At 58.0% G+C, this 112,591-nt stretch carries 114 protein-coding genes and 5 tRNA genes (2 of these 119 only partly in view); 61 read left to right on the top strand and 58 right to left on the bottom strand.

Annotated elements, in window-relative coordinates; genetic code table 11:
* Window positions 1-239, bottom strand: the 5' portion of a protein-coding gene (locus WCX18_RS08795; RefSeq protein WP_345987227.1) for a hypothetical protein. The gene continues 904 nt to the left of window position 1, outside the view; 239 of the gene's 1,143 nt are visible here — the first part of the coding sequence; its start codon is at window positions 237-239; its stop codon lies off the left edge, out of view.
* A 252-nt stretch (window positions 240-491) separates the two neighbouring features.
* Here WCX18_RS08795 and WCX18_RS08790 point away from each other — a divergent pair, with 252 nt between their 5' ends.
* Genes WCX18_RS08790 through WCX18_RS08780 form a run of 3 tightly spaced genes read left to right on the top strand, consistent with a single transcriptional unit; the run spans window position 492 to window position 3,638 of the window.
* Window positions 492-2,897, top strand: a complete 2,406-nt coding sequence (locus WCX18_RS08790) for a S8 family serine peptidase (protein WP_345987226.1) — start codon at window positions 492-494, stop codon at window positions 2,895-2,897.
* A gap of 13 nt (window positions 2,898-2,910) precedes the next feature.
* Window positions 2,911-3,393 carry a hypothetical protein gene (locus WCX18_RS08785; protein ID WP_345987225.1) on the top strand — a complete coding sequence of 161 codons (483 nt, stop codon included), beginning with the start codon at window positions 2,911-2,913 and terminating at the stop codon, window positions 3,391-3,393.
* A gap of 38 nt (window positions 3,394-3,431) precedes the next feature.
* On the top strand, window positions 3,432-3,638 hold the full coding sequence (locus tag WCX18_RS08780; RefSeq protein WP_345987224.1) for a hypothetical protein: 207 nt from the start codon (window positions 3,432-3,434) through the stop codon (window positions 3,636-3,638).
* Window positions 3,639-3,653: 15 nt separating this feature from the next.
* Here the strand turns inward: WCX18_RS08780 and WCX18_RS08775 are convergent, their stop codons facing one another.
* Window positions 3,654-3,959, bottom strand: coding sequence for a hypothetical protein (locus WCX18_RS08775; protein ID WP_345984763.1), 306 nt, complete (start codon window positions 3,957-3,959; stop codon window positions 3,654-3,656).
* A gap of 109 nt (window positions 3,960-4,068) precedes the next feature.
* Between WCX18_RS08775 and WCX18_RS08770 the strand changes: the two genes are divergently transcribed.
* Complete coding sequence (locus WCX18_RS08770; protein ID WP_345987223.1) at window positions 4,069-5,778, top strand: glycoside hydrolase family 3 N-terminal domain-containing protein; 1,710 nt, start codon at window positions 4,069-4,071, stop codon at window positions 5,776-5,778.
* Entirely contained in the window at window positions 5,778-7,262 is a 1,485-nt protein-coding gene (locus tag WCX18_RS08765) for a sodium:solute symporter (protein WP_345987222.1), read from the top strand. The genes WCX18_RS08770 and WCX18_RS08765 overlap by 1 nt, the downstream gene beginning before the upstream one ends.
* 607 nt (window positions 7,263-7,869) lie before the next feature.
* Here the strand turns inward: WCX18_RS08765 and WCX18_RS08760 are convergent.
* Both WCX18_RS08760 and WCX18_RS08755 read right to left on the bottom strand, forming a co-directional pair.
* On the bottom strand, window positions 7,870-9,156 hold the full coding sequence (locus tag WCX18_RS08760; RefSeq protein ID WP_345987221.1) for a hypothetical protein: 1,287 nt from the start codon (window positions 9,154-9,156) through the stop codon (window positions 7,870-7,872).
* Between the two features lie 259 nt (window positions 9,157-9,415).
* Complete coding sequence (locus WCX18_RS08755; RefSeq protein WP_345987220.1) at window positions 9,416-10,315, bottom strand: DUF808 domain-containing protein; 900 nt, start codon at window positions 10,313-10,315, stop codon at window positions 9,416-9,418.
* A 26-nt stretch (window positions 10,316-10,341) separates the two neighbouring features.
* On the opposite strand from WCX18_RS08755, the gene WCX18_RS08750 reads away from it, so the two are divergent.
* The 4 genes from WCX18_RS08750 to WCX18_RS08735 are packed head-to-tail and all read left to right on the top strand — an operon-like array spanning window position 10,342 to window position 14,562.
* Window positions 10,342-11,433 carry an anhydro-N-acetylmuramic acid kinase gene (locus tag WCX18_RS08750; RefSeq protein ID WP_345987219.1) on the top strand — a complete coding sequence of 364 codons (1,092 nt, stop codon included), beginning with the start codon at window positions 10,342-10,344 and terminating at the stop codon, window positions 11,431-11,433.
* Window positions 11,426-12,397, top strand: a complete 972-nt coding sequence (locus tag WCX18_RS08745; protein WP_345987218.1) for a phosphotransferase — start codon at window positions 11,426-11,428, stop codon at window positions 12,395-12,397. The genes WCX18_RS08750 and WCX18_RS08745 overlap by 8 nt, the downstream gene beginning before the upstream one ends.
* A gap of 31 nt (window positions 12,398-12,428) precedes the next feature.
* Entirely contained in the window at window positions 12,429-13,094 is a 666-nt protein-coding gene (gene murU, locus WCX18_RS08740; RefSeq protein WP_345987217.1) for an N-acetylmuramate alpha-1-phosphate uridylyltransferase MurU, read from the top strand.
* Window positions 13,095-13,119: 25 nt separating this feature from the next.
* Window positions 13,120-14,562: a DASS family sodium-coupled anion symporter gene (locus WCX18_RS08735; RefSeq protein ID WP_345987216.1), complete on the top strand. Its 1,443-nt coding sequence runs from the start codon at window positions 13,120-13,122 to the stop codon at window positions 14,560-14,562.
* Between the two features lie 286 nt (window positions 14,563-14,848).
* Here WCX18_RS08735 and WCX18_RS08730 read toward each other — a convergent pair whose 3' ends face one another.
* The 15 genes from WCX18_RS08730 to WCX18_RS08660 all read right to left on the bottom strand — a co-directional run bounded on the left by WCX18_RS08730 (window position 14,849) and on the right by WCX18_RS08660 (window position 24,844).
* Window positions 14,849-15,460 carry a fumarylacetoacetate hydrolase family protein gene (locus WCX18_RS08730; RefSeq protein WP_345987215.1) on the bottom strand — a complete coding sequence of 204 codons (612 nt, stop codon included), beginning with the start codon at window positions 15,458-15,460 and terminating at the stop codon, window positions 14,849-14,851.
* Complete coding sequence (locus WCX18_RS08725; RefSeq protein ID WP_345987214.1) at window positions 15,457-16,317, bottom strand: D-hexose-6-phosphate mutarotase; 861 nt, start codon at window positions 16,315-16,317, stop codon at window positions 15,457-15,459. The genes WCX18_RS08730 and WCX18_RS08725 overlap by 4 nt, the downstream gene beginning before the upstream one ends.
* Window positions 16,310-17,584, bottom strand: a complete 1,275-nt coding sequence (locus WCX18_RS08720) for a sugar MFS transporter (protein WP_345987213.1) — start codon at window positions 17,582-17,584, stop codon at window positions 16,310-16,312. The genes WCX18_RS08725 and WCX18_RS08720 overlap by 8 nt, the downstream gene beginning before the upstream one ends.
* A complete protein-coding gene (locus WCX18_RS08715) occupies window positions 17,577-18,410 on the bottom strand; it encodes an HAD-IIB family hydrolase (protein WP_345987212.1) in 834 nt (277 codons plus the stop codon). Before WCX18_RS08715 ends, WCX18_RS08720 begins: the two co-directional genes overlap by 8 nt.
* Window positions 18,411-18,447: 37 nt before the next feature.
* Entirely contained in the window at window positions 18,448-18,777 is a 330-nt protein-coding gene (locus WCX18_RS08710; RefSeq protein WP_345987211.1) for an iron-sulfur cluster assembly protein, read from the bottom strand.
* Window position 18,778: 1 nt separating this feature from the next.
* Window positions 18,779-19,195, bottom strand: a complete 417-nt coding sequence (locus tag WCX18_RS08705) for a SufE family protein (protein WP_345987210.1) — start codon at window positions 19,193-19,195, stop codon at window positions 18,779-18,781.
* Window positions 19,192-20,364 (bottom strand): SufD family Fe-S cluster assembly protein, encoded by a 1,173-nt coding sequence (locus WCX18_RS08700; RefSeq protein WP_345987209.1) that lies wholly within the window; start codon window positions 20,362-20,364, stop codon window positions 19,192-19,194. The genes WCX18_RS08705 and WCX18_RS08700 overlap by 4 nt, the downstream gene beginning before the upstream one ends.
* Window positions 20,364-21,110 carry a Fe-S cluster assembly ATPase SufC gene (sufC, locus tag WCX18_RS08695; RefSeq protein ID WP_345987208.1) on the bottom strand — a complete coding sequence of 249 codons (747 nt, stop codon included), beginning with the start codon at window positions 21,108-21,110 and terminating at the stop codon, window positions 20,364-20,366. The genes WCX18_RS08700 and sufC overlap by 1 nt, the downstream gene beginning before the upstream one ends.
* Entirely contained in the window at window positions 21,107-22,540 is a 1,434-nt protein-coding gene (gene sufB / locus WCX18_RS08690) for a Fe-S cluster assembly protein SufB (protein ID WP_345987207.1), read from the bottom strand. Before sufB ends, sufC begins: the two co-directional genes overlap by 4 nt.
* A gap of 363 nt (window positions 22,541-22,903) precedes the next feature.
* Window positions 22,904-22,980, bottom strand: a tRNA-Asp gene (locus WCX18_RS08685).
* Window positions 22,981-23,051: 71 nt separating this feature from the next.
* Window positions 23,052-23,127 (bottom strand) — tRNA-Glu (locus tag WCX18_RS08680).
* A gap of 241 nt (window positions 23,128-23,368) precedes the next feature.
* Window positions 23,369-23,444 (bottom strand) — tRNA-Val (locus tag WCX18_RS08675).
* Between the two features lie 10 nt (window positions 23,445-23,454).
* Window positions 23,455-23,531, bottom strand: a tRNA-Asp gene (locus WCX18_RS08670).
* Window positions 23,532-23,613: 82 nt separating this feature from the next.
* Window positions 23,614-23,689, bottom strand: a tRNA-Lys gene (locus WCX18_RS08665).
* 60 nt (window positions 23,690-23,749) lie between these two features.
* Window positions 23,750-24,844 carry a CinA family protein gene (locus WCX18_RS08660; RefSeq protein ID WP_345987206.1) on the bottom strand — a complete coding sequence of 365 codons (1,095 nt, stop codon included), beginning with the start codon at window positions 24,842-24,844 and terminating at the stop codon, window positions 23,750-23,752.
* 157 nt (window positions 24,845-25,001) lie between these two features.
* Here WCX18_RS08660 and ileS point away from each other — a divergent pair, with 157 nt between their 5' ends.
* The 9 genes from ileS (at window position 25,002) to WCX18_RS08615 (ending at window position 34,716) form a co-directional block, all read left to right on the top strand.
* Window positions 25,002-27,764, top strand: a complete 2,763-nt coding sequence (ileS, locus tag WCX18_RS08655) for an isoleucine--tRNA ligase (RefSeq protein WP_345990794.1) — start codon at window positions 25,002-25,004, stop codon at window positions 27,762-27,764.
* Window positions 27,757-27,882 (top strand): hypothetical protein, encoded by a 126-nt coding sequence (locus WCX18_RS08650; RefSeq protein WP_345984740.1) that lies wholly within the window; start codon window positions 27,757-27,759, stop codon window positions 27,880-27,882. The genes ileS and WCX18_RS08650 overlap by 8 nt, the downstream gene beginning before the upstream one ends.
* Window positions 27,879-29,219: an Asp-tRNA(Asn)/Glu-tRNA(Gln) amidotransferase subunit GatA gene (gene gatA, locus WCX18_RS08645; protein ID WP_345987205.1), complete on the top strand. Its 1,341-nt coding sequence runs from the start codon at window positions 27,879-27,881 to the stop codon at window positions 29,217-29,219. The genes WCX18_RS08650 and gatA overlap by 4 nt, the downstream gene beginning before the upstream one ends.
* Window positions 29,220-29,230: 11 nt before the next feature.
* A complete protein-coding gene (gene guaB / locus WCX18_RS08640; protein ID WP_345987204.1) occupies window positions 29,231-30,676 on the top strand; it encodes an IMP dehydrogenase in 1,446 nt (481 codons plus the stop codon).
* A gap of 130 nt (window positions 30,677-30,806) precedes the next feature.
* Window positions 30,807-32,078: an O-acetylhomoserine aminocarboxypropyltransferase/cysteine synthase family protein gene (locus WCX18_RS08635; RefSeq protein WP_345987203.1), complete on the top strand. Its 1,272-nt coding sequence runs from the start codon at window positions 30,807-30,809 to the stop codon at window positions 32,076-32,078.
* Window positions 32,079-32,083: 5 nt separating this feature from the next.
* On the top strand, window positions 32,084-33,190 hold the full coding sequence (locus tag WCX18_RS08630; protein WP_345987202.1) for a homoserine O-acetyltransferase: 1,107 nt from the start codon (window positions 32,084-32,086) through the stop codon (window positions 33,188-33,190).
* A gap of 38 nt (window positions 33,191-33,228) precedes the next feature.
* The gene (xseB, locus tag WCX18_RS08625; protein ID WP_345984735.1) at window positions 33,229-33,429 is read left to right on the top strand and encodes an exodeoxyribonuclease VII small subunit; all 201 of its coding nucleotides are present in this window, start codon (window positions 33,229-33,231) and stop codon (window positions 33,427-33,429) included.
* Window positions 33,426-34,220 carry a carbon-nitrogen hydrolase family protein gene (locus WCX18_RS08620; RefSeq protein ID WP_345987201.1) on the top strand — a complete coding sequence of 265 codons (795 nt, stop codon included), beginning with the start codon at window positions 33,426-33,428 and terminating at the stop codon, window positions 34,218-34,220. The genes xseB and WCX18_RS08620 overlap by 4 nt, the downstream gene beginning before the upstream one ends.
* The gene (locus WCX18_RS08615; protein WP_345987200.1) at window positions 34,213-34,716 is read left to right on the top strand and encodes a redoxin domain-containing protein; all 504 of its coding nucleotides are present in this window, start codon (window positions 34,213-34,215) and stop codon (window positions 34,714-34,716) included. The genes WCX18_RS08620 and WCX18_RS08615 overlap by 8 nt, the downstream gene beginning before the upstream one ends.
* Window positions 34,717-35,128: 412 nt before the next feature.
* Here the strand turns inward: WCX18_RS08615 and WCX18_RS08610 are convergent, their stop codons facing one another.
* Window positions 35,129-35,533 (bottom strand): secondary thiamine-phosphate synthase enzyme YjbQ, encoded by a 405-nt coding sequence (locus WCX18_RS08610; RefSeq protein WP_345987199.1) that lies wholly within the window; start codon window positions 35,531-35,533, stop codon window positions 35,129-35,131.
* 5 nt (window positions 35,534-35,538) lie between these two features.
* Entirely contained in the window at window positions 35,539-36,030 is a 492-nt protein-coding gene (locus WCX18_RS08605; RefSeq protein WP_345987198.1) for a hypothetical protein, read from the bottom strand.
* Between the two features lie 155 nt (window positions 36,031-36,185).
* Between WCX18_RS08605 and WCX18_RS08600 the strand changes: the two genes are divergently transcribed.
* From WCX18_RS08600 to WCX18_RS08585, 4 genes are all read left to right on the top strand, one after another.
* A complete protein-coding gene (locus tag WCX18_RS08600) occupies window positions 36,186-36,854 on the top strand; it encodes a ThiF family adenylyltransferase (protein ID WP_345984730.1) in 669 nt (222 codons plus the stop codon).
* 120 nt (window positions 36,855-36,974) lie between these two features.
* Window positions 36,975-37,901 (top strand): ribose-phosphate pyrophosphokinase, encoded by a 927-nt coding sequence (locus WCX18_RS08595; RefSeq protein ID WP_345987197.1) that lies wholly within the window; start codon window positions 36,975-36,977, stop codon window positions 37,899-37,901.
* Between the two features lie 18 nt (window positions 37,902-37,919).
* The gene (gene lepA / locus WCX18_RS08590; protein WP_345990792.1) at window positions 37,920-39,710 is read left to right on the top strand and encodes a translation elongation factor 4; all 1,791 of its coding nucleotides are present in this window, start codon (window positions 37,920-37,922) and stop codon (window positions 39,708-39,710) included.
* 175 nt (window positions 39,711-39,885) lie between these two features.
* Window positions 39,886-40,458, top strand: coding sequence for a phosphoribosyltransferase family protein (locus WCX18_RS08585; protein WP_345987196.1), 573 nt, complete (start codon window positions 39,886-39,888; stop codon window positions 40,456-40,458).
* Here WCX18_RS08585 and WCX18_RS08580 read toward each other — a convergent pair.
* From WCX18_RS08580 to WCX18_RS08560, 5 genes are all read right to left on the bottom strand, one after another.
* Window positions 40,455-41,165, bottom strand: a complete 711-nt coding sequence (locus WCX18_RS08580; protein ID WP_345984727.1) for a DUF4230 domain-containing protein — start codon at window positions 41,163-41,165, stop codon at window positions 40,455-40,457. The genes WCX18_RS08585 and WCX18_RS08580 overlap by 4 nt on opposite strands.
* Window positions 41,166-41,199: 34 nt before the next feature.
* On the bottom strand, window positions 41,200-42,756 hold the full coding sequence (locus tag WCX18_RS08575) for a SagB/ThcOx family dehydrogenase (RefSeq protein ID WP_345987195.1): 1,557 nt from the start codon (window positions 42,754-42,756) through the stop codon (window positions 41,200-41,202).
* Window positions 42,757-42,857: 101 nt separating this feature from the next.
* Window positions 42,858-45,212 carry an EAL domain-containing protein gene (locus tag WCX18_RS08570; protein ID WP_345987194.1) on the bottom strand — a complete coding sequence of 785 codons (2,355 nt, stop codon included), beginning with the start codon at window positions 45,210-45,212 and terminating at the stop codon, window positions 42,858-42,860.
* A gap of 111 nt (window positions 45,213-45,323) precedes the next feature.
* Window positions 45,324-47,297 carry a hypothetical protein gene (locus tag WCX18_RS08565; RefSeq protein ID WP_345987193.1) on the bottom strand — a complete coding sequence of 658 codons (1,974 nt, stop codon included), beginning with the start codon at window positions 47,295-47,297 and terminating at the stop codon, window positions 45,324-45,326.
* 63 nt (window positions 47,298-47,360) lie between these two features.
* Entirely contained in the window at window positions 47,361-47,756 is a 396-nt protein-coding gene (locus tag WCX18_RS08560; protein ID WP_345987192.1) for a hypothetical protein, read from the bottom strand.
* Window positions 47,757-47,971: 215 nt separating this feature from the next.
* On the opposite strand from WCX18_RS08560, the gene grpE reads away from it, so the two are divergent.
* On the top strand, window positions 47,972-48,529 hold the full coding sequence (gene grpE, locus WCX18_RS08555; RefSeq protein ID WP_345987191.1) for a nucleotide exchange factor GrpE: 558 nt from the start codon (window positions 47,972-47,974) through the stop codon (window positions 48,527-48,529).
* Between the two features lie 118 nt (window positions 48,530-48,647).
* On the top strand, window positions 48,648-50,528 hold the full coding sequence (dnaK, locus tag WCX18_RS08550) for a molecular chaperone DnaK (RefSeq protein WP_345987190.1): 1,881 nt from the start codon (window positions 48,648-48,650) through the stop codon (window positions 50,526-50,528).
* A gap of 86 nt (window positions 50,529-50,614) precedes the next feature.
* Here the strand turns inward: dnaK and WCX18_RS08545 are convergent, their stop codons facing one another.
* Window positions 50,615-51,823, bottom strand: a complete 1,209-nt coding sequence (locus tag WCX18_RS08545; protein WP_345987189.1) for an MFS transporter — start codon at window positions 51,821-51,823, stop codon at window positions 50,615-50,617.
* A 116-nt stretch (window positions 51,824-51,939) separates the two neighbouring features.
* Here WCX18_RS08545 and WCX18_RS08540 point away from each other — a divergent pair, with 116 nt between their 5' ends.
* The 3 genes from WCX18_RS08540 to WCX18_RS08530 all read left to right on the top strand — a co-directional run bounded on the left by WCX18_RS08540 (window position 51,940) and on the right by WCX18_RS08530 (window position 54,215).
* Entirely contained in the window at window positions 51,940-53,172 is a 1,233-nt protein-coding gene (locus tag WCX18_RS08540; RefSeq protein WP_345987188.1) for a glutamate-5-semialdehyde dehydrogenase, read from the top strand.
* Window positions 53,172-53,741 carry an ATP-binding cassette domain-containing protein gene (locus WCX18_RS08535; RefSeq protein ID WP_345987187.1) on the top strand — a complete coding sequence of 190 codons (570 nt, stop codon included), beginning with the start codon at window positions 53,172-53,174 and terminating at the stop codon, window positions 53,739-53,741. The genes WCX18_RS08540 and WCX18_RS08535 overlap by 1 nt, the downstream gene beginning before the upstream one ends.
* Before the next feature lie 102 nt (window positions 53,742-53,843).
* Window positions 53,844-54,215 (top strand): response regulator, encoded by a 372-nt coding sequence (locus WCX18_RS08530; protein WP_345987186.1) that lies wholly within the window; start codon window positions 53,844-53,846, stop codon window positions 54,213-54,215.
* 65 nt (window positions 54,216-54,280) lie between these two features.
* Here WCX18_RS08530 and WCX18_RS08525 read toward each other — a convergent pair whose 3' ends face one another.
* On the bottom strand, window positions 54,281-56,341 hold the full coding sequence (locus tag WCX18_RS08525) for an ATP-binding protein (protein ID WP_345987185.1): 2,061 nt from the start codon (window positions 56,339-56,341) through the stop codon (window positions 54,281-54,283).
* A 160-nt stretch (window positions 56,342-56,501) separates the two neighbouring features.
* Between WCX18_RS08525 and WCX18_RS08520 the strand changes: the two genes are divergently transcribed.
* The 4 genes from WCX18_RS08520 to WCX18_RS08505 all read left to right on the top strand — a co-directional run bounded on the left by WCX18_RS08520 (window position 56,502) and on the right by WCX18_RS08505 (window position 61,278).
* Entirely contained in the window at window positions 56,502-59,654 is a 3,153-nt protein-coding gene (locus tag WCX18_RS08520; protein WP_345987184.1) for an FIST N-terminal domain-containing protein, read from the top strand.
* A gap of 132 nt (window positions 59,655-59,786) precedes the next feature.
* A complete protein-coding gene (locus tag WCX18_RS08515) occupies window positions 59,787-60,305 on the top strand; it encodes a PAS domain-containing protein (RefSeq protein ID WP_345987183.1) in 519 nt (172 codons plus the stop codon).
* 15 nt (window positions 60,306-60,320) lie between these two features.
* A complete protein-coding gene (locus WCX18_RS08510; protein ID WP_345969389.1) occupies window positions 60,321-60,710 on the top strand; it encodes a hypothetical protein in 390 nt (129 codons plus the stop codon).
* Between the two features lie 28 nt (window positions 60,711-60,738).
* Window positions 60,739-61,278 (top strand): histidine phosphatase family protein, encoded by a 540-nt coding sequence (locus tag WCX18_RS08505; RefSeq protein ID WP_345990789.1) that lies wholly within the window; start codon window positions 60,739-60,741, stop codon window positions 61,276-61,278.
* A gap of 17 nt (window positions 61,279-61,295) precedes the next feature.
* Here the strand turns inward: WCX18_RS08505 and WCX18_RS08500 are convergent, their stop codons facing one another.
* Window positions 61,296-61,979, bottom strand: coding sequence for a response regulator transcription factor (locus WCX18_RS08500; protein ID WP_345987182.1), 684 nt, complete (start codon window positions 61,977-61,979; stop codon window positions 61,296-61,298).
* 101 nt (window positions 61,980-62,080) lie between these two features.
* Between WCX18_RS08500 and WCX18_RS08495 the strand changes: the two genes are divergently transcribed.
* Window positions 62,081-62,395, top strand: coding sequence for a hypothetical protein (locus WCX18_RS08495; protein ID WP_345987181.1), 315 nt, complete (start codon window positions 62,081-62,083; stop codon window positions 62,393-62,395).
* Window positions 62,396-62,404: 9 nt separating this feature from the next.
* Window positions 62,405-62,956 (top strand): YqiA/YcfP family alpha/beta fold hydrolase, encoded by a 552-nt coding sequence (locus WCX18_RS08490; protein WP_345987180.1) that lies wholly within the window; start codon window positions 62,405-62,407, stop codon window positions 62,954-62,956.
* Here WCX18_RS08490 and WCX18_RS08485 read toward each other — a convergent pair.
* Genes WCX18_RS08485 through WCX18_RS08450 form a run of 8 tightly spaced genes read right to left on the bottom strand, consistent with a single transcriptional unit; the run spans window position 62,953 to window position 69,311 of the window.
* A complete protein-coding gene (locus WCX18_RS08485) occupies window positions 62,953-64,095 on the bottom strand; it encodes a DegT/DnrJ/EryC1/StrS aminotransferase family protein (protein ID WP_345987179.1) in 1,143 nt (380 codons plus the stop codon). The genes WCX18_RS08490 and WCX18_RS08485 overlap by 4 nt on opposite strands.
* Window positions 64,096-64,125: 30 nt before the next feature.
* Window positions 64,126-64,512: a fluoride efflux transporter CrcB gene (gene crcB / locus WCX18_RS08480; protein WP_345987178.1), complete on the bottom strand. Its 387-nt coding sequence runs from the start codon at window positions 64,510-64,512 to the stop codon at window positions 64,126-64,128.
* Window positions 64,509-65,201, bottom strand: coding sequence for a lysophospholipid acyltransferase family protein (locus WCX18_RS08475; RefSeq protein WP_345987177.1), 693 nt, complete (start codon window positions 65,199-65,201; stop codon window positions 64,509-64,511). The genes crcB and WCX18_RS08475 overlap by 4 nt, the downstream gene beginning before the upstream one ends.
* The gene (locus tag WCX18_RS08470) at window positions 65,179-66,354 is read right to left on the bottom strand and encodes a hypothetical protein (RefSeq protein WP_345987176.1); all 1,176 of its coding nucleotides are present in this window, start codon (window positions 66,352-66,354) and stop codon (window positions 65,179-65,181) included. Before WCX18_RS08470 ends, WCX18_RS08475 begins: the two co-directional genes overlap by 23 nt.
* The gene (purQ, locus tag WCX18_RS08465; RefSeq protein ID WP_345987175.1) at window positions 66,354-67,028 is read right to left on the bottom strand and encodes a phosphoribosylformylglycinamidine synthase subunit PurQ; all 675 of its coding nucleotides are present in this window, start codon (window positions 67,026-67,028) and stop codon (window positions 66,354-66,356) included. Before purQ ends, WCX18_RS08470 begins: the two co-directional genes overlap by 1 nt.
* Complete coding sequence (gene purS / locus WCX18_RS08460; protein ID WP_345987174.1) at window positions 67,025-67,267, bottom strand: phosphoribosylformylglycinamidine synthase subunit PurS; 243 nt, start codon at window positions 67,265-67,267, stop codon at window positions 67,025-67,027. Before purS ends, purQ begins: the two co-directional genes overlap by 4 nt.
* On the bottom strand, window positions 67,267-67,983 hold the full coding sequence (gene purC, locus WCX18_RS08455; RefSeq protein WP_345987173.1) for a phosphoribosylaminoimidazolesuccinocarboxamide synthase: 717 nt from the start codon (window positions 67,981-67,983) through the stop codon (window positions 67,267-67,269). The genes purS and purC overlap by 1 nt, the downstream gene beginning before the upstream one ends.
* Window positions 67,983-69,311 (bottom strand): S41 family peptidase, encoded by a 1,329-nt coding sequence (locus tag WCX18_RS08450; RefSeq protein ID WP_345987172.1) that lies wholly within the window; start codon window positions 69,309-69,311, stop codon window positions 67,983-67,985. Before WCX18_RS08450 ends, purC begins: the two co-directional genes overlap by 1 nt.
* 224 nt (window positions 69,312-69,535) lie before the next feature.
* Between WCX18_RS08450 and WCX18_RS08445 the strand changes: the two genes are divergently transcribed.
* From WCX18_RS08445 to ruvX, 9 genes are all read left to right on the top strand, one after another.
* Window positions 69,536-72,112, top strand: coding sequence for an AAA family ATPase (locus tag WCX18_RS08445; protein ID WP_345987171.1), 2,577 nt, complete (start codon window positions 69,536-69,538; stop codon window positions 72,110-72,112).
* Between the two features lie 23 nt (window positions 72,113-72,135).
* Window positions 72,136-72,534, top strand: coding sequence for a hypothetical protein (locus tag WCX18_RS08440; protein ID WP_345987170.1), 399 nt, complete (start codon window positions 72,136-72,138; stop codon window positions 72,532-72,534).
* A gap of 100 nt (window positions 72,535-72,634) precedes the next feature.
* Entirely contained in the window at window positions 72,635-72,769 is a 135-nt protein-coding gene (rpmH, locus tag WCX18_RS08435) for a 50S ribosomal protein L34 (RefSeq protein ID WP_231018503.1), read from the top strand.
* A gap of 11 nt (window positions 72,770-72,780) precedes the next feature.
* Window positions 72,781-73,098, top strand: a complete 318-nt coding sequence (gene rnpA, locus WCX18_RS08430; protein ID WP_345987169.1) for a ribonuclease P protein component — start codon at window positions 72,781-72,783, stop codon at window positions 73,096-73,098.
* Window positions 73,095-73,421 carry a membrane protein insertion efficiency factor YidD gene (yidD, locus tag WCX18_RS08425; protein ID WP_345987168.1) on the top strand — a complete coding sequence of 109 codons (327 nt, stop codon included), beginning with the start codon at window positions 73,095-73,097 and terminating at the stop codon, window positions 73,419-73,421. The genes rnpA and yidD overlap by 4 nt, the downstream gene beginning before the upstream one ends.
* A 3-nt stretch (window positions 73,422-73,424) precedes the next feature.
* Window positions 73,425-75,032, top strand: coding sequence for a membrane protein insertase YidC (yidC, locus tag WCX18_RS08420; protein ID WP_345987167.1), 1,608 nt, complete (start codon window positions 73,425-73,427; stop codon window positions 75,030-75,032).
* A 2-nt stretch (window positions 75,033-75,034) separates the two neighbouring features.
* Window positions 75,035-75,811: a Jag N-terminal domain-containing protein gene (locus WCX18_RS08415; protein WP_345987166.1), complete on the top strand. Its 777-nt coding sequence runs from the start codon at window positions 75,035-75,037 to the stop codon at window positions 75,809-75,811.
* Entirely contained in the window at window positions 75,808-77,157 is a 1,350-nt protein-coding gene (gene mnmE, locus WCX18_RS08410) for a tRNA uridine-5-carboxymethylaminomethyl(34) synthesis GTPase MnmE (RefSeq protein ID WP_345990788.1), read from the top strand. The genes WCX18_RS08415 and mnmE overlap by 4 nt, the downstream gene beginning before the upstream one ends.
* A gap of 30 nt (window positions 77,158-77,187) precedes the next feature.
* Window positions 77,188-77,577, top strand: a complete 390-nt coding sequence (ruvX, locus tag WCX18_RS08405) for a Holliday junction resolvase RuvX (RefSeq protein WP_345987165.1) — start codon at window positions 77,188-77,190, stop codon at window positions 77,575-77,577.
* On the opposite strand, the gene WCX18_RS08400 is transcribed toward ruvX, so the two are convergent.
* Entirely contained in the window at window positions 77,549-78,223 is a 675-nt protein-coding gene (locus WCX18_RS08400; RefSeq protein WP_345987164.1) for a hypothetical protein, read from the bottom strand. The genes ruvX and WCX18_RS08400 overlap by 29 nt on opposite strands.
* Before the next feature lie 195 nt (window positions 78,224-78,418).
* On the opposite strand from WCX18_RS08400, the gene ilvC reads away from it, so the two are divergent.
* Both ilvC and WCX18_RS08390 read left to right on the top strand, forming a co-directional pair.
* A complete protein-coding gene (gene ilvC / locus WCX18_RS08395; RefSeq protein WP_345984691.1) occupies window positions 78,419-79,441 on the top strand; it encodes a ketol-acid reductoisomerase in 1,023 nt (340 codons plus the stop codon).
* 239 nt (window positions 79,442-79,680) lie between these two features.
* Window positions 79,681-80,838, top strand: coding sequence for a polynucleotide adenylyltransferase (locus tag WCX18_RS08390; protein WP_345987163.1), 1,158 nt, complete (start codon window positions 79,681-79,683; stop codon window positions 80,836-80,838).
* Between the two features lie 7 nt (window positions 80,839-80,845).
* On the opposite strand, the gene WCX18_RS08385 is transcribed toward WCX18_RS08390, so the two are convergent.
* From WCX18_RS08385 to WCX18_RS08375, 3 genes are all read right to left on the bottom strand, one after another.
* A complete protein-coding gene (locus WCX18_RS08385; protein ID WP_345987162.1) occupies window positions 80,846-81,472 on the bottom strand; it encodes a transglutaminase family protein in 627 nt (208 codons plus the stop codon).
* Complete coding sequence (locus WCX18_RS08380) at window positions 81,469-82,248, bottom strand: PhzF family phenazine biosynthesis protein (RefSeq protein WP_345987161.1); 780 nt, start codon at window positions 82,246-82,248, stop codon at window positions 81,469-81,471. The genes WCX18_RS08385 and WCX18_RS08380 overlap by 4 nt, the downstream gene beginning before the upstream one ends.
* A gap of 70 nt (window positions 82,249-82,318) precedes the next feature.
* Window positions 82,319-83,938, bottom strand: a complete 1,620-nt coding sequence (locus WCX18_RS08375; RefSeq protein ID WP_345987160.1) for a cation:proton antiporter — start codon at window positions 83,936-83,938, stop codon at window positions 82,319-82,321.
* 296 nt (window positions 83,939-84,234) lie between these two features.
* Here WCX18_RS08375 and WCX18_RS08370 point away from each other — a divergent pair, with 296 nt between their 5' ends.
* The 4 genes from WCX18_RS08370 (at window position 84,235) to WCX18_RS08355 (ending at window position 86,836) form a co-directional block, all read left to right on the top strand.
* Window positions 84,235-84,366: a hypothetical protein gene (locus tag WCX18_RS08370; protein WP_345987159.1), complete on the top strand. Its 132-nt coding sequence runs from the start codon at window positions 84,235-84,237 to the stop codon at window positions 84,364-84,366.
* Between the two features lie 92 nt (window positions 84,367-84,458).
* Window positions 84,459-85,448 (top strand): divergent polysaccharide deacetylase family protein, encoded by a 990-nt coding sequence (locus WCX18_RS08365; RefSeq protein ID WP_345987158.1) that lies wholly within the window; start codon window positions 84,459-84,461, stop codon window positions 85,446-85,448.
* The gene (locus tag WCX18_RS08360; RefSeq protein ID WP_345987157.1) at window positions 85,441-86,214 is read left to right on the top strand and encodes a DNA-processing protein DprA; all 774 of its coding nucleotides are present in this window, start codon (window positions 85,441-85,443) and stop codon (window positions 86,212-86,214) included. The genes WCX18_RS08365 and WCX18_RS08360 overlap by 8 nt, the downstream gene beginning before the upstream one ends.
* A 79-nt stretch (window positions 86,215-86,293) precedes the next feature.
* The gene (locus WCX18_RS08355) at window positions 86,294-86,836 is read left to right on the top strand and encodes a nitroreductase family protein (RefSeq protein WP_345987156.1); all 543 of its coding nucleotides are present in this window, start codon (window positions 86,294-86,296) and stop codon (window positions 86,834-86,836) included.
* 2 nt (window positions 86,837-86,838) lie between these two features.
* On the opposite strand, the gene WCX18_RS08350 is transcribed toward WCX18_RS08355, so the two are convergent.
* The 5 genes from WCX18_RS08350 to hemW form a co-directional block, all read right to left on the bottom strand.
* On the bottom strand, window positions 86,839-87,378 hold the full coding sequence (locus WCX18_RS08350; RefSeq protein WP_345987155.1) for a lipocalin family protein: 540 nt from the start codon (window positions 87,376-87,378) through the stop codon (window positions 86,839-86,841).
* A gap of 157 nt (window positions 87,379-87,535) precedes the next feature.
* Entirely contained in the window at window positions 87,536-88,552 is a 1,017-nt protein-coding gene (gene queA / locus WCX18_RS08345; protein WP_345987154.1) for a tRNA preQ1(34) S-adenosylmethionine ribosyltransferase-isomerase QueA, read from the bottom strand.
* Complete coding sequence (tatC, locus tag WCX18_RS08340) at window positions 88,533-89,336, bottom strand: twin-arginine translocase subunit TatC (RefSeq protein WP_345987153.1); 804 nt, start codon at window positions 89,334-89,336, stop codon at window positions 88,533-88,535. The genes queA and tatC overlap by 20 nt, the downstream gene beginning before the upstream one ends.
* A gap of 3 nt (window positions 89,337-89,339) precedes the next feature.
* Complete coding sequence (gene tatB / locus WCX18_RS08335; RefSeq protein ID WP_345987152.1) at window positions 89,340-89,768, bottom strand: Sec-independent protein translocase protein TatB; 429 nt, start codon at window positions 89,766-89,768, stop codon at window positions 89,340-89,342.
* Between the two features lie 110 nt (window positions 89,769-89,878).
* The gene (hemW, locus tag WCX18_RS08330; RefSeq protein WP_345987151.1) at window positions 89,879-90,934 is read right to left on the bottom strand and encodes a radical SAM family heme chaperone HemW; all 1,056 of its coding nucleotides are present in this window, start codon (window positions 90,932-90,934) and stop codon (window positions 89,879-89,881) included.
* Window positions 90,935-91,106: 172 nt separating this feature from the next.
* Here hemW and WCX18_RS08325 point away from each other — a divergent pair, with 172 nt between their 5' ends.
* The 6 genes from WCX18_RS08325 to WCX18_RS08300 are packed head-to-tail and all read left to right on the top strand — an operon-like array spanning window position 91,107 to window position 96,700.
* Window positions 91,107-91,577: an RNA pyrophosphohydrolase gene (locus tag WCX18_RS08325; RefSeq protein WP_345987150.1), complete on the top strand. Its 471-nt coding sequence runs from the start codon at window positions 91,107-91,109 to the stop codon at window positions 91,575-91,577.
* A 1-nt stretch (window position 91,578) separates the two neighbouring features.
* Complete coding sequence (locus WCX18_RS08320; protein WP_345987149.1) at window positions 91,579-92,790, top strand: aspartate kinase; 1,212 nt, start codon at window positions 91,579-91,581, stop codon at window positions 92,788-92,790.
* 6 nt (window positions 92,791-92,796) lie between these two features.
* Window positions 92,797-93,345, top strand: coding sequence for a HobA family DNA replication regulator (locus tag WCX18_RS08315; RefSeq protein WP_345987148.1), 549 nt, complete (start codon window positions 92,797-92,799; stop codon window positions 93,343-93,345).
* The gene (locus tag WCX18_RS08310) at window positions 93,338-93,961 is read left to right on the top strand and encodes a DNA polymerase III subunit delta' (RefSeq protein ID WP_345987147.1); all 624 of its coding nucleotides are present in this window, start codon (window positions 93,338-93,340) and stop codon (window positions 93,959-93,961) included. The genes WCX18_RS08315 and WCX18_RS08310 overlap by 8 nt, the downstream gene beginning before the upstream one ends.
* Window position 93,962: 1 nt before the next feature.
* Window positions 93,963-95,093: a dihydropteroate synthase gene (folP, locus tag WCX18_RS08305; protein WP_345987146.1), complete on the top strand. Its 1,131-nt coding sequence runs from the start codon at window positions 93,963-93,965 to the stop codon at window positions 95,091-95,093.
* 20 nt (window positions 95,094-95,113) lie between these two features.
* On the top strand, window positions 95,114-96,700 hold the full coding sequence (locus WCX18_RS08300) for an inorganic phosphate transporter (protein ID WP_345987145.1): 1,587 nt from the start codon (window positions 95,114-95,116) through the stop codon (window positions 96,698-96,700).
* Window positions 96,701-96,706: 6 nt separating this feature from the next.
* On the opposite strand, the gene WCX18_RS08295 is transcribed toward WCX18_RS08300, so the two are convergent.
* Window positions 96,707-97,246: a peptidylprolyl isomerase gene (locus WCX18_RS08295; protein WP_345987144.1), complete on the bottom strand. Its 540-nt coding sequence runs from the start codon at window positions 97,244-97,246 to the stop codon at window positions 96,707-96,709.
* 74 nt (window positions 97,247-97,320) lie between these two features.
* Between WCX18_RS08295 and WCX18_RS08290 the strand changes: the two genes are divergently transcribed.
* The gene (locus WCX18_RS08290) at window positions 97,321-97,827 is read left to right on the top strand and encodes an outer membrane beta-barrel protein (protein ID WP_345987143.1); all 507 of its coding nucleotides are present in this window, start codon (window positions 97,321-97,323) and stop codon (window positions 97,825-97,827) included.
* A gap of 2 nt (window positions 97,828-97,829) precedes the next feature.
* On the opposite strand, the gene msrB is transcribed toward WCX18_RS08290, so the two are convergent.
* The 4 genes from msrB to WCX18_RS08270 form a co-directional block, all read right to left on the bottom strand.
* Entirely contained in the window at window positions 97,830-98,222 is a 393-nt protein-coding gene (gene msrB / locus WCX18_RS08285) for a peptide-methionine (R)-S-oxide reductase MsrB (RefSeq protein WP_345987142.1), read from the bottom strand.
* Between the two features lie 138 nt (window positions 98,223-98,360).
* Complete coding sequence (locus WCX18_RS08280) at window positions 98,361-98,645, bottom strand: HU family DNA-binding protein (RefSeq protein WP_345984663.1); 285 nt, start codon at window positions 98,643-98,645, stop codon at window positions 98,361-98,363.
* 335 nt (window positions 98,646-98,980) lie between these two features.
* Window positions 98,981-99,226: a helix-turn-helix transcriptional regulator gene (locus tag WCX18_RS08275; protein ID WP_345987141.1), complete on the bottom strand. Its 246-nt coding sequence runs from the start codon at window positions 99,224-99,226 to the stop codon at window positions 98,981-98,983.
* Between the two features lie 239 nt (window positions 99,227-99,465).
* On the bottom strand, window positions 99,466-100,116 hold the full coding sequence (locus WCX18_RS08270; RefSeq protein WP_345987140.1) for a hypothetical protein: 651 nt from the start codon (window positions 100,114-100,116) through the stop codon (window positions 99,466-99,468).
* 96 nt (window positions 100,117-100,212) lie between these two features.
* Here WCX18_RS08270 and WCX18_RS08265 point away from each other — a divergent pair, with 96 nt between their 5' ends.
* The 3 genes from WCX18_RS08265 to WCX18_RS08255 all read left to right on the top strand — a co-directional run bounded on the left by WCX18_RS08265 (window position 100,213) and on the right by WCX18_RS08255 (window position 102,048).
* Window positions 100,213-100,761: a hypothetical protein gene (locus WCX18_RS08265; protein WP_345987139.1), complete on the top strand. Its 549-nt coding sequence runs from the start codon at window positions 100,213-100,215 to the stop codon at window positions 100,759-100,761.
* Between the two features lie 62 nt (window positions 100,762-100,823).
* On the top strand, window positions 100,824-101,390 hold the full coding sequence (gene efp / locus WCX18_RS08260; protein ID WP_345984659.1) for an elongation factor P: 567 nt from the start codon (window positions 100,824-100,826) through the stop codon (window positions 101,388-101,390).
* A 94-nt stretch (window positions 101,391-101,484) separates the two neighbouring features.
* Window positions 101,485-102,048 (top strand): DJ-1 family glyoxalase III, encoded by a 564-nt coding sequence (locus WCX18_RS08255; RefSeq protein ID WP_345987138.1) that lies wholly within the window; start codon window positions 101,485-101,487, stop codon window positions 102,046-102,048.
* Between the two features lie 6 nt (window positions 102,049-102,054).
* Here WCX18_RS08255 and WCX18_RS08250 read toward each other — a convergent pair whose 3' ends face one another.
* The 5 genes from WCX18_RS08250 to WCX18_RS08230 all read right to left on the bottom strand — a co-directional run bounded on the left by WCX18_RS08250 (window position 102,055) and on the right by WCX18_RS08230 (window position 105,883).
* Window positions 102,055-102,372 carry a pyrimidine/purine nucleoside phosphorylase gene (locus WCX18_RS08250; protein ID WP_345987137.1) on the bottom strand — a complete coding sequence of 106 codons (318 nt, stop codon included), beginning with the start codon at window positions 102,370-102,372 and terminating at the stop codon, window positions 102,055-102,057.
* Between the two features lie 57 nt (window positions 102,373-102,429).
* Window positions 102,430-103,542 carry a glycosyltransferase gene (locus WCX18_RS08245; RefSeq protein ID WP_345987136.1) on the bottom strand — a complete coding sequence of 371 codons (1,113 nt, stop codon included), beginning with the start codon at window positions 103,540-103,542 and terminating at the stop codon, window positions 102,430-102,432.
* Window positions 103,539-104,888 carry an FAD-dependent oxidoreductase gene (locus WCX18_RS08240; RefSeq protein WP_345987135.1) on the bottom strand — a complete coding sequence of 450 codons (1,350 nt, stop codon included), beginning with the start codon at window positions 104,886-104,888 and terminating at the stop codon, window positions 103,539-103,541. Before WCX18_RS08240 ends, WCX18_RS08245 begins: the two co-directional genes overlap by 4 nt.
* Window positions 104,889-104,970: 82 nt before the next feature.
* Window positions 104,971-105,648 (bottom strand): TIGR01621 family pseudouridine synthase, encoded by a 678-nt coding sequence (locus WCX18_RS08235; protein WP_345987134.1) that lies wholly within the window; start codon window positions 105,646-105,648, stop codon window positions 104,971-104,973.
* 13 nt (window positions 105,649-105,661) lie between these two features.
* Window positions 105,662-105,883 (bottom strand): hypothetical protein, encoded by a 222-nt coding sequence (locus WCX18_RS08230; protein WP_345987133.1) that lies wholly within the window; start codon window positions 105,881-105,883, stop codon window positions 105,662-105,664.
* A 395-nt stretch (window positions 105,884-106,278) separates the two neighbouring features.
* Between WCX18_RS08230 and dnaE the strand changes: the two genes are divergently transcribed.
* Complete coding sequence (gene dnaE, locus WCX18_RS08225; protein ID WP_345987132.1) at window positions 106,279-109,899, top strand: DNA polymerase III subunit alpha; 3,621 nt, start codon at window positions 106,279-106,281, stop codon at window positions 109,897-109,899.
* Between the two features lie 21 nt (window positions 109,900-109,920).
* Here the strand turns inward: dnaE and WCX18_RS08220 are convergent, their stop codons facing one another.
* Window positions 109,921-110,619, bottom strand: coding sequence for an SDR family oxidoreductase (locus WCX18_RS08220; protein WP_345987131.1), 699 nt, complete (start codon window positions 110,617-110,619; stop codon window positions 109,921-109,923).
* Entirely contained in the window at window positions 110,616-111,476 is an 861-nt protein-coding gene (locus tag WCX18_RS08215) for an NAD(P)-dependent oxidoreductase (protein ID WP_345987130.1), read from the bottom strand. Before WCX18_RS08215 ends, WCX18_RS08220 begins: the two co-directional genes overlap by 4 nt.
* A gap of 116 nt (window positions 111,477-111,592) precedes the next feature.
* On the opposite strand from WCX18_RS08215, the gene WCX18_RS08210 reads away from it, so the two are divergent.
* Window positions 111,593-112,036 (top strand): thioredoxin domain-containing protein, encoded by a 444-nt coding sequence (locus WCX18_RS08210; protein WP_345987129.1) that lies wholly within the window; start codon window positions 111,593-111,595, stop codon window positions 112,034-112,036.
* Between the two features lie 78 nt (window positions 112,037-112,114).
* On the top strand, window positions 112,115-112,591 hold the start of the coding sequence (locus WCX18_RS08205) for a M18 family aminopeptidase (RefSeq protein ID WP_345987128.1). 783 nt of this gene lie beyond the right edge of the window; 477 of the gene's 1,260 nt are visible here — the first part of the coding sequence; the start codon lies at window positions 112,115-112,117; the stop codon falls past the right edge of the window.

Genomic DNA, 112,591 nt, shown 5'->3' with positions numbered 1-112,591 from the left:
GTTTCGCTGCCGGTTTCAGTCGTGTCTTTGAGTTTGGCTGCCAGCGTGGCTTTGGTCTCTTTGACCTTTGTCATCAATGCGGTGGTAGCCAGTTTACTTTCCGTCGCACTGAATATATTCACACCGCTGCGTACAAGTGCAATCGCATTTTGTGCTGTGCTGGTGTTGATATCGATGGCTGCTTTGATATCTGCCGGCGCCTTGAGGCTCGATGAGCTACTACTGCCACAGCCACCCATAATGAGTGCCGCTGCCGCTACGGAAAGTCCGATCAATCCAACATGTTTCATGACATACCCTTTATTAGTAGAAATTATTATCAGTGTATGGCGGCTAAGCTTAAATAAACCTTTATTGTGATTATAATGTGTTAAAATGATTCATGCCCAGTGGAACGGAAAGTTCTCGAATTAAATAAGTATACTTGATATAAAAAGATGAAGAATATGCATAGAACGAGAAACATATTTCATAGAGCAGCAAACCCCAAGATGTCCATTCTACATTTTTTCGGTCTTATCGCAATGCTGTCGCTCCTGTCGGCATGCGGCAGCAGCAACGGAGGCGGCAGCGACCCGGTAACCGGTACGGCAGAAACGGTTTCCAAAACGATAACGGGAAGCACGGCAGCTGCCGGGGTGCTCTGCAACGCCGATGTTGAAGTGGCGACACTGGACGGGACGGTACTGTTTCGCGGAAAAAGCAATCAATATAGTAGCCTGACCGACAGTACAGATTACAATGCGACGGCGGCGCGCCTGCTGCCTTTTGCCCAGAGGCAGGCGGGACGTTTCTCAGTTCGGCATACCTTTTTGGTCCAGAATGTTCCTGCAGAGGCCAGCATGCTGCTCGTGACAGTGCGGGGCGGTCATGACATCGATCCGGACGGTGACGGTTTTGTCGTACAGGGAGCCGACAGAAATTTCGAAGGACCGCTGTACGCCTATGCCGCGTTCGGCGATCTGGTAGAGGGCAATGTCTCGGTCAATCTCCTCAGCTCCGCCGCGGCGGTTGCGGCGGCGGAACGTCATCTATACGTCCCGTCGACCATCCGGAGGATCCTCGACGGTGCCGCAGCCGTGATGTTCAGCGGTGACCCCCGGGGCGGCCCGGTCAGCTATGCGACACTGACCCGCTTCAACCCTGCCGTGGTCGAGAACAACACATCGGCTGATTTCAGTTTTTTGGCCGATGCCGATGGCTATCGCACGCTGTCGGGGGGACTCTATGCCTCGGCGCTCTATGAGGGGAACCGGACCGGGCAGTTGCAAGACAGTGACGGAGAGGGACTTCTGGACGCTTTCGAAGGGCTGATCGGGACAGATGCGGGCAAAGCGGATACGGACGGTGACGGGGTCAACGACTACGCGGAGGTGTGGGCCGGTACGGACCCGCTCGACATCAGCAGCACGGCGGGGGATCTGCTCTATGCCTACCAATGGCATCTGCACAATAGCGGCCAGCCCAGCGGCGCTGTTTACGGCGGGGTGCCCGGCGAGGATCTGCGCATCCCAGACAATATTCCGACCTACAGGGGAAGCGGCCGCGTAGTAGTTGGTGTTGTCGATAGCGGCATAGAGTCAGGGCATCCGGATCTGAAAAACATGCTGGATATTTCACTCAGTTACAACTATCGTACGCATACGAAAGACCCTATTCCCATGGAGAGCGATATCGGTTACCACGGCACGGCCTGTGCCGGGATCATCGGTGCCCAGGGGTACAACGGCGGGGGTGTCCGCGGGGTGGCTCCAATGACACGTCTGGCGGGGTTCAACGTCTTTTCTTCGGGACGGGTATCGGACTTCACCGATGCGTTCGGCCGCTCCGATATCGATATCTTCTCGAACAGCTGGGGACCCGTATCATCGGCAAGTTTGACGGATTGGGGCTTTGAATTTGAATCGGCGCTGCAGGATGGCGCCGTGAACGGCCGCGACGGGAAAGGGGCCATCTATGTTTTCGCCGCGGGCAATGACCGGAGGGATGCGCATGAAGGGTATGCCAATACCTCCAGCCTGCACAACAGCAAGTATGCCATTACCGTTTCATCGGTGAATGCAGACGGCACGCTGAGCTCATATTCCAACACGGGGGCGAATGTGCTTGTTGCCGGGACAGGAGGCGAGTACGGTTTCGATTCCCCCGCCGTTGTTACGACGGACCTGACCGGCGTGGAGATCGGTCGCGATACCTATTATGGCCATGACGGCAGCATCATCGGGGATTCGTCGCTTGATGGCAACAACCCCGATGGCAACTACACGCGCTTTATGAACGGGACATCGGCGGCCTGTCCTTCGATTGCCGGGGTCTGTGCCCTGATCCTGCAGGCAAACCCGGAGCTGACCCGCCGGGACGTCCGGTATATTTTGGCCCGTACGGCTCGCCGGAATGACGTTGCCGACGGCAACTGGAGCAGTAACGGTGCGGGACTGCACATCAATGCCAAATACGGATTCGGTATTGCGGATGCAGCGGCGGCGGTCACGATGGCGCAAGGGTTCCCGGGCCTGGGCGACGAACGCGTGACATCGCAGTACACGGACACCGCCCGCGTGGATATACCCGATGGGGATGCGAACGGTACGGAACGTTCCATTGAGATTCCTGAGGCGATCACGGCCGAGCATGTGGATGTCTGGGTGACAGTGGACCATAGCCACATAGACGATCTGCGTATCGTGCTTATCTCGCCTGCAGGGACGGAAAGCGTCCTTGCCGTCGGGGGGGAAAACTATATCTATCCCCTGGAATCCTATACCGATTGGCGCTTTTCAACAGTGCGCTGTCTGGATGAAAATTCGCAGGGGAGCTGGCGCCTGAAAGTGATGGATGTTGTCCCCGGCAGAAGCGGTTCGTTGGAGAACTGGCGGATTCAGGTGAGTGGACATTGATAAGGAGAAGACGATGATGCTGAAAATAGTATGGCAGCTGTGTGTACTCACAGGGGTGCTTTTGGCAAAAGAGGACGGAGCATCTACATTTATACTCCAGGACAGGCATGGCAATCAGGTTCCTTTTGTCAAAGCCAAAGATGAGACACTTACCCTGACGGACAGAGAAGCGGCAACAAGAGCACGTGTTGATGGAAAAAGTACCGTGCATGCCGGGGAAGTGTTTTTCAAACACGGAACGGCTGTTCCGGCATACCGCTACATTACAACAGGACGCATAATCATCCGTTTTGAACCCGGAAGCGCCGTGGACCCGGAGGCATTTGCAGAGGCAAACGCGCTCGAATACATCAGGCCGGCCGGTGGGAGCGGGGCGGGGGGCGTGTTTGTCAATCTCAGTGACCGCAACGATCTGCTTGAATCCAACTTTCTGCGCGAAAAAGATGGGGTTGAATCGGCGGAACCCGATTGGGTCCTGCCTGTCAAACTTTATTAGGGACGCTATAATAGTGAAAAAATGCGTAAGGAGTGACGATGGGCTGGACCTGTTCTTACCAGCACGGCGATGTGTGCGACCTGCTGAAAAAAACATGCGATCCCGGTGACAAGGGATGCGTCCTCTACGGGAAGGCCGTCTTCTCCAACCCTGAAACCCCCTCCAACGCTGCCGTCAAACGGCGCGAAGAGACCCGCAAACGCAGGGGACTGCGTGACGAGATGGAGGACGCGAAGTTTTTCTAGCGCCTTCGCGCCCGCTTACCCTTTTTTCTTGTAATGGGAAAGGAAATAGTGGTAGGAGTGGGCCAGCGCTTTGTTGGTCAGGACGACAAAGGCTTTCGTCTCATCCCATCTGGCTTCCGTTTTGTCCTTGAATGCGGCGTAACGCTCCTGCATTTCAGCGTACATCTTCTCCAGTTCCTCCAGGCGCTTGTCGAACTCGGCTTTGACCTCGGCACTGTAGTGTGTCGCTTTCTCTTTCAGGGCCTCGATCTCGGCGCGGTAGCCCTCGACGGTTTTCTGACTCTCTTCGATGACCTCTTCCTCTTTTTTATGTGCGGACATAGTATCGCTCCTTTCAGTGGGATATAACTATTGTACACTATTTCCGCCGCCATTGGTAGTGCCGTTTCATTAAACGCATTATCCAAAATGAGTGTGTACAATGCGAGGCATGCGGATACTTACACTTTTATTTTTTCTTCCCCTGTTTCTTCTCGGTGCGACGGAGATTTCCGACGCCGACCTCAAAGCGCAGATCGGGCGGATGCTCATTGTTGGTTTCGATGCCGAAACGCTCGACGCCTCTGACCCTTTCGTGCGGGAACTGCGGCAGTACAAACCGGGCGGCGTGATCCTTTTTGACCTCGGCTACCCGGACCTGAAACGGACGAAGAACATCCGTTCACCCCGCCAGCTCGCCGCGTTGACGGCCCAGCTGCAGGCCTTTGCCACCGCCCCGCTGCTCGTTTCCGTGGACCAGGAGGGCGGCCGGGTCGCGCGCCTGAAACCCGCCTACGGCTTTCCTGAGGTTCCCTCGGCGGAGGCCGTCGGGATGCGGGATGACCCGGCGTACGCGCAGCAGGTATACGGGACATTGGCGACTACCCTTTCCGATGCCGGGATCAATACGGACTTTGCCCCCGACGTCGACCTGGCGGTCAATCCCGACAACACGGTAATCGTCGGCCTCAAACGCTCCTACGGCAAGTCTCCGGAAAAGGTGACGCGGTACGCGGGAATAATGCTCGATGCCCTGCGGGCGAAAAAAGTCGTCGGGGTACTGAAGCACTTCCCCGGGCACGGCTCCTCCCTGGGGGATTCGCACAAAGGTTTCGTGGACGTCAGCGAAACATGGACGCCCGTAGAGCTCGAACCCTACCGCCGCCTGATCAACGAGGGCAAAGCGGACATGATCATGACGGCCCACGTCTTCAACCGCCGTCTCGACCCCGACTACCCGGCGACGCTCTCGCACAAGATCAACACGGAGCTGCTGCGCGGCGAGCTGGGCTTCAAGGGGGTCATCGTCAGCGACGACCTGCAGATGAAGGCGATCTCGGAACACTACAGCCTTGAAGAGACGGTGCGCCTCGCCATCAACGGCGGGGTGGACATGCTGCTCTTTGCAAACCAGCTCGGCAGCAACATGCTTGGCCGGATCGTCGAGACGATCTACGCCGAGGTCAAAGCGGGGCGGATCTCCCGCGAGCGGATCGTCGAGTCGAACCGCCGTATCAATGCGCTTTACGACGCCTACGGCATCGGCGCGCCGAAAATCGTCGACAAGCCCATCGCTTTCGGCCCGCAGCGCACTGCCCTGACGAAGCAGTACATCAAACAGCACTATGGCATGGACGTGAGTGACATTACGATCGATCCGAAAGTCATCGTCCTGCACTGGACGGCCGATATGGGGCTGAAGTCTTCTTTTGCGCGCCTGCAGCCGGAGCTGCTGCCCGGAAGCCGCGGCGACATCGCGACCGCAGGTGCGCTCAACGTCTCCTCGCAGTTCCTCGTCGACCGGGACGGCACCATCTACCGCCTGATGCCGGAGAACCGGATGGCGCGCCACGTCATCGGGCTCAACTACGACAGTATCGGCATCGAGAACGTCGGCGGGGAGGGCAATGCCAAAGAGGACCTCACCCCGGCGCAGCTGCGCGCGAATATCGCGCTGGTGCGCTACCTCGCCGGGAAGTACCCGCACATGGAGTACCTCATAGGACACCACGAGTACCGCAGGATGGAAGCGACCCCGCTGTGGCGGGAACGGGACAAGGGATACCGCACGGAAAAGAGCGACCCGGGCGAGGCCTTTATGCGGAAGGTGCGCAGCGCCGTCAGCGACCTGCACCTGAAAGCCCCGCCGGAAGCGCGCTGATGGGATTCTCCCCCCTCGACTGGACCGTCTTCGGCGGCTATTTTGCCATCCTGGCCTTCAGTTCGTGGCTCTTTTCCCGCGTGAACATACGTTCATCACGCGACTACTTCGTCGGGGGGAACAGCGTCCCGATGCTCGCCGCCGCCGTCTCCGTACTGGCGACCTCGCAGTCGGCGGCGACCTTCCTGGGCGGCCCGGAGTACGCCTACCGCAGCAACCTCACCTTCGTCGGCTTCTACGTCTCGGCGCTGCTGGCCGTGCTCTTCATTGCCAAGGTGCTGGTGCCGCGCTTCTACGCAATCCGCGCCGTCACCGTCTACGAACTGCTGGAGCAGCGCTACGGCGCGAAGGCCAAACGCGAAGCGGGCATTATGTTCCTCGTCGGCCGGGTCCTCGCCAGCGGCGCGCGGCTCTACATCGGGGCGCTGGCCGTTTCGATGATCGTCTTCGCCGACATCGCGCCGCTGCACCTCTTCGCCGCCATACTTATGCTCGTGCTGGGGGCGCTGGCCTATACCTACTTCGGCGGGGTGAAGTCGGTCATCTACAGCGACGTCATCCAGGCGGTGACCTACATCGGTGCCGGTGTCGCCGTGCTGATCTACCTCTACAGCACGCTGCAGACGGACATCGGTACGATGTATGACGTTTTGAATGCCGAGGGGAAACTGACCGTCATCGACACGGCCGGAAACTTCGGCATCTGGAGCCTGTTGGGCGGCTGGCTGCTGCTCAACATCGCGGCCTACGGCCTGGACCAGGATATGACCCAGCGCGTGCTGGCCTGCAAGAACGGTCGCGACGGCTCACGGGCGCTGGTCGTCTCCATCGTCATGACGATTCCCGTCGTGCTGCTCTTCCTCGCCATCGGGCTGCTGCTTTACCTCTTTTACAACCACCCGGAACTCTCCGGCATCGGCGGCGGCGCCGTGCAGGAGTTCGGCGGGGAGAAGATCACTATTTTCATGACCTACATCCTCAACGAAATGCCCGCGGGGTTGCGCGGGTTCGTCACCGTGGGGGCGATTGCCGCCGCGCTCTCCTCGACGAACTCGGTGCTCGCGGCGATGGCCTCGGTAGCCGTGGAAGATATCTACCGTCCCTGGAAGACGGCGCGGGGCGAGATGGAAGAAAGCCACTATGTAGCCGCCGCGCGGACGGCCGTACTGCTCTTTGCGCTCGTGCTGACAATGATGGCCGTCGTGAGCTACTACTGGCAGCGGGCGACGGACCTGCCGCTGGTCAGTTTCGCGCTGGGGGTCATGAGCTTCGCCTACGCCGGACTGCTGGGCGTCTACGCCTCGGCGCTCTTTACGAAACGCGGCAGCACCCGAACGGTACCGTGGGCCTTGGGCGGCGGTTTTGTCACAGTATTACTCTTGCAGCCCTACTGTTTCGGCGGGGCCTTCTCTCTGGCCGATCAGCTTGTCGGGGGAACGGCGGTGGCGTTTGTGATTATGCAGTTCGGGAGCAGGGGAGAGTAACGTTTAAAAATGGCAATCAAAAGCTGCTTGCGGTTTTTGATTGGGCTCACCTGCTTTATTATGTATCATTCAATTAAACTCGTAATTCATAACTTATGGCATGCAGAACATTTTTATATCTCTTTGCAAGTAGTACAATCATGATAAGTGGAATTAAATATACAAGTAATCTGAAAAATGAAATCGAATTTTCAATTTCCTCTCTAAACACAATCATAACACCAATGTAAACTGAGAATGTAGCGAATACTCCAATGATGCGGCTATTCTGCCGTTTCTCATACGTAGTTTCTCTATGAATATTGTTATACGAATATTTGAAAATTGCAGATAATACTGCGTAAACAATTTGTTCGGGAATAAAATTCAAAATAAGGATATCTGTCAATTTAAAATTAGTGTATTGACTATATAACCAAAATGAAAAAGGCAAAAAAATTATATATATTGTGAGAAATACTAAAAATTCTTTAAAGGACATTTTTTACCTTTTATACGACTACGTTTAAAATGAGCAATCAAAAAGCCACCCGCGGGGTTTTGATTAGCCTCGTTTGGTTTGTCAAAGGATAGTTTAAATTAATACATATAATCATTGTCATTGAAATTACCGCAATTGATTGTAAAGACTTCGATACTCATACCAAGTATCGTTGTCTGACTGTCCCCAAACAAAAACCGCTTCACCGTTGCAGTTCATGTCCATATCATAGTTGATGGGATTCAGTGTATTGTCACTGCTTGTGAAATACTCACCATCAGTCCATGATCCTTGGATCAGTTGGCTCATCATTAGTTGCCAGCTGCTACCGTTTTTTTCATTCCAGACAAGAATAGCGTTTCCATTCTTGTCAATTTTAGCTAATGGATTAACAGACTCAATGCCTGCAGAACTTACAGGCACAGGTGTGTCCCAGTACCCGTCCATAAGTTCAATACGGTAAATCTGATACGCCGTACCCATCAACTGTTGCCAAGTAATAATGGCATTACCGTTCGCGCTCAAGGCTAAATTGGGATTAATAGTATGAACACCGTCCATACTGACACTTTTCGGTCCAGACCAGACATTGCTTTTTAACTCATTCATATAGATTTGAGCATTTGTGCCTGTATCATTCTGGTTCATCCACACAACAATTGCATTTCCACTTTCGTCCATTTCAACATCATACAAAACACTTTCCGTTGTCCCAACAGTTTTCGGAGTGTTCCATACCCCTTGCACTAATTCGCTACTGACGAGAGTCGCGTTGTAATCTTCTCGCCAAATTAGCACCCCGTTGCCTTCCGCATTGATTCTAACTTCAGGACTACGAACATAATATCCTGTAGCCACAGGTTCAGGTGTAGACCAATCTCCATCCATCGATTCTGTTTTATATATTGTATTGTTTGTTTCCCAGACAATGATTGCATGACCAAGATCATTCATTGCGACGGAATGGCCACTCGATCCTGCATCAAGATAGCTCAGTACTCTGGGCGGACTCCAAAAGCCATTGCGAAACTCTGTTATTATTAATGCTACCTCACCGGTTTGATACCATACTATGATGGCATTGCCGTTGTTGTCCATTGCTACAACAGGTTTGTATACTGGATTATAGGACTGATTAGGTACATTACTAATAAGCTCTGCTTCGCACCAAATGTTACCTCTAGATTCATGTCGTATTAATTCATAGTGACCATTATTATTATTGTAATGCCAGGTGACAATAATGATATTACCTTGGCTGTCTATTTCTGTTACTGAATATCCGCTACTTTGAAAAAATGGTTCGGGGGTACTCCATGTCTTTGTGTCAGGTAATTGTTTACTACTGGAGTTACTATTACAACCAGTAAATAGAATTATCAATGCTATAAGATATATTTTCGTATATTTCATTTCTTGTCTCAAAGTGCTTGGAATATATTAGACATAACTCTTTATTGATATCCAAAACATACTTTTGTCGGAATCGTAATAGATATTCAGACATACAAAGTGTCCTGCTATCACAAAGAATGTTTTTTAATCTCAATAAAATGACATATTTTCACATATTCTACAGAGGAATACTTAAGGTTTTTGCTGTTTGTTTGGGGGAAGTGATTTGGATAGCAGGACAGAATGTCCCACTATCAGGCAAATGGTGATACGAGGATCAGCCCCGCTGCGTCAGCCGCTCCCAGAGAAGGACGAGTGCCAACAGCAGCATTCCGGCGGCCAGGCCGCTTGCGAGTTCGGGCAGAATGAAGGGGAGGAACGCGAGGGCGTGGTGCAGCCACTCTACGTGGTGGACGAAGATGCCGCCGCCCACCAGCAGCATCGCCACGGTGCCGATGTACCCCAGCGCCTTGATGAGTTTCGGCATTGCCTGCACGAGCAGGAGGCCGGAGCGTTTCAGCAGCACCGCTTTCGTGCCCGTGCGGGTCTGGCTGAAACCGACCAGGGCGAAGCCCATGTCGTCCATGCGCACCATCAGCGCGACGATGCCGTAGACTCCCACGGTTGCCAGCAGCGCGATCAGGGTGACGACAAGGATCTGGGTCGTCAGGGCTTCCCCGGCGACGACGCCCAGCGCGATGACGATGATCTCGATGGAGAGGATGAAGTCGGTGCGGATGGCCGATGTGATCTTGGCGGCCTCGTCGACGGCGCCTTTTTGCTCTTCATTATGGTGCCCCGGCCGGAGATATTCCAGTACTTTTTCCGCCCCCTCGTAGCTGAGGTAGGCCGCCCCGAGCATCAGGATGGGCACGATCGCCCAGGGGGCGAAGGCACTGAGCAGGAAGGCGACGGGGAGGATGATGGCCTTGTTGCGGAAAGAGCCCTTGGTAATGGCCCAGAGCACGGGCAGTTCGCGCGAACTGGCGTGGCCGGAGGCCTGCTCGGCGTTGACGGCGAGGTCGTCGCCCAGGACGCCGCCCACTTTTTTGGCCGCGACCTTGCTCATGACGGCCGTGTCGTCGAGTAGCGCCGCGATATCGTCGAGAATGGCGAAGAAGCCCCCGGTCATTGATCCCTCCTGGAGGGCATGAACATGCCCTGGATAAAGTTGCATATAGTACCATATCGGTAGGAATGAAAATGAGCTTTGATTCGAAACAGTGTTATATCGGTGTCATGTCGGGAACGAGCCTGGACGGGGTGGACGTCGTGCTCTGTCCCGTGGACGGGGAGGGCATCGAGCTGGCGGCGTCGCTTGCCTACCCCTTTGACGCGCAGCTGCGTGCTGACCTGCTCCGCGTCATCGGCGGCAGCACGACGCTGGAGGAGATAGGGGAGCTGGACCACCGCCTGGGCATCCTCTTCGCCGACGCCGTGCAGGCGCTCATCCGCGAGCACCACCTCGACACAGGCCGGATCGAGGCAATAGGCCTGCACGGCCAGACGCTCTGGCACCGTCCCACAGGCCCCATGCCTTTTACGATGCAGCTGGGTGACCCCAACATCGTCTGTGCCCGTACGGGCATCAGGACCGTCGCGGATTTCCGCCGGAAGGATGTAGCGTTTGGGGGGCAGGGCGCGCCCTTCGCCCCGGCGTTTCACCGCTTCCTCTTCGAGAAACTCCAAGGGCGCACCCTCGTTGTCAATATCGGCGGGATGGCCAACATCACCGTCATCGGCGACGAACTGCTGGGGTACGATACGGGGCCGGGCAACGTGCTGATGGACGGCTGGTGCGCGGAGAAGTTCGGCTGCTCCTATGATGAGAACGGCACCATCGCGCAGCGGGGGGAAGTAGACGAAGGCGTGCTGGGCGCGATGCTCTCCGACCCCTATTTTTCGCGCCCGGCACCCAAAAGCACGGGGCGGGAGTATTTCAACGCCGCGCGGGCGGAGCGCTTTGTCAAAGAGGGGATGCGCAGCGATGCCTTCCTGGCGACCCTGACGGAGCTGACGGCGCGCAGCATCGCACAGGAGGCCGCGAAATACGCCCCATCGAGGCTGCTGCTCTGCGGCGGCGGGGCAGAGAACGTCTACCTGCGGGGGCGGATCGCCTCGCAGCTGGAGGGCGTCGAGGTTGTCCGCACCGACGAGTATGGCATCCCCGGCGACTGGATGGAGGCGATGGCCTTCGCCTGGTTGGCATACAAGCGCATGAACGAAGAGGCCGTCGAGCTCTCCAGCGTGACGGGCGCGTCGCAAAATACGATCCTCGGGGGGATATATGCATAAAGTAAAAGCGTGGCTGGCAAAGACGCCCTACCGCGACTGGGAGGTGGAAGTCGCCAGTGCCGACGCCAGCTTCCGGCGCTATTTCCGGCTGCGCCGGGGGAGGGAGAAGCTCATTGTCATGGATGCTTCGCTGGAGAAGGAGTCGCTTGTTCCTTTCCTCGACGTGACAGGGAGGCTGCATGGCGTCGACGTCAAGGCGCCGCAGATCTACCTGGAAGACCGGGACGAAGGCTTCCTCGTCCTGGAGGATTTCGGCTCGCGCTCCCTGCTCAATGTCCTGAATGAGGCGAACTTCGACTCCTACTACAGCAGCGCCATCGACGAGATCGTCAAGATGCAGGCCGCGGATGCGGAGGGGCTGCCGCTCTACGACAAGGCCTTTTTGCACTTTGAGATGGACCTGATGAAAACATGGTTCCTGGAAAAGTACCTTGGGATGACCCTCAGCGAAGAGGAGGAACGGATGCTGGAAGAGGTGCTGGACACGATCTCGGAGACGGTGCTGTCGCAGCCGCAGGGGGTCTTCGTCCACCGCGATTTCCACTCGCGCAACATCATGGTGACGCCCACGGACGAAACGGGGGTCATCGACTACCAGGACGCCATGAAGGGGGCGGTGACCTACGACCTTGTATCCCTGCTCAAGGACCTCTACATCCGTTTCGAACCGGAAGAGATGGCGGCGCTGGCGCTGCGCTTCCGGGACAGGGCGGGCATCGTCGCCGACGACGCAACTTTCCTGAAGTGGTTCGACTTCATGGGACTGCAGCGCCACATCAAGGTGCTGGGCATCTTTGCGCGGCTCTGGCTGCGCGACGGCAAACCGGGCTACCTCGGCGACCTGCCGCTGACGCTGCGCTACACGATAGAAGCGGCCAACCGCTACGAAGAGACGAAGCCGCTCGCGGCACTGCTTGAGCGGGTGACACTGCCGCCGCTTCCGGCGAAGAGTGAAGCGCAATAGAAGCCATACGTCTAAAAAAAGGAGAAAATGAATGGATACAGCGATGATTTTGGCGGCAGGCAAGGGCGAGCGGATGCGCCCGCTCACGAACACGATCCCGAAGCCCCTGCTCGAAGTCCGGGGCAAACCGCTTATTGTGCATCACATCGAACGCCTCGCGGCGGCGGGGTTCAAACGGATCGTGATCAACATCGCCTACCTGGGCTACATGATCCCCGAAGCGCTGGGCAACGGGTCAAAGTGGGGGGTGGAGATTTTCTACTCCGATGAGCAGCACGAGGAGCCTCTGGGCGTGATAGGGGGCATCGTCAAGGCGCTGGGGATGCTGGGAGACGAAACGTTTCTCATCATCAGCGGCGACGTCTGGACGGACTTCCCTTTCGACACGTCGTTCGAACTGCCCGCATCGCTGGGGCACCTTATCCTCGTGCCCAACCCCGAGCACAACCCCGAAGGCGACTTCGCCATCGAGGAGGGGCGCGCCGCCTGCGACGAGGATGAGGAGAACTTCACCTTTTCGGGCATCGGCTACTATGCGCCGAAATTCTTCTGGGGACTGACGTACGGCAACAAGCCCCTGAAGATCACCTACTGTACGAAGATGGCCGGGAACCTTGTCTCGGCGGAACTCTACGAGGGAGAGTGGCGCGACATCGGGACGCCGGAGCGGCTGGCCGAACTGAACGAAGAGGGCTGAACGCGGCGATGAGGGGGAGTAGAAGATGATCGACACGCGGCAAGGCATTCGGAAGTTCGCCAACCTGGGGGGCGTCGAGAACCGGGTTGACCGCCTCATTCGCTTTGCTGTCTCGCTGATCGTGGCGCTTCTGGCGGCCTACCTCCCCGAGTACGAAGGATTGGGCAGCGAAGGACGGGCGACCTTCTTCATTCTCATCTTCGCTGCCGGGCTCTGGCTGACGGAGGCGATTCCCGCCTTTGCCGTCTCCTTTCTTATTATCGCGTTGGAAATAGTGATGCTCGGCCTTATCCCCGGCGGGGAGTGGGAATCGTTCCTCTCGCCATGGGCCAGCCCGCTCGTTTTTCTCTTCCTGGCCGGGTTCATCATGGCCAGCGCGGCGTCGAAGACCCGCCTGGACATCTGGATCGCCAAGCGGGTCCTTTTTCTGGTCGGCAACCGTCCCGAGCACATTATGAGCGGGATGATCCTGGTGACCTTTACGATGTCGATGTTCATCTCCAATACGGCGACAGCCGCACTGATCGTCTCGATCCTCTTTCCCATGCTCGCTACGATGCGGCCGGACAACCCCTACAAAAAGGGGCTGATGCTCGCGGTCACGATGGCCGCCAATATCGGGGGGATGGGAACCATCATCGGGACGCCGCCCAACGCCATCGCCGTAGGGCTGCTGGGAACCTCTGCCCCCAGCTTCGTGGGCTGGATGATGCTGGCGCTTCCGCCGGCAGTACTGCTTGTCATCTCACTGCGTTACCTGCTGCTGAAACGCTACCCCTCCAACGAAGCGCTGATCGACCTCGGCCCGCTGCACGGGGTCGACCATACCGACGACACCAGTATTGTGCATGCGACGGTGCCGAGCGTGCCCAGCTGGAAAAAGAGCGCCGTCGTCCTCACCTTTTCACTGACAATAATGCTCTGGCTGACGGGGCCGCTGCACCACATCCCGACGACGGTCGTCTCCTTCCTTCCCATCGTCATCTTTACGATGCTGGGTATCCTGGAAGCGGAGGATATCCGGGCGCTGCACTGGGATGTCATCATCCTGATCATCGGGGGGCTCTCCCTGGGGAGCGCCGTGAGCAGCAGCGGGCTGGACGACTGGATCGCGACGCTCTTTGCCGAGCAGACGCTGCCGCTGCTCCTGCTTGTTCCGATCTTCGCCTACCTCGTCGTGCTGCTCTCAAACTTTATGAGCAATACGGCCGCGGCGAACATCCTGCTGCCGCTGGTGGCTGCTGTTGCCGTCGTCATCGGCAACAGCAGCCCGGTACTGGCCGTCGTCACCGTTGCGCTCAGTGCCTCGCTGGCGATGGCCCTGCCGGTCTCGACACCGCCCAACGCCATCGTCTTCGCGTCTGGGGCGCTGAAAAGCCGGGATTTCTGGATGATGGGGATCGTCTCCGGGGTGCTGGGACCCCTTGTGATCCTGGGGTGGATCTACCTGGTGTCTATGTTTTTTTAACCTAGAGGGGAGATGCTTTTTTGATGGAAATCATTACTCAAAAAAGAGAGGGATTTCATGATTGTAGTGCTGTATTTCATAATAATCTTTTTGCTATATACTGCTTATAATGCAGGGCATACCATATGGGCTGCTATTAATCTTTTTTTTGCATTCGCATTCATTCTCGTAATCATCGCTGATCATAGACATAAAAAAAGTATCATCAATGAAGAATGAAGAAGATGATGAAAGCGCGACAGAATAACCTTACGTCCTACATAATCAGTTGGAAGTAGTCTTTCTTCTAGCCCTGAACAACCCACGTTTGCTCAATAAGCAGGGTTTCATCCGAGTAGACCCGCCCGACAAAGGTCTGCCCGGCTTCGTAGGTGCTGACCCCTTTGGGCGTGCCGCTCATAATGATGTCACCATCCTCCAGCGTCATAAATGATTTGATCTCTTCGAGCATAACTGAGGGTTTGTACATCATAAGACCGTAGCCGGCGTATTGCTGCAGTTTGCCGTCGACGTACAGGGTCATCCGGAGCGAATCCATCGGGCCGTTGAACGGGACGAAGTCGCTCAGAACGGCCGAGCCGTCAAACCCCTTCGCCCGCTCCCAGGGCAGCCCCTTCTCTTTCAAACGGTTCTGGATAGAAGCTTTGGTGAGGTCGAGGCCGAAGCCTATTCCCGCGATCTCACCCGTTTCGATGAGAAAACAGATCTCCCCCTCGAAGCGGCAGGTCGGCTCGACGTAGCGGAGGGTGTCGGTGATGGCAGAGTTCGGTTTGTTGAAGACGACCATCTGTTCGGGGATCTCGTTTCCGAGCTCCTCGATGTGTTCGACGTAGTTGCGGCCGATGCAGACGACTTTGGAGGGCAAGAGCCCGCGGCCGTCGAAAACGATCTGATTCACTTGACGCTCTGCGTGATCGTGTGGCTGTCGCCGGGCGCGATGACGACACTGTTGGAGAGGGCGTTCGCGGTTTCAATACAGACCATCGAGGTGTAACCGTCGTCGGCGAAATCCTCCATGCGGGCGGCTTTGTCGATCCACGGGTTCCAGACGACGGTGGAGCTGCTGCCGCTTTTGCCGACGATGACGGTGCGCCCCAGCCGTTCGTCGAGCAGGATCACCGTATCTTCCGTATCGAGGTAGACGCGGTCGGTTTCGCGGGTGATCCCGATGGGGGCGCTGGAGGCTTTGCGGGCGAAACCGTCCAGGGCGTCGGCATAGGTGATCCCCTCAAGCCCGACGATACTGACGGCGGCGATGCTGCCGACGTTGAAGTAGGTGTGCAGCGCTTCGGTGATCTCGAAGGGTTCGCTGCCGAGGTTCTTCGTCGTGAGGGCGAGCTCAAGCTGCTCGCCTATGGTGATGCGCATCGTCAGCTCGAAAAGGTAGGGAAACCAGCGCCGCTCATGCTGCTCAAGCATTGTGTCATCGAGCATCAGGGTGACGATGGTACTACCGGTCTCGTCCGACTCCTCCACGCTCTCCAGGCGCCACAGGACGCTGCGGGCAAAGCCGTGCTGGGGACGCTCGGGGATGTCGGGGTCCATGCCGAACCAGGGCCAGCAGACGGGGACGCCGCCGCGGATGGCCCGTCCCGGTTCGAAGCGGGCCGTCGGGCTGAGCCAGAGCAGTTCGGGCTGACCGTGCCGCGCGTATTCGAAAAGGTGCGCCCCCTGCAGGGCTATTTTCGCCGTGGCTTCGTAATTGCTGATCTCGATGATTTCCAGGCCGTTTTCCGCGGTGACGATCTTATGCATGGGTTCTCCTTGACTTGTGTCCGGTAATGGCATAGTAGAAGATAAAGGCGTAACAGACAAAGCCGAGCACGTAGCCGTTACGCAGTGTGCCGCCGATCTCCCCAAGCTGGCCGAAGAGCAGCGGCAGAAGGGCGCCCCCGGCGATGCCCATGATGAGCAGGGCGCTTCCTTTGGCGGTCAGGGGACCCAGGTCCCGGAGTGCCAGCGGCCAGACGGCGGGCCACACAAGGGCGTTGGCAAGCCCCAGAAGGGCGACGAAGGCAAGGCTGTCGGGCAGGGTGGCGATGCCGCTCCAGCCCCAGAGGATCGACGAGAGGGTATGGCTCTGTTCGCTGCTCCAGAGGATCCCGGCCGTAAAGAGCAGCCCTGCCACGGCAGTGTAGCGCAGTGCCTTCTCCTGGGAGATGAACCTGGGGATCGTCGTCACGCCGATGAGGTAACCCAGTACCATAAAGACCATCGTGTAGGCGGTGAGCGCCGTGGCGTTAGCAATGCCGAGGGACTGGCCGTAGAGGCCGATGGTGTCACCCGCGATCACCTCGATGCCGACATAGAAAAAGAGGGTGACGGCCCCGAGCAGGAGGTGCGGATGGCGCCAGACGGAATCATCCGGGGAGGCCGGGACGGCTTCAAACGGGAGTTTCGGCAGCGGCGCGAGGCGGACGAAGACGGCCAGCAGCGCCAGGGCGGACGCCATGGAGAGGTAGGGGGAGACGAGTTTCTGCGCCAGGGCCGCTTTCACTTCCGGCGTCGCGTCGGCAGAGACGGGGGCGGTGAGGTCGGCGAAGATGAGCGCGGTAAAGAGCAGCGGGGCAAGGACCCCGGCGCCTTTGTTGATGAGGCCCATGATGCTGATGCGCGCCGCGGCGCTCTCCAGGGGGCCGATATGGACGATGTAGGGGTTCGAGGCCGTCTGCAGCAGAGTAAGGCCCGCGCCCAGGGTAAAGAGGCCGCCGAGGAAGAGGCGGTAGTCGGCACTCTGGGCCGCGGGGATGAAGAGCAGGGCGCCGGCGGCCATGATGCCGAGCCCCAGGGCCATCCCCTGCTTGTAGCCGGTGTACTTCAGTACCGCCGCCATCGGAAGCGCCATCACCGTGTAGGCGATGTAGAAGGAGAAAGTGACCAGAAGCGCTTCGAAGGCGGTGAGGTCGCAGATGACCTTGAGAAAGGGGATGAGCGACCCGTTGAGCCAGGTGACGAATCCGAAGATGAAAAAAAGCAGGCCGAGGATGGCCATCGGCAGGGCGGCGGAAGCTTTGTCAGGCATGGACGGCCTCCTGGAGGTAGCGTGCGACGGCATCCTCGTCATTGGTATGGGGCAGAACGATGTCCGCAGCGGCCTTCACTTCGTCCAGGGCATTCTGCACGGCGCAGGCGGTCCCGGCGAGTTCGAACATCCCCAGGTCGTTGAGGCTGTCGCCGAAGACGGTGAAGTCGGCGGTGTCGTGTTCCATGTATTCGGCGACCTTCGCCATGGCGTGGGCCTTGTCGCCGAGGGGGTGCAGGATGGTAAGGTAGTAGCCCCCCGTATACTTCTCCGGGGAGAGCTTGAACTCCAGCGCATCACCGAAAAGTTTCTTGAAGTGCTCCGTGAGCGGCCGCAGGCGTGCCTCTTCGGCCATATAGACGATCTTTAGCGTCTCCTCCATCGCTTCCATGCGCCCCAGCCGCTCCAGGCGGGGGTCTTTTCTGTAGTTTTCCAGCACCTGCCGCTGCATCGGCGTGACGTTTTCGGGGTAGCGGAACGCTTCGTTAAGGTCGCGGTCGGTGAGGCCGATGACGAAGGGCTCGATATTGTCAAAGCGGCGTCCCGCCTCGATCAGTTCGTCCCCGATCTCTTTGCCGACGGTTTTGATGTCGATGAGGGTTTTGTCCGGGAGGACGACCATGGAGCCGTCGAGCAGGATCATCGGCGCGTCGAGATGCAGGGCGCTGAGGAAATCGTGCGACTTGGAAAAACTGCGGGCCGTGGCGACGGTGAGGGGCGTGTGGCGGGCGATGCGGTTCCAGACGTCGCGCGAAAAGGGGCTGACGCTCTGGTCGGAACGCAGAAAAGTGTGGTCGAGATCGGTCAGAAAAACAGGTGAATTCATAAGGCATAGTGTAGCACTTGTGCGCTTGGAAACGGACTTACAGCATCCCCAGCTGCAGCCGCGCCTCCTCGCTCATCTTCTCCATCGTCCAGGGGGGATCGAAGACGAGGTTGGCTTCGACGACGAGGTCGGGTTCGTCGTCGATGAGGTAGCCGATGTTACGGACCTGGTCGATCAGGCTCTCGGAAACGGGGCAGGTGGCGGAGGTGAGGGTCATCGTCACGACGCACCTGGTCGCCCCGCCGTTCTCTTTGGCGCAGTCGATGCTGTAGATGAGCCCTAGGTCGTAGATATTGACGGGGATCTCCGGGTCGTAGATGCCGCGCAGCTTTTCGGTGATCTTCTCTTTGAGGGTGTCGAACTTCATATCAGGCTTCCTTGCAGGCCTTGGCGTACCCGTAAATGACGTTCAAAAAGGCTTCGAGCCCCTGCTGACGGACGGGGCTGAGCAGCTCCATGACTCCCATCTCTTTGAGTTTGTTCGGATCGAAAGCAAGGATCTCGTCGGGGGTCCGGTCGTGGAAGATGCCCAGAAGCATCACGAGCATCCCTTTTGCGATGATGGAGTCCCCTTCGGCCTCGAGGAGGATCTTCCCTTTGTCATAGGCTTTGTGCAGCCAAGCCAGGGAGGAACACCCCTTGATGATGTTCTCCTCGGTCTTGTACTGCGGCTCGAGCTTCCCCGCCTCCTTGCCGAAATCGAGGATGTACTCCATCTTCGCGTCTTTGTCGGGGAGGAGGGCGAGGTCCTCTTTGTAGAGCTGAACCTGTTCATCCATCGTCATGGTATCTCCTTTGTAGCGGCGGGTGCCGTAAAATATGCCGATTGGAAATCGGCACGGATACGTTCGGCGTACGCGCTGTCGCCGACACTGTCGATCAGGGCCTCGGCGAAGGCGAGGACGAGCATGCGGCGCGCCTCCTCCTCCGCGATCCCCCGCGAACGCAGGTAGAAAAGCGCGTCTTCATCGAGCTGGCCTATGGTCGCCCCGTGGGACGCTTCGAGTTCGTCGGTGTAGATCTCCAGCTGCGGTTTGGCGTACATATAGGCCTGCGGGGAGAGCAGCACGGCTTTGGTGTTCTGCCGGGCGTCGGCGTAGCGCGCCTTGGCGTCGACACGGATGAGGCCGTCGAAGATCCCGGTGGCCGCGCCGCGCAGGACGCTGCGCGCCTCCTGAACGCAGGTCGCATGGGGCGCGTTATGGTTGATGTGCACGACGTTGCCCCGGCGCGCCGTGCCCGATGCCATCAGCAGGTGGCCGGCGTCGCAGCGGGCATGGCTCTCCAGGTCGATCTTGTAGAGGTGGAGGGCCTGGGCAGTACCGAAGTCGAAGGTCTTCAGCTCCAGGCTGCCGTTTGCGCCGACATGGAAGCGGTGGGTGCCGATAAGCGCTGTCTCCTCCGCCGTGCCGCTTTCGTCACGGATCCACAGCAGGACGGCACCGTCGCCGATCTCGGCGTCAATGCCGTAAAGCACTAAGCTCTCCGCACTTGCTTCTCCCTCGAAGGTCTCGAAGAGCTCCGCATGTTTGCCGGGCGTGACGGTGACGGAGAGGCGGTAGGGCAGCAGGGCCCGGGCGTCGCTGACGATATGCCGGAGCTCAAAACCTGCATCCTCGGAAATCTCGAGCGCGATGACGGCGGGCGCCAGCAGGTGCGAAAGAAAATAGAGCGCGTCGTAGTGGTCCGGATCGGCCGTGAAAGGGGAGCGGTAGGAGACCGAACACCCCGCCGGGATCTCGGTGACTACCCCGTTTTCGATGACGAGGCGTTCGCCGGTTTTCGGCGTGTGCACCGCCGCCGTTTTTAGGGTGTAGTCGCGTGCGAGCAGGGGTTTGATCGCAAAATGGCGGTATTGCTCCGTTTTGTTGCCTGGAAGGCCGAGGGACGAGAGCCGTTCGAACAGCGGCCCCTGGGCCTGTTCCCGGACGAGGTCAAGGGTCAGCGCACCCATCACGCATCCTCCGCGATGGCCCCGTAGCCCTCGGCCTCGAGGCGCTTGACCAGTTCCGGGCCGCCCGTTTTGACGATTTTACCGTCTCGCAGGACATGGATGTAGTCGGGGTCGATATAGTCGAGGATGCGGCTGTAGTGGGTGATGACGAGGAAGGTGCGCTCCCCGTTCTTCATCCGGTTGATCCCCTCGGAAACGGCTTTGAGCGCATCGATGTCGAGGCCGGAGTCGATCTCGTCGAGGAGGATGACGTCGGGCTGCAGGATCTCCATCTGCAGGATCTCGTTGCGTTTTTTCTCGCCGCCGGAGAAGCCTTCGTTGAGGTTGCGCGAGATCATGTCCGGCTTCATCCCCAGCTGTTCGACGTGGGTGCGCATCAGCCGCAGAAACTGCGCCGCGTTTGTTTCGGGTTTTCCCTCGTGGCGCTCCTTGGCGTTGAGGGCGGTGCGCAGGAAATAGGCGTTGTTGACGCCGGGGATCTCGACAGGGTTCTGGAAACTGAGGAAGATCCCTGCCAGGGCCCGCTCCTCCGGTTCCAGTTCAAGGACATTCTGCCCGTTGTAAATGACTTCCCCCTCCGTGACGTCGACGTCGTAATGGCCGACGACGGCTTTGGAGAGGGTCGACTTGCCCGCGCCGTTGGGGCCCATGATGGCATGGACTTTCCCCTTTTCAAGGGTGAGGCTGAGGCCTTTGAGAATGGTGTTGCCGCCGATCGCGGCATGCAGGTTTTTTATCTCCATCATCCGACACTTCCTTCCAGGGTGAGATTGAGAAGCTCTTTGGCTTCGACGGCGAACTCCATGGGGAGCTGGGCGAAGACCTCCTTGCAGAAGCCGTGGACGATCATGGAGACGGCGTCTTCTTCGCCGATGCCCCGCGAGCGGAGGTAGAAGAGCTGTTCGTCGCTGATCTTGCTCGTCGTCGCCTCGTGTTCGATCTGCGCGGAGGCCTCCTGCGACTCGAGGTAGGGGAAGGTGTGCGCCCCGCACTCCCCGCCGATAAGGAGGCTGTCGCACTGGCTGAAGTTGCGCGCCCCCGCTGCGTTGGGCCCCACTTTGACCAGGCCGCGGTAGCTGTTCTGGCCGTGCATGGCGGAGATCCCCTTGGAGACGATGGTCGAACGGGTGTTTTTCCCCACGTGGATCATCTTCGTGCCCGTGTCCGCCTGCTGGGCGCGGCTCGTGACGGCGACGGAGTAGAATTCGCCGACGCTGTTGTCGCCCTTGAGGATGCAGCTGGGGTATTTCCAGGTGATCGAAGAGCCTGTCTCCACCTGGGTCCAGGAGATCTTGGAATTCTCCCCTTCGCAGATGCCGCGCTTGGTGACGAAGTTGTAGATCCCCCCTTCGCCCTCGCTGTCGCCGGGGTACCAGTTCTGGATGGTGGAGTACTTGATCTCCGCGTCCTTTTTCGCGATGAGCTCGACGACGGCGGCGTGGAGCTGGTTCTCATCGCGCTGCGGGGCGGAACATCCCTCGTTGTAGGAGACGTAGCTCCCTTCGTCGGCGATGATGAGCGTACGCTCGAACTGGCCGGTGTTCTGGGCGTTGATGCGGAAATAGGTGGAGAGCTCCATCGGGCAGCGGACCCCTTTGGGGACGTAGACGAAGGTGCCGTCGGTGAAGACGGCGGCATTGAGGGCGGCATAGTAGTTGTCCGTCATCGGGACGACGGAGAACATATACTCCTGCACCAGTTCGGTGTGCTCGCGCATCGCCTCGGAGATGGAGCAGAAGATAATCCCGAGCTCCTGGAGGGTGTCGGCGTAGGTCGTCTTGACCGAGACGGAGTCGAAGACCGCGTCGACGGCGATGCCCTGCAGCATCTTCTGCTCGTCCAGGGGGATGCCGAGTTTGTCGTAGGCTTCCAGGATCTTCGGGTCGACCTCGTCGAGGCTGTTGGGGGCTTTTTTCGGGGCGGAGAAGTAGGAGATGGCCTGGTAGTCGATGGAGGTATAGTGCAGGTGGGCCCAGTGGGGCTCCTCCATCCCTTCCCATTTGTGCAGGGCCTTGATGCGCAGCTCGGTCATCCACCCGGGCTCATCCTTTTTGGCGGAGATGAAGCGGATGATCTCCTCGTTCAGCCCCGGCGGTACGGTGTCTTCTTCGATATCGACGGTAAAGCCGAGTTCGTAATCTTTCGCAAGAATTTTGTCTACTTCAGTCTGTGCCATAGCGGCTCCTTTTGAAGTGTTTATGGAGCCACTATAGAGCAAATAAGACAAAATCACTCTTAAAAAATAAAACAGTCGCAGATGCTATGGTGAAATAAAGTCGGTGAATTTCGGAATGAATAAAAAAGGTTGAGAATAGGTGATTTGATTGTAAAAGCATGGCGCGGTGGATGTGAGAAGCGTCACAAAACGTGAACTGCTTCACGTTTTTAGCTTTGAAACCGGCGTGTTGTCGAACAGAGTGAGACCACGAAGGTGGTGTCATAAATAAAGAGCAACGCGATACCTTAATAGCGAAGCGGGTGAGAGTGTATTGGAACAGTTGGAAATAGGTTGATAAAAGGTGATTTGATTGTAAAAGCATGGCGCGGTGGACGGGACTCGAACCCGCGACCCCCTGCGTGACAGGCAGGTATTCTAACCAGCTGAACTACCACCGCACATGAAGTAGAGCGAAAGTATACTTCGCTAACTTTAAAAAGAGCTTTTTGGGCGTTTGAAAATACCCGTTTGGCGACCCTTGAAGGATTTGAACCTCCGTCTCTACCATGAAGTGGCAGCGTCCTTGGCCCCTAGACGAAAGGGTCATCGTGCAAAAGCAGGGCAGGATTATACTCTGAAGTTGCCTATTCTGTTATTAATTTATCGAAAGTCGGATTTTTATTCTGTTTCTCCGTCCATATGAAAAAAGAGGAGACGAACAGGGCATAAAGGAAAGTATTTGCCTTTACCTGGGTAAAGAATCTATCGGGACGTGAGCAGACTGCCGACGAAGTAAAAAGTATTGGTTTGGTACAGGGAGGATTTTTGATTCGTGTGTTTCGGGAGTGGTGGGAACTACTGGACTCGAACCAGTGGCATCTACCTTGTAAGGGTAGCGCTCTACCAACTGAGCTAAGCTCCCAACCAAAACGTGGCGCGGTGGACGGGACTCGAACCCGCGACCCCCTGCGTGACAGGCAGGTATTCTAACCAACTGAACTACCACCGCATCCGTAATAAGTAGGGCGAAATTTTACCGCTTAATCTTTAAAAAAAGATTAATTTGGTCTCATTTCATCTTGCAAAATGAATGGTGTCCCGTGTTGGATTCGAACCAACGGCCACATCATTAAAAGTGACGTGCTCTACCAGCTGAGCTAACGAGACATGCTCACAAATGCAAGGCCGAAATTATAGGGAAATCCGGCTGAGAAAGTCAAGAAAAAATTATGAAATTTTGAAAAATGTCTTTTTGTCCAGCAGCATCAGCATTTTGACCGCATGCAGGACCGTCTGTTCCTGTATATAGTTGCGGTCACCGTTTAGCTGCAGCCGCGCCGTTTCAAGCGCCTCTTTGCTGCGGACGGCGACCTGGATCGTGCCGACGGGTTTTTGCGGCGTGCCTCCTGTCGGACCGGCGACGCCGCTGACGGCGATGGCATAGTCGGCCCCGGCAACTTCGAGCGCGCCGGCGCTCATCGCTTCGACAACCTCGCGGCTGACGGCGCCGTGGGCCTCAAGGGTAGCGTTTTCCACGGCGATCCAGGCGGATTTGAGGCGGTTGGAGTAGGTGATGAGGGCACCTTCAAATACGCCCGACGCTCCGCTCTCCTTTGTAAGGTAGTAGCTCAGCAGGCCGCCGGTACAGCTCTCGGCGAAGGTGACCGTTTTACCCGCGGCCTGGAGGAGCTCGATGAGCCACAGGGCGATATTGTCCGTCGCAACGCTGCTCGGAAACCGGGTGACGAGCTGCTGGAGTGCGCCGTCGACATCCCCGAAACGTTCCGCGCTGAGGCGGCACTGCAGCCAGCCGGGAACGGGGGAGGTGAGGGCGTACGCCACGCGGTAGCTCTCGGCAACCTGCCTGAGCACGGGTTTGAGCGCCGTCTCATCACTCTCGAAAAGATGGATCAGGGCACTGTCGGCAGGGGTGGCGTGCAGCTCGGGCGCGGGCAGTTCGCCGCCGTTCTCGACCTGTATGACGTGCAGCTGCAGCAGCCCCTCACTGAGATGGTAGTACTCCGGACTCAGGCTGAGCGAACGGGAGGGGACGAGTGCCGCCTCGCGCATGACGAGCGTATCTTCCGTCAGCGTAGCGATCTCCCGCGCGACCAGGGCGGCCAGGGAAGGCTCGCAGAGGATGAGACAGGTCTGCGCTTTTTCCGAGTCGCCGGTATGCTCGGGGAAAAAGCGTTCGGCTTCTTTGAAAAGAAAGCGCCGGTCCGGTTCAATGCCGAAGCGGGCGAAGTGGCGGTCGATATAGCGGCGCATCGGTTCGTTTTCAATCAGGCCGTCGCCGATCAGGAAAAGGGAGTACTTCATACCGTGAGTATAGCGCAAAACACTCCGTTGTCGCCGCGGGAAAGATTGCGCCGTGATCGGCCCCGGCGCAGGAATAAACAGCTTTTTTTAATGGGTGAGAAGCTATAATGCACCAATTTTTTAGAATGTGAATATTCGCCCTTCTTGAAGGAAAATGATGGATTATAAAGCGACACTGCTTCTGCCCACGACGGACTTTGCCATGCGCGGCAACCTGGTCCAGAACGAACCCCTGCGCTATGCAAGATGGTTCGAAGAGGGCGTGTATGAGAAGATGAAACAAAAACGCGAGGGTGCCCCGTCTTTCACCCTGCACGACGGCCCGCCCTATGCCAACGGCCATACGCACATCGGTCATGCGCTGAACAAGATCCTCAAAGACATTATCGTCAAGCAGCACTACTTCAACGGCAGCAGCGTCCGCTTCACCCCGGGCTGGGACTGCCACGGTCTGCCGATCGAGCAGCAGGTCGAGAAGAAACTCGGCGGCAAGCAGAAGAAAGAGGCGCTCTCCACGGCCGAAGTGCGCAGGCTCTGCCGCGAACACGCCGAAAGTTTTGTCGGGATCCAGCGTGACGAGTTCAAGCAGCTCGGCGTCATCGCGGACTGGGAGAAGCCCTACCTGACGATGGACTACAAGTTCGAAGCGAACATCTACCGTACCCTCTGCGACGTCGCGAGGAAGGGACTGCTGGTCGAGCGCAGCAAGCCGGTCTACTGGAGCTGGGCGGAGCGCACCGCGCTGGCCGAGGCGGAAGTGGAGTACGAGGACAAAGAGGACTACTCCATCTTCGTCGCTTTCGAGCTGAGCGAAGAGTCCAAAGTCCGTCTGGGCATCGAGGGCAACGCCGCGCCGGTCATCTGGACGACGACCCCGTGGACCCTGCCGGCCAATACAGGGATCTCCCTGAACCCGGACGAGAAGTACGTCCGAACGGCCGACGGCTACATCGTCGCCCAGAAGCTCTACGACGCCCTGATTGCACAGGGGATCGTCAAGGGCGAGGTCGTCCAGACCTTCGACGCGAAGCAGTTCGAGAACCTGCACGCGGTGAACCCGCTCAACGGCCGCCGCTCGCATATCGTGCTCGGCGAACACGTCCTGATGGACAACGGTACGGGGTGCGTCCATACGGCACCGGGCCACGGGGAGGACGACTACCGCGTCGGCCTCAAGTACAACCTCGACGTCATCATGCCGGTCGACGAAACGGGCTGTTACGACCAGAGCGTCGTGCGTGAACGCCTCATCCCGGACGCGGAAAGCTTCGTCGGCATGCACATCTTCAAAGCCAACGAGCCGATCATCGAGCTGCTCGGAGCGAGCCTGCTCAAGGTCAGCAAGTTCAACCACTCCTACCCGCACTGCTGGCGTTCACATACGCCGCTGATCTTCCGTGCGACGAAGCAGTGGTTCATCGCCGTTGACGAAAAGCCCGAAGGGGAGAACCGCACCCTGCGCGAAATCGCGGCGGAAGAGCTTGCAAAGACAACCTTCTACCCCGAGTCGGGACGCAAACGCCTCGAATCCATGGTCGGTAACCGCCCGGACTGGTGTATCTCCCGCCAGCGCGACTGGGGTGTGCCGATCGCCTTCTTCCGCGTGAAGGCGACGGGCGAGGTGATCCTCGACGAAAAGGTGCTGAACTTCATCGCGATGGTCTTCGAGATGCAGGGGACCGACGCGTGGTACAGCATGCCGATCGAGCAGCTGCTCTACCCGGGCAGTGGTTACAAGCCCGAAGAGCTTGAAAAGGTCAGCGATATCCTCGACGTCTGGTTCGACAGCGGCTCGACGTGGAACGCCGTGCTCAAATCGCGCAACTATGACGCGGGCAGCTACCCCGCGGACGTTTACCTCGAGGGAAGCGACCAGCACCGCGGCTGGTTCCAGAGTTCGCTCTTCCTCAGTGCCGCCGTCGAGCACCGCGCGCCGTACAAGGCGATCATCACGCACGGCTTTACGATGGACGGCAAGGGCGAGAAAATGTCCAAATCGAAGGGCAACGTAGTCGCACCGGACAAAGTGCTGAAACAGTTCGGTTCCGAGATTCTGCGCCTCTGGGTCGCGATGACCGATTATCAGAACGACCAGAAGATCAGTGACGAGATCCTGAAACAGACGGCGGAACAGTACCGCAAACTGCGCAACACTTTCCGCTTCCTCCTGGCGAACATCGACGACCTGGAAACGATCGTCCCGTTTGGAGAGATGGGGGTACTGGACCAGTGGATCGTCTCCAAGGCCTCCCACGTTTTCGACAATGTCCACGGGCAGTTCGAACGCTACAACTTCGTCGGCGGGATGAGCACGCTCAACAACTTCATCGTCAATGAGCTGAGCGGGATCTACCTCGACATCACGAAAGACCGCCTCTACTGCGACGGGAAGAATGATCCGCACCGCCGCGCCAGCCAGAGCGCGATGGCGATGATCACCCGTTCGATGCTGCTGCTCGTCGCGCCGATTCTCACCTATACGGCCGACGAGATCGTCGAGGCGGCGCCGGCGGTGATCAAGGGCGATGCCGTGAGCATCTTCGATCTTGAATACGCTTCGATCGACGTGCCGACGAGCACCTTCAACGAGTGTGCGCTGGTCAAGGTCAGAGAGGGGATGTACGAGATCGTCGACGCCCTCAAAAAAGAGAAGAAGATTAAGAGTACATTGGAACTGTCCCTGCATACGGACGCGGCGATCGTCACAGCGCTGCCGCAGACCGAGGCCGAGGACTGGTTCGTCGTTTCCGGCGTCCTGCCGCTCGAGACGGCCGGCGAGACGCTGGGCGAATTCGACGTGGACGGCGAGCGCTACGTGATCGCGGCGGCATCGCGGCAGAAGTGTCCGCGCTGCTGGAAGTTCCACGCCCATGAAGCGGATGCGCTCTGTGCCCGCTGTGCGGAGGTGACCGGTGCCTGACCTGGCTGCCCCTGCGCCGATGGCGTTCATCGTCGAGACGGTCCTGGTGATCTTTGCCGTGGTCGCCATCGGTATCCTGGCCGTGCGCCGGGCAAAAAAAGCAAAGGATGAACATTGATGACGCTTAAAGAGGCTCTGAAACTCTCGCCGGATGCGCTGGAGGCCCTGCGTGCCGAACTGAAGTCGAAGATCGAAGGCGACAGCGAACTGGGCGCCTATGTCGGTCTCGAGAGTGCCGGCAGCGGCGTTCCCATTGCGGTCAAGGATAACATCCAGGTCAAGGAGTGGAGCGTCACGTCGGGCTCGAAAATCCTGCAGGGCTACGTGGCCCCGTACAACGCGACCGTGGTCGAGAAACTGCTTGCGGCGGGCCTTTCGCCGTTCGGGCGGACGAATATGGACGAGTTCGCGATGGGGTCGACGACGGAGAGCAGCTACTACGGCAAGACGCTCAACCCGCGCAACCGCGGCTGCGTCCCGGGCGGCAGCTCCGGCGGTTCCGCGGCGGCGGTCGCGGCGGGCCTCGCCGTGGCGGCGCTGGGCTCCGATACCGGCGGTTCCATCCGCCAGCCGGCGGCCTTCTGCGGCATCGTCGGGATGAAACCGACCTACGGCCGCGTCAGCCGCTACGGCCTGGGCGCTTATGCCAGCTCGCTGGACCAGATCGGGCCGATGACGCAGAACGTCGAGGACGCGGCGATCCTCTATGACATCATCAGCGGCTACGACCCGAAAGACTCCTCCAGCGCGGACGTCGCCTACGAGAGCGTCGCGGACAAGCTCGACCCGTCGCGCAAACTGACCATCGCGATCATTCCCTCCTACCTGGAAGGGGCATCTGATGCGGTCAAGCAGGGGTACAGCAAGGCGGTTGAAGCCCTGAAAGCCGCGGGCCACACTATCGTCGAGAAGTCGATGATGGACGCCAAGTACGACATCTCCGCGTACTACATCACCGCGACGGCGGAAGCGTCCACGAACCTCGCCCGCTACGACGGCATCCGCTACGGCAGCCGCATCGAAGGGGAGAACCTCTCCGACCTTTTTATCAAGAGCCGTTCCGAAGGCTTCGGCGAAGAGGTCAAGCGCCGTATCCTGCTGGGGAACTTCGTCCTCTCCAGCGGGTACTACGACGCCTACTACGTCAAGGCGCAGAAAGTACGCCACCTGATCAAAGAGGAGTACGAGAAGCTCTTCGAAGAAGTTGACCTGATCCTGAGCCCCGTTGCCCCGGATACGGCGTACGAATTCGGAGCGCTCTCCGACCCGCTGCAGATGTACCTGAGCGACATCTACACGATCTCGGTCAACCTTGCCGGACTTCCGGCGATCTCCCTGCCGGTCGATACGGCGGAGAACGGCATGCCGGTCGGGCTTCAGCTTATTGCCAAAGCCTTTGATGAACAAACACTTTTCGACGGTGCGCTCAGCCTTGAGCAGGCCGTAAACCTTTAAGAAGGAGTCCTATGAAAATCCGTAAACGTGCATTGACATTCGAAGATGTCCTGCTGGTCCCGCGTTATTCCGAAGTGCTGCCCAAGGAGGTCAGCCTCACGACTAAACTCACCAAGAACATCACGATGAATATCCCGATGGTCTCTGCGGCGATGGATACCGTCACCGAGTACCGCGCGGCGATCGCCATGGCTCGCCTGGGCGGTATCGGTATCATTCACAAAAATATGGATATCGAAAGCCAGGTCAAGCAGGTCAAGAAGGTGAAAAAGAGCGAGTCGGGGATCATCATCGACCCGATCTACGTCTATCCGGACGCGACCCTGGCCGATGCCGAGGCACTGATGCAGGAGTACCGTATCTCCGGTGTACCGGTCGTCGACCTCTACAACAAACTGCTCGGAATCCTGACCAACCGCGACATGCGTTTTGAAAAAGACCTGAGCAAGCGTGCCGACGCCGTCATGACGAAGATGCCGCTGATTACCGCCGGCAAGAACATCTCCCTTGACGAAGCGGAGCAGATCATGCACAAAAACAAGATCGAGAAGCTGCCGATCATCGATGACGAAGGACACCTCCAGGGGCTGATCACGATCAAAGATATCAAGAAGCGTATCGAGTATCCCTCCGCGCTCAAAGATGAGTTCGGCCGTCTGCGCGTCGGTGCGGCGATCGGTGTCGGTCAGCTTGACCGTGCGCAGGCGCTTGTCGACGCGGGTGTCGACGTGCTTGTCCTCGACTCCGCCCACGGTCACTCCAAGGGGATCATCGACACCGTCAAGGCGATCAAGGCGCAGATGAATATCGATATTATTGCCGGAAACGTCGCGACGGCTGAAGCGGTCGAAGCACTGGCCGCAGCGGGTGCGGACGCGGTCAAAGTCGGTATCGGACCGGGATCGATCTGTACGACGCGTATCGTCGCCGGTGTCGGCGTGCCGCAGATCTCCGCGATCGACGAGTGTGCCGAAGCTGGCCGCCGCGTCGGTGTACCGATCGTCGCCGACGGCGGGATCAAGTACTCCGGTGACATCGCCAAGGCCCTTGCCGTCGGTGCAAGCAGTATCATGGCCGGTTCGCTTCTGGCAGGGACGAAAGAGTCGCCGGGCGACCTGATCAACTACCAGGGGCGCCAGTACAAGTCCTACCGCGGCATGGGCTCCATCGGTGCGATGACCAAGGGGAGTACCGACCGTTACTTCCAAGAAGGCACGGCGGCGGACAAGCTCGTACCGGAAGGGATCGAGGGACGCGTACCGTACCGCGGACCGATCGCCGGCATCGTGCACCAGATGATGGGCGGCCTTCGCTCCTCTATGGGCTACTGCGGTTCCGAGAGCATCGAGGCGTTCTGGCAGAATGCCGAGTTCGTCGAGATCACGAGCGCGGGCCTCAAAGAGTCCCACGTCCACGACGTCCAGATTACGGCGGAAGCACCGAATTATCATATCTGATTGGTATACTGTCGGATAGCGTAAGCGCACAGCTTCACGCCACTGCGCTATAAGAGGCCGCCATGAAGAGTTCAGGCGGCGACAGCGGAGGGGCCGACCCCTCGAGCTGCAATGATGAGGGGAGTAACAAATGCATTTTCAGACCAAAGCGCTTCACGAAGGCTACAGCAAGGATATGCAGGGAACGATGGCGGTGCCCATCTATCAGACGACGGCCTACGAATTCCGCGACGCGGAGCATGCGGCGAACCTGTTTGCGCTTAAAGAGCTCGGCAACATCTATACCCGCCTGAACAACCCGACGACGGACGTCTTCGAAAAACGTTTTGCGTCGCTCGAGGGCGGTGCGGCCGCCCTGGCGACGTCCAGCGGCATGGCGGCCATCTTCTACGCCCTGGTCAATGCGGCGGAAGCGGGCGACAACATCGTCTGCGCCGCGCAGCTCTACGGCGGCTCGCTCACCCTGACGGCCCACACCCTCAAGCGTTTCGGCATCGAAGCGCGTTTCTTCGACGTCCATAATCCCGCCGAAGCGGAAAAGCTGATCGACGACAAGACCAAGGCGCTCTTCTTCGAGACCCTGACCAACCCGAGCATCGACGTTCCGAACATTGATGAACTCGCCGCACTCGCGGACAAGTACGGCGTTCTCAGCATCGTTGACAACACCGTCGCCACCCCGGCGCTCTGCCGGCCGATCGAACACGGGATCGACGTCGTCGTCCACAGTGCGAGCAAATACACGACGGGGCAGGGGTTGGCAATAGGCGGGATCATGGTCGAACGCAATAACCTTGTCGAAAAGCTCCGCGGCAATGCACGCTACCCGCAGTTCAACGAGCCCGACGCCAGCTACCACGGCCTGGTCTACGTCGACGTGCCGCTGCCGGCCTATACCCTGCGCGGACGGCTCAGCCTCCTGCGCGATATCGGCGCCGTGGGCTCGCCGTTCAACTCCTGGCTCTTTATCCAGGGGCTCGAGACGCTGAAAATAAGGATGAAAGAGCACTCGCACAATGCGATGATGCTCGCCAAGTTCCTGGAGACGCACCCGATGGTCAAACGGGTCAACTACCCGGGCCTGGAGTCGAACAAGAACTTCGCGAATGCGCAGCGCTACTTCGAGGGCGGGATGAGCAGCGGCCTGCTCAGCTTTGAAGTCGCCGACCTGGAAACGGCCAAGAAGGTCGCCGACGCGACAAAGCTCTATTCGCTCGTCGTCAACATCGGAGACTCGAAGTCCATCATCACGCACCCGGCCTCGACGACGCACCAGCAGCTCAGCCCCGAAGAGATGGACGCCTGCGGCGTGCCGGCAGGGCTGATCCGCATCAGCGCGGGTCTCGAGAACGCCGAGGACCTTATCGCGGACATCAAACAGGCACTTGAGGCGGCATCATAGACCCGTTGAACCTTCAGACCCGTACCGAGCACTTTACCAATCCGCTCTACCTTGAGAGCGGGCGTATCCTCGAACCGTATGATATTGTCTATGAAACCTATGGGCACCTCAGCGAGGCGAAAGACAACGTCGTTGTCGTGACGCATGCCCTGACGGGGTCGCATCATGCCGCGGGCCTCTATGAAGGTGACAACAAACCGGGATGGTGGGACGGCCTGATCGGTCCCGGCAAGGCGATCGATACGGACCGTTTCTTCGTCATCTGTTCCAACGTCGTCGGCAGCTGTTTCGGTTCGACCGGACCGATGTCGCCGATGCTTCCGAACGAAGAGCCCTACCGCTACAAGTTCCCCGTGATCACGGTCAAGGATATGGTCAAGGCACAGCGTATCCTTTTTGACCGCCTGGGGATCCACCGGGTCCACGCCATCGTCGGTGGCTCCATGGGCGGCATGCAGGCGCTGCAGTTCGCGGTGCACTACCCCAACTTTGCCGACCGGATCGTCGCGATGGCCTGTACCCACGCGACCCAGCCCTGGGCGATCGCGTTTAACAAGATCGCCCAGGAGGCGATCCTGAAAGACCCCGATTTCAAAAGCGGCTATTATGACCCGGCAGATATCAAAGCGAACGGTCTGACGGGCATGGCCGTCGGCCGGATGGCGGGACATATCAGTTTCCTCTCGCCCTACAGCATGGAGCGCAAATTCGGGCGCGAATACAAGCGCACCGACGGCCTGTTCGAACTCTTCGGGAAGTTCCAGGTGGAGTCGTACCTCGAGTACAACGGCTACAACTTTACCAAATGGTTCGACCCGCTGAGTTACCTCTACATCACGAAGGCGATCAACATCTACGACCTCTCGAGGGGATTCGACACCCTCGAGGAGGCGCTTTTGCGTATCAGAAGCCGCCTCTACCTGGTCAGTTTCGAAAACGATATGCTCTTCATCCCCGACGAGATGCGGGTGATGGCGGATATTCTCGCCAAAGAGAAGATGATCCCGGTGGACTACCTGGAAGTCCCGAGTGATTACGGTCACGATGCCTTCCTGGTCGAACTGGAGAAGTTCAAGGACTACGTACGCGAAGCGCTGGAACACGGCGTCTAACGCAACAGATCGAGGCTGCGTACAGCAAAGGAGTGAGAGTGGAAGCGAACGATTTTGAAGGGCGTCTGGAAGAGGCTAAACAGATCCTTGAAAAACTGATGAACCCCGAGATGACCCTCGAAGAGAGCGTCAAGGCCTATGAGTCGGGAACCAAGGCGCTCAAAGAGGCGCAGCAGATTCTCGAAGCGGCGCGCAAAAAGATCGAACAGATCCGCGGCGGGGAGGAGACGGAGTCGTGACGGTTGGCGTGCTGCAGCTTCCCTCGGTCGGCATGAGTACGACGAAGCTGTATCACTATGTGCGGATCGCCCACAAACGCGGCGTACGCGTCCTGCTGATGGGCGAATACCTCCTGAACTCCTTTTTCAAAGAGCTGCAGCAGACGCCGGTCTCGATGCTGCGCGAACTCTGTGATCACCAGCTCGGCATACTTCGGGATCTCGCGGCCGCCTATGACATGACCTTCGTTGCCCCCCTGGTGACGGTCAAAGCGGGCACCCCCTTTAAAAGCATCGTCAAAATCTCCCCCCGTTCGACGGCCTATTACCAGCAGCAGGTACTGATCGACTATCCGCACTGGAACGAAGCCGCTTTCTTCGCCAACCCGGTCGAACCGCTTCACGAACCGATGACCTTCCGAGTCGACAATGTCCGTTTCGGCATCCTCGGCGGCTATGAGCTGCATTTCGACGCATTGTGGCAGAGTATCTGGGAGAAGAGGATCGACTGCATCCTGCTGCCGACGGCCTCCACCTTCGAATCGCAGCAGCGCTGGCGCGACCTGATCCGAATGCGCGCCTTTACGCACAACTGCTTCGTGCTGCGGGCCAACCGTATCGGCGACGTAAAAGACGACGGGCATCTGTGGCGCTTTTACGGCGATTCGCTGCTGGCCAATCCCGACGGCGAGATCGAAAGCACGCTGGGGGATAGGGAGGAGCTGATGGTCGTCGAGATCGACCATGCGCAGGTGATGGAGTCGCGCCGGGGCTGGAAGTTCAAAGAGGCGATGGAGAAACGGCGTGATTAAATGGAAGAAGTGGCTCAAAGAGCTGATCGTACTTGCACTGCTTACCGCGGTAGGCGCCACCGTCATCGGCTACCTGCGTGCCCCATCCTTCGAAGGTGCCGCTCTGCCCAAGGTGGAGGTCTCCAAACTCTACGGGCTGGCCTATGACAGCAGCGTCAAACCGGACAAGCCCTACATCCTGCATTTCTGGGCGACCTGGTGCCCCGTCTGCCATGCGGAAGCGGGCAACATCGACGCCCTTGCCAAAGACGAGAAGGTCATTACCGTCGCCGTCAAATCGGGCGGGCTGGAGAAGATCGGCGAATATATGAGAGCAAACGACCTCTCTTTCCCCGTCATCAACGACCAGAACGGCGCCATTGCGGAGGCGTTCAGGATCGGCGTCTTCCCGACGACGATCATTGTCGGCAGAGACGGCAAAGTCTTCTGGGCCGAGAGCGGCTATACGACGACGTGGGGACTGAAGCTGCGGCTCTGGCTGGCCGAGATTTTCTAAATAGACGATAGCGGGCAGCTCTTCAATCTACAATTTTGACAACACTCTTCTGCCACTTTTTTAGAAAAAGTAGCGCAAAAAGCGGCCTTTCGCGAATCGCTCATCCCTCCCGGCTTTGGGCCTCCGGGATGGCTTATAAAGAGCGCTCAAGGCCAATTTCTGATTTCATTGAATGCGCTTTGTCGAGACAAAGCTCTTTAGGAACAAAATAGCTTCGGTTCCCGAAGCGCATTAAATCAATAGGCAACCTGTCGTTAAGCGTGCCTTGGAAGCCGTTGCGGAGGCATAAAGCCGGGACCAGCGAGCGATTCGCGCAACGACGATTTTCTTTTGGTTCTTTTCTTATGAAAAAGAAAAGAATGAAGAGGCAGATCGTTCACATAATAAGTACAGGAGAGGGAAATGTTCTGCGTCAGTAGACCGTCACGACAAGCTTCCGGCTACCGCCATGATCGCGGTGTTCGCCGAGGTAGATCCCCTGCCAGGTGCCGAGGTTGAGACGGCCGTTGGTGACGGGGATGGTCAGCGAGGTGCCGAGCATAACGCTTTTGATATGTGCGGGCATATCGTCGTCGCCTTCGTAGGTGTGGACGTAGTAGGGCTTGGCGTCGGCGACATCGGTGAAGAAGCGCTCCATGTCTTTGCGGACAGTGGGATCGGCGTTTTCATTGAGAGAGATCGATGCACTGGTGTGTTTGAGGAAGAGGTGAGCGAGGCCCGTCGTTACGCCGGATGCCGCGACGGCATTGTCAATGGCATCGGTGATGAGGTGGAATCCCCGCGGGTAGGGGGGCAGGGTGACGGTGGTTTGGAACAAACCGTTTACTCCTCCGCGAGCCTGTTCATCATAAAGAGGTAGAGCTCTTTGTGCGGTACGTCTTTGTCCAGCGCTTCGCGGTAGAGCCCCGTGACCTGGAGATGGTGTTTCTCATAGGAGAAGTGGGGGAAGTGGTTCTGCCATGCTTCCTTGATGCGCTGGGTCGCCATGCGGTCGACCAGCCACTCTTTGAACATCATGTAGGTGCCGAAGAACATCCCCGTGAAGAGAATGGCGAGGATGATGAGCAGGTGGCAGTCGATCTTTTCGAGCTCCTTGTGAAAGAGGAGGCTCAGCGGCAGGAGGATGATGTTCCAGAGAATAAGGAAGACAAGAATCGTGCGGCCGATACGCAGTTTCAGTCCCGGGATCTTGCCTTCGAGTTTGAGGCCGTCGTCGTGGTTCTTGTTGATCTCGAGCAGTTCGCGCAGCAGCAGCGGCTGGTCATTGCTACGGGTCACAAAGGGGATGATGGTCTTGTCGATAAAGGCGAGCACGCTTCCTCCTGCGGTTTTGTGGGGACATTATAGCGGTTTTTACACATTTTGGCCGTTCGGACTGCCTAAAATGGGAGGCTCTGGGTGAATTTATCAAAAAGTTATTAAACTTTTTAATGTTACAGTGCGATTAGCTATTTGAGGAGGTGCGGAGAATGATGCACTATTTCCATCGTCAGATCAAACTCTGGGGGGAAGAGGTCCAGCAGTCGCTGCAGGCAAAGCGGATCGCCATCATCGGAAGCGGCGGCCTGGGGAGTTCGCTCGCGTTTGCCCTGGGGGCGACGGGAATCGGGGAGATTCATATCGTGGATTTCGATGAGGTGAGCGTGCACAACATTCACCGCCAGATCGCTTTCAAGACGGGGGACGAGGGCAAAAACAAAGCCGTCGTCAATGCCGGCATCGTCGAGGCCCGCTGCCCCTATACGAAAGCGTATGCCCATGAGTGCGACTTCAACGCCTTCGCGAAAAAAGGGATCGAAGTCGACCTGATCCTCGATGCGACGGACAACCTCCCGACACGGGGACAGATCAACGAATATGCCAAGATCCACAACACGCCGTGGGTCTACGGTTCGGTCGAAGCGTTTCACGGGCAGGTCTGTTTCTTCGACCGCTCCTCTTTCAACGATGTGTTCAAGATCACGCTCAAAGAGCCCGCGGGGATTGCCGCACCGATCGTCATGCATATCGCCTCGCTGCAGGCGAACCTGGCCCTGCGCTACCTGGCGGGCCAGCCGGTCAAAAAAGATTTTCTCTACTACCTCTTTTTCAACGACGAGGGCGAACTCGTGACACAGAAATTCGGCCTTCCTGTATAACGGCGGCTGTTTTACTCCCTGCTAAGCAGCGCACGCTATAATTTCATACTTAAAACAGGTATGGCCGGAGACCCGGGTACGGGTATCGGGGCAGACCGGATTTCAATGTGGAGAAGTGCGATGCGCGGTTACAAGATTTTTGCCGGGAGTGCCAGCGAAGAGTTTGCGAAAGAGGTCTGCAGATACCTCGACGTCCCCCTGGCCAAAGCGGATATCAAACGTTTCAGCGACGGGGAGATCTCCGTTCAGATTGCAGAGAGCGTCCGCGGACGCGACGTGTTCATCATCCAGTCAACGGGAGCCCCGTCCAACGACAACCTGATGGAGCTGCTCATCATGACCGATGCGCTTCGCCGCTCTTCTGCGAGCTCCATTACGGCAGTCATCCCGTATTTCGGCTACGCACGCCAGGACCGTAAAGCGGCACCGCGTGTCCCCATCAGCGCGAAACTCGTCGCGAACCTCTACCAGACGGCGGGCATCGACCGTCTTGTGACCATCGACCTGCACGCGGGCCAGATCCAGGGCTTCTTTGACATCCCTGTTGACAACCTCTACGGCTCCATCATCTTCCAGCAGTACATCAAGGAGAAAAACCTCCCGAACCCGATCATCGCCAGCCCGGATATCGGCGGGGTCGCACGCGCACGCTATTTCGCAGAGAAACTGGGCCTGGAGATGGTCATCGTCGACAAACGCCGCGAAAAGGCAAACGTGGCCGAAGTCATGAACATTATCGGCGACGTCGAAGGCAAGGATGTCATTATGATCGACGACATGGTCGATACGGCCGGGACGATGGTGAAAGCGGCAGCGGCGCTCAAAGCCAAGGGCGCGACCTCCGTCATGGCCTGTGCGACGCACGGGGTTCTGAGCGGCAAAGCCTACGAGAACCTTGACAAGGGCGAACTCGATGAGCTGATCATCTCCAACTCCCTGGCGACCAAACCCCACCCGAACATCAAGGTTCTGACCGTAGCACCGCTCTTCGGCGAAGTCATCCGCCGCGTTTACCACAACGAGAGCGTTAACAGTCTGTTCGCATAAGCAGGGAGCACAATGGACCTGAGCCACATTCGCAACTTCTCTATCATCGCCCACATCGACCACGGTAAAAGTACCCTGGCCGACCGGATCATCCAGGAGTGCGGCTCCGTGACGGAGCGTGAACTCAAATCGCAGATGATGGACACGATGGACATCGAGCAGGAGCGCGGTATCACCATCAAGGCACAGAGCGTCCGGCTCGATTACGTCAAGGACGGCGAACACTACGTCCTGAACCTCATTGACACCCCGGGCCACGTCGACTTCAGTTACGAAGTCAGCAAGTCACTGGCTTCCTCTGACGGCGCGCTGCTGATCGTCGACGCGGCACAGGGGGTCGAGGCGCAGACCATCGCCAACGTCTACCTTGCCATGGAAAATGAACTTGAACTGCTCCCGGTCATTAACAAGATCGACCTTCCCGCCGCCGAGCCGGAACGGGTCGCCGAAGAGATCGAAACGAGTATCGGGATCGATGCCACGGACGCATTGATGGTCTCTGCCAAAACGGGCGTAGGCATCCGAGAGCTTGTCGATGCCATCGTCGACCGCATCCCCGCCCCGGTGGGCGACCCGGATGCGCCGACGAAGGCGATCATCTACGACAGCTGGTTCGACCCCTATCTCGGTGCGCTGGCGCTGGTACGTGTTTTCGACGGCAATATCCGCAAGAAGCAGATCGTCAAGCTGATGAGCAATAATGAACAGCACGAGGTCCTCGACCTCATGTACCCGCACCCGCTCAAGAAGATGAAGACCGAGTCGATCGACAGCGGCGAGATCGGTATCGTCGTGCTCGGCCTCAAAGATGTCGGGACCCTGAACGTCGGCGATACGATCACCGATGCGAAAAGACCTGCGGCAGAGCCGGTCGGGGATTATGAGCCGGCGAAGCCTTTTGTCTTCGCTGGGCTCTACCCCATCGATACGGACAAGTTCGAGGATCTGCGCGATGCGCTGGATAAGCTGCGCCTCAACGACTCGTCGCTCAGCTACGAACCGGAGACATCCGTCGCCCTCGGGTTCGGTTTCCGCGTCGGTTTCCTCGGCATGCTGCACATGGAGGTTGTCAAGGAGCGTCTGGAACGCGAATTCGACATGGACCTGATCGCCACAGCCCCCTCGGTCGTCTATGACGTCTTTCTGACGGACGGTTCGCAGATCGAAGTGCACAACCCCTCCGAACTGCCGCCGGTAAACCATATCGAACGCATCGAGGAACCCTATGTCAAGGCGACGGTCATCACCCCGTCGGAGTACCTCGGCAATATCATGAATCTGCTCGTCGCCAAGCGCGGCATGCAGGAGAAGATGGACTACCTCAACGAGGAACGCGTTCTGCTGGAGTACTCCGTACCGATGAACGAGATCGTCGTCGATTTCTACGACAAGCTCAAGTCCATCTCCAAAGGGTACGCAAGTTTCGACTATGAGCCGATCGACTTCAGAGAGGGTGACCTCGTCAAGCTCGACGTCCGTGTTGCCGGCGACGTCGTCGACGCCCTCTCGGTCATTGTCCCGCGCGAACAGGCGGAACAGCGCGGCCGGGCGCTCGTCAAGAGCATGAAAGAGCTCATCCCCCGTCAACTCTTCGAAGTCGCGGTACAGGCCTCCGTCGGCAACAAAGTCATTGCCCGAGAGACCGTTAAGTCGATGGGCAAGAACGTTACGGCGAAATGTTACGGAGGGGATATTACCCGTAAACGAAAGCTGCTCGAGAAGCAGAAAGCCGGTAAGAAACGGATGAAGGCGATCGGCAAGGTACAGCTGCCGCAGGAGGCCTTCATGTCCGTCCTCAAAATGGACTAATACAAAATGGCCTGGCTGCAAAGTGCGAATAGCACGCGGGCACCCCAAGGGCACTTCCTCCAGGGCGCCTGCTACCGATGCAGCGAAGCGGAATTTCGCAGGGCTATAGCCCGAGGACACAGCAAACTCAGTGTTAACGTAGGCAAAGGGGCTTTGCTCCTTTGGCGTAAATGAAATGAAATGCCTTCTCTGCGAATCGTGGTCGTTAAGCCGCATTTGCAGGAGCTGCCGTGAGGAACATCTTGCCCCCTCCCTTCACACCCGCAAGATCGTCGGGAAACTCTCCGTCCACTCCTTTTACAGATATGATGAGATCGAGCCGCTGCTGCTGACGAAGCACACGGACATCGGCTACCACCTTTACAAGATCATGGCATCCGCCTCCTTTGCAACGTATGCGGCTTCGCTGGAGTCGGAGGAACCTGTGGCCGTCATTGCAGTGGATGATCATGTCCGTCACGGATATTCGCATACAGCGATCCTGGCGCGTGCGATGAAAACCGACACATTGATACCGCGGCATGCCGTGCTGCGCGACCGTTCGGGGCACCGCTACTCCGGGCAGGATTTCCAGTACCGCCTGACCCATCCGCGCGCGTTTGAACTCAAACCGTTCCCGGAAAAGAGCGTCATCCTCGTCGACGATATTCTGACAACAGGACTGACGTTGACCCAGGCGGTGGAGACGCTGGAAATGGCAGGGAAAGAGGTGCTCTTCTGTCTGACGCTGGCCGACGCGGAGCGTTAGGCGGGCAGGGCTTCGTTCTCTTTCTTTTCGGGCAGATAGTTGACGGTGTTCTCAATCGTCGGGGATTCGGAGAAGTCGAAGCGGATCGATGCGGCGTTGAGGGCGAAGGCGATCTGCTCTAAGGTCGTTCGGGCAGATTTCTGCACATCGGGGAGCAGTTCGATCATCATGCCGTTGGCGATGGCGGAGACCTGCTTCTTTGCCTCCCTGATCAGGGCATTGCGGTCGTTTTCGTCGAAGCCGTCGCTGAAGACGCCGGCGATGAGGTCGGGCAGCAGCCACGGCAGCAGTTTGCCGTTCTGCTCATCGTAGAAACTGATATCCTTGATGCTGAGCGAATAGCGGCACTCGGGCATTTTAAAGAGGTACTGCCCTTCGCCCAGCTCCTCGATGCCGAAATGGCTGTCTTTGAGGTTGTAGCTGAAATCGATGTCGAAGGTGAAGATCATCGCCAGTTTCTTCTTGGAGATGAGCCAGCGCAGATACTTCTCCCCGAAGTTCCCGAAGATATGATCCGACGCCGTGACGATCTCCTTCGTGACGACCTTGTAGACGTTGAGGGTCCCCAGTGACTCCATTTTCTCGATCGTCGAATAGAGGGCAACATTGGCCGGGCCCTCTTTCTTGTTGCGTTTGAGGTACCAGACGAGCAGTGCGATGCCCCCCGCAAGGAAGAGGCCGGTGAAAAACATAATGAGATTATCCATGTCCCCATTGTAGCTCAGCACGGATAATAGTGCGCTATCGTCTGCTGTAGGGGAGTTTCGTCTGCAGGCGAAGGTCGGGAATGGCGTGGCCGATGGTGAAGTGGTAGAGGCTCTGGAAGTCGTTCCCCTCCAGTCCCAGCAGCCGGTGCACGACGTCGTCGAGAAAACAGCCTATCCCCGTGGCGCTGAGACCGAGAGAGGTCGCTTCGAGGTAGAGCTGCTGGCCGATGGCACCGCACTCCCAGTAGAGGCTTTTGTAGCGTCCCGGCCCGAAGCGCTCCAGCTGGGGGGCAAATTCGCAGAGCATGCCCAGTGAGAAGGCGCCGTCAGAGGCGATATCCTGGCTGCAGGAGATGAACTTCGCCTGGGGACGGAAGTCGCCCGTTTCGAGCAGATAGAGATGCTCTCCGGCCGGCCGGAAGAGAAAGTCATTCCGCATAGATGTTTTGAACGTATCCAGGTAACTGTCGTTCAGGAGGTAGAGGTAAATGCCCGGATCGAGCGTCTCTATGTCATGGACAAACAGGACGAGGGACGCAGCGGGGACGAAGCCTTCAAAGCTGTGCTTCGCCGCGTGCAGCAGCTGGGTGAACGCCTCAAAGCTGATATGGGTGCGCCCGAAATCCATAGCCCGGGCGCTACGGCGGGTGAGGATGACCTCTTCGGCAGCGGTACTGCAGTGACTGCCGAAAGGGTGGGATGCTGTCTCTACGGGGAGGTTGACAGCGGCAGCCGTGGCCTTTTCGACGAGGGTGATCGCTTCCCAGGGGTGCTGGGAGGGGCTGAGGCGGTTTGCCGTTCCCGCATACGGTGTACGGCAACGGGCGAGCAGCGGGACAAGGTCGGGCACTGTACCGCCTTTTTCAGGGCTGATAAGCAGCAGTGCATCGGCGATCTCTTCCTCGTTCGGCTGGAAGCGGTTCGGCTGGTTTAACCCCAGCAGTGTATCGAGGATGTCGGATTCAAAGGCGTCGCAAAGGCCGGCATGCCAGCCGTTGAGGCGTGCCGAAACCTGGACGGCGCGCAGGGCATGACCGGCATCGAGCTGGGTGTAGCGGAAGGCTCGCTCGCCGTACTTCCACGCTTCGCGCCAGACGATGGAGGTGAGCCCCATCAGTAGCGATCCCTCGGGCATTTCCGACCAGAAATCAGTATCGAACGTGTGGAGGATTTCAAGGCTGTGGGTCATGGGTGCATAATGGGCAACAACGCTTTGGGTACTGACACCTTCAATCGGGGGGAGGATGACGTAGCCTTCCGTGGGATGGAGATTGCCGCTGGAGGCGTTGCAGCGCAGTGCCCAGCAGTCGCTGCCGATGCATTTGATGGCCGCCAGCCCGAGGCTGTAGCGCAGCAGGACGGAGAGGTTCTCCAATGTCAACGGTTCGGAGGATACCCCTTCAAAAAGAGCGGCATAGGTCGGTTCGGGCCGCGGGGAGGGAAGGGGAAGGGGTATCCCCTTCGCCCCGTCAAAGCGGCGGTAGGGATCGGGCTGTGTCGCCCAGTCCATATAGCCCAACGATGCTGCATAGCGGTTGGGGTGGTGCTTGGTCCGGTCGTGGTATTCGAAAATGGTTGCAAGGGCATTCATGCGGAGATTGTTCCCAAACTCCTTTAAAAGGGGGCTTGGAAACCCTGCACGGGGAAAATATTTAAGCGCCTAAAGATGAATGCCTTTTGCATTGCATGCTCTCACGCCTGATTGTCCTGCGTGTCTGTGACTTGGAGGGGGGATTCTTCCGCAGGAAAGGTTTTGAGGCTGCCCGCTCTCGTACTGATAAGCGCTTCGAGTTTTTTCGCCGGCAGCGCTTTTTCGCAGAGGAAGCCCTGGTAGTAGTCGCAGCCGAGTGTTTTGAGCATCTCCAGCTCCTCATCCGTTTCAACCCCTTCGGCGACGACGGTCAGTTCCATGCTTTTGGCGATGGCGATGATGGTCTTGACGATCATCATCGAATTCTCGTTGTGTTTGAGATCGGTGATGAAGGAACGGTCGATCTTGATGACACTGACGGGGAGGTGTTTGAGATAGGAGAGCGAGGAGTAGCCGGTCCCGAAGTCATCGAGGGCGACATGCACCCCGAACGCTTCAAGGGCTTTGACCTTGTCGATGGCGCCGAGGGAATTGTCGATCATGGCACTTTCAGTCAACTCCAGTTCGATCATATCCGGCGCGATCTCATTCCCCGCGACCAGGGCACGGACATAGTCGACGAAATCGGGCTGGTTGAACTGGTGGGAGCTGACATTGATGGAGACGCGTTCGATGGCGTTGGCCGCACCGCTCTTCTGCCACTGCTTGATCTGTTTGATGCTCTCTTCCATCACCCACTCGCCGAGTTTGACGATCAGGCCGCTCTCTTCGGCATAGGGGATGAACGCATCGGGCATCACCAGCCCTTTTTCGGGATGGTTCCAGCGGATGAGCGCTTCGACCTGGGCGATCTTCTCGCTGTCGATGGCCACCTTGGGCTGGTAGTAGAGCTCGAACTCCTTCTCTTCAAGCCCTCTGCGCAGCTCTTTTTCCATCTGAAGCAGTTCGTGCTGGGAACTCTCGAAAGACTCATGGTAGAGCTCGGCATGCTGGCGGCCGGTCCGTTTGGCCTGGAACATGGCGATGTCGGCACGTTTGATCACCGTTGCAGGGAGGGTGTCCTCCTCCCCGCTGAAGACATTGATACCGATACTGGCGGAAACGCTTACCGTCTCTCCGTCGATCGTAAACGGGCTGTTGATGATGTCGATCAGCCCGGCGGCGATCTCCGTGGCCTCTCTTGCCGCTTCGGTGTAGTCATAGGGCAGGCTGTTGAGCAGGACGAGGAACTCGTCGCCGCCGATGCGTGCGACGGTGTCTTCGGACCGGAGCTGTTTAAGCACACGTTGGCTGACCTGGTAAAGCAGCTGATCGCCGATATAATGACCGTAGTCGTCATTGATATGTTTGTAGTGGTCGAGGTCGATGAAGAGCACGGCGGCACGGAAGTGGTGCTGACGGCTCTGCTCGATGGAGAGCTTGATACGGTCGGTAATGAGGCTGCGGTTGGGCAGTTTGGTCAACGGGTCGTAAAAACTGTTCTGCCGGATTGTCTCTTTGGCCTCTTTTTCCAGGGTCAGGTCCCTGACAAAGCAGACGGCCCCCTGGTGCATCCGCTTTTTGTCGGTGACGGGAACGGTTGAGAGCTCGATATAGTAGGACTCCTCCGAAAACGAGGAGTAGAACGGCCCTTCATAGCGTCCCTGTGCATTTTCGAATACCTGCTGCAGTGCCGGCAGGATGCGCTTGTCCGAAATGCTGTTGAGATCATAGCCGACGAGCGATTCGCGTTCGGTCAGCTGCAGCATCCTGAGCATCTGGTTATTGAGATCGGTAATGTGCAGGCTGCGGTCGTAGTAAAAGATGCCAACCGGGGCATTGTCCAGGAGGGAAACCAGCCGCCCCTGCGTGTTTTCGAGGTCGGACATGGCCTGGGTGAGGGCGAATTTGCTGTAGATGGCATTATCGATGACGGCGCCGAAATGTTTGGCGCTGAAGATAAGCAGGATGCCCAGGGCGCTGACGATGTAGGCGATGGTCTGGTAGAGGGGGTCCTCCATCCAGGCCAGGCGGATAATCACCGGGGCGAAAGAGAGCAGGGCATAGGCGACGACCAGCTCCCATGAGGCGGAGATGATGCCCAGTGCGGTGGCGGTCAGGCCGAGGATGAAGAGGACGACGACCATCTGGTAGAGGATCTCGTGCTGCGGGAAAAGCAGCAGTGCGGTGCTTCCCCACAATCCTCCGCCGATCAGGACATAGGTGTAGTACCGGTGCAGCCAGAGGGTGCTCTGGGCGCGCAGCTCCTCATCGGAACTGTTACTGTAGAGCAGGTAATGGTAGAAACGGAACAGCAGTACGATGACGGAGACACTGACCCAGACGGCCAGGGAGAGGTTGTCGACGTAGTGCCACATGATGACGCTGAAAAGAAGGACGCTGAAAAAATGGATGACAAGAATAACCGGTACGGTGCCGTAGAGGTATTTCAGTTTGTCAAAGTCAAATTGCCGCATTGTTGCACATTCCTCTAAGATACTTTACGCACGGCCTTTTACCCTGTGATTGGATGTTAAGACAACAAATCATAGCATAAAAGTCCCTACGGCAGGGGAGAACGGGTTTTTTTATTTGAAAAAGGTGTCAAAAAGCTGCTGCACCTGTTTCCCGGCCTCTTTTTCAAGCAGTTTCCCGGCGTCGACGGTGACCCCGGGATGGGCAATCTTGCCTTTGAGCCGGAAGGGGATGACGGCCCCGGCGGCTTCGAGCGTGATATCGGCGCGAACGGTCTGTGCTGCGGTATCGATCTTCGCATGCCGGGTCTGGAGTGCGGCCAGGTCGGAGTACAATGTCGCGTCGGCATCGATGCTGGTATCGTCGAGGCGGGCCAGCGTCGTGCCGTTGAAACGTTCGCGGTAGAGATCGACCTTGGTGTATTGGCGCAGCAGGTCGAAGGCATTGTTGCGGGAAAACGCTCCCTCTTTGAGGGTACCCTTCAGCTCGCCGCGTTTGGTGTCAAGCCTGTAGTCGAGGGTGCCGTCGAAACGGGCGTCGAAAGTTTCGGGCTGCACGAGCATATGCATCGCCTGTCCCGTGCTGATCTGTTTGAAGGTCGCGGTCAGTGTTTGGTTGTTGAGCGTCGATGCGATCTGCCCTTTCAAAAGATTGCTGTTCGCATGCAGCAGAAGATGTTCGGCATACGTCAGGTCCCCTGTGATCTTTGCCGACCCCTGCAGCGGCCGATCCGCCAGGGCGGAGAGTCTGCGCAGGTCCGGGATGTCCGCCGTGTAGCCGGCGGAGAGTTTCATCTGCGCGACGTCGTATTGCAGGGTGTCGGAACGGAGGGTGAAAAGATCAGAGTCGAACGCCGCTTCGGTGTTGACAAGGTCACCATTTAGGCGGCTGTTGCTGCGGAGAGTAAAGGCCGATTCAGGGAAGGTACGGCCCAGCTGTTTGGTCAATACGGCGGCATTCGCTCTGCCCTTTTGCATGTCAACGGTGATCGTTCCCTGCATCGCACCCGGCCGGAGGTTGGTAAGGAGGGCATGGCCGGTGATGTCGGCATCGGCGATTGTCGGATAGCCGAGCATGGTGAGAAGCTTCGCCAGCCTGAGATGTTCGGCCGTCACATCGGCGGAGATCGGGGCATACTCCTTGAAAACGGCTTTGAGGGCGCTTTTGCCCCCGGCAATCTCTCCCGACGCAGTGGCATCAAGATGCTCATGGTCGCCTTTCACGGTTCCGGAGAGGGCGACCGGACCATGCAACGTCCGCCCTATCAATCCCTTCAAGAGGGCGAGCTCCCGGATTGAAAAGGCGTAGCGCAGGTCCATTCCGCCGGTTTGCGGTGTCAGGAGCCCGTCGGAATGCAGGTGCCCAAGGGCGGAATCGGTTTTGGTCTCATAGGTAATGGCATCGTTTTTGAGCGCCGCTTGCAGGGATGCACTCAGTGCCGTGTCGGGCAGTTCCATGCCATACACCTTGCGAATGAGTGCCCGGTTGAGTGCGCCGTCCGCGAGACGGGCGTCAACCGTACCGTCCAGGGCAGCGGGGTCGATGGAGTGCAGCGTCACGTTGGCATCGAGCTCTCCTGAAGCCAGGGGCTGTTCACCGGCAAGGGCAAGCAGCTGATCCAAGCGGGCATGGCGGACGGTGGCAGTGAGCGCTCCGGGCGTGAAGTCACGGAGGATCAGCTGGTAGGCCGTGTCGCTTTGGGCGAGGTCGGCGTTTCCATTGATCTCAAGCAGGGCGAAGTTGCCGGCCACCGTTCCTTCGGTCTGTAGTTTTCCCGATATTTTTTCGCCGCTCAGGGCGGCAAGGTCGTGAAGATCGGCACGGTAGCGGGCGGAGAGTGTCTGCGTAAAGAGCGAATACTCCCCCTCCGCCCAGATATGACCGGCCGTGTCGAGGAGGATATCGATGCTGAAACGGTTCCATCCGAGGTTGAACCGAGTGACGTCAACGGGCTGCGCCAGTGTATCCTGAAGCCTCTCCTGCAGCATGCCGGCGATAATACGGTTGCCCGGCGGCGTGAAGGGGAGAACGAGTACAATGGCAATGAGCGCAAGCAGGACAATGAGCGTCAGGGTGAACCGGTGCATGTGGGGCCTTTTCGTCCGGGAGTTCAAAGCACTATTATAGCGCTGCATCGGCTGCCCGTCGGTTTACGTTTGCGGCATATAGGTCGCAAAGGCGCCTTCCACGCTCAAAGCGCTTTTGTAGCGTGTTGGCGTAAGCCGGGTCTTTTTCGTTTTCAGGCTGCAGACGGCCAGGCGGAAGTTGGAGCCCATAAAGGGTTCGACGATACAGATGATATTGTCTCCGACCTGCCGCGTCGCGTGGATGGTGCCCTGCAGATCATGAAAGAAGTATTTGGGATAGCTAAGCGGCGTGATTTCGACGATATCCACGCTTGTCCGGCGGTCAAGCGTCCCGGCAATGAGTTCGGCGTCTTCGAAGCTTTCGAACTGGACGCACCAGTCGTCGAACTCCTTGTTGAAGTGCTTGAGATCCTCATCCAGAAAACCTCCCGCCGGCGATTGCAAAGCAAAAATACTCATAAAAACGGCCTTTTCATAGCGGGTCTACTTGTTGTGGAATTGTACCATCTCCCCTCCTGCAGGGCTCTGAAGCGGGGTGGAGTGCATGAAAAATACACTTTAGTCAGTTTGGCTCAAGTATATTGAACCAAACTTTACAATCAGTACTTGACATAGATAGACTCATATGGTAAAATTTGTCCAGATTTCATAGAGAAAGGAGTCTGACAGTCGCTATGTCTCAGGAAGAAAACAAGCAAAACAGTGAAGAAACTTTGCCCAATGATGAAGAAATGATTGAGGAGATGGTTTCCGAAGAGGCGGAAGAGGTCGGTTCGGACCTTGAACGTGTTCAGATGGAACTCGATCAGCTCAAAGATAAATATACGCGGGTCCACGCGGACTTCGACAATATCAAAAAACGTCTGGAACGCGAAAAATACCAGGCGCTCGAATATGCCCAGGAGAAGTTCGCGAAAGACCTGATCCCGGTCGTCGACTCGCTGGAGATGGCCGTCAAGGCCGCCGATGCCGAAGGGATGGAAGCCGCCGAGCTTCTGGCCAAGGTGAAAGAGGGTGTCGAACTGACGATGAAGCAGTTCCTCAGCGCGCTTGAGAAACACGGCATTAAGGCGGTAGGCGAAGAGGAGCCGTTCGACCCGAACGTCCACCACGCGGTACAGCAGGTGGACAGCCCGGACCACGAGAGCGGTGAAATCGTCAGTACCTTCCAGAAGGGGTACAAGTACAAAGAGCGGACATTGCGCGATGCAATGGTCGTCATTGCAAATTGATTTGAACGGCAAACGGAACGAAGTCCCGTTTCCCTACGCTCGCCGCTAAGGCGCTAAAGCACATCGATGCTTCCGGCATCGACGTAAAACAAAAGAAAAACCGTAAAAAGGAAATAACATGAGTAAAGTAATCGGTATTGACCTTGGTACAACAAACTCCGCAGTAGCAGTCTATGAAGGCGGCGAAGCGAAAATCATCCCGAACAAAGAGGGTAAGAATACGACGCCTTCCGTCGTTGCCTTCACGGATAAGGGCGAAGTACTCGTCGGTGACCCGGCAAAACGCCAGGCGATCACGAACCCGGAGAAAACGATCTACTCCGTCAAGCGTATCATGGGTCTCATGATGAATGAAGAGAAGGCCAAAGAGGCGCACGACAAAGTCACCTACAAGATCGTCGACAAAAACGGTATGGCTGCCGTTGACGTTGCCGGCAAAGTGTACACGCCGCAGGAGATCTCCGCGAAGATCCTGGCCAAACTGAAAGAGGATGCTGAGTCTTACCTCGGCCAGCCGGTCACCGACGCGGTTATCACCGTTCCGGCCTACTTCAACGACGCCCAGCGTAAAGCGACGAAGGAAGCGGGAACGATCGCGGGCCTGAACGTCCTGCGTATCATCAACGAACCGACGGCGTCCGCGCTGGCATACGGTCTGGACAAAAAAGGCGAAGAGAACGTCCTGGTTTATGACCTGGGCGGCGGTACGTTCGACGTCACGACGCTCGAGATCGCGGAAGGGACTTTCGAGGTTCTCTCCACGGACGGTAACGCCTTCCTCGGCGGCGACGACTTCGACAACCGTATCGTCGACTTCCTTGCCGGCGAGTTCAAGTCCGAAAACGGCATCGACCTCAAAGCGGACAAGATGGCGCTCCAGCGCCTCAAAGACGCGGCGGAATCGGCGAAAAAAGAGCTCTCTTCCGCCTCTGAAACGGAGATCAACCTTCCGTTTATCACGGCGGACGCGACAGGCCCGAAACACCTCGTCGTAAAACTGACCCGCGCGAAGTTCGAAGGGATGATCGACGATCTCATCAAAGAGACGATGACGCACATCAACGTCGCACTCAAAGATGCGGACCTCGACAAAGGCGAGATCAAAGAGGTCATCATGGTCGGCGGTTCCATCCGCGTCCCGCTGGCGCAGCAGAAGGTCTCCGAGTACTTCGGCGGCAAAGAGCTGAACAAATCGGTCAACCCGGACGAAGTCGTCGCCCTCGGTGCGGCGATCCAGGGCGGGGTCCTGCGCGGTGACGTCAAAGACGTCCTGCTGCTCGACGTTACACCGCTCTCCCTCGGTATCGAGACCCTCGGCGGCGTCGCGACGAAGATCATCGAGAAGGGAACGACGATCCCGGTCAAGAAGTCCCAGGTCTTCTCCACGGCCGAAGACAACCAGCCGGCGGTCTCCATCCACGTCGTCCAGGGTGAGCGCGAGTTCGCGAAGGACAACAAGTCCCTCGGTATGTTCGAACTGACCGACATTCCGGCGGCACCGCGCGGCGTTCCGCAGATCGAAGTCACCTTCGATATCGACGCCAACGGTATCCTGACCGTTTCCGCGTCCGACAAAGGCACGGGCAAACGCCAGGAGATCAAGATCACCGGTTCGTCAGGGCTCTCCGAAGAGGAGATCAACAAGATGGTTCAGGACGCCGAGTCGCATAAAGCGGAAGACGAGAAGCGCAAAGAGCTTGTCGACCTGCGCAACCAGGCGGACGCGATGATCGCCCAGACGGAAAAAGCGATGAAAGAGGCGGGCGAGAACATCGACGCCGGCGACAAAGCCAACATTGAAAGCGCGATCAGTGCCCTCAAAGAGACGCTCAAGGACGAAAGCGCGACCAAAGAGCAGATCGAAGAGAAGCTCAAGACGCTGACGGAAGCAAGCCACAAACTGGCCGAGCAGATGTACAAGCAGGAACAGGGCGGTGCCGCGGCTTCCGAAGGTGCCAAGAAAGCCGACGACGACGTCATCGACGCCGAAATCGAATAATCCCCGGGCCTTCGGGCCCCTTCACCTGTACTCCTCCTTTTTTCTCCTTATTTTTGCCCCTTTCCCGCAGAACGCGGAAGGTGCGGTTACACGCCCGGGTCCTCCAGGTCAAAGCGGCGGCTGATCCATCTGAAGTAGAGCGCCGAAACGACAAAAGCAAGCCCCAGCAGGGCCATGACACCCTGCAGCCCCATCCCCCACTCCACCAGGACACCGATAAGAAAAGAGACGGCAGATACCGTCAGCAGGAAGATCATGTCATTATAGGCAATGACACGGCCGTAGTAGGCCTCTTCGGTATGGTGCTGCAGCAGGGTATAGGTAAATGACCAGATGGTCGTCGTGCTGAGGCCGACAAGGATCGAGGCGGCAAGCGCCAGGTAAAAGTGAGGCAGTGCCATCGCCCAGACAAGAATGGAGAGGGCCTGCAGCAGCAGCAACAGGGGAAGCCTTCTGACGGTGATCCAGCGCCCCAGCAGCAGCGGGCCGCCCACCAGCCCCAGGGCGCGGAAAGCGTGGGTTAGCCCGATGGCCAGCGGCGCGGCGACGGCCGGGAGGTAATAGGCCTCCGCAGCGAGCGGGACCAGGCCGTCAAAGGCTGTAAAACCGACAAAAGCATGCAGAATGATGAGATGCAGGGTCAGGGGGTTGCGTTTGAGGTAACCGACGCTCTGCGAGAGGAGTGCAAGATAGCGATCCGTTTCGCGCACTTTGTGCGGGGGAAAAACGGCGGGCAGCAGCAGTGCGAACGCGACGGCGAAGAGGGCGGCGTCGGCAAGGAAGGCGGTCTTGACGCCGAGGTAGTAGACGGCAATGCCGCTGAGCGCCATCCCGACCGTGTAGGAGACGGACCAGATGATGGAGTGCAGTTCATTGGCGTGCTTGAGCGCCGAGGCCTTCAGAAAGCGCGGCAGCAGCGCCATCTCCAGGGTAAAGTAGAAGCTCGAAGCCCCCATGCGCACGAAGACCAGCACGAAAAGCAGCCAGAGGTGCGCGGCGTCGTCGATCAGTATCAGCGGCAGGGTCGTGACGATCTCGATCAGCAGCAGGGCAAGCATCAGCCGTTTCGGGGCGATCTTGTCGATGAGTGCCCCGGAGAAGGGGGCCTGCAGGACCCCGGGCAGAAAGTGCAGCGCCGCGACGGTGGCGACGACGAGGGGGGATGCGCCGAGCCCCAGCAGCAGGGTAAAGATGGCTACGTTGCTGAACCAGGCCCCGAAATAGGCGATAAGCTGGATAAAGGAGATGCGCCGCAGCAGCGGTTCGTTTTTCAACAGGGCGATGTAGTGTTTCACGCGAGGATACTCCGGGGAAGATTGACGGAAGAATGGTAGCGTAATCACGGCCGAAGCGCGCCGCACAGCCTCCCTTTGGTATAATGGCCGAAAAAGTGACGGAAAAGCGAGACACTATGAATGCATTTTTGGAAGAGGCGAAAGCGGCGAGCCGGGAACTGATGTTGCTGAGCGGTGCGGAGAAGAACCGCCTGCTTCGGGAGATGGCGGGGGCGATGCGCTCCGCGACGATGGACATCATCGAAGCCAACGCGCTGGATATGAAAGCGGCGGAGGAGAACAGCCTGAGCAGCGCACTCAAAGACCGCCTGTTGCTGGACGAGAAGCGTATCGAGGCGATGGCGACGGCCGTCGAGGAGATCGCCGCGCTCAAAGACCCCGTCGGCCGGGTCATCGACGGCTGGGTTACCGACGACGGGCTCAAGATCGAGAAGGTGAGCATCCCCATCGGCGTCATCGGCATCATCTACGAATCCCGCCCGAACGTTACTTCCGACACGGCGGCACTCTGCTTCAAAAGCAACAACGTCTGCGTGCTCAAAGGGGGCAAGGAGGCGGAGCACTCCAATGCCGCCATCGCGAAGGTGCTGCGCGCCACGTTGAAACGCAACGGTCTGCCGGAGGCACTGATCTCCCTGCTGCCGGACGCGTCGCGCGAAGGGGTGGCGAAGCTGATCAAAATGGACAAATACGTCGACCTGATCGTCCCCCGCGGCGGGGAAGGGCTGATCCGTTACGTCAGTGAGAACGCGACGGTGCCGGTCGTCAAGCATGACAAGGGGCAGTGCCATACCTACATCGACAAGGATGCGGACCTGGACAAAGCGTTGCGGATCGCCGTCAACGCCAAGGTCGACCGTCCAGGCGTCTGCAATGCGATGGAGACCCTTCTGGTGGACAAAGCCATAGCAGCCGATGCCCTGCCGAAGCTCAAAGAGGCTTTTGACGCGGCGCACACCGAGCTCAAAGGGTGCGGCGACACCCGCGCGATCATCGACGTCGCCGAGGCGACGGAGGCGGATTTCGACACGGAGTACCTGGCGAACATTCTCAATATCCGGACCGTTGACGGCGTCGACGGCGCCGTGGACCATATCGTCCGCCACGGTTCGGGACACTCCGAGGCGATCGTGACGGAGAACTACACGACGGCGGAGCGGTTCCTCAACGCCGTCGATGCCGCGGCGGTCTACGTCAACGCCTCGACCCGTTTCACCGACGGCGGCGCCTTCGGCTTCGGGGCCGAGGTCGGCATCTCCACGAACAAGCTGCATGCACGCGGCCCGATGGGCATCGAGGGGCTGACGACCTACAAGTTCAAGATCTACGGCAACGGCCAGATCCGCTGATGCAGGTTTTACGGGTTGAGAGGCTCTCCTTCGGCTACACGCAGGAGAAGCCGCTCTATCATGACTTCTCCCTCTCGCTTGACACGGGAGAGATCAAAGCGATCGTCGGTCCCAGCGGGGCGGGCAAGAGTACCCTCTTCGAACTCATCCTCGGCAACCTCCGTCCCCGGGCCGGGAGGATCGAAGCCCTGCCGGCCTCCATGGTCTTCCAGGACCCCTACAGCTCCTTTCACCCCACCTACACGGTGCTCAACCAGATCAGGGACGTGGCGGATACATCCGGGATGGAACACTACCTTGAGGATATGGGGCTGGACGAGGCGCTCCTGCACAAACTCCCCCACGAGCTCTCCGGAGGGCAGCTCCAGCGCGCTTCCATTCTGCGTGCATTGCTGATGAAACCGAAGCTGCTGCTGCTGGACGAGCCGACCTCCGCGCTGGACAACGTCATCCAGCTCGACGTGATGCAGCTGCTGCTGCGCCACCTGGACGAGGTCGGCATGCTCCTGATCACCCACGAGATCGACCTCGCCAACTGGTGCGCCGACGAGATCGTCCAAATAGGCTGAACGCACTCTGCGGGCGGCCTCTATCCGTTTTGTACGAAAATACCTACAGAAAAGGAGCGGCCCGCTCCGCTACAATGCCTAAAAAATTACAAGGCATACCCAATGAGTAAACGTATTCTGATCGTGGATGATATCGGTTTTATCGTCGAATTCGAATCGACAGTCATTGATGCCCTCTCCAAAGAGATCAAGCAGAAGATCCTGATCGATTCGGCGAACTCCGTCCGCGAAGCGCTTGCGAAAATCGCGCAGAACGATTACGATGCCATGGTCGTGGACATGAACCTGCCTGACGGTACGGGCATCGAGATCGCCAAGGCGGCGCAGGCCAAAAACGCGCAGACGCGCATTGCCGCGCTGACGATCTATCCCCAGAAGTTCGAGCAGGACCACACCTACTTCGACGCGTATTTCAAAAAACCGATCCTGCCGGCCGTCTATAAAGAAAATGTCCGCCGACTGCTCCAACTGTAGACGCAGCCGTTATCTTTCCCGAGGCGAAATACATTCCCTCAGACGTATCCTTTCTCCGGCCGAACCTAATCCCGTGCGGCCATTGCCGCTTTGAGCACCTTTTTGATCTCTTTTTTGTTGAAGGGCTTCCCGACATAGGCGTCAAAGTGGGGGTTGTCCGAAGCACTGGCTTTCGGGTCCCCCGAAATGGAGACGGCATAGGCCGAAGGGAGGTCGTGCTGTTTTTCAATGGCCCGCAACTCCCGGATGACGTCGTTACCCGAAATCTTCGGCATATGGTTGTCGAGAAGGAGCAGGGTAAAGGGCTGGTTCTCCAGAATCCCTTTGGCGAGCAGGTCGATGGCGCTCTGGCCGTCCTGGGCCGTTTCGATCGTGCAGAACTCCTCTTCGAGGATCGCTTTGATCAGTTCGATGTTGATGCGGTCGTCGTCGGCGACAAGGACTTTGGGGATGCTGCGGCTTGAAAGCATGGCATGGAGCCTGCTCGCATAGTAGCCGTACTGCGAGATGACGTCGACCTCCGCCGTGTTCTGTGTTTTGGTCATGGAGAGGAAGCGCTCCTCCATCACCGTCAGAGGCAGGCTGTTCGTTTTGGCATAAGCGACCACCTGCTCATCGAATTTACTTTGAAAAGCGATGAGGTGGGTGGTGTCGGAAGGCGCCTGGATGACGGAACGGATCGCGACAATATTGGATTTCGGGAGCCCCATGCGCAGCAGGTAGCGCATGATATTCCTGCTGGTCGGCAGGTTGGGCTCGTCCATGAGGATGGCGATCTTGCTTTGCGGGTTCTGGACCGGGGCGAAGCTCGGAGCCGTATTGACGGCCTGCAGCGGCAGTGTGAAGAAGAAGCAGCTCCCTTTGTCCACTTCGCTCTCAAGTGCCAGCTCCCCGCCGAGATCGTGGACGTACTGGGCGCTGATGGCGAGGCCGAGGCCGGTGCCGCCGAAGGTGGCGGCCGTGTCGTCCGTCGCCTGTCTGAAGGCTTCAAAGATCGCCTGCTGGTGCTCTTCGGCGATCCCGATTCCCGTATCGGTAACCGCCACGCTCATCGTTCCGGCACTCTGGTCGTAAACAACGGCCAGCTCGACGGACTTCCCGGTCGGGGTGAACTTGTAGGCATTGCCGATGAGGTTCATGACGACCCGTTTGAGTTTGGCGGCATCGACGCTGATCTCCTTGGGAAGTGCGGGATCGATGTAGATGAGGTAGCAGAGCGCCTTGTCCGACATGTTCGCCGAAAAGATATCGGCGATATCGGCGAAGAACTTTGCCGGTGTGATCCGTACGGGCGTTGAGAGTGTGCGTTCGCGCTGCGTCGAAACGCGGTCGAGGATGGAGGTGGTCAGCTCGTTGATAAAGCGGGCGCTCTCTTTGGCGTTGCGGACGTACTGCAGCAGCCGGGCGTTGTCGACCTGACCTTCGAGCAGCTCCAGGAACCCGAAAAGCGCATTGGCCGGGGTCCGGATATCGTGGACCGTATTGGCCAGGAACATGAGCGTCTCGTCGGGAGCGGCCGTCGTCGGCTGCGCGCGTTCACTCGCCTCGACCTGTCGGCTGACCGCATTCGAACTCTCTTTGAGGCGCTCGCTGAGATAGATTTCGGGGGCATCTTCCGTCTGTTTTTCCGGGTACATACGGTAGATGACGTTGACGAGAAAGGGCGCGATCGCTTCGAGCATCTCCATGTCGTCCTCGTCGAAGTTCTGTTTGTGGCGTACCGAGGAGTAGGCCGTGACGATGCCCAGCAGACGTTCGTCGTTCATCAGCGGCAGGATGATCTTGGATTTCATCCTGATCTCGTCGGGGTTATCGGTTTCCGGAGCATACTCTTTCTCGCTGGCGAGGTAGTTGTAGATCCCCCCGGTCAGGGTCAGGAAACTTTTGGCCAGGACGCCGTGCTGGTCCAGCATGGATAGCTCGCACACCTGGTCCGCTTCGCGGGCGCGTTTGAGGGATGCTTCCATCTCGTCGAAGACCCAGAGCGAGGCGAATTCCGAATCCAGCAGCGTCGTGACGAGCGTTTCGGTGACGGCGTTGATCTGCCGGTTGTCCTCTGCGGCCTCGATCCGGCGCGTCGTCTCCTGGAGCAGTGCTTTGAATTCGCCGCTGTTGAATTTTTTCATCGGTATCCCCTCCTGAATGGCGTGTACGGGCGGAACGGCCCGGAAGCTTTGAGACGGATTATAGTTAAAAGGCAGCAGGGAAAACTGTAGGAAAATGCCTACACTTCGTGATACAATTGAGACAATACATAAAAAGACACATTGAGAAACAGCGCAATAAATGATACAGTTTAACCATATTTACAGTGACAAAGAGAGCCTCGAAAAAGCACTTGCGGAGACGGGTATTGATCTTGAGGCCAAGACGATTCTTGTGCAGATGTTCTCCTCCATTGAGGATCGGGAGGCTGTCAGCGGGATCGCGGCGACGGTGCTATCGGTGCTGCCCGATGCGACGCTGATCGGCGCATCGACGGTGGGGGAGATCGTCGGAGGCGTGATGACGGAGAAGCAGACGGTGCTGGGTATTTCCGTCTTTGAGAAGAGCCACATCCTGGCCGTCTCTGATGTTGATACGGAGTCGTTTTCTCTCGGGAAAAAACTCGGGGAGGCACTCTGCAAGGACGATGTCCGCTGTATCATCACCTTTGCCGACGGCATTCAGCACGGCAGTGATTTTCTGGAGGCTTTCCGCGCCGCCAATTGCAACAACATCCCGATTGCAGGCGGTATGGCAGGGGACCTGCTGCGTTTCAAGCACACCTATACCATCCACCAGGAGCGCGTTTTTGAAGGCGGGGCGGTCGGTGTCGCGCTCATCGGGGAGTCTCTGGAGGTATTTCAGGATCTGAATATGGGGTGGCGCCCCGTCGGCAGAGAGATGACGATCACCCGCGCAGAGAAGAACCGGGTCTATACCATTGACGGAGAGGCCACGATCGAACTCTACCGGGAGGTACTCGGAGAGTCCGTCGTCCGGGAGCTTCCCGCATCGGCAATGGGATTCCCCCTCATCAAGCAGAGCGGCGGGATCCCGATCGCCCGTTCCATGATCGGGGCGTTCGAAGACGGGAGCGTCCTCTATGCCGGCAATCTGAGCGTAGGGGACCGTGTACAGTTCGGCATCGGCAGTGCCGATCTTGTCAACAGCTACATCCCCGGGGAGACGATCCCCAGCGAAGCACAGACGCTACAGGCGGCATTCATCTACTCCTGTTCGGGCCGGAAACAGTTCCTGGGCAAGCAGCTTGAGGTGGCACTGGACAAGATCGACTCCTTTGCCCCCGCGTGCGGATTTTTTACCTACGGGGAGTTTTATTCCTCTGCGTCGGGGGCGGAGCTGCTCAACATCACTTCGACGATTCTCTTCCTGCGCGAAAAGGGAACGCAGAATCAACGGTTTGACAGCCCGCTCGGCGGGCGGAAGCAGCAGCGGGCCGTCAATGCCGGCGAAAAGGCCGTGTTTCATCTCATCGATTACAATACGAAAGCACTCGAAGAGCAGTCCCGGTCGCTGGCGGCGGCAAAAAGGAGCCTGCAGGAGCATATTGACGGCATCAATGACGTTCTGATCGTTTCCAAAACGGACAGGAACGGCATCATTACCTACGTCAATCCGAACTTCGAACGGATCAGCGGCTACACGCGCGGTGAACTGATCGGGCAGTCGCATAATATTGTCCGCAGCCCGAATACCCCCGATTCGCTCTTTGAAGAGATGTGGAATACGATTACCGCGGGGCAGATCTGGCACGGCAGTTTTGCGAACCGCCGCAAAGACGGCACCGACTATTACGTCAAAAGCTCCATTATCCCCCTGCACGATGAACGGAACAGGATTTCGGAGTTTTTCGCGATCCGGGAAGATATCACCGACCTGATCGAGACGCAGCTGGCCTACAAACGCGAGCATACCTTTACGCAGAAACTGCTCAACAACGACGAAAGTATCATTCTCATCATCCGCAACGGCGTCACGGAAAAGGTGAACCAGACCTTTTTCAGGCTCTTCCCCTTTGACGACCTTGATGACCTTATGAACTCCAAGCGCTGCATCAATTCCCTCTTTATCCCCAAAGAGGGTTTCCTCAGTGCGGGGGGAAGACGGTCGTGGTACCAAAAGCTCCTGGACGAACCCAACCGGATCCACAAGGCGCTGATGGAGGACCGGGAGGGGACCGTCCGTACGTTTTCGGTGAGGGCGAGACAGGTGAAGTTCGAAAACGATGAGTACATCTTCTGCTCCTTCAACGACGTCACCGAGCTGGAGGAGGCGCGTATCCAGGCCGAGAAGGCCGAAGAGGCCCAGGCGACGTTCCTGGCCAATATGTCCCATGAGATCCGCACCCCGATGAACGGGATCCTCGGATTCACCGGCATGCTGAAAAAGAGCGGTCTGAATGCCCAGCAGCTGGAGTATCTCGACATTATCGAACGCTCCTCGGCGACCCTGCTCGAGATCATCAACGACGTCCTCGATTTTTCAAAAATCAAGAGCCACCACATGGTGCTTGAGCATATCCCCGTCGACCTATACGCGGAGCTCAATACCGCGTTCTCCCTGATGCAGCCCGCCGCGCTTCAGAAGCAGCTGAACTACGCCAGCCGGTTTGACCCGGAGATGGATGCGGTCGTACTCGGGGACCCGACGCGCCTGAAGCAGATCATCATCAATCTGCTCTCCAACGCCATCAAATTCACGCCGGCATCGGGTGAGGTGCAGCTGCGCACCGAGGTCCTCGAAATCCATCCCAAAGAGGGCCAGCTCGTCCGTTTTGTTGTCGAAGACAACGGGATCGGCATCCAGAAAGAGAAACAGGAGCGCATTTTCAGCCCCTTCACCCAGGCGAACGAGTCGACGACACGGGAGTTCGGGGGGACCGGTCTGGGACTGAGTATCTGCGCCTCCCTGGTCGAGGCCATGGGCAGCGAACTCAAACTGTACAGTAAAGAGGGGAAAGGGACGGTCTTCTATTTTGATCTCATGCTGGCATCGTACGATGCCGCATCCAAAGCTTTGACGGAGGCGGACGAAAGCGAAACGGCAGACACAGGTGCGGAGCAGGCGGTCAACAGCGGGATGAAAGTACTGGTCGCCGAAGACCTGGAGATGAACCGCCTGCTGGTCCAGCTGCTGCTGTCGCAGTACGGCATCGACGCGGTCTTCGTCGAGAACGGGCAGGAGGTCCTTGACAAAATGGAGAAAGAGGCGTTCGATCTGATCCTGATGGACGTCAATATGCCCGTGATGAACGGCCTCGATGCGACCCGCCGCATCCGGGAGAGACTCGGCAGCAGCGTTCCGATTATCGCGCTGACGGCGAACGCCATGGAAGGCGACAGGGAGAAGTTTTTACAAAGCGGCATGAACGGCTACCTCACCAAGCCGCTCGAAGAGAAAAAGCTCGAGGCCGTGCTCCGGCAATACTCCTGACCCTCCGCCGAACCACCCACGCCTGAGAGGCATCCCTACACTCCCGATTCGCCTGTAGGATATTTCCTACATATTCCGACCGTGCCTTTCCGTTAAGATTGCCCCGTGAAAAAATAACGAAGGGGCCAGATAATGGAAAGACCGACACCGACCGATGCGGAACATGAAGTAACCGACGTGGATATGATCGTATCCAAAGCGGATGCCGAAGGGAAAATCACCTACACCAACCCGATTTTTATGAAGATCTCCGGTTACTCGCAGGGCGACCTGCTGGATCAGCCGCATGCGATCCTGCGCCATCCCGATATGCCGAAAGTGATCTTCAAGTACCTCTGGGAGAACATCAAAGCGGGCAAAGACGTCTATGCGTTTGTCAAAAACCTCTGTAAAGACGGGGGATACTACCTCGTACTTGCCCAGGTCCGTATGGCCAAGAACCCGGACGGCTCATTCAGAAACTACGTTTCGACGCGCCGCCGTATGACGCAGAAGGCCCGGGACGTCATCCTCCCGCTCTATGCGAAGCTGCTTGAGATCGAAAAGAGCGAGGGTGTTGAGGCTTCCGAAAAAGCGCTGCTGGATTTTCTTGCCGAAAACGGCCAGAGCGCGGACACATTCAACGACTTCATGCAGTCGCTGAACAAATAAGAAGAAGGACAGACAATGATCGATTTCGACAAATCCATGCAGAGACTCCGCGCGGTGAACGGCTACCTCGGTTCGGCCGTTTTGAACTACTCCGGTGAGACCCTCTATATCGACAATGACCATACGGGCACGGATATTCCCTATTCGGCCAGTATCTTCAATGACGCCTTCCGTATGGTGACCGAGTCCTCACTGGACGTCGGCTTCAGCGAAGCTTCCTCCATCGAGGCGAAGACCCACGACGGTCACGTCTTCCTGATCAACAGTGCCGGGGAGTTCGGCCAGGACAACTTCGCGAAGATCAACGTCTTTGCCATTTTCCGTGACGACGGAAACGTCGCGCTGGCAAAAATGATCATGGATAAAGCGGCCAAGACCATGTCACAGGAGCTGGGGCGCATCTAAGCAGACGTCTCGGGCTTCGGAAGGCAATATCATCAAAACGCTATATCTGATTCATCATGCGAAATCCGACTGGGAAGAGCCGGGCGCGAGCGATTTTGAGCGCGGATTGACCGACAGGGGATACCGGGATATCAATACGATCGGGTCGTACCTGCTGCTGCGCGGGATCGTGCCCGATCTCATCCTCTCCAGCAGTGCGCTTCGTGCGCAGGAGAGTGCGGACAGGCTGGCTAAAAAAGTCGGTTTTGAAGGGCCGCTGCTCTACCTGAGCGAACTTTACCTGACGCCGCCGGAGACGATACTCGAAACCGTCATGCTGCAGGAGGATGACGCCGATACGATCTTTGTCATCGGACATAACCCGCAGCTGACCGCATTCGCGAATATGCTGACAGAAGAGCATGTCTCAAAGATCCCGTCGATGGGGGTCGTGGCGATGCGGTTCGACATCGACGACTGGCAGGGGCTGGAAACACAAAAGGGCGACATCGACTTTTTCATCTTTCCGAAGCAGTTCAAGTACTATCTGCCCAACCAGATCCGGGCCGTGCTCGACCGGAACGGGTAAGCGCAGCCGTCCTGTTTTCAGTAGGCTGCGATATCGTGTTCGAAGGCGAAACGGAGCAGTTCCGTCGTGCTGGAGAGGTTCAGCTTCTCCAGGATACGGGTCCGGTAGGTGGAGACGGTTTTGGGACTGACGCCCAGTTCCGCGGCGATCTCCTTGTAAGAGCTGCCCCGTGCAATAAAGGAGAGTACCTCCAGCTCGCGTTTGGAGAGCGCGGCGGTCATCGCCTTTTCCTGCTTGCCGAGATCGGTGCCGTAGGGCATGCTCTCTTCCAGGGTGGGGCTGATGTATTTTTTGCCTTTGGCCACGGTCTGGATGGCCCGCACGAGTTCGGCGCCGATGACGGCTTTGTTGAGGTAGCCAGAGGCACCGGCCCGGAACGCCTGCAGGGCATAAGGGTCCTCTGGATAGGCGCTGAGGACGAGGATGGGAAGTTCGGGGTGACGCGCACTGACGCTTTCGATCGATTCCATGCCGTTTTTGTCCCCGAGGTTCAGATCGAGGATCAGCAGGGTATATGCCCTGCGTGCAAGACAGGCCATCAGCTCATCGAAGGAGGAGGCGTTGTCCGCCACGGACATCCCCTCCTGCTGCTCGATCAGCATGATCAGCCCGCTGCGGACGATTTCATGGTCGTCGGCAATGATAATGTTCAGCATGGCACTCTCTTTCGTAGCGTCTTCCCGGACGATTTTGAGCGTCATTATAATAAAAAGAGTATGGGAAGCAGCTGTTGCACATGCTTTAACGTGATTTAATTCATCCTGGGGTAGCCTGTCCCCAACAGATCGGAAGGAACGGAAAAATGGAGCAATTGATCACCGACACATTGGCGACGGCACGGACGCATTTCGCAGCGTTCGGTCTGGACGCTGCGCAGGTGGATGCGCTGCTTGAGGCGGGCACGAGGGACCTGCGGAAGGAACTCCTGCAGCTCAAGGCGTTGGTGGCGGTTGTCCCGCCGGACGCCGAGCGGGTGGCGCACTCGCTGCATGCGTTGAAGGGGCTTGTGATGAATATGGGCAACAGTGACGCCGGCCGGGTGTTCGCCGTCCTGGAAGAGACCTTCAGGTCCAGCGGAGAGGTTTCCGGAGTGAGGGCGCTGTTGGGCAATGGGTGACGAGTGAATATGATCCTCTATATCCACGGCTTCGCCAGCTGCGGCGATTCGACGAAAACCCGCCTGCTCAAGACGCATTTCGGTGAAACCGAGGTGCTTTCCCCCGATGTCCCGGTCGAACCGGACACCGCCATGGCGGCACTGCGCCGTGTGATCGAGCAGTATGATATTTCCCTCTTGATCGGTTCGTCACTGGGCGGCTTCTATGCGACGGCGCTGAGCAGCGAGTTTGGGCTCGATGCCGTACTGATCAACCCCTCCGTGCATCCCTACCAGACCCTGGCGCCGTATGTGGGCACCAATACGTTCTGGTGCAGCGGGGAACCCTTTGAATGGAAAAGCGAGTACCTGCTGCAGCTGGCACGCATTGCCGAGACGATGCGGCTGCCGGATGCACGGCTGCTGGTCCTGCTGCAGACGGGGGACGAGCTACTTGATTACAAGGTGGCCGAGGCCGTTTACGAAGGGTATGAGGTCGTGGTGGAAACGGGCGGAAATCACCGTTTTGAAAATCTGGGGGCGTACCTGGAACGGATCGAAACGTTTTACCGCGATGCCTAGCGCACCCCGCTGGGCAGGGTGGCGATATGCGCCTGGAGCCAGCGCGCATTGTCCGCATCCGTGCCGGCGCATTCGCAAAAACGCGGCAGGTCGCTGATCAGCGGCCAGAGGGCGCTCGTGGCGACCCCTTCGGCATTCGTCGCATCCAAAAAGGCATCGCGGTCTTCGGGCGCTTCGAAGAGCAGGGCATTGAGCCAGCAGTTGGGCTCGCTCTGTTTTTTCACCCGGAAGAGCTTGACTTCCTCCTCCTCTTCGTAGTCGGCAAAGAACTCCTGGTAGCGGCGGGCAAGATCGCGCTGTTTGGTGACGATCGTTTTCATATGCTCCATCTGGGCACAGCCGACCGCCGCATTCAGATTGGACATACGGCAGCTGAAACGCCCCTGGGCTGCTTCCTTCGCATCGGAAAGATAGGGGATCGTACCGGTGCTTCTCGCCGCTTCCGCCAAGGCCTCGTCGTCACAGACGAGCACGCCGCCGTCCCCGCATGTGGCGATCTTATGGCCTTCGAAACCGTAGATACCGCAGTGGCCGAAACGTCCTGCCATGGTCCCTTTATACGACGATCCGAAGGCCTCCGTTGCATCCTCGATAAGCATGATGCCGTACTCGTCGCAGACGGTCCGGATCTCATCGATGCGGCAGGGAAAGCCCAGAATATGGACCGGAACGCAGGCGGTGATGCGGCGTTGGGTGCGGCGGTTGAAACACCCCTCATCGCGGACTTCTGCGTTGTAGGCAAGGAACTCGCGCAACCGGTCCGGGTCCATGCCCATCGTCTTGCGTTCGACGTCGATGAAAATGGGCTCAGCACCGAGGCTGTCGACGGTGTTGGCCGTCATGGCGTGGGCGAGCGGCTGGGTCAGGACTTCGCAGTCGGGACCCGTCCCCGCCAGGACGAGGGCGACGCGCATCGCCGATTCGGAAGCGTTGAAGGCAACGGCATGGCGGGCCCCGCAGTATTCGCTGACCATCCCTTCGAACCGTTCGACGTATTCGCCCTCCGATGAGACCTCTACACTTTCGATACAGCTGCCGAGGTAGTTCTTTTCGTTCCCCACGAAACGCGGTGCATGCAGGGGAACCGCCCCGCTGCTTCTGAAAAGGTTACGGATATAGCGTACGGTGTTGCTGTGCATACTCTTCCTTTCAATCAATATACCCCGTGCTCAGCGCACGAAGGCCGATGCCAGTCTGAATCCAGCTCCGGCCATGAAGACGGTTCCCAGGGCATTCAGCCCGATATTGGCGGCCGCCAGGGCAAGGTGACCGCCGTTAAGCAGCATGACACTCTCGATCGCGAAGGTCGAATAGGTCGTCAAAGCCCCAAGGATCCCCGTCGAGAGGAAGGATTTGACGTGCAGCGAGAAGTAGGTCGTGTACATGAAATAGGCGACGAGGATTCCCATGATGAAACTGCCGATCAGGTTGACGCCGAGGGTGCCGAAGGGGAGGTCATGGGGAACACGATGGGAGATAAGCCCGTTGAGGTATGCCCGCAGAACGGCGCCGATAAAACCGCCGCTTCCGATGGCGAGCAGGGTGGCAAGGCTCATGGTTTTTTCCTTTGTTCGTAACGGTCATAGGTTTCCTGCATCCGAAGCTGCAGCTGTTCCAGCCATTTCTTGTCGTTTTTGTCCGCCCGGACGCTCTCCAGGTAGACCGCTGTGATGACGCCCGGTGCGGCGGTCATGCGCTTGGTACTGAAAAATCGGGCGGTATGAATCAGCACGACGGGCTGTACCGTCAGGCCGAGCTTGTCGGCGATCAGTTTCGCCCCGGGTTTGAAGCGGCGCATCCGGCCGCTTTCCGAACGGGTGCCTTCGGGGAAGATACAGACGATACGCCCGTCGTCAATCCGCTCCTTGGCCGCTTTGAGCAGGGCGACAAGCGCACTTTTGCTTTCGCGTTCCAGGGGGATTTCCCGGGAGAGGCGGACAGCCAGCGAGAAAAAGGGGATTTCGAAGAGCTCTTTTTTGGCGACCCAGGCGAGCTCGCGCTTTGTCGCGCTCTCGATGACACCGATGTCGAGTTCGCTCTGGTGGTTGATGATATACATCTGCGCCTCGGGATCGGGAGTACCGATTTCACGCACATGGACGAAGATCAGTGTCCGGATAAACCAGGCGGAAATTTTAGAAGCATAGGGGCGGGGGACGAAAGGGTAGAGCAGGATTTTAAGCAGCAGCCCCGTAAAAATGACGAGGGTGCTGTAAACCCAGTTAATCCGCGCAAGTATCTTCATTCTTGACCCAACCGATCTGCTCGTTTTGGAGGCGAACTTTCGTATACCCCTTGATATGCCCTTCGGCGTTCAACTGGTAGCGCGTCGGGGCGATCTCGAAGACCGTGGCGTTGCGCATCGGCAGGAGGTAGATCGGCGATCCCTCTTTGATACAGACCTGCTGCAGCGGAATGTTGAGCCATGCGGCATAGCCTCCCGCGGCAACGGCGACGGCGAGCAGCGTCCAGGAGCGTTTCCAGAGCGCGAGCAGGAAGAAGAGCCCGAACACGACGAGGAAAACAACGGTTTTCTGGGTGACGTGCCCGTGCTCGACCGGGTTGATGTCACTCGTCGTCGAGACGAGATCGTCATCCACCTCGATCGGGATACTCATGCGTTCGTACCGTTTGCTCTGCAGGTTGAAATATTGGAAACGCAGCACTTCCATCGTTTTGGGCAGCACGGCATAGTAGCTCATCGACGCAAAGTGCGGATCTTTCTGCAACGATTCGAAATCCTGCTTTCCGGCCTGGGGAAGGTGGAACGCCCCCAGGTCGCTGCGGTTGGCATCGGCGGAGATCACGATGATGTTGTTCGCCTTGTCGTAGACGGTGGTCTTCACATGTGTCACGGTGAAGCGGTCGGCCAGAATGCCGCAGAAGTTTTGCGGAGGGTTGAGGACCGTCGCCTCGACGGCACCGCCCTGCAACGGTTCGGAGCTCTCCTCTTCACCGTAGCCCAGGGTCAGTACAGGCGTGATGTCGGGCAGCAGGGCGCGTTTCCCCGTCACCTTGAAATAGAAGCGGTCGAAGTAGGTGTGATCGTGCGCTTCACGTTCTGGGGTATCACTGAGGAGTTCGAGGCCGCTGCCGCCGCTGAAGCGGTAAGAGAGGCCGTCGAAGAGATCGGTCGTGATGACGGAACGGATGAGGATGGAGACGATTTCACCCTTGAAAAGGCGCTCGGGTTTTTCGACCAGCGTGGCGTAGAGATGCCGTGTGCCAGACGCCTCCTCTTCCACGGAGATCGCGTCGCTCTCGACTTCCGCCGATTGGTCCGCCTCTTCGGCCTGCATGCCGAAAGGCATGACGGTCTCAGGGATGTCGGTCACGAATGTGGCGGCCTGCAGGAGGCCGAAGGTACCGAGCCAGAGGAGCAGTAGGAACGAACGCATTACGAAGCGAAGAACCCTTCAAGCATCGCTTTGCCGTCCGCGGAACCGAGGATCGATTCCATGGCACGCTCGGGGTGCGGCATCAGGCCGAAAACGTTCTTGTCGGCGTTGCAGACACCGGCGATGGCATCGACGGAACCGTTGGGGTTGCTGACATTGCCTTCGCTGTCACAGTAGTGCAGCAGGACCTGGTCGTTATCGTAGAGCGCCTTGAGGCCCTCCGGATCGATGTAGTAGTTCCCGTCGTGGTGGGCGATGGGGATGTTCACGACGTCGCCCTTGTTCAGCTTCTGCAGGAAGGTATTCTCATTACCGACGACTTTGAGGTGGTGGTGGCGGGAGATGAAATGGAGGTGCTCATTGCGTTTCAACGCACCCGGCAGCAGACGCGATTCGGTCAGGACCTGGAAACCGTTGCAGATACCGAGCACTTTTCCGCCGCGTGCTGCATGGGCCTCGACGGCCTGCATGACGGGACTGAAGCGGGCGATGGCACCGCTGCGCAGGTAGTCGCCGTAGCTGAAACCGCCCGCAACGACGACCAGGTCGGTGTCAGCGGCGATGCTGGTCTCTTTGTGCCAGACGATCTCCGTCGTCGCTCCCAGCTTTTCGAAAGCGTACTGCGTATCGTACTCGCAGTTCGTTCCGGGAAACTGAATGATGGAGACTTTCATGAGACGATCTCGATGGCGTAATCTTCGATGACGGTGTTGGCCAGCAGGGATTCGCACATTTCGGTCACCTCTGCTTTGGCGCTCGCTTCATCGGCAGCCGTGAGGTCAAGGACGATCTGCTTGCCGACGCGGACATCGTTGACGCCGTCGAATTTGAGTGAGTCCAGTGCGTGGTGGACGGCTTTGCCCTGGGAATCCAGGACACCCTGCTTCAAAAATACGTTGACGATTGCTTTCATTACTTTACTCCCAAAATGCGATTCAGAACTTCTTCATAGGCCACTTTGAGCCCGCCGAGGCCCTGGCGGAAACGGTCTTTATCCATTTTTTCGCCTGTTTTCATGTCCCAGAAACGGCAGTTATCAGGGCTGATCTCGTCGACGAGGATGATGTTGCCCTCTTTGTCCTTGCCGAACTCGAGTTTGAAGTCGACGAGGTTGAGGCCTTTCTCCGCGAAGTAGGGCTTGAGGATGTCGTTGATCTGGCGGGCCATACGGCGGATCTTGTCCAGTTCGTCCTGGTAGTCGACGAGGCCGAGGATCAGGGCATGCTGGTCGTTGAGCTTCGGATCGCCGAGCGCATCGTTTTTATAGTCGAATTCGACGAGGGTGAACGGCAGCACTTTGCCGTCCTCGATACCGAGGTTCTTGCTCAGACTCCCGGTGGCGATGTTGCGGACGATGACTTCAATGAGAATAACGTCGACACGCTTGTGCAGCATGTGGTTGTCGTCGAGCATACCTACGAAGTGTGTCGGGACGCCTTTGGACTCGATCAGTTTGAAGAGTTCCGTCGAGATCTTGTTGTTGAGGGCACCTTTGCCCGCCTCACTCGATTTTTTGGCGCCATTGAAAGCGGTCAGGTCGTCTTTGAATTCGGAGATGAGCAGATTTGCATCGTCCGTTGTAAAGAGTTTTTTTGCCTTGCCTTCATACAGCAATTCGCGTTTTTCCATTAATGTGTTCCTTTCACGATGATAAGTGCTTTGAGGATGTCAATCGCCTCTTTGAGTTGGATGTCGTTGTTGACCTGTTTTTCCGTAATGATGTTGGTGTCCGTTTTGTCGTCCGCTTCCGGATCGGTGGTGTTGCCGTCGATCTTCTGCAGTTCGCTTTTGAGGTGCATCTTCAGGTCGGCCTCTTTGATGGCGAATTCGTCGTCGTCGGTTTTCGGGACGATACCGCGATCGACGATGATGTCCGGGGTGACGCCGACCGCCTGGATCGTACGGCCGCTCGGCAGGTAGTAGCGCGCGACCGTCAGCTTGATGGCTTCGGTATCGCTGATGGGCAGGATCACCTGGACGGAGCCCTTTCCGAAGGTCTTTTTGCCGACCAGCACGGCACGTTTGTGGTCCTGCAGTGCCCCGCTGACGATCTCGGAGGCGGAGGCGCTCCCCTCGTTGACGAGAACGACAAGAGGCTTCTCCGTCAGAGTAGCCGAATGGTGGGCGCTGTACTCGCTGTTTTCGCGTTCGTCACGACCCTTCTGGGAGACGATGACCCCTTTGTCGACAAAGAGGTCGACGAGGCCGACGGCCTGGTCGAGCAGGCCGCCGGGGTTGTTGCGAAGGTCGAGGATGAAGCCCTTGGCTTCGCCGTTATGCTGACGGATCGCCTTGGAGATGCCGTCGACGACTTTCTGGTCGAAACTGGTGACGCGCAGATAGACGATGTCGTCGCCGATCGTTTTGGCGTAGACGGACTGGATTTTGATGATGTCGCGGATGATGTTGACGACGAACGGTTTCGTTTCGCCTTTACGGACGATGGTGATGTCGATCGGCGTTTTCGGCTTGCCGCGCATCAGGTTGACCGCTTCGTCGATGTCCATGTCGAGCGTCGGCGTGTCGTCGATCTTGAGAATGATGTCGCCGGCCTGCAGACCGGCTTTGTCCGCCGGCGTGCCTTCGATCGGCGCGATGACGGTGAGGGCGCCGTCTTTGATGCCGACGGTGATGCCGAGGCCGCCGAACTCCCCTTTGGTCTGGACCTGGAGGTCTTTGAAGCCCTTCTGGTTCAGGTAGGAGGAGTGGGCGTCGAGCTTGCCCATCATCCCCTCGATGGATTTGTTCATGAGGGTCTCGATGCTCTCTTCGTCGACATAGTATTTTTCGACGATGCTGAGCACCTTCGTGAACTTCGCCAGGGCCTGGAGGCGGGAAGCTTCAACCGTCGGTGTACCCTCTTTGGGTGCGTCGGCGAGGAGGGCGGTGGAATAGGTCAGGGCTACGGCCGCCGTTGCCGTGAGAAAGCCCATCGCCATCATCTTTTTCTTTTTCATTTTCTGCTGCTTTCCGGTCTCGCGATTTTTGAGCGTCTATTATAGTCAAACAATAGTAAAATAAAAGCATGCAGGCCGTGGCGTTTGGAGAAAATGTGCAGAAGGTGACCGGCTGAATTTATAAAGCCTTAGTCAATGTATATCAACTATAGTTGACACTACTTGACTAAAGATGCTATAATCATTCCAGTCAAGTAGCCCAATCCTAACAAAGGAAGAATGATATGAATACGATTTTTGAAAAACTGACCCATCAGATGACGCAGACCATCGAATCGGCCCTTTCGCTGGGACTGCACAACCAGAACAACGAAGTGGAGCCGGTGCATGTGCTCTGGGCACTGCTCACCAACAGCGACACCGTACTGAACCAGGCCCTGCGGAAAATGAACGTCGATAAAAGCGCGATCGAGCTCGACGTCAAAAGCGCCGCGGACAAGCTGCCCAAAAGCAGCGGCGTGAGCAAGGAGAACATGCGCATCTCGCGCAACCTCGTGCAGGCGCTTGAACGCGGCGTCGGGGAGATGACGCGCAACGGCGACAGCTATATGGCCGTCGACAGTTTCATTCTCGGTAACCTTGAGAGCGAACCGTTCGGAACGATTTTGGCCAAATACGTCAACAAGACGGAACTGCGCAAGACGTTTGAGGCGATGCGCGGCGGACAGAAGATCGAGAGCCAGACGGCGGATGAGAACCTCGAGAGCCTCTCGAAGTACGGGATCGACCTGACGGCACAGGCGGCGGCGGGCGAGCTGTCCCCAGTCATCGGCCGCGACGAGGAGGTGCAGCGCATGATGCAGATCCTCATCCGTAAAACGAAGAACAACCCGATCCTGCTCGGCGAGCCGGGGGTCGGTAAAACGGCCCTGGTCGAAGGGCTGGCGCAGCGCATCTATAATAAGGAGGTGCCGCTCTCCCTGCAGAACAAGAAGGTCGTGGCGCTGGATATGAGCGCGCTTATTGCCGGGGCGAAGTACCGCGGTGAGTTCGAGGACCGTCTCAAGGCGGTCATCGACGAAGTCAAAAAGAGCGGCAACGTCATTCTCTTTATCGACGAGATCCATACCATTGTCGGTGCGGGGGCTTCCGAGGGGAGTATGGATGCGGCGAACATCCTCAAACCGGCCCTGGCTAGGGGCGAGCTGCACACCATCGGGGCGACGACGCTCAAGGAGTACCGCAAGTATTTTGAAAAAGACGCGGCCCTCCAGCGCCGTTTCCAGCCGGTCACGGTGGACGAGCCCTCCATCAACCAGGCGCTGCAGATCCTGCGCGGGATCAAGGAACGCCTGGAAGCGCACCACAACGTCACCATTACCGACGCGGCACTGGTGGCGGCGGCGAAACTCTCCGACCGCTATATCTCTGACCGCTTCCTGCCGGACAAGGCGATCGACCTGATCGACGAGGCGGCGGCGGAGCTGAAGATGCAGATCGAGTCCGAGCCGCATGCGCTCTCCGGTGCAAAACGCAAGATCCAGGAGCTGCAGGTCGAGAAAGAGGCGTTGAAGATGGACGAAAACCCGGCCAACGAGAAGCGTCTGGGGGAGATCGAAAAAGAGCTGGCGGATGCAAACGAGGAGAAACGCACGCTCGAGGCACAGTACCAGGGGGAAAAAGAGGTCTTCGAACGCATCGCCGCCATCAAGGGTGAGATCGAGGCGAAACGCCGCGAAGCGGAGCAGGCCAAGCAGCAGGGCGAGTTCAACAAGGCCGCCGAGATCGAGTACGGCAAGATCCCGCAGCTCAACGACGAAGTCGAAAAACTCCAGGAGCAGTGGAAAACGATGCAGGGGGAGGGGACGCTGCTGAAAAACAGCGTCGATGAAGCCTCCATTGCCGGGATCGTCAGCCGCTGGACGGGGATCCCCGTCACGAAGATGCTCCAGAGCGAACGCGAAAAGATCCTCCATATCGAGGATGAACTCAATCGCGATGTCGTCGGACAGGACAAAGCGACTCATGCCGTTGCCCGCGCCATCAAACGCAACAAAGCGGGGCTCTCCGACGCCGACCGCCCGATCGGGTCGTTTATGTTCCTGGGGCCCACCGGGGTCGGGAAGACCCAGACGGCGAAGACCCTGGCGAAGTTCCTCTTCGACAGCGAAGAGGCGCTGATCCGTCTCGACATGAGCGAATACATGGAGAAACACGCGGTCTCCCGGCTGGTCGGAGCGCCTCCGGGATACGTCGGTTACGAAGAGGGCGGACAACTGACCGAAGCGGTCCGCCGCAAACCCTACAGCGTCGTGCTGTTCGACGAGGTGGAAAAGGCGCACCCGGATGTCTTCAACATGCTGCTGCAGGTGCTCGACGACGGGCGCCTCACGGATAACAAGGGGGTGACGGTCGACTTTACCAATACGATCATCATCCTCACCTCGAACATCGCCAGCGACAAGATCATGACGATGCAGGGGGATCCGAACCTCGAAGAGGTGGTACTGGGCGAACTGCGCAGCAAGTTCAAACCGGAGTTCCTCAACCGCCTCGATGACGTGGTCATCTTCAACCCGCTGGGCGAGGATCAGATCGTCTCGATCGTCGACCTCTTCTTTGCCGCCATTGCGAAGAAGGTTGCCGAGCGCAGCATCACGCTGGAACTGAGCGACGAAGCCAAGCGCCTGATCGCCCGGGCCGGGTTCGACCCGGTCTACGGGGCGCGCCCGCTCAAACGCGCCCTCTACGAGATCGTCGAGGACCGCCTGGCAGACCTGATCCTCGGCGGCGAGGTCGAGGAGGGGAACCGGGTCGTCTTCGATGCCGAGGGCGACGAGATCACGGTGGCCGTCGATTAATCCGGACGCGCTACAATCCCGGTATGAATATGCTTAAACGTCTTCTGCTTATCCCGGCCCTCCTACCGGGGCTTTTTGCGACGCTCTACGCCTGTACGGGGGATTGCCTCACCTGCCATCCGAAGCTGCTGCCGACGATCCAGAAAGACCCGCGCCACAAGCCGATGCTCGGCTGCATCGAGTGCCACGGCGCGGACCCCAATGCCATGGCCGAATGCGGCAGCGAGTGCTTCACCTGCCATCCTGTTGAAAAGGTCGAGAATATCGGGGTAAAAGAGCACGAGGTGATCCGCGGTTGCCGCGACTGCCATGTGCAGATGAAGGAGGCACTCAGCGATCTCGCGACGCCGCGGGATCAGTCGGTCATGCCGCCGTTGAAAGATCTGCTGGTACCGCCCATGGATGACAACAGCGGTTTTTGAGCCCCGATGCGGGAAAAAGGGAGAGTTTTCCTTATCCTTAAATAAGCATTAAGTATGTATAGGGCATAATTGCGCACTAAATTTTCTGAGAGGAATGGTCATGAAAAGAACATACCAACCGCATAACACGCCTCGTAAACGTACCCACGGTTTCCGTGCACGTATGGCGACAAAAAACGGCCGCAAGATCATCAACGCACGTCGTGCCAAGGGCCGTAAGAAACTGGCTGCCTGAGTTCGTCCGCAGTGCTGAAACACAACCGCGAGTTTCAGCTGGTCTACCGCAAGGGAAAAAGCGCGCATTCGCCTGCGCTTGTCCTCTTCTACCTCCCAAACACCCCTTTTGTAACCGTCGGTTTCACAGCCAGTAAAAAAGTCGGAAATGCCGTCAAACGCAACCGTGCAAAACGCCGTATGCGTGCGCTCTTTTACGGCCTCGAACCGCAGCTCGCCGCCGGCAGTTATATTCTTGTCGCCAAGGCAACGACGGTGGACACCCCCTACGCCGTTATGGAAAAAGCCCTCCGCAAAATGGTGGAGCGGGTCGGGGCGCTGCAGGCATGATCCGCCGTCTTGTACTCGGGCTCATCTGGATCTATCAGCGCAGCTTTACGCTGATCGGCCGTGGAAGCTGCCGCTACTACCCCACCTGTTCGGAGTATACGCGCCAGCAGTTCGAACAGAATCCCCTCCTGCACGCCTTCTATTATTCGACGAAACGGATCCTCTCCTGCAACCAGTTGTTCCCGGGGGGCATCGACTATGTCGAGGTGGCAAAATTGCGGCCGAATCCGCAAGATTTAACCATTAATAGGATAAAGTACTGGCTCGTTCCGAAAGCGGGGAACCGCTTTTATCTCATCAAAAATTTTTCGTTTAAAGGCTAACGTGTGTTTGAAAAAATGAGTCCCAACCAGCGGCTGATCCTGGCCGTGGTCCTTTCATTTGTCTTCTTTATTGTCTATACAGCGATCTTCCCGCCGGAGATGCAGGAGAGCGCAGAGCAGAACGTCACGCTCACCGAGCGGGTAGGTGCCGAGGCGGCGACCCCGGCAGTCGCTGACGGCGGTGTCGGTCATGCGGTGGCGGCCAGCGAAAAAGTGGCCAACCCTGATGCCACGAAGCTGGTGACGGTTGAGTCCTCCGCGTTCACGCTCAAGATCGATACCCTCGGCCGTATCGCTTCCAAAGTGCTCAAAGATAAAAAATATTATGTTGATGACAAACCGACCGAACTGGTTGCACAGGAGGGGGCACAGCCGCTCTTTATCCGTTTTGCGGACGAAGCGGTCAATGCCGAGGCGCTCAAGGTCCCGTACCGTGCCGATGCGAATACGATCTCACTGGATGGTGCGGATGCGAAACGTGTTGTACTGACACAGACCCTGCCGCAGGTCACGGTGACGAAAACGCTGACCTTCTACCCGGACGGTCACTATGACATCGAGGTTTCCCTCTCCAAACCGATGCGCTACTTCCTCTACGTCGGACAGCATGCGGAGCACAAAGGGCAGATGATGATGGCCGTACACGGCGTCATGGCCTACACCGCGGACGGCGTCTCCAATATCTTTGAAGACGGCGATGTCGAAGGGCGCACTTCCCTGCGCGACGTGAAACTGCTGTCGGCGTTCGACCAGTATTTCGCGTCCATCTTCTACGGCTTCGATCCGGAGCTGCTCGTCAACGTCGACCGCGACCGCAGCGACAACCCGATCGCCTATCTCGAAGCCTCCGACTCCCTGAGCTTCAACGGCTTTATCGGACCGAAGGATTACCGCCTGCTTGAATCGGTCAACCCGGTCCTTGTCAACGCGATCGAGTACGGCTGGTTCACCTGGGCGGCGAAACCGCTGTTCGGCTTCCTGCTGTTCCTGCACGGCATCTTCGGCAACTGGGGCTGGGCGATCGTCGTCCTGGTGATCGCGATCCGTCTCGTACTCTACCCGCTGACCTACAAGGGGATGGTCTCCATGCAGAAGATGAAGGACCTTGCCCCGAAGATGAAAGAGCTGCGCGAGAAGTACAAGGGCGACCCGCAGCGCATGAACGCGGCGGTGATGGAGCTCTACAAGAAAAACGGCGCCAACCCGATGGGCGGCTGTCTGCCGCTGCTGCTGCAGATCCCGGTATTCTTCGCGATCTACCGTGTCCTGCTCAACGCCGTCGAACTGCAGGGGGCGCCGTGGATGTTCTGGATCGGCGACCTCTCCCGCATGGACCCGACCTATATCCTGCCGATCCTGATGGGGGCATCCATGTACTTCCAGCAGAAGATGACGCCGAACAACTTTACCGACCCGATGCAGGAGAAGATCTTCAAATACCTGCCGGTCGTCTTTACCTTCTTCTTCGTCACCTTCCCGTCGGGCCTGGTGCTTTACTGGCTGACGAACAACCTGCTCTCCATTGCGCAGCAGTATATGGTGAACAAGAAGTATGCGCAGATCAAAGCGGCACACCAGGCGCAAAAAGAGCATAGCGGGGATGAGGCCTGAACATGAAGAAGATCGAAGCGCCGTCGCTTGAAGCGGCGTACAGCGAGGCTTCCAGGCACTTCAGCTGTTCGGTGACGGAGCTCGACATCGTCGTCGTCCAGCACCCGAGCAAAGGCTTCCTCGGCCTGTTGCGCAAGCAGGCCGTCATTGTCGCCCGCCCGAAAGCGGCGGCAGAGCAGACGGAGGAAGCAGCAGCGCTCACCGCGTCTGAAGCGGCACCGGAGGTACCGGAACCGATCGTATACCCCGAAGACGACGACAGCGAATACGCCGAGGTCTACGCGGACGAGGAGCACTACATCGAGGATAACGACGATCTCGAAGCGATCGCCGAAGAGGTGGAGATGAAGCTCAACACCCTCTTCGAGACGATCTGCTTCAAGCTCGAACCGATCCGCGTTTCCGTCTACGACGACAATACGCTCCTGGTCGAGTTCAACGGTGAAGACGCGGCGCTGCTGATCGGCAAGGAGGGGTACCGCTACAAAGCGCTCTCCTATATGCTCTTCAACTGGATCAATGCCGAGTACCAGCTGCAGCTGCGCCTCGAAATCGCCGAGTTCCTCCAGAACCAGGAGGAGTCCGTCGCCCGCTACCTGACAGGGGTCTTCGATAGTATCGACCGTGACGGCCATGCCCAGACACGCGTCCTTGACGGGGTCCTCGTGCAGATCGCGCTGAAGCAGCTGCGCGACCGTTACCATGACAAGTACGTTGCCATCCGCACCACCCGGGACGGCGGCAAATACATCATCATCAACGATTACCACAACTACTGATCATGAACGATACGATTGCCGCCATTGCGACCGCCCACGGCATCGGCTCCATCGCCATCATCCGCATCAGCGGCGAACAGGCGACGGCGGTCGCATCGAAACTGACGGGACAGCGCCCGCTCGAAGACCGCCGTGCCCATCTCTACCCCCTCTATAACCCCCGAAACGAGCTCATCGACGAAGCGATCGTCCTCTTTTTCCGCGGTCCCCGCAGTTTCACCGGCGAAGACGTCGTCGAACTCCAGTGTCACGGCGGACAGATCGTCGCGGAAGAGGTGCTGAAGGCCGTTTTGGCCTGCGGTGCGCGCCTGGCGACGCCGGGCGAGTTCAGCAAACGCGCCTTCATGAACGGCCGCATCGACCTCACCGAAGCGGAGGCGATCGCCCGGCTCATCGAAGCCCGGAGCGAAGACGCCGCGAAGATCCTGGCCAAGCAGATGAAGGGGTCGCTGCGGACCTTCGTCGAAGGCAACCGCGATGCCCTGCTGGAAATCCTGGCCTACTCGGAGGTCTCCATCGACTACGCCGAGGAGGACCTGCCGCAGGACCTCGTCGACCAGATCATTAAAAAGCTCGAAGCGATCGCCGTGGCACTGCGCCGCACCCTGGCGTCCAGCGAACGGCGGCGGGGACTGATGCAGGGCTTCAAGGTCGCCATCATCGGCAAACCCAATGTCGGCAAGAGCTCGCTGCTCAACAGCCTGCTCGACTACAACCGCGCCATCGTCAGCGATATCGCGGGCACGACCCGCGACACGATCGAGGAGCAGGTGCGTATCGGCACGCATCTCATCCGGATGGTCGACACGGCGGGGATCCGCGAAGCCGGGGACGAGATCGAACGGATCGGGATCGAACGCTCCATCGAAGCGGTCAGCGAAAGCGATATCGTCATCACGCTCTTTGACGGCAGCCGTCCGCTTGATGGGGAGGACAAAGCGATCCTCTCCCTGATGGACAGCCATAAAGAGGAACGGGAGTTCATCGCCGTCCTCAATAAAACGGACCTGCCGCAGCGTTTCGACGAGACGCCGCTGCGCAGCTACGCCCCGATCCACATGAGCTGCAAGCAGGATACGTCGGCGCTGATTACTGCGCTGCAGTCCCGGATGGACCACCAGAACGTTTCCGAAGAGACGATGCTCATCTCCCAGCGCCAGACCGATGCCGTGAGGGGGGCGCTGAGTGCGATCGACAACGCCTTCATGCCGCTGGAGGAGCAGGAGCTGGAACTCTTCTCTTTCCATGTCGGCGAGGCGATCCAGGCACTGGCCTCCATTACCCGCCCCTTTGACAACGAAGAGATGCTCGACAAGATGTTCGGCAGCTTCTGCCTCGGCAAATAAGCGTACGGTACGCAGTAAGCAGTGGGAAGTATGTTTCCGATACTGGCGATCGACCTCGGCCTCAAACGGATCGGGCTGGCCTACAGCGCGGACGGCACCATTGTCACCCCTCTGCCGGCCGTCGAGCGTAAAAACCGAAACCAGGCGTCGCAGGCGGTCAAAGATGTCATCGCGGAGTGGGGGATAAAACAGGTCGTCGTCGGGATTCCGATGGGCGGTTCGAGCGAGGAGGAGATGCGCCGCCGCGTCGCGCATTTCATGAACCTCGTCGATTTCGACGGCCCCGTCGCCTATCAGGACGAGAGCGACAGCTCCCTCGAAGCCGAAGCGCTGATGAAGGGCGAGATCCGCTACAAGCGCGACGGCCGCGTCGATTCGCTCTCGGCGATGGTTATTCTACAACGCTATCTGGGACAGTGACCCCGAAGAACGCCAGTGCCTCCTCTTCGTCGTCCGTGAGCGTGGCGCCGCGGTAACTTTCATCCTCATTGAGCACTTGCGTAATCCGTTTGACGCTGAGATCGAAACACTGCTTTCGTGCACAGGGCAGATCGTCGATGAAGCCCATGCCGCTGAAGTGGTAGTTTTCTCCCTCGTTTTCGATACAAAGCAGCGTGCCGTCACACTGCGCCTCGATGCATTCGACGAGCTCACGGTAGTTGATACCGAACTCGGTGGCCTGCCACCCGATCTCCTCGAGTTCGCTGTCGGTGAATTCGGCGACGCCGTCACCGGTCGTATCGTCATAGTCCGCATGGCGGACGTTATAGCCGATGATCTCCTGCCAGTTGCGCGCGGCTTTGATGAGGATGCGGTCTTCGACCTCGACGACCTGCATGTTGCCGCCGAGCAGTTCGGCAAGGCTTTTCGGTTTGGTCGGCATCAGGGCAGAGGGTGCCGGTCGTTCGACGCTGCCCTGGAAAATATAGCAGCTGCGTGTGTCGTAAGGGGGATAGTGAATCTCCCCCCTGATCGTGATGCCGAAGGGCTTCCCGCCGTTGACCGCGGCCATCATGGCCGGTTTGTCGATGGAGATGATCTCTTTGACAAGGTTGAATTTTTTCATACGTTCTCTTCCGCAATTTTTCGGAAATTTTAGCATGCCGCGGGCGAGGGGCCATTAAGAAATCACCGTTTTCAAAGGCCTAAGCGGAGCCTAAACTACTCTTTCATGACTTTTTGGTACAATGCGCAAAATTTTTTGTGGTGCGGGGACCGTCTGATAGACGGCATGATCGTCCACAATTCAAGGGATTAACTGATGGCATTGAATGTGTACTATGACAAAGACTGCGATATCAGCATCATCAAGGGCAAAAAAGTCGCGATGATCGGTTTCGGCTCCCAGGGCCATGCACACGCGGAAAACCTCCGCGACAGCGGTGTAGAAGTAATTGTCGGTCTTCGCAAAGGCGGCTCCAGCTGGGCGAAAGCGGAAGCGAAAGGTTTCGAAGTCATGACGGTTGCCGATGCATCCGCAGCGGCTGATGTCATCATGATCCTTCTGCCGGACGAAAACCAGGCGGAAATCTACGCCAACGAGATCGCACCGAACCTCAAGCCGGGCGCGACGATCGCATTCGGTCACGGTTTCTCCATCCACTACGGACGCATCAAGCCGGCAGCCGACATCAACGTCATGATGGTCGCACCGAAAGCACCGGGCCATACGGTCCGCAGCGAGTTCGTCAAAGGCGGCGGTATCCCAGACCTGATCGCGATCGGCCAGAACCCGTCCAACATGACAAAGGAACTTGCACTCTCTTACGCTTCCGCGATCGGCGGCGGCCGTACGGGTATTATCGAAACGACGTTCAAAGACGAGACGGAAACGGACCTCTTCGGTGAGCAGGCGGTTCTCTGCGGCGGTGTTTCCGCTCTGATCCAGGCCGGTTTCGAAACCCTGACAGAAGCGGGTTACCCGGAAGAGATGGCGTACTTCGAGTGTCTGCACGAGATGAAACTGATCGTCGACCTGATCTTCGAAGGCGGTATCGCCGATATGCGTTACTCCATCTCCAACACGGCGGAGTACGGTGACATGGTCTCCGGTCCGCGCGTCATCAACGCCGAGTCCAAAGCGGCGATGAAACAGGTGCTCAAAGAGATCCAGAACGGCCAGTTCGCCAAAGACTTCGTCCTTGAAGGCCAGGCAGGCTACCCGCGCATGAACGCAGAGCGCAACAACCTCAAAGCGCACCCGCTCGAGCAGACCGGTGCACGCCTTCGCGAAATGATGCCTTGGATCAAAGCGAACAAAATCGTCGACCAGGACAAAAACTAAGAACAGCAGCGCATCCCCTGCGCCGCGCACCCCTACGCGTACGCTAGTACGCATTCAGGGCGACTGCCTCTAAATTACACCATCGCTTTCAATTTTGATCCTCTCTTTCTTATATAATGGCATCCATTGTTCACTGCCGGGTACCGGGTTACAGTGACTGTCTGTTCGAACGATGCGAAGTCGTTGACGGATACAGGCATTTTGCATCGGGTGATGATCCGTCAAAGAAGGAGAGATAGGTGCACGAAAAGAAAATCTACCTCGTCGGCACTGCGGTCAGAGATGCGCTCATGGGCAGGGCGGTCTCGCAGAAAGAGTATGTCGCCGTAGGGTACGCGCCGGAAGATTTTGCAGATCTGGAGCAGGTGGAAGATGCCCATCCATTTTTTATAAGAGACGACGGCAGCAGACTGACGCTGGCGGAGGTCTCAGGATTGGAGACAGGCATCGAAGCGGTTTTGAAGCGGCAGGATCTGACCATTGATGCCGTCGCCTACGATGAAGAGGAAGGTCTCTATATCGACCCCTTTAACGGCAGAGAAGATATCGAGAAGCGGATATTTCGCCATACGACAGAAGCGTTCGCGGAGGAGCCCATGCGGGTCCTGCGGCTGGCGCGGCTGCGTGCGACCTACGGGACCGGCTGGAATATTCATGCTTCGACGCGGGTCCTTGTTTACGGGATGCGGGACGAGCTGGAAACCCTGCAGCCCGACCGGGTCTGGGAAGAGGTGGAAAAGGTGCTTGCCCTTCCGGAGACCCATCTCTTCTTCGAAACCCTTTTCGAACTGGGCGTGCTGGACGCTGTTTTCCCCTCGATCTTCGCGATGACGGCCTTTAAAGAGGGAACGAAGTACCACCGCGAAGCTTCGCTGTTCGCCCACGTGATGATGGTGCTCCGTGAGCTGAAAAACGAAGCGCCGCTGCTGAAGCTCACTGCGCTGTATCATGACGTCGCCAAGCCCTTCTGTTTCCGCACCTACGGCAACGGTACGCGCCACGGGGATCCCGACAAGATCGAACCGCGGATCGATCTTCAGATGCCTGCACCGATAAAAGAACGGGTTCTTTTCCTGAGTGAAAACCATGTCAAGCTTCCCCGGCTTCCCCAGATGAGCGTCTACCAGATCGCGGATTTCTTCGAGAGTTTCAACAAGGATGACGCACTGCTCGAAGCGCTCATACGTTTCAAAAGGGCCGATGACCATGGGCGTTTTACGGATGCCCCCCGGCCCGAGATCTGGGAAAGGGCGCTGCTCAAGACGTTCGACGCGATCAGTGCCTACCGCCCCGACGCGTGGATCGAAGCCCAGCCGCAAACGCCTGACGCCAATGCCATTGCCCTGCATGTGCACCTGCACAACATTGAGATCGTCAAGCGGACCTTCTTCGCCTAGGCGCCGTTCAGTCCCCTGAACCGTCTCTCTGCCGTATATCCGGGAAATGGCCGATCATTTCTTCGTAGCGCTTGTAGGTCTGCAGCGCGTCGATGACCTCTGGCAGCGGTTCGGCGAAACGTCCCTCAATGTCATAGTCGTTTTCACCGAGTGCAAAGGCCAGACGTTCGACGGGCGGTGTGAACTGCGCGTCGATCCCCTCTCTGTTTCCCCGCGCATCGATACGGTACCAGCCATACGCTTCGAGCCAGACGGCGTTCAGGCCGTGGAGGCAGTAGATCCCGGGCGTGTACTCCGAGCAGCTGAGCCGCTGGTAGCAGAGCGCCGCCGGGATACCGTTGGCGCGAAGCAGGGCGGCAAGGAGGTGGCTCTTGGCATAGCACCAGCCGGTTTTCTGCTCCAGCACCTCGCTGGCTTTGATAGTCGAGACCCCGCAGCCCGCGTCGCCCGTGTGGGCGATCGCATCGCGGACGTATTCAAAGCAGCTTTTCACGATCGCCTCTTTTGTCTCCTCTCCTGCGGCAAGGTCGGCGGCGAGGGAAACGACTGCCGGGTGGCTGAAATCAATATACTCCGACGCGCGTAAAAACGGTGCAAGGCTTACAGCGCTGTGCACTGTCAGTGTTCTGTTCATAGTGAGATCTTTCCCTGAAGGTAGGTGACGGCCTCTCCAGAGATGATAACCCGGGGACCGGCCAGTTCGCACCGCAGCTCGCCGCCGCGGGGCGAGACCTGTTTGGCGAAGAGCCTTTTTTTACCGAGCCGTTTGGCCCAGTAGGGGGTCAGCTGGGTATGGGCGGAACCCGTGACGGGATCCTCGTCGATGCCGAAGTTGGGTGCGAAGAAGCGGCTGACAAAGTCATAGCGGTCATGGCGCGCCGTAATGCAGACCCCGCGCAGGTCCAGGGCGCGGAGCGCATCGAGATCGGGGGAGAGTGCGCTCAGCTCCTCCCCGTCGGGAAAGACGACGATATAGTCGCTGGCTTTGAGGACTTCGACCGGCGGTTTACCGAACGCCTTGACGATCTCCGGCGGTACGGGAACGGCGAGGGGCGGTTCGGCAGGGAAATCAAGGGAGAGCATCGAATCGGTCCGGGTGACATGCAGCGGGCCGCTGCGCGAATCGAAAGTGAGCTTCTCCCCTTTGTAGCCGAGGTGTTCAAAAAGTACGTGTGCGCTGGCGAGCGTCGCGTGTCCGCAGAGATCCACTTCCGTCGTCGGCGTAAACCATCGGATACGGTACCCCTGGGTCTCCCGGACGAAAAAAGCCGTTTCGGCGAGGTTGTTCTCCGCCGCGATATGCTGCATCGTTTCGTCATCGAGCCAAGCGTCCAGCGGACAGACGGCGGCGGGGTTGCCTTCGAAGATGTGTGCGGCAAATGCATCGATCTGGTAGAGGGGGAGTGTCACGGGGCTGGCCTTCGGATTTCATTGATCCAAGATTATAAAACGAACGGACGCGCTTGTCAAAACCGGCCCGCTACTTTGTCGTGCCGGATGACGGCAAAGCGGTCGCCTCTTCGACGAGGAGGCTGGAGACCTCAAAACTGGCATCGATGAAACGGGCACCGTCGATGCTGCGGAGTTGGCGCCGTTCGAGCGGGGTGTCGATCTTCATAATGATGTCAGGGTGCTTGGTGAAGGCGCGGACGGCTTCGCCGATCAGGCGTTTGTTGTGTTCGCTGTTGACCGTCAGGATGACGGCTTTGGCGCTGTCCACATTCAGCGATTCAAGTACGGGGCGTTTGTTGAGGTGGCCGAAGTAGGCCATGTAACCGAGTTTGCGTGCATGCAGGACCTGTTTGAGGTTGTCGGTGATCACGATGAAAGAGACCTCTCTGGCCTGGAGGTCCGCGCAGACGATCTTGCCCAGGGTCGAAAACCCGGCGACGACGATGTGACCGCTGCGCCCGATAGGGGTGATGACGTCGGATTCGTAAAACTCTTTTTCAAAGTAGGAGGAGAGTTTGTAGATGTTGTTGACGACGAGGGGGGTGAGGATCATGGAGATGACGCTCACGAGGATGAGAAAGCTGGCGGCTTCGCTGCTGATCAGCCCTTCGCTGCCGGCCAGGGCGAAGACGGCGAAGGAGAATTCGCCGATCTGGGCCAGGGCCAGGGCACTCTTGGCGGAGGTGTTCTTGTCGTTGTTGCGTCGGATGATGGCATAGATGACAACGGCTTTGAAAAGCATCGCCAGGACAAAGACGAAAAGGATGAGATGGATATGCTGCAGGAAATAGAGCAGGTCTATTTTCGTCCCGACCCCGAAAAAAAAGATCCCCAGCAGCAGGTCACGGTAACTGGCGATGTCCGATTCGACTTTGACGCTGTAGTCGGTGTCGGCGATGATCATCCCGGCGATGAAGGCCCCCAGCGAGTAGGTAAAGCCCATGCCGTGGGCGAGCAGGGAGGTCCCGATGACGATGGCGAAGACAGCGCCGAGAAACAGTTCGTCCAGTTCCGTCCGCGCCGAAAACTTCAGGAGGGCGTTGACGCTCTTCGCGCCGACCGTGAACATAACGGCGATGACGATGGCCGCCGAAAAGGCAGTTTTGAGAAGCACTTCACCGATGGAGAGGTCATGGTTGGAGAGAAAACTGATCAGCAGCAGGATCGGGATCACGGCGAGATCCTGGAAGACGAGGATTCCCATCGAGATCTGCCCGTAAGGGGTCAGGATGTCCTTGGACTGTTTCAGGTAGGTGAGTACGATGGCCGTCGACGAGAGCGAAAAGGCCAGAGCGACGATGAGCGCCGTATTAAAGTCAAGGGCAAAGATAAAGTAGGCGAGGGCAAATATGACGATGACGCTGAGGCCCACCTGCAGCAGTCCGTTGGTCAGCAGAATCTCTTTCATACTCCTGATTCGCCCCAGGCTCAGCTCCAGACCGATGGTGAACATCAAAAAGACGATCCCGAATTCGCCGATGACGTCGAGGGTGAGAATACTCAGGCCGTTGAAACCGAACAGATAGCTGATAATCGTCCCGGTTAGGATATAGCCGATGAGGTGCGAGATCCCCAGACGTTTGAGCAGAATACTCAGCACCGCGGCGATGGCGAGGGTCAGAAAAATAGCTAAAAGTAATTGATCCATGCTGAAAGTATAGGCCGGATTTGTTTTAAATCTCCGGTGCTGATGCATAAAAATGGAGCACTAATATGTATGATGGAGCGTAATGAGATGTAAAAAAAAGGAACACTTCCTGAAGAGAGGGATGTGATTGGTTAGTATTAGTTGCAAAATAATTTGATGTATTAATCAAATCAAACTATAATGCACTATAGATATGAAATGAGAAAGGGGTGCTGATGATACAGGAACTGTATACAAAACTGTCGGCGATAAACTGGCATTATCATGCGCTTCAAGAACCAAGCGAAGGAACGATAGTGCTCAAAGCGATTTCCATGGACCCCCAGGGGGTACTGGAGGTGATGCGCATCAGGGAGTTGGCTGACGAATACCGGCTGCACACGAAGTGGGACGGTCAGGATATCCAGATCGGCCGCAAAGAGGAGTGAACGAAGCCCGGACAGATGGCATGATGCCCTGTTAACCGCCCTGTTATCCGATTCTTATTACAATGTGCCGATTAGAATCATGAGGGATCGGAATGGCGCAGCAGCGGAAAAAAAGTGCACCCAGGAAAGGCACAACGGGCAGGGCAAAGACGAGGCGGAAGAAAAGCGCTTTTCTCAATGCGGTGCTCAAGGGGCTCATTTTCCTGCTTATTGCATTTATTCTGGCGGCAGGGGGCTATTTTTTCGGTTACCAGAAAGGGAAGCAGGAGCATCGCGGTGCGCTGTTGACAGAGCGCCAACACACTGCCGAACTGCAAAAGGCGCTTAAAAAGGCGAAAGCGAGAACGGCCAGCCATGAGTATGAAAAAGCACCGCCGAAACCGGTGGTACGGGCCGAAAAAGTCGAGCCGGACGCGGGGGCGAAACCGATGATGGCCATCATTTTCGATGATGTCTCTTTTGCCCATGATGTCCGCAACATCAAAGCGCTCAAGCTGCCGGTGACGATGTCTTTCCTTCCCCCGTCAAAACGCCACCCCGATTCGGCTGCGCTGGCGGCCAAGCAATCCTACTACATGGTCCACCTCCCCATGGAGGCGGTCTCTTTTTCGGCCGAAGAGCCTTTGACACTGCATGTCGGGGATGACGAGGCGGTGATCGAGGAGCGTATCCGCCAGATCAAGAACCTTTTCCCGAAAGTCGCTTTTGTCAACAACCATACGGGCAGCAAATTCACCGCGGACCGTGATGCGATGGAGAAGTTGCTTTATGCCCTCGACCGGGAGGGGATCACTTTTGTCGACAGCCGTACCACCGGCAAGACGGCGGTACCGGCCCTGATGAAAACACTGCACCGTCCCTACATAAGCCGCGATGTTTTTCTGGATCACGATCCGGATGTCGAGTCGGTGAAAAAACAGGTGCGCCGTGCGGTGAAGATCGCCAAGAAGTACGGATCGGTCGTGGTCATCGGCCACCCGCACAAGCAGACGCTCCAGGGCCTTGCCGAATCGAAGGATGTGCTGGAGTCGGTCAAACTGGTGCGTATCGACACGCTCGCAGCGTATGAAAACCATGAGTGAGCTCCTTCTAGAGAAAGTCCCCGCCCTCGAGGCAATGCGCAAGTATCCCGACGAGCTCCATTATTGCGGCAACACGGCACTGCTGTCGCGCGTCAAGCTCTCCATTGTCGGTTCCCGCCGCGCCGACGGCTACTCCCGCTTTATGACCTCGGAACTGTCGGCCAAACTCTCCAGAGCGGGCGTCTGTATCGTCAGCGGTGGTGCCATGGGCATCGATGCGACTGCCCATGCGGCCGCCGGTGCCTCCAATACGATCGCCGTGCTCGGAAGCGGAATCGACATCCGCTACCCGGCGACCAACCGGGCGCTGCTCGATGCGATTGGCCATGACGGTCTGCTGTTGAGCCCCTTTGCAGACGGTTTCCAGGCGACACCGTGGAGTTTTGTCGTCCGCAACGAGATCGTCGTGGCGCTCGGCGACGCGCTGATCGTGACCCAGGCCGATGAAAACAGCGGCAGTATGCGCAGCGTGGAACATGCCTTGCGTATGGGAAAGAAGATTTACGTATTGCCGCACCGCATCGGTGAAAGCGAAGGAACGAACCGGCTCCTCAAAGAGGGGAAAGCCGAAGCGATTTACGATATCGACGCCTTTGTCAGCCGCTACGGCGAAGCCGCCCGCTGCGTCGGCGATGCTTTCCTGGACTACTGCCGTACCGCCCCGAGCTACGAAGATGCCGTCCGGGATTATCCGCAGGAGGTATTCCGTTACGAACTCGAAGGGAAGATCGCGGTGGTCGCGGGAAAAATCAGCGTCCTCGTCTAAGCCTCCGACCGGTGAACCGGATCTCATTTTTTTGATGTATTAAGGAAAAATTTAACCGCGATAAGCGTATGATGTGTAGATGTTTCTCTCCAAAGGATGGCAGATGCGCAGCACGGAATACGGTATCGACGACCTCTTTTTGAAACGGTTCTCCCCCAAACAGTTTGTAAAAAAACCTCTGGGAGAGAAGGACCTCTGCGCCGTACTGGAAGCTGCGATGACGGCGCCTTCCTGTTTTAACGAGCAGCCGTGGCGTTTCGTGCTGGGGGAAAAAGATGATTTCCTGGAGATCCTTTCGACAAAGAACGCGGAGTGGGCCAAATCCGCCTCGATGCTGATGCTGCTCTGTTCGACCCAGACCTTTGCGTACAACCGGAAACCGAACCGCTGGCATGCTTTCGACAGCGGTACGGCCATGGCATTTCTGATCTTTGAAGCGTTCAAACGCGGTATCGCGGTGCACCCGATGGGTGGGTTCAGTACGGAGCGGGCCAAAGAACATTTCGGGCTCATGGGGCTTGAACCTCATGCCGTCCTCGCCCTGGGCTATACGGAAGAAGGCCACACAATGACGTCGCGTCTGGGACTTGACGAGATCGTTATTGACCGGCGGGATACCTGAGCTTAGTGGTTGCACATCGCCTTGAACCCCGTCCAGTAGAGCTTGAAGGGGTCATATCCCAACGCGGGCAGTTTTGAGAGGATGAAGCCGCGGTCTTCGTCACTGAGCACCGTGCTGCGCGCCAGGATCCAGAGGTACTTCCTATCCGGATCGCCGATGACGGCGTAGCGGTAGTCGTCGGCAAGCATGATAATCCAGTAATCCCCGTAGAAGGGCCAGAAGAAAGTGACCCGGAGCTTTGCATTGCCGCTGCCTGCGACGACATGGGCTGTCCCCTCTGCCTGATCTTTGAGCCTTCCGGCATCGTCATAACAGCTGTTGACGACACGGACGTCGCCGTCTTGAAGGCGATAGCGTGCCGTCGCCCCCACGCACCCCTCCTCAAAACGGTTTTCATAGCGGGCGATCTCATGCCAAAGCCCCCCGTAACGTTCCAGGTCGACATACTTAACGGTGGGGAGGGGCACCTGGGCTTTTTGCTGGCAGCCGTCCAGAAGGATGATGAGCAGTATAAGGGTGAAAAGTGTCGGAAGTTTCGTCATAGTCGCGCCGTTTGATAGTGGAGTCTGCGCCATTGTACCATTTTCGCTTTCCCGCCGTGACCCCGGGGCAAACTGGATACGCGGCGAAGGCGCTCGCATCGCTCAAAGAGCGGCTGGCCATCGCCCTGATGGAGGACGACGAGGAGTAGGACGGGGCTTAGAGGATCAGCATCGCGTCGCCGTAGCTGTAGAAACGGTACTGCTCCCGGATCGCCTCGGCGTAGAGTTCATGGGTCTTTTCCAGTCCGACGAAGGAGGCGACGAGCATCAGCAGGGTCGATTTGGGCAGGTGGAAATTGGTCAGTAGGTGGTTGACGCGCTGCGGCGGGTTGCCGGGGTGCAGGAAGAGGTTCGCTTCGCCCCCGGTCTCACGGGTACGGACATAGTACTCGACGGTCCGGGTCGAGGTCGTACCGACGCAGAGCAGGGGAAGGTCGCCGTCGATGAGGGCCTTGGCGTCGTCCGGGATCTCGTAGTACTCGGAGTGCATCGGGTGGTCGGTGATGATCTCCGCCTCGACGGGTTTGAAGGTACCGGCACCGACGTGCAGGGTGACGTAGGCGTGGGGGTGGTGTGCGCAGACCGAGGCGAAGAGGGCGTCGGTAAAGTGCAGGGAGGCCGTCGGGGCGGCGACGGCACCTTCATGTTTCGCAAAGACCGTCTGGTACTCCACGGCGTCCTCTTCGTTGTCCTCACGCTGGATGTAGGGGGGAAGCGGCATATGCCCGATGATATCGATGATCGGCAGCAGGGCTTCGAAACGCAGTTTTTCACCGCCGCGTTCGAAGGTGACCGTGCGGCTGCCGTCGTCATGGAGCGTCTCGACGACGGCTTGGAGCTCCTGTCCGAAGTGCAGACGGGAGCCCGCTTTCATTTTACCGCGGATATAGACGCTGACCCGGTAGGCGTCGAGGGGGCGGTTGATAAGGAGTTCGACCTTGCCGCCGCTCTCTTTTTTGCCGAAAAGGCGGGCTTTGATGACCTTGGTGTCGTTGAAGATGATCCCGCACCCTTCGGGAAGGAAGGTCTCGATCTTGTCGAAGCGCGTGTGGGTGACGGTATCGGTTGCGCGGTCATAGACGAGCAGGCGGGCGTGATCACGGGGCTGGGCCGGGTGGACGGCGATCAGCGCTTCGGGGAGGGTGAAGTCGTAACTAGACGTTCTGAGGGGCAACGGCCTCGTCCTCGTCTTCGTCATCCTCCTCCTCATCTTCTTCCTCTTTCGGCGCCGGGTTGACCATTTTGACGATGAGGATGGAGAAGCCGTAGAGCACGATGAGCGGACCGGCCATCAGCAGCTGTGTCAGGACGTCCGGCGGGGTCAGCAGGGCCGCGACGATAAAGATCAGAACGATGGCGTACTTGAAGAACGCCGTCATCTGCCGGTCGTCGACGAGGCCGAGCAGGGCGAGGAAGTAGGCAAAGACGGGGAGTTCGAACGCCAGGCCGAATCCGAACATGATCTTCGTAAAGAAGCCGACGTAATCCTCGATGTTGATCAGCGGGGTGAACTTGAAGCTGCCGAAGGTGATGAGGAAGTCGAATCCGAAGGGGGTGACGATATAGTAGGCGAAGGCGACGCCGACGACGAACATCGTCGTTCCCCCGAAAACGAAGGGGAGGATCATCTTCTTTTCGTTCTCGTAGAGTCCCGGCGCGATGAAGAGCCAGATTTGCCACAGGATAACCGGCAGCGCGCCGAGGAGTGCCGCGAAGAAGGCGACTTTCAGGGCAACGAAGAAGGCCCCGCCGACCTGGTTGGTCGTCACCATCCCGTTGGCGGCGTTGACGGACTTTTTGCCGACTTCGATCAGGGCATCGTTAAGCGGCTGGATCATCCATTCGAGGATCGGCTCGTGGAAATAGAACATGACGAAGAACATGCCGATCAGTGTCAGGACGGAGATGCCCAGGCGTTTACGCAGTTCTACAAGGTGGGGACGCAGTTCGTCGAACATAGGTTAGGCTTCCTCGGTATCGTTGCCGTTATCGGCACTTTTTTTCTTTTTGCTGAAGGTGACGACTTCCGGCTTCTTGGCATCCGGGGCGGCTTCGGCTTTCGGCTTTTGCGGAGCGGAGGTCTGCACGGTCGTCGTGTCCGCCATATCGATGACGGCGTCGAATTCGTCGGTGAGTTCGGTGAAGGCGCTGGCCTTGCTCAGCTTCTCTTTCTCTTCGAGCAGGTTGTCCTTGTAGCTGTTGACTTCGCGTTTGATGTCATCAACGTGCAGCTCCTCCTCGATGGAAGCTTTGGCCGAAGCCAGTGTCCGCTTGGCACTGCGGAAGAAACGGGCGATATCGACCATGGTCTGGGGCAGTTTGTCCGGTCCCAGGAACAAGATGGCGATAATAGCGATGATAAGGATCTCCGAAAATCCCATTCCGAACATGGCGTTTCCCGTCAGGGCGCCGCCGCGGTTACGCGGCGGTTCTCCCCTTAGTTAAATTTATGATCCGGGATTATAGCATAGGAGGTTTAAGGGGAGGCGAACGGGCCTACTCAGCCCTGAAGATAGAGAACGATCTCGTCGCTGAGCAGGTAGTCCGTATTGTAAAAGCGGCCCTCTTCACAGCGAAGTTTCCCCTCCTCTTCAAGCCATCGGGCGCGCTGCAGCTCCTCCGGGTCGAGCAGCGTTTCGGGGACGCCCACGACGGAGCGCAGGCCGAGAAAGAGGCGTTCGGTTTTGACCGCGTCCGCATCGAGGGGTTCCGTCGTGCGGAAGAGGGGATCGGCAATGTAGGCTTCAACGTCGCGGTGGGGGTAGTAGCGGACATTTCCGATGCAGCCCACGGCGCCGGCACCCAGCCCGATGTAGGGCTTGTACTCCCAGTAGCCGAGATTATGGCGGGAACGGTAGCGGCCGAAATTGGAGATCTCGTATTGGGTGAAGCCGTGGGCCCTGATACGCTCGAAGAGCCATGAAGTCAGCGGCAGTTTTTCCTCGGCGACCTCCGGTGTGGCGGAAAAGGGGGTCCCCTCTTCGATGGTGAGGGCGTAGGCGCTGAGGTGGTCGATGGGGAGGGTGAACGCCTGTTCCAGGTCGTGCTCCAGCAGTGCTTTCGTGTCTCCGGCGACGCCGTAAATGAGGTCGATGGAGAGGTGCTCGTACCCGGCGCTGTGCGCCGCGGTAACGGCATCCAGCGCCTGCTGGGGTGTGTGGGCGCGCCCCAGGCGCCTCAGCTTATCGGGATCGAAACTCTGTACGCCGAAACTGATACGGTTCACCCCCAGCGCTTTCATACCCGTGAGCCACTCGGGAGTAGCGCTGTTGGGGTTGGCTTCGCTGGTGATCTCGGCACCGGGTTTGAGATAGGGGCGCAGGCGTTCAAAAAGCGGGGCGTACAGTTCCGGCGCGACCGTCGAAGGGGTGCCGCCGCCGAAAAAAAGGGTCTCGATGCTCTGCGGCGCCGGGTCCAGGCGTGCAAGCTCGCCCTCCAGCTGCCGGACGAGCGCAGCCATGTAATCGCGGCGCAGTCCGAACTTGTCGACGTAGGAGTTGAAGCTGCAGTAGTGGCACTTGCTGTCGCAAAACGGGATATGGACGTATAAAAGCATACGGCATTGTAATCGTTCGGACGTTAGGCGTCGTTGAGATGTGCGAAAAACAAGCACGATTTAACCGCGCTTGCCCTATAATACGCGCATTGAAAACAGCGGGCACTTCTCATAACCCTACCCGGATTGTGCTGGGGTTATTAGAGGTGCTCCAAAACGAGTAAAGAGGCCCATGGAATCCGTCAAACCCTATCGTCCGAACGTCGCGGCCATCATCGTGCCGCCGGAATACCCCGATGTCAAACAGATCTTCATTGCCGAGCGCAGTGATATCAGCGGCATCTGGCAGTTCCCGCAGGGAGGGATCGACAGGGGGGAGTCTCCCGAAGAGGCGCTTCTGCGCGAGATCGAAGAGGAGATCGGAACGAAAAAGGTGGAAGTCGTTGCCGAATACCCCGAGTGGCTGGCCTACGATTTTCCGGCGCACGTTGCGGAGCGCATGCGCCCCTACTGCGGGCAGACGCAGCGCTATTTCCTGGTCCGTCTCAAACACAAGGCGAAGATCAACCTGGAGACGAAACATCCGGAGTTTATCGATTACAAGTTCATCGAGATCGATGCACTGTACGACTACGTTGCACACTTCAAAAAACCGATCTATGAGAAGGTGATCGGCTATTTTCAAGCAAAGGGGTATCTGTAAGATGCTGATTGTTCAAAAATACGGTGGTACGAGCGTCGGCGACCTGGAGCGTATCCAGAACGTTGCCGACCGCGTTGCCAAAACGGTCAAAGAGGGGAATGACGTCGTGGTCGTCGTTTCGGCGATGAGCGGCGAGACCAACAAACTGGTCGCCTACGCCGAACACTACAGCGACAACCCCAAGCGCGAAGAGGTGGATATGCTGCTGAGCTCCGGCGAACGGGTGACGGCGGCGCTGCTCTCCATCGCGCTCAATGAAATGGGCCTCCCGGCAGAGTCCATGAGCGGCCGCCGCGCGGGAATCGTGACCGATACGGTCCATACGAAAGCGCGGATCGAGCATATCGACCCGGCACCGATGCGCCGTGCACTCGGCGAGGGCAAAGTCGTGGTCGTCGCCGGATTCCAGGGCGTCAACGAAGAGGGGCGTGTCACGACCCTCGGGCGCGGGGGCAGCGACCTCTCCGCCGTGGCGATCGCCGGGGCGCTTGAAGCGGATCTCTGCGAGATCTACACCGACGTCGACGGGATCTACACGACGGACCCCCGCATCGAACCCAAAGCGAAGAAACTGGAGCGGATCTCCTACGACGAGATGCTCGAACTGGCCTCGCTCGGGGCGAAAGTCCTGCAGAACCGTTCGGTCGAACTGGCCAAAAAACTTAACGTCAATCTCGTGACCCGTTCGAGCTTTTCGGATGCCGAAGGGACATTGATCACAAAGGAAGAGAACATTATGGAAAAACCATTGGTTAGCGGTGTGGCGCTCGACCGTAATCAGGCGCGTATCTCACTGGGAGGCGTTGTCGACCGTCCGGGCATCGCTTCCGATATTTTCGGCAAGCTGGCAGCCAGCAACGTCAACATCGACATGATCATCCAGACCCTGGGGCATGACGATTCGACCAACATGGACTTCACCGTCCCGATGAACGAACTGGGCGACGCGAAAAAGGTCGTCGAGACCTTCATTGAAAAGGGCGAGATCAAAGAGGCAAGCTACGACGAGAAGATCTGCAAGGTTTCCATCGTCGGCGTCGGCATGAAATCGCACACGGGCGTTGCGGCGAAGGCGTTCAAGTCGATGGCGCAGGAGAACATCAACATCATGATGATCTCCACCTCCGAGATCAAAGTCTCGATGGTCATCGACGAAAAATACGCCGAACTGGCGGTACGCGCGCTTCACAGCGTTTACGAACTGGAGAAGTAACCCCCCATGCAGTCGTTCATGAAATGGATGCTCGAGACCATACGCGCCGAAGGGGCGTCGTTCAACTGGGTCGAAGAGAACCGTTTCGAGTGGACGGCTTCCACGATGCTGGCCGTGTCGCAGATCGTCTCGGGCAAGACGATCGTCCTGGTGACCGACCGCAAACGCAAATGGTTCCAGCACTACATCTCGACGACGATCAACCAGCTCTCCAACGACCGGCCGATGGTCCCGCTGATCAGCCTGGACCGGATCTACCCGGAGTTCGACGAGATGACGAGCGGGGACGCGATGGACATGCTGGCCGATATGCTCGACCTCTCCTTCGACAGCAACTACTTCTTCTGGTACGTCGGCAAGGGGAGCGACCCGCGCTCCGAGATCGCCAAGCGGGCGGACAACAGCTGCCTCTGGCTTCTTGACGAAGAGTTCGGGCATGCGATGAAACTGCGCTCCTTCGACCCCTACCTGGATATCAAACTGATCCAGCTCTACCGGCTTTTCGATCTTTCGCTCAATGCCGTGCTCTTCGGGGAAATCGACACGGATGAGTAGTTTCGAACGCAGCCACATCATTCTCGCCGAAGAGATCGAGGAGCGTTTCGAGGCTTTCAGGCAGGCGGTCCATCCAAGCCGCGTCGTCGGGTTCGTCCGCGACGACTTTCTCATCGAAGACGCCAAGGCGGTCATCGCCGAAGCCTACATCAGCGAGGCGTCGCTGAAGTACGTCGTACTGGCGGCGAAACAGTTCAATATCTACTCACAGAACGCCCTGCTCAAACTGCTCGAAGAACCCCCCGCCAACATCGCCCTCGTCATCATCGCGTCGAGCAAGTCGGTTCTGCTGCCGACGGTCCGTTCGCGCCTGCCGATCCTCAATGAGCTCTCCGGTGAAGCGCCGCAGGGGGTCGAACTGACCCTCGGAGCGCTTGACCTGGGGGCGCTGTACGGTTTTGTCACCTCGGTGGGACGGATGGACCGTCACGAGTCCAAGGCGCTGATCGAGCGGCTCTTCTACCAGGCGAGCGTCGTCGAGAAGCTGCCGCTGAGCGAAGAGCAGCTCGATGCCTTTGACCGGGCATTCCGGCTGCTTGAAGTGAACGCACGGCTGCAGAACGTCCTTTTGAGCGTATTGATGTCCTTTTTACCGGAGCAGCGGCGTGCGGGTTGAGATGCTTTCACCCCGGAGCGATATCGCGGCGCTTCTGGAAAACCTCGACGTCGATGCCGGCGGGCGGAAGATCCTTGCCGCCAAGGCGGCTCTGCACTTCCTCTATATCCGTGACCTTCACGTCGGTGCGGCGAATATCCTCAAGCAGGATGCCCTCTCCGTCGGCGCGGACCTGGCCGTGCCCAAAGGCACCATCGTCGCAAAGACCCCGCGGGTCGACGCCCTGCTGCTGGCTACGACACGGCAGCTGCAGGAGCTCTCCCGCAAGGAGCTGGCACAGCCCTTCGGCCTCAAAGAGCTGGCCGCGGAGCTCAAGCGTTTCGCCGGCATGCAAAAGCCCGGACCGGCAAAGGTCATGGGGGTCGTCAATACCAACGAGGACAGCTTTTTCGCGGGGAGCCGTTTTAAAGACAGCGCCGCGGTGGCGCACATCGAAACGATGATAGAGGAGGGGGCGGAGATCATCGATCTCGGCGGAGTCTCCTCCCGGCCGGGCTCGGCGGCGGTGTCCGAGCACGAAGAGCTCGAGCGGGTGAAGCCCGTCATCGATGCGGCCTATGCCCACCGCCTCTACGAGCGCGCGGCGTTCAGCCTCGACAGCTATGCCCCGAGGGTCATCTCCTATGCGCTCGAACGCGGTTTCAGCATTGTCAACGACATCACGGGACTGGCCGACGACGCTGTGGCAAAGCTCTGCGGTGAATACGGGGCCACGGCCGTCATCATGCACATGCAGGGGACCCCGCAGACCATGCAGGCGCAGCCGGAGTACAGTGATCTTTTCGGGGAGCTGACCGACTTTTTCGAAGCACGGATCGCCAAGGCGAAAGCGTTCGGGGTTGAGCAGATCGTCCTCGACGTCGGCATCGGCTTTGGAAAGAGCCTTGAACACAACCTCAAACTCATCCGCGACCTGGCGCATTTCAGACGCTTCGGGTACCCGCTGCTCGTCGGGGCCAGCCGTAAGTCGATGATTGCTAAAATTGTTCCCTCCGAACCGTCTGAACGGTTACCGGGAACGCTGGCCCTGCATCTCGAAGCCGTGCGCAACGGTGCCGAGATCATCCGGGCGCACGACGTCAAGGCGCATACACAGGCGCTGAAGGTTTACGAGGCACTTTATCACGCATAAATATCAATTGGGGAGAAACGATGGATATTAGAACCGTCAAAAAAATGGAGAAGAAGGCTGTCAAAAGCTCGAAAAACGATTTCACGAAATTGGGGCTTGCCCTCTTTTTCATGGTCGGCGTTCTCTTTTACAGTTCCGTAACGCATTCGGGCGTTACCAACAGCCTTTTCCTGGCGATCGCCGCACTGTTCGGGGCCTATATGGCACTCAACATCGGTGCGAACGACGTTGCGAACAATGTCGGTCCCGCGGTAGGCTCGCGGGCACTGACGATGGGCGGTGCGATCATTATCGCGGCCATCTTTGAAGCGAGCGGGGCCCTTATTGCCGGCGGCGATGTCGTGGGCACGATCAAGAAGGGGATTATCGACCCTTCGGCCTTCGTGGATGCTTCCCAGTTCATCTGGGCGATGACCGCGGCACTGCTGGCGGGCGGGCTCTGGCTGAACCTGGCGACGTCGATGGGCGCACCGGTCTCAACGACGCACTCCATTGTCGGGGGCGTTATGGGTGCGGGGATCGCCGCGTCCGGTTTCGGTGCGGTGGCGTGGGGGACAATGGGAACCATCGCCGCCAGCTGGGTCATCTCTCCGCTGCTCGGCGGGGTGATCGCCGCACTCTTTCTCTTTACGATCAAAAAGACGATGATCTACAAAGAGGATAAACTGAGTGCGATGAAAAAGATGGTCCCGCTCTATGTCTCCGTGATGGGGTGGGCCTTTGTCACCTACCTGATGCTCAAAGGGGTCAAGCACATCGTCAAAGTCGACTTCCCGACGGCACTCGGGATCGGTTTTATTGCCGCCGTTGTCATCTACCTCGTGGTCAAGCCGATGGTCGCCAAGGCGGCCGTTTCCCTGCGCAACCACCGTGATGACGTCAACAAACTCTTTACGATCCCCCTGATCTTCGCCGCGGCGCTGCTCAGTTTTGCCCACGGGGCCAACGACGTTGCCAACGCCGTCGGTCCGCTCGCTGGGATCGCTGATGCCGTGCAGCACAGCGTCATCAGTACCAAGGCGAGCATCCCGATGTGGGTCATGCTCGTCGGTGCCATCGGGATCGCACTGGGGCTGGCCCTGTACGGCCCGAAACTGATCCGCACCGTCGGCAGCGAGATCACCGAGCTTGACCAGGTCCGTGCCTACAGTATTGCGATGGCGGCGGCCATTACCGTCATCGTCGCCTCACAGCTCGGTCTTCCGGTCAGCTCCACGCATATCGCCATCGGCGGTGTCTTTGGCGTCGGCTTCCTGCGCGAGTTCCTCTACCATACGAAGGAGGAGGAACTGATCCGCGTCGAGCGCCGCCAGCTCATCGAGGACGAGAAGCTGCTGCATGCGCTCAATGCCGAAAAAGAGACCCTGGAAGCAAGACAGGGCAAAAGCCAGGAGGATTATGAACGTATCGTTCAACTGTACCGGATGATTGAGGATGAAGAGGAGAAGATCCGTCTCGACAAAAAACAGCTTAAGCGTGCCCAGAAGATCAAGTATGTCAAACGCGATGCGATCAAGAAGATTATCGCGGCGTGGGTGATCACGGTTCCCGCTGCCGCCGTTCTGTCCGCCGCAATCTTCTATACGATCCGCGGCATGATGCTCTAAGCGCCGCTACTCGGCGACACTTGCCTTAAGGATCGTCTGCGACTCCAGCGGACGGTCCTGTCTGCCTGTCCGAACCCCTTCCAGTTTATAAACGACATCCATCCCTTTGACAACATAGCCGAAGATTGTATAGCCGCCGTTGAGCCAGGGGGCCGCCGCTGTTGTGATGAAGAACTGGCTGCCGTTGGTATTGCGCCCGGCATTGGCCATGGCGAGGATCCCCGGTTTGTCGAAGACGACATTGGGGGCGTACTCGTTTTTGAACGGTCTGTGCCAGATGGATTCGCCGCCGCGGCCGGTACCGGTCGGATCGCCGCCCTGGATCATAAAGCCTTTGATGATACGGTGAAAGATGATCCCGTCGTAGTAGCCTTCTTTGACATGGGTCAGGAAGTTCTCCGCCGCCAGGGGGGCGAGGTCTTCGCGGATCTCGAGTTCGATCGTCCCCTGGGTGGTTTTAAGCAGCACGTGGGGGTGCTTGTTCGCCGCACCGAAGAGGGCGGCTGCCGCAACAAAGAGGATGAAAAAGCCGAAAAACTTACGCATGGGCTCTCCTTTTTTTCCGCCATTATATCTCATGGTGCTATAATGCCGCCCATCACACCGGAAAGGATAAATTGATGAAAAAAATTGTATCGATTGCGGCGGCAGTGCTGCTGACATCTTCGGCATATGCCCAGCAGCAGGGAAGCAACGGCTTTTATGTAGGTGCGGGTATCGGCCTCGAAGCGATGCCGAAACATGTGGACGACGGCGTCGGCCTGGCGATCAAAGGCGGGCTTGAGCTTGACAGCGTTCTGAACAATCTCGGCGTTGAGGCGGAACTGAGTACGTCTCTGATTTCACCGGAGATCAGCAACAGCAACAACAAGATCGACATCACGACCTTCGGCGTCTACGCGACCTACACGATCGATATCCCGGGCTCTGCGTTCAAAGTCCGTCCGAAATTCGGTCTCATCCTTCCGAACCTGGCGGACGAGCTCCATTCACGCGGTGATGTGGCGATCTCGGGCGGTATTGCCGGAATGTACGAGCTGAACAACCAGCTGGACCTCTATGTTGAATACGTCAACACGTCCGAAGCCATGAACAACTACATGATCGGCCTGGCGGTCAACTTCTAAATTTATGCTTCGTCGAAGGTCAGGCAGACGGAGTTGATGCAGTAGCGCAGCCCCGTCGGTTCCGGACCGTCGGGAAAGACATGCCCCAGGTGGGCGTCGCAGCGCGCACACCGTACTTCTATTCTCACCATCCCGAAACTCGTATCTTTGATCTCCACCAGCGCCTCATCACTGTAGGGCTCGAAGTAGCTCGGCCACCCTGTCCCAGAATCGAACTTCGTGTCCGACGTAAACAGCGGCGCATCACAGCAGACGCAGCGGTAGACCCCGTCGCCCTTGTGCTGATAGAACTTCCCGCTGAAGGGGGCTTCCGTACCGTGCTCGCGGCAGACGTGGTAGGCTTCGGGCGAGAGCTGCGCACGCCACTCCTGTTCGGTTTTGGTCACTTTTTCCATTAGATGCCTTTGCATAAATGTTTATAGGCATGAGTGTGCCAGAAGAATCCTGTCTGAAATCAGGCATGGAAGGATTAGACGCAGAAGTTAATGGTGGTGTGGGGAAAAGCGGCCGCGGACGGCGGCCAGGGTGAGGAGTTATTTGCCTTCGGCAACGCGGTCTTTGAGACCTTTTCCTGCTTTGAACTTCGGAACCATTTTGTCCGCTGTAGTATAGCTCTTGTCCGTACCCGGTACTGTACCGCTTTTGCCTTTTTGCAGGGCAGATGTAAAGCTACCGAAGCCAACAAGTGTGACATCTTCTTTCGCTACGAGTGCATCTGTTACCGCATCTGTAAAGGCTTTGATTGCAGCTTCTGCTTCTGCTTTTGTTTTGTAGTCACCGTGCTTCTGAACCAGTTCGACAAACTGTGCTTTGTTCATAAAACGCTCCAAGTCATTGAAATATAACACCTCTTGGAGCACGCAATTTAGGGGATTGGCGCTCTCAAAGCTGTTCTGACGGTTACTTTATAGTCTGTTTGCTTAAATTTATCTTCAAGTGATTGATTTTGGGGGGAATTGGGGGGATTTGCACCCCGAAAGTGCCTATTTCTGGTAGGAAACCCGTTTTTTTAGCAGAAGATGGAGGCGGGACTGTATATAAAGAAAAATAATATTCTTCATATGGAGCACTTTGGCGGCCCGGGACGGTTCCTGTTCGGAGATCGAATTGAAAACGGACTGCAGATCTTCGCGTTCTTTTTGTGTCAATGTCGTCATGACGCTTCCTCCATTCGGTTGATTTTCCGGACGACCCTGATGATGTCGTCGTCTTCGAGCCTCCCCAGCATCTGCATGACCGCTTTGGCCGCCTGCGGCTTCGCGTTTCCCAGGCGCCAGTCCTGATAGGTTCGCATGGAAACCCCGAGCAGCGACGCCATCTCTTTCTGGGTGATCTTCTTGCCGTTGCTCTGGGCTTCCACCGCGTTGTGCAGAATATTGAAAAGATCGGAGAGTTCCATTGCTCCATTGTAGAAGAAGGATTCTTAAACAAAGCAAAAAACCGTATATAAAATACATTTATAGTGTATTTATAGAATAAAACAGTATTCATTATACAAAAATAGTATTTTAAATGAAAAATAATTGATATTATATACGGTATACTGTATATAAATTCTCTTTGAGCAGAGGGCTTCGGCGGGTTGATTATATAGCGATGAAGCGCTGGTTTGGGGGGGAGGGGGTCTAGGTGGCGCGCTCAGCGCGCCAGAAGGTCACTGTAGTCGTACTTGGAGAAGTCGAGGATGAATTCGCCGTTTTGCTGGATGACGCGGACGTCATTCCCGTACGCTTTGGCGAAGCGTTTCCTGACCGTCTTTTTTTCCGAAGAGGAGAAGTGCTTGGCCTCGAGGTAACTGAAAAGCTCGATCTGCTCCGGGAGCGGTGCCGGTGGTTCTGCCGTGTGGTCGGCGTAGGAGGGGGTGTCGACCGTATCGGGTGCACTGCTCTGTGCGGCGAGTTTAAACCCTTCCTGGACAAGTTTGGCATTGACCAGCTCGAGAAAGGATTTGAGCTGTTCGTCCCGGGAGACGTAGATCCCTTCGATACGGTCGCGCTCTTCGCGCAGCATCTGCTCCTTGTCGCCGATAAGGCGGTCGATCTTCGCTTCGAGTTCGCCGATTTTACGCTTGAGCTCCGCATTCTCCTTCTGGTACATCATAATGACGGCACCGGCGGTTGTGCGCTGGGGTGCGGCCGCTGCCGGGGCAGCCGAGGCGGCAGCCTCGACGGAGATGTAGGTCGTGCCGTCGACGACGGTGTGCGGCAGTCTGCCCGCACGCAGTTTGGCGCGGATCATCTCTTTGGACATTTTGAAGCGGTTGGCGTATTCATCGATCGTTATCTGCATGGGGAACGATTTTAGCAAAACTTGCTTGAAGGTGCGCCCTGCGGCGGGGAGATCGCTGTTTTTTGCACGGCTGGGAGAAGTGCTATAATTCCCCCCATGAAGCGAATTATCCCCTTAATGACACTCCTGGCGCTCCTGACGCTCTCAGGCTATGGCGCCGATACGAAGCAGGTGCTCGCCCTCTACCGCGACGGTGACTACCTGCAGGCATGTAAATCGGGACTGTCGGCCTACTATGCCGGCAGCCGCGAAGCCCACTTCGCCGCGATGGTCGGCATGGCCTGCGCCAAAAGCGACATGATCAACCCCCTGGGCGATCTGCAGCGCCCCCTGGTAACAACCCCGTCACTGCGCAGCACGGCAACCTTCTTCGCGACGCTGCAGCTCGCAAAACGGTTGCTCTACCAGCACTTCGTGGACGGCCTTGAAATCAAAGGCTTTACCCTCCCCAAGTACGATCATATCCTCAGCATCGTCTACGACCACGTCAGCCGCGGCGACTATACGACGATGGAACACGGCGAGATGCTCATTGTCGACGGACAGCGCAATATCATCGTCTCCCTCTCCCGCGGAACCCCGCCGCGTGTTTTGGTGGATGAGTATGAGGCGGGACAGCGTATCCGCCGTCACTGGTACAAGTGACTCGCGCCGCTTTTTAGCGAAAATAGTGTAAAATCCCGAAAATTATAATCTAAGGGTATATGATGGCAACAATCGGAATGGGTGACATCAAGAAAAACGTGCGCCTCGAAATCGCGGGCGTTCCTTACAAAGTGGTGGAATTCCAACACGTCAAACCGGGTAAGGGCGCGGCGTTCGTCCGTATGAAAGTGAAGAGTTTCCTCAACGGGAAAGTGATCGAGAAAACGGTCCACGCCGGTGACAAGTTCGAAGTGCCGAACATGGCACACAAAACGATGCAGTACCTTTACGATGACGGCGAAATGCTCCAGTTCATGGACAACGAAAGTTACGAGCAGCTCGGCCTGCTGTATGAGCAGTGCGAAGAGGCGATGAAGTGGCTCAAAGACGGTACCAACGTGGAGATCGTTTTCCACAACGGCCAGGCGATCTCCGTCGATGCGCCGGATACGATGGAACTGGTCGTTGCCGAAACGCCGCCGAACTTCAAAGGCGACACGTCAAGCGGTTCGAAAAAACCGGCAACCCTTGAGACCGGTGCCGTCGTACAGGTCCCCTATCATGTGCTCGAAGGCGATACGATCAAGGTCAACACCGTTGACGGCGAGTACATCGAAAAAGTAAAATAATCCCGCTTCCCCGGCACTCCCGCCCGGGGTTTTCTCCCCTCTTTTTTTCTTCCGTGCTACAATTATCCTATTAACGTAGACAGAGGAGTTTTCTATGCCGAAAAAAGTATTGGTCCCGCTGGCCGAAGGGTTTGAAGAGATCGAGGCCGTTGCCGTGATCGATGTCCTGCGCCGCGGAGGGCTTGACGTCCTGGTCCGTTCGCTGGATGATGCGCTGGAAGTGGAAGGGGCGCATGGTCTGGTCATCAAGGCGGAGACGGCGATCGGGGAGCTGGGTGCGGACGATATCGATATGATCGTGCTGCCCGGTGGAGGCGGCGGGACGAAGCGTCTGGCAGAACATGCCGGCGTCCAGTCGCTGCTGGCGGCGATGGATGCCAAGGGTAAACCGATCGGCGCTATCTGTGCCGCCCCGATCGCGCTCAATGCCGCCGGTGTGCTCAAACCGAACTATACGGCCTATCCCGGCGTGGAGAAAGAGATCCGTACGGAGGGGTTCCAGGGCGATCGCGCCGCAGTCGTGGAAGACGCGAACGTCATGACGTCACGCGGGCCCGGGACGGCGATCTGTTTCGGGCTTGAAATCGTGAAAAAACTGGCGGGGGAATCCGCCTATGAGAGTGTGAAGCGCGGGCTGCTCGCCGATTACTGCGCCTGAGCGCCGTTACGCGTCGAGGTAGGTGCAGCAGTAGTCCGTGATGCTTTTGACGCGGACCTGGAACTTGGCGTTGCCTTCGACATTGAAACTCTGGCCGCCGTGAATCTTCTGCCATGCGCTTTCGCCCGGCAGCAGGATCTCCAGCTCTCCGTCGTAGATCTCCATCAGTTCCGGTTTGCCGGTACCGAACTCGTATTCGCCCGGCAGCATGATGCCGAGGGTTAAGACGCTGCCGTCGGGCAGGGTGAGCGTACGGCTCGTGACGTTCCCTCCGAAATAGACATTTGCTTCTTTCTGAACACTGACATTTTCAAATGTAGACATGAATACTCCTTCATTTTTGCGTCATTGTAGCCAAGAATTCCTATGCAAATTCTGCGTTTACAACGTGATGAGCCGGCGGTGGAGCTGTTCGGCCATGATATCGTAGCTTCTTCCCGCCCCGAGCAGCCGGTTAAGGCCCTGTTCGCGGACCTTGGAAAGCTCATCGCTGTCACAGCGGATCAGGGTTTCGAGCGTCGCGGCGATGGCGGCGGTGTCAAAGGCACAGAAGAAGGCTTCATCCCCGTCGCGCAGTCGGTCGCGGTTCTTGGGCGTGTCGGTGAGCAGGGCCGGGACGCCCGCGGCGTAGTAGTCCATCACCTTGGCCGGGAGGGTCATGGCAAAGATGGGGAGGGCGGGCATCAGGGCCAGGCCGACGTCGCAGGCGCGGATCTGCCGTCCGAGCTCCGTGAGGTTGGTGGCCTGCAGGATCCGGATGCGCCCGGCGAGCTGCGGGTAGCCTTTGAGGATTGTTTTGAGATAGGTCGGGTCGAAGGTAGAGATATCCAGGCTCCATTCCAGGCGCGTAAGCGTAGCGAAGGCGTCGAGCAGCGTTTCGAAACGGCGGAGCGGGTCGAGCGATCCGACGTAGACGAAGCGGCGCGGCGTCGTGAAACCGCTTTTCGGCGCCGCGATGCGTGCCGGGTCGATCCCGGCGGGCAGGGGAAGCGTCGGCAGGTCGAGGCCGGGGTAGAGCCCTGCGGCCAGCATCGCCGATGAGGGGAGGAAGAGGTCGCACGCTTCGATGAGGCGCCGCTCCCGGCTGCGTTTGTACTTCAGGGCCAGTGCGGGGAAAAAGGCGCGTTTGTATTTGGCCATCATCGCGGCGTAGGCCGTTTCGGTCTTGGGGAAGGAGAGGCGGAAACCGACCCTGTAGCCGTAGCGGACACGGTGGGCGAGTACCGTGCGGAGAATGTCGAAGCGGTTGCGCACAAGGATGAAGTGGAAGCTGCCGAGGTCGATCCCCTCTTTGTCGAGGTAGCCGACAATGTTTTCCAGCTCGCTCTCGGGAACGATGCAGTCGTCGCCTTTGTACTGGAAGCTGTCCTTGTAGCGGGTGTAGTAGACGATCGTGACCTGCAGGTGTTTTTTGAGGTAGTGCCCGAACAGCGGGGCGATGGTACCGTGGTCGGCGTACTCCTGCTGGTCCGTGATGTAGAGCAGCTTTTTCATGTCCGGTCTCCTTCGGTAAGTTCCGCGTCAAAGCGGGCGTGGTCGAAGCGGCGGCCGAGGTAGGCGCAGACCGTCTCCACGTCGCGCCGGGCGTTGCCCAGGCAGCTCGTCGCCCCCGGGGAGGGCGTCATGTTGAAGACGATCCCCTCCCCGGTATCGATGCTCGCCTCGCCCAGCAGCAGTTTGCGCTGTTTTTTATCGAGTACCTGCGGGCGGACCCCGCCGAAACCTGAGGCGTACTCGATGTCGGAGAGCTGCAGCGAGGGGACGATCTTGCGCGCATCCTTCACAAAGAGGCGTTTGTTCAGCCACGGTACTTCGAAGAGGAAGTTGCGCAGGACGTAGTTGCGGATATCCGGGTCTTTGAGCAGGTCGTAGAAGATGCTGGCGATAGTGTGGTCGAAACGGAGGGTACGGAGAAAATCGAGGTAGGTCCCCCGCTTGTAGCGTTCGAGTTTGGGCAGCATCAGGGCCGTGGGGCCGAAACGGGTGAGGCCGCCCAGCAGCAGGTCCGGGTCGCCGTGCAGGGCGGCAAAGGGGAGTTTGGGGTTCTGGACCATGTAAACCTTGCCGCTCAGGATATGTCTGGTCGAACGGTAGAAGCTGCCGGCCATCGGCAGAATGCCGAAATCGAGCCCGTACCCCATGCGGTGGGCGAGAAAGAGGCTGTGGGCACCGGCGTCGACGACGACGAAGCGGGCGTAGTAGGTGCGGCTGCCGGTACGGACCTCGTACAGCTCCCCGCGTTTGGTGATCTTCATGACGTGCTGGTTGAAAAAAACGTCGGTGTGCTTGTTGCTGCCCTGCATGGCGTTTTCGACGAAGGAGTCGCTGAGGCGTTTGAAGTCGACGGTGGTGTACTCCCCCTGGACGCCGACACCGACGATGGGTTCGAGGCGCTCCTTGCCGTCGGCGTCGTACACGACGGCGGGTTCGATCCGTTTAAGCGTGTCACGGTCAAAGATACGCAGGTAGGGGTAGAGGGTGCTGAACTCCTCGTGGCGCTTCGTCATAAAGTTGACTTCGTCGTACCCGACGCCCAGGGCCATCTTCTGGTGGGCATGGATGATGTCGTTCTCGTAGCCGTGCTGCAGGCAGTACTTCTCGACCATCTTGGCGGTCCGTTTGACCTTCGCCGCTTTCTCCAGCGTATAGTTCGTCTCGATGTCGCCGCAGTGCAGGGTCTGGGAGTTGGAGGTGGCGCTGGAATTGAGCGTGGCCAGGGCACCGTATTTTTCCAGGAGGCAGAGGGTCCCCAGGTCGGTATAACGCTCGAGGGCATAGAGCAGCGCCGAACCGGAGACACCGCCGCCGATAATAAGGACGTCGTAGGTTGAGGGGTTCACGTTGTCACTCCGCTCGGACCCGTTAGGGTCGTGGTGCTTCAAGTATAACGCAAAAAAATACCTCGCGCGGTAACGGGGATGTCTATTTCTTTTCGGGAAAGTGCTCCCAGGGGGCCTGCCATGTCTGCAGCAGATCGCTGAACAGGGGTGAGAGAAAACGCTCCCCCTCGTCGGGGGGAAGGGTGAAACTGAAAAGCTCGCCGTTGTAGGTGAAACGCAGGGCGTAGGCGTGCAGGTAGCCGCGCTCCTCTTTGTCCGCCTCCGCCTTGTCGGCGTAGCGGCCATCCCCGGCAATGGGTGAGCCCAGGCTTTTCAGCGCCACGCGGATCTGGTGGGTCTTACCGGTATAGGGCTTGACGAGGAAAGCGCGCTCCCCCTCGCGCAGGGGCGCGGAGATGAAACGGGTCACCGCCGGGTTCTCCATTGTCTTGAGCAGCTTCCAGTCGCCGCGGCGCGCTTTGCCCATGTCCCCCTTGATCCACCCCTGCTTCTTTTTCGGTTTGCGCAGGCTGAGGGCGAGGTAGTACTTTTCGACTGAGCGCTTTTCGAACAGTGCCGTAAAGGCAGCAGCCGCTTCGCTGCTTTTGGCGAGGATGACAAGCCCGGAGGTCATCTTGTCGAGGCGGTGGACCGGGTAGAGGGGACAGCCCGTGAGCTCGGCGGCCTGTACGACGAACCCTGGCCCGGTTTCGCTGTGAAAGCTCATCCCGGCGGGTTTGGCGACAACGGCAAAATCATGGTGGTCAAAAACGAGGATCATGCCTGCCATTATACTACCGGCTGCGGCGGCGCTGGGTATAGAGAATGAGAACGACGAGGATACCGGTCAATACGAGGACGGCATTGGGGCTGACGTAGATCAGCCAGCCGAAAAGGAAGTAGACCAGACCGAGCAGCAGGGTCGCGGCAAGCAGGAAAACCAGCGCATAGAACATCCAGGCGGCCCGGCCGAAACGCCGACCCTGCCGCAGTAAAAAGTCTCTGAAAGCGTCCATCGTCCTCCCCTTGCAGTCTACGGGAACTCTCATCATAGCATGTTGCGCTAACCTGCCGGGCACAGCCGCATTTTATCCCCCAACCCCTATAATCGTTTTTTGATTTATAGGGCACCTCTAAAAACCCTGTACGGATCTCAGAGGGTTTTTGAAGCGTGAGATTTTTTTTGTTTTCTGCGCAGGCCTAGCTGTGGCTAAGTCAAGAAGAAAACGGAGGAAAGATCGTGCTTCAAAATCCCTCCCGAAGGGCGTTGCAGAGAAAAGCCATACTCGGCGTTGCCGCTTTTCGACTTAGCTACGGCTAGGTCTTCAAAGCGTCGTCTTGATTATGACTTTCTCTGCAGCGCTGAGACCGTTCAAGGTATTCAGAGGTGCCCTTATGCACGAGGAACCCCATGAGCAAATACCCCTTTACCCACCTGCATCTGCATACCGAATACTCCCTGCTCGACGGCGCGAACAAGATCAGCAACCTTGTCAAACGCGTCAAGGAGCTGGGGATGACTTCGGTCGCGATGACCGACCACGGCAACATGTTCGGCGCCATCGATTTCTGGCACCAGATGAAAGGGGAGGGGATCAAGCCCATTATCGGCATGGAGGGGTATATCCACAACGGTGAGACCCTGGATGACAAGAGCACCCGCCAGCGTTTCCACATCTGCCTCTACGCGAAAAACCAGAAGGGGTACGAGAACCTGATGTACCTCTCCTCCATGGCCTATATCCACGGCTTTTACTACTTCCCCCGCATCACCAAAAAGGAGCTGCGCGAGCACAGCGAAGGGCTCATCTGTACCTCGGCCTGTCTGCAGGGGGAGGTGAGCTGGCACCTCAACACCAACAGCGAGCGTAACGTCAAATTCGGCGCCGGCGGTTACGACGAGGCGAAGCGGGTGGCGCTGGAGTACAAGGAGATCTTCGGCGAGGACTTCTACCTGGAGCTGATGCGCCACGGCATCGCCGACCAGCTCTTTATCGACGAACCGCTGCTGAAGCTCTCGCAGGAGACGGGGATCAAGCTCGTCGCGACGAACGACACCCACTACACCTTCCCCGACGACGCCCAGTACCACGAGGCGTTCATGTGTATCGGGATGAATAAACTCTACGACGACCCCAACCGCCTGCGCCACTCTGTCCACGAGTTCTACGTCAAGAGCCCGGAGCAGATGGAGCGGCTCTACGCGGACGTCCCCGAAGCGCTCGAAGCGACCCAGGAGATCGTCGACAAGTGCCAGCTCGAGCTCGAACTCGGCAACCCGACGCCGCCGAACTTCAAGTTTACCCGCGAGTACGCCGCCAAAGAGGGGCTCGACATCGATCACGCCGACGATGCGCCGCTGGGGCCGGACGCAACGGCCGAGGATAAGAAAAAATGGATGGGCGCCGCCGACAAGAACGATGCGGAGTTCTTCATCCACCGCTGCCGCCTGGGGCTGGAAGCGCGCCTCAAACACGTACCGCCGGAACGCCACGAGGAGTACCGGGAGCGCCTGGAGTACGAGATGGACGTCATCAACTCCATGAAGTTCCCCGGCTACATGCTTATCGTCTGGGACTTCGTCGCCGAAGCCAAGCGCATGGGCGTCGCCGTCGGCCCTGGCCGCGGTTCCGCGGCGGGGAGCCTCGTCGCCTACGCCCTGGAGATCACCGACATCGACCCCATGAAGTACGACCTGCTCTTCGAGCGTTTCCTGAACCCCGAACGTGTATCGATGCCCGATATCGATATGGACTTCATGCAGGCGCGCCGCGGCGAGGTCATCGACTACGTCGTGCGCAAGTACGGCCGCAACCAGGTGGCGCAGATCATCACCTTCGGTTCATTGCTGGCCAAAGGGGTCATCCGCGACGTCTCCCGCGTCCTCGACATGCCGCTCTCCCAGGCGGACAAGATGGCGAAGCTCATCCCCGAAGAGCTGGGCATCACCCTCAACGGCAAGAAGAAGGGCGACGACTTCAAACCGGGCGCCTTCCAGAAAGAGCCGAAGATCAAGGAGCTGATCGACACCGACCCGCAGGCGAAGCGCGTCTGGGAGTTCAGCCTCAAACTTGAAGGGCTCAAGCGCAACGCCGGGATGCACGCGGCAGGGGTCGTCATCAGCAACGAAGAGCTCTGGAAGAAGACCCCCATCTACAAGCCGCCGGGGGAGGAGACCTTCGTCACCCAGTATTCGCTCAACTACCTCGAGGACGTCGACCTGATCAAGTTCGACTTCCTGGGCCTCAAGACCCTCGACGTCATCGACAACGCCATCAAGCTCGTCAAGGCGCGCTATGACAGGGTGATCGACTGGAACACGATCGACGTGGACGACCCCGAGGTCTACAAGGTGATCCAGAGCGGGGCGACGGTCGGGATGTTCCAGATCGAATCGAGCGGGATGCAGGACCTGAACAAGCGGCTCAAGCCCTCCAACTTCGAAGACCTTATTGCGGTCCTGGCGCTCTACCGCCCGGGACCGATGGAGTCGGGGATGCTTGACGACTTTATCGAGCGCAAGCACGGGCGCAAGAAGATCTTCTACCCCTTCGAAGAGGTCAGCTTCGACATGCTCAAAGACACCCTGGAGCCGACCTACGGGATGATCGTCTACCAGGAGCAGGTCATGCAGATCGTCCAGACCGTCGGCGGCTTCAGCCTCGGCGGCGCGGACATCGTCCGGCGTGCGATGGGTAAGAAGAAAGCGGACTTGATGGAGAAGTACAACCGCGAATTCTCCGAGGGGGCGGCGAAGCAGGGGCTGGATTACAAGAAAGCCTCCGCGCTCTTCGACCTGATCGAGAAGTTCGCCGGCTACGGTTTCAACAAGTCCCACTCGGCGGCCTACGCGATGGTCACCTTCCAGACGGCATGGCTCAAGACCTACTACCCGCAGGAGTTCATGGCGGCACTCCTGACGTCGGAAAAGGACAACACCGACAAGGTCGTCAAGTACATCGATGAGGTCAAGCGGATGGGAATAGAGCTGAGCCCGCCGGACATCAACGATTCGCAGCTCGAGTTCAGTGCCACCCGCAAAGATGGCCAGGACCACATCCTCTTCGGGCTCGGTGCCATCAAGGGGGTCGGGACCTCCGCGGTCAAATCGATCCTCGAGGTGCGCAAGGACGGCGAGTTCACGGACCTGCAGGACTTCGTCAACCGCATCGACCCTCAGAAGGTGAACAAGAAGGTGCTCGAATCCGTCGCCAAGGCGGGGGGCTTTGACCGCTACCAGTATTCGCGCCGCGCACTTCTTGAGCAGATGGAGACGGTGATCGAGACGGCCAAGGACTCCATGCAGGCGCGCAGGAACGCCGCGGGCAGCCTTTTCGGTGACGATGCGGACATCACCACGGTACAGCTCAAACTCGAAAATGCACCGGAGTTCGGGCTCAAGCAGATCCTCGAGTTCGAGAAGGAGACCCTGGGCTTCTATGTCTCCGGCCACCCGCTCGATGACTACCGCGAGGAGCTCGACCAGCTTGACTATACCCTGTCGTCAGACCTGGAGAACATCGCCGACGGCTCCTATGCCATCTTTATCGGGAAGGTCGAGGAGATCACGAAGAAGATCTCCAAGAAAGGGAACCAGTTCGGCATCGTCAACATCATGGACTTCCACGGCAACCTCGAGGTGATGCTCTTCAGCGACAAGCTCGAGGAGCTCGAGGCGATGAACCTCGACGAGCCGATCGCCTTCAAGGTCAAGGTGACCCATACGGAGATGTTCACCCGTACGAGCGTCACGAAGATCATGACCCTCAAAGAGGTGAAAAAAGAGAGCAAGAAGGTCAGTACGAAGATCGTGGAAAAACCGCAGGAGCCGCTGACCCTGCGCCTGCACCTGGACAACGGTGTCGAGCGTCTCGAGGAGCTCTACCGCCTGGTGCGCCGCCACCCGGGGACACGCCCGCTGAAGCTCAACATCGTCTCCAAGCTGCAGAACGTCGTCATCGACTCGGCCATCCGCGTCAACAACTCCATCATGGAGGAGCTGGCCGCACTCTCGGACGTCGACGTCGCATAACGCTGCTGCCGGAGCGGACTTCTACTCCGGGTAGATCATCTTTTTCGTCACGCCGCCGTCGATGACGAAATTCTGGCCCGTGATGAAGCGGGCCGCCTCGCTTGTCAGGTACCAGACCATCTCCGCAATATCCTCCACCGTTCCGACCCGTCCGGCGGGGTGGAAAGCGTGATCAAAACTGCGCAGCGCTTCGGGTACGGCGTGTTCGATCCAGCCGGGGCTGACGGCGTTGACCCGCACGGGCGCGAGGCTCATGGCCAGGGCGTGGGTGAGGCTCAGCAGCCCCCCTTTGCTGGCGCTGTAGGCTTCGGTATGCGGTTCGCTCATCAGCGCCCGGGTCGAGGCGATATTGACGATGCTGCCGCCGCTCGCTGCCAACAGGGGCGCCGCAGCCCGGCTGAGGAGAAAGGGGGCGGTCAGGTTGACGTCGAGCACCCGTTTCCACTCCGCAACAGAGAGGGTAAGCGGATCGCCGTTGGCATTTGTTGCGGCGTTGTTGACGAGGGCATCGAGCTGCGTCAGTGACGCCATCGCCTCCGCAATGCTTTCGGGGTCGGTGAGGTTGCAGACGAGCGGTTCGAATCCCCCCTTGAGGGCGGCGGCAGCGAGACGGTCGCTCTGGACATCGAGGCCGTAGACGTTCCAGCCGCGGTCGGCAAAGAGGGTGGCCGTGCCCAGCCCGATCCCCTGCGCGGCGCCGGTAATGAGGAGCGTTTTCACTGTTCACGCTTCCGGAAGAGCTTGGCAACGGAGGCGAAATCCTCCCGCTCGAACCCTTCGGCGAAGGTGCGGGCATAGAGCTCTTTGACCATCCCGGCCGTGTACAGGGGCTGTTTGAGGCCGTAGGCAAGGTCCTGCAGGCAGTGCAGGTCCTTGTAGATCAGGGCGTTGGAGAAGTGGGGCGTGTAATCGTCGTCAAGCAGTTTCTGGCGCTTGGCGTCGAGTACCAGCGATTTGCCGCCGCCCGCGGCGAGGATCTCCAGGAGCGTTTCGCGTTCGATCCCGGCCGCCTCGCCGATGCCGACCGTTTCGGCCAGGACGGCCATGATGCCGCCCAGGGCAAGGTTGTTGACGAGTTTCATCTTTGTCGCCCGCCCCGGTTCGCGCAGGTAGAAGAGGTGTACACCGATGGACCCCAGGACGCCGCTGGAGGCTTCAAAAACCTCCTCCTCCCCGCTGACCAGCACCGTCAGTGCCCCGTTGGCGGCCGGGACGACGCTGCCGAGGACCGGGCACTCCAGGTAGGAGGCCCCCGCAAGGCGGCAGCGTTCGTGGAAACCCGCAACGGCGTCGAAATGGTTGGTGGTCAGGTCGATGATAGTCTTGCCGGAGGCGTTGGCGCCGAGCAGGCCGTTTTCGCCCGAGAGCACCGCGTCGACCGCGGCACTGTCAAAGAGGCAGAGCAGCACGACGTCGCATTTCTCGATAACGTCGCGCGGATGTTCGCAAAGTTCGGCATCCAGCCCCTCCGCCCGCTGCGGCGTGCGGTTGTAGACGCTCAGCGTATGCCCGCACGCCAGCAGTCTTTCGGCGACGGCGCGGCCGAGGTGTCCGAGCCCGATAAATCCCAGATGCATGGTGACTCCTTGTATTGCTTTGCCGTTATTATGCCAAAGCGCCGGGGGAATGGGTAAACGGCCGACGGGTACGGATTTTGCATGCCCTCCGGCAACTACACTCCCGGAGCCGAAAAATGGACACTCTCAAGATCGTATGCCCCCACTGCAAAGCCGTCAATAACGTTGTCAACGAAGTCGAAAAAAAAGAGGTGCTCTGCAGCAGCTGCGGCGAACCCCTGACCGATACGACCCCCGTCACCTGTGATGCGGAGACGTTCAAGCTCCACCTTGCCGAAAACGATATTCCCGTCATCGTCGATTTCTACTCCCCCGACTGCGGTCCCTGCATGGAGATGGCGCCGGATTTCGAAAAAGCGGCGGCTTCGTGCGCCCTCGAAGTGCGATTTTTGAAGGTCAATACTCTTAATGACGCCCCGCTGGCACTGCAGTACGGCGTCAACGAACTGCCGACCACCATCGCCTTCAGCCGTGGGATGGAGATGAACCGTTTCACGAGCAAGCTCTCCAAAGACCAGCTCAGCATGTGGGCCGAGAGCCTGATCCAGATGACACTGTAAAAACGGGTGATCTAAGTTCCCGTCGGCGTCCCAGACGTTATAATGGGCCCAAGAAACAGCACCACTATAATGAATGGGATGACAATGACAAGAGAAGATTTCAACGACGGACTTTTGGGCTTTCTGGACGCGTCGCCGACGCCGTTTCATGCCGTTGCCAATGTGACGGGAATGCTTGAGAACGCCGGGTTCATCTACCTGGACGAGCGCAGCGAATGGTCGCTGGAAGCGGGCAAACGCTACTACACGACGCGCAACGCCTCCTCGGTGATCGCTTTCACCTATACGGGCGGGAGCGACTATGTCATGTTCGGTGCGCACACCGATTCTCCCAACCTCAAACTGAAACCTTCCCCGGTCCTCAAAGGCAGCGGCACCGTTCGCCTGGGCGTGGAGCCCTACGGCGGGCTGCTGATGAACCCCTGGTTTGACCGCGACCTCGGCATTGCCGGGCGGGTCGCCTACCGGACGAAAACAGGGGAGCTCAAAGAGACGAACATCGACACGGGCGGCGCGGTGGCGGTGATCCCCTCGCTGGCGATCCACCTCGACCGC

The organism is Sulfurimonas sp. HSL1-2, assembly GCF_039645565.1.
Taxonomy (GTDB): domain Bacteria; phylum Campylobacterota; class Campylobacteria; order Campylobacterales; family Sulfurimonadaceae; genus Thiomicrolovo; species Thiomicrolovo zhangzhouensis.
This window is presented reverse-complemented; position numbering and strand designations above follow the sequence as displayed.

Excerpts from the sequence above, each read along its gene's own strand:
- WCX18_RS08790 (WP_345987226.1), top strand. The coding sequence starts at position 492 with ATGTCCATTCTACATTTTTTCGGTCTTATCGCAATGCTGTCGCTCCTG.
- WCX18_RS08785 (WP_345987225.1), top strand. The coding sequence starts at position 2,911 with ATGATGCTGAAAATAGTATGGCAGCTGTGTGTACTCACAGGGGTGCTT.
- WCX18_RS08780 (WP_345987224.1), top strand. The coding sequence starts at position 3,432 with ATGGGCTGGACCTGTTCTTACCAGCACGGCGATGTGTGCGACCTGCTG.
- WCX18_RS08775 (WP_345984763.1), bottom strand. The coding sequence starts at position 3,959 with ATGTCCGCACATAAAAAAGAGGAAGAGGTCATCGAAGAGAGTCAGAAA.
- WCX18_RS08770 (WP_345987223.1), top strand. The coding sequence starts at position 4,069 with ATGCGGATACTTACACTTTTATTTTTTCTTCCCCTGTTTCTTCTCGGT.
- WCX18_RS08765 (WP_345987222.1), top strand. The coding sequence starts at position 5,778 with ATGGGATTCTCCCCCCTCGACTGGACCGTCTTCGGCGGCTATTTTGCC.
- WCX18_RS08760 (WP_345987221.1), bottom strand. The coding sequence starts at position 9,156 with ATGAAATATACGAAAATATATCTTATAGCATTGATAATTCTATTTACT.
- WCX18_RS08755 (WP_345987220.1), bottom strand. The coding sequence starts at position 10,315 with ATGCAACTTTATCCAGGGCATGTTCATGCCCTCCAGGAGGGATCAATG.
- WCX18_RS08750 (WP_345987219.1), top strand. The coding sequence starts at position 10,342 with ATGAGCTTTGATTCGAAACAGTGTTATATCGGTGTCATGTCGGGAACG.
- WCX18_RS08745 (WP_345987218.1), top strand. The coding sequence starts at position 11,426 with ATGCATAAAGTAAAAGCGTGGCTGGCAAAGACGCCCTACCGCGACTGG.
- murU (WP_345987217.1), top strand. The coding sequence starts at position 12,429 with ATGGATACAGCGATGATTTTGGCGGCAGGCAAGGGCGAGCGGATGCGC.
- WCX18_RS08735 (WP_345987216.1), top strand. The coding sequence starts at position 13,120 with ATGATCGACACGCGGCAAGGCATTCGGAAGTTCGCCAACCTGGGGGGC.
- WCX18_RS08725 (WP_345987214.1), bottom strand. The coding sequence starts at position 16,317 with ATGCATAAGATCGTCACCGCGGAAAACGGCCTGGAAATCATCGAGATC.
- WCX18_RS08720 (WP_345987213.1), bottom strand. The coding sequence starts at position 17,584 with ATGCCTGACAAAGCTTCCGCCGCCCTGCCGATGGCCATCCTCGGCCTG.
- WCX18_RS08715 (WP_345987212.1), bottom strand. The coding sequence starts at position 18,410 with ATGAATTCACCTGTTTTTCTGACCGATCTCGACCACACTTTTCTGCGT.
- WCX18_RS08710 (WP_345987211.1), bottom strand. The coding sequence starts at position 18,777 with ATGAAGTTCGACACCCTCAAAGAGAAGATCACCGAAAAGCTGCGCGGC.
- WCX18_RS08705 (WP_345987210.1), bottom strand. The coding sequence starts at position 19,195 with ATGACGATGGATGAACAGGTTCAGCTCTACAAAGAGGACCTCGCCCTC.
- WCX18_RS08700 (WP_345987209.1), bottom strand. The coding sequence starts at position 20,364 with ATGGGTGCGCTGACCCTTGACCTCGTCCGGGAACAGGCCCAGGGGCCG.
- sufC (WP_345987208.1), bottom strand. The coding sequence starts at position 21,110 with ATGATGGAGATAAAAAACCTGCATGCCGCGATCGGCGGCAACACCATT.
- sufB (WP_345987207.1), bottom strand. The coding sequence starts at position 22,540 with ATGGCACAGACTGAAGTAGACAAAATTCTTGCGAAAGATTACGAACTC.
- WCX18_RS08660 (WP_345987206.1), bottom strand. The coding sequence starts at position 24,844 with ATGAAGTACTCCCTTTTCCTGATCGGCGACGGCCTGATTGAAAACGAA.
- ileS (WP_345990794.1), top strand. The coding sequence starts at position 25,002 with ATGGATTATAAAGCGACACTGCTTCTGCCCACGACGGACTTTGCCATG.
- guaB (WP_345987204.1), top strand. The coding sequence starts at position 29,231 with ATGAAAATCCGTAAACGTGCATTGACATTCGAAGATGTCCTGCTGGTC.
- WCX18_RS08635 (WP_345987203.1), top strand. The coding sequence starts at position 30,807 with ATGCATTTTCAGACCAAAGCGCTTCACGAAGGCTACAGCAAGGATATG.
- WCX18_RS08600 (WP_345984730.1), top strand. The coding sequence starts at position 36,186 with ATGATGCACTATTTCCATCGTCAGATCAAACTCTGGGGGGAAGAGGTC.
- WCX18_RS08595 (WP_345987197.1), top strand. The coding sequence starts at position 36,975 with ATGCGCGGTTACAAGATTTTTGCCGGGAGTGCCAGCGAAGAGTTTGCG.
- WCX18_RS08585 (WP_345987196.1), top strand. The coding sequence starts at position 39,886 with ATGAAATGCCTTCTCTGCGAATCGTGGTCGTTAAGCCGCATTTGCAGG.
- WCX18_RS08580 (WP_345984727.1), bottom strand. The coding sequence starts at position 41,165 with ATGGATAATCTCATTATGTTTTTCACCGGCCTCTTCCTTGCGGGGGGC.
- WCX18_RS08575 (WP_345987195.1), bottom strand. The coding sequence starts at position 42,756 with ATGAATGCCCTTGCAACCATTTTCGAATACCACGACCGGACCAAGCAC.
- WCX18_RS08570 (WP_345987194.1), bottom strand. The coding sequence starts at position 45,212 with ATGCGGCAATTTGACTTTGACAAACTGAAATACCTCTACGGCACCGTA.
- WCX18_RS08565 (WP_345987193.1), bottom strand. The coding sequence starts at position 47,297 with ATGCACCGGTTCACCCTGACGCTCATTGTCCTGCTTGCGCTCATTGCC.
- WCX18_RS08560 (WP_345987192.1), bottom strand. The coding sequence starts at position 47,756 with ATGAGTATTTTTGCTTTGCAATCGCCGGCGGGAGGTTTTCTGGATGAG.
- grpE (WP_345987191.1), top strand. The coding sequence starts at position 47,972 with ATGTCTCAGGAAGAAAACAAGCAAAACAGTGAAGAAACTTTGCCCAAT.
- dnaK (WP_345987190.1), top strand. The coding sequence starts at position 48,648 with ATGAGTAAAGTAATCGGTATTGACCTTGGTACAACAAACTCCGCAGTA.
- WCX18_RS08540 (WP_345987188.1), top strand. The coding sequence starts at position 51,940 with ATGAATGCATTTTTGGAAGAGGCGAAAGCGGCGAGCCGGGAACTGATG.
- WCX18_RS08535 (WP_345987187.1), top strand. The coding sequence starts at position 53,172 with ATGCAGGTTTTACGGGTTGAGAGGCTCTCCTTCGGCTACACGCAGGAG.
- WCX18_RS08530 (WP_345987186.1), top strand. The coding sequence starts at position 53,844 with ATGAGTAAACGTATTCTGATCGTGGATGATATCGGTTTTATCGTCGAA.
- WCX18_RS08525 (WP_345987185.1), bottom strand. The coding sequence starts at position 56,341 with ATGAAAAAATTCAACAGCGGCGAATTCAAAGCACTGCTCCAGGAGACG.
- WCX18_RS08520 (WP_345987184.1), top strand. The coding sequence starts at position 56,502 with ATGATACAGTTTAACCATATTTACAGTGACAAAGAGAGCCTCGAAAAA.
- WCX18_RS08515 (WP_345987183.1), top strand. The coding sequence starts at position 59,787 with ATGGAAAGACCGACACCGACCGATGCGGAACATGAAGTAACCGACGTG.
- WCX18_RS08510 (WP_345969389.1), top strand. The coding sequence starts at position 60,321 with ATGATCGATTTCGACAAATCCATGCAGAGACTCCGCGCGGTGAACGGC.
- WCX18_RS08500 (WP_345987182.1), bottom strand. The coding sequence starts at position 61,979 with ATGACGCTCAAAATCGTCCGGGAAGACGCTACGAAAGAGAGTGCCATG.
- WCX18_RS08495 (WP_345987181.1), top strand. The coding sequence starts at position 62,081 with ATGGAGCAATTGATCACCGACACATTGGCGACGGCACGGACGCATTTC.
- WCX18_RS08490 (WP_345987180.1), top strand. The coding sequence starts at position 62,405 with ATGATCCTCTATATCCACGGCTTCGCCAGCTGCGGCGATTCGACGAAA.
- WCX18_RS08485 (WP_345987179.1), bottom strand. The coding sequence starts at position 64,095 with ATGCACAGCAACACCGTACGCTATATCCGTAACCTTTTCAGAAGCAGC.
- crcB (WP_345987178.1), bottom strand. The coding sequence starts at position 64,512 with ATGAGCCTTGCCACCCTGCTCGCCATCGGAAGCGGCGGTTTTATCGGC.
- WCX18_RS08475 (WP_345987177.1), bottom strand. The coding sequence starts at position 65,201 with ATGAAGATACTTGCGCGGATTAACTGGGTTTACAGCACCCTCGTCATT.
- WCX18_RS08470 (WP_345987176.1), bottom strand. The coding sequence starts at position 66,354 with ATGCGTTCGTTCCTACTGCTCCTCTGGCTCGGTACCTTCGGCCTCCTG.
- purQ (WP_345987175.1), bottom strand. The coding sequence starts at position 67,028 with ATGAAAGTCTCCATCATTCAGTTTCCCGGAACGAACTGCGAGTACGAT.
- purS (WP_345987174.1), bottom strand. The coding sequence starts at position 67,267 with ATGAAAGCAATCGTCAACGTATTTTTGAAGCAGGGTGTCCTGGATTCC.
- purC (WP_345987173.1), bottom strand. The coding sequence starts at position 67,983 with ATGGAAAAACGCGAATTGCTGTATGAAGGCAAGGCAAAAAAACTCTTT.
- WCX18_RS08450 (WP_345987172.1), bottom strand. The coding sequence starts at position 69,311 with ATGAAAAAGAAAAAGATGATGGCGATGGGCTTTCTCACGGCAACGGCG.
- WCX18_RS08445 (WP_345987171.1), top strand. The coding sequence starts at position 69,536 with ATGAATACGATTTTTGAAAAACTGACCCATCAGATGACGCAGACCATC.
- WCX18_RS08440 (WP_345987170.1), top strand. The coding sequence starts at position 72,136 with ATGAATATGCTTAAACGTCTTCTGCTTATCCCGGCCCTCCTACCGGGG.
- rpmH (WP_231018503.1), top strand. The coding sequence starts at position 72,635 with ATGAAAAGAACATACCAACCGCATAACACGCCTCGTAAACGTACCCAC.
- yidD (WP_345987168.1), top strand. The coding sequence starts at position 73,095 with ATGATCCGCCGTCTTGTACTCGGGCTCATCTGGATCTATCAGCGCAGC.
- WCX18_RS08415 (WP_345987166.1), top strand. The coding sequence starts at position 75,035 with ATGAAGAAGATCGAAGCGCCGTCGCTTGAAGCGGCGTACAGCGAGGCT.
- ruvX (WP_345987165.1), top strand. The coding sequence starts at position 77,188 with ATGTTTCCGATACTGGCGATCGACCTCGGCCTCAAACGGATCGGGCTG.
- WCX18_RS08400 (WP_345987164.1), bottom strand. The coding sequence starts at position 78,223 with ATGAAAAAATTCAACCTTGTCAAAGAGATCATCTCCATCGACAAACCG.
- ilvC (WP_345984691.1), top strand. The coding sequence starts at position 78,419 with ATGGCATTGAATGTGTACTATGACAAAGACTGCGATATCAGCATCATC.
- WCX18_RS08385 (WP_345987162.1), bottom strand. The coding sequence starts at position 81,472 with ATGAACAGAACACTGACAGTGCACAGCGCTGTAAGCCTTGCACCGTTT.
- WCX18_RS08375 (WP_345987160.1), bottom strand. The coding sequence starts at position 83,938 with ATGGATCAATTACTTTTAGCTATTTTTCTGACCCTCGCCATCGCCGCG.
- WCX18_RS08365 (WP_345987158.1), top strand. The coding sequence starts at position 84,459 with ATGGCGCAGCAGCGGAAAAAAAGTGCACCCAGGAAAGGCACAACGGGC.
- WCX18_RS08360 (WP_345987157.1), top strand. The coding sequence starts at position 85,441 with ATGAGTGAGCTCCTTCTAGAGAAAGTCCCCGCCCTCGAGGCAATGCGC.
- WCX18_RS08355 (WP_345987156.1), top strand. The coding sequence starts at position 86,294 with ATGTTTCTCTCCAAAGGATGGCAGATGCGCAGCACGGAATACGGTATC.
- WCX18_RS08350 (WP_345987155.1), bottom strand. The coding sequence starts at position 87,378 with ATGACGAAACTTCCGACACTTTTCACCCTTATACTGCTCATCATCCTT.
- tatC (WP_345987153.1), bottom strand. The coding sequence starts at position 89,336 with ATGTTCGACGAACTGCGTCCCCACCTTGTAGAACTGCGTAAACGCCTG.
- tatB (WP_345987152.1), bottom strand. The coding sequence starts at position 89,768 with ATGTTCGGAATGGGATTTTCGGAGATCCTTATCATCGCTATTATCGCC.
- hemW (WP_345987151.1), bottom strand. The coding sequence starts at position 90,934 with ATGCTTTTATACGTCCATATCCCGTTTTGCGACAGCAAGTGCCACTAC.
- WCX18_RS08325 (WP_345987150.1), top strand. The coding sequence starts at position 91,107 with ATGGAATCCGTCAAACCCTATCGTCCGAACGTCGCGGCCATCATCGTG.
- WCX18_RS08320 (WP_345987149.1), top strand. The coding sequence starts at position 91,579 with ATGCTGATTGTTCAAAAATACGGTGGTACGAGCGTCGGCGACCTGGAG.
- WCX18_RS08315 (WP_345987148.1), top strand. The coding sequence starts at position 92,797 with ATGCAGTCGTTCATGAAATGGATGCTCGAGACCATACGCGCCGAAGGG.
- WCX18_RS08310 (WP_345987147.1), top strand. The coding sequence starts at position 93,338 with ATGAGTAGTTTCGAACGCAGCCACATCATTCTCGCCGAAGAGATCGAG.
- folP (WP_345987146.1), top strand. The coding sequence starts at position 93,963 with ATGCTTTCACCCCGGAGCGATATCGCGGCGCTTCTGGAAAACCTCGAC.
- WCX18_RS08300 (WP_345987145.1), top strand. The coding sequence starts at position 95,114 with ATGGATATTAGAACCGTCAAAAAAATGGAGAAGAAGGCTGTCAAAAGC.
- WCX18_RS08295 (WP_345987144.1), bottom strand. The coding sequence starts at position 97,246 with ATGCGTAAGTTTTTCGGCTTTTTCATCCTCTTTGTTGCGGCAGCCGCC.
- WCX18_RS08290 (WP_345987143.1), top strand. The coding sequence starts at position 97,321 with ATGAAAAAAATTGTATCGATTGCGGCGGCAGTGCTGCTGACATCTTCG.
- msrB (WP_345987142.1), bottom strand. The coding sequence starts at position 98,222 with ATGGAAAAAGTGACCAAAACCGAACAGGAGTGGCGTGCGCAGCTCTCG.
- WCX18_RS08280 (WP_345984663.1), bottom strand. The coding sequence starts at position 98,645 with ATGAACAAAGCACAGTTTGTCGAACTGGTTCAGAAGCACGGTGACTAC.
- WCX18_RS08275 (WP_345987141.1), bottom strand. The coding sequence starts at position 99,226 with ATGGAACTCTCCGATCTTTTCAATATTCTGCACAACGCGGTGGAAGCC.
- WCX18_RS08270 (WP_345987140.1), bottom strand. The coding sequence starts at position 100,116 with ATGCAGATAACGATCGATGAATACGCCAACCGCTTCAAAATGTCCAAA.
- WCX18_RS08265 (WP_345987139.1), top strand. The coding sequence starts at position 100,213 with ATGAAGCGAATTATCCCCTTAATGACACTCCTGGCGCTCCTGACGCTC.
- efp (WP_345984659.1), top strand. The coding sequence starts at position 100,824 with ATGGCAACAATCGGAATGGGTGACATCAAGAAAAACGTGCGCCTCGAA.
- WCX18_RS08255 (WP_345987138.1), top strand. The coding sequence starts at position 101,485 with ATGCCGAAAAAAGTATTGGTCCCGCTGGCCGAAGGGTTTGAAGAGATC.
- WCX18_RS08250 (WP_345987137.1), bottom strand. The coding sequence starts at position 102,372 with ATGTCTACATTTGAAAATGTCAGTGTTCAGAAAGAAGCAAATGTCTAT.
- WCX18_RS08245 (WP_345987136.1), bottom strand. The coding sequence starts at position 103,542 with ATGAAAAAGCTGCTCTACATCACGGACCAGCAGGAGTACGCCGACCAC.
- WCX18_RS08235 (WP_345987134.1), bottom strand. The coding sequence starts at position 105,648 with ATGATCCTCGTTTTTGACCACCATGATTTTGCCGTTGTCGCCAAACCC.
- WCX18_RS08230 (WP_345987133.1), bottom strand. The coding sequence starts at position 105,883 with ATGGACGCTTTCAGAGACTTTTTACTGCGGCAGGGTCGGCGTTTCGGC.
- dnaE (WP_345987132.1), top strand. The coding sequence starts at position 106,279 with ATGAGCAAATACCCCTTTACCCACCTGCATCTGCATACCGAATACTCC.
- WCX18_RS08215 (WP_345987130.1), bottom strand. The coding sequence starts at position 111,476 with ATGCATCTGGGATTTATCGGGCTCGGACACCTCGGCCGCGCCGTCGCC.
- WCX18_RS08210 (WP_345987129.1), top strand. The coding sequence starts at position 111,593 with ATGGACACTCTCAAGATCGTATGCCCCCACTGCAAAGCCGTCAATAAC.